At 39.3% G+C, this 115,343-nt stretch carries 100 protein-coding genes, 8 tRNA genes and 2 pseudogenes (1 of these 110 running past the window's edge); 69 read left to right on the forward strand and 41 right to left on the reverse strand.

The window, feature by feature from the left end; all coding sequences use genetic code 11:
• Nucleotides 1-630: 630 nt before the first annotated feature.
• Nucleotides 631-2,073 carry an amino acid permease gene (locus IRT38_RS04095; RefSeq protein ID WP_004909824.1) on the forward strand — a complete coding sequence of 481 codons (1,443 nt, stop codon included), beginning with the start codon at nt 631-633 and terminating at the stop codon, nt 2,071-2,073.
• 73 nt (nt 2,074-2,146) lie between these two features.
• Here the strand turns inward: IRT38_RS04095 and IRT38_RS04100 are convergent, their stop codons facing one another.
• Nucleotides 2,147-3,646 (reverse strand): PLP-dependent aminotransferase family protein, encoded by a 1,500-nt coding sequence (locus IRT38_RS04100; RefSeq protein WP_125299672.1) that lies wholly within the window; start codon nt 3,644-3,646, stop codon nt 2,147-2,149.
• A 154-nt stretch (nt 3,647-3,800) separates the two neighbouring features.
• On the opposite strand from IRT38_RS04100, the gene gabT reads away from it, so the two are divergent.
• Entirely contained in the window at nt 3,801-5,093 is a 1,293-nt protein-coding gene (gene gabT, locus IRT38_RS04105; protein WP_004951385.1) for a 4-aminobutyrate--2-oxoglutarate transaminase, read from the forward strand.
• Nucleotides 5,090-6,538, forward strand: a complete 1,449-nt coding sequence (locus IRT38_RS04110; protein WP_194597013.1) for an NAD-dependent succinate-semialdehyde dehydrogenase — start codon at nt 5,090-5,092, stop codon at nt 6,536-6,538. Before gabT ends, IRT38_RS04110 begins: the two co-directional genes overlap by 4 nt.
• 70 nt (nt 6,539-6,608) lie before the next feature.
• On the opposite strand, the gene IRT38_RS04115 is transcribed toward IRT38_RS04110, so the two are convergent.
• Nucleotides 6,609-7,535: a LysR substrate-binding domain-containing protein gene (locus IRT38_RS04115; RefSeq protein WP_194597059.1), complete on the reverse strand. Its 927-nt coding sequence runs from the start codon at nt 7,533-7,535 to the stop codon at nt 6,609-6,611.
• A gap of 73 nt (nt 7,536-7,608) precedes the next feature.
• A complete protein-coding gene (gene ycaC, locus IRT38_RS04120) occupies nt 7,609-8,235 on the reverse strand; it encodes an isochorismate family cysteine hydrolase YcaC (RefSeq protein WP_004909812.1) in 627 nt (208 codons plus the stop codon).
• A gap of 287 nt (nt 8,236-8,522) precedes the next feature.
• On the opposite strand from ycaC, the gene IRT38_RS04125 reads away from it, so the two are divergent.
• From IRT38_RS04125 to IRT38_RS04140, 4 genes are all read left to right on the forward strand, one after another.
• Nucleotides 8,523-9,383: a pirin family protein gene (locus IRT38_RS04125; protein WP_194597014.1), complete on the forward strand. Its 861-nt coding sequence runs from the start codon at nt 8,523-8,525 to the stop codon at nt 9,381-9,383.
• Between the two features lie 430 nt (nt 9,384-9,813).
• A complete protein-coding gene (locus tag IRT38_RS04130) occupies nt 9,814-11,112 on the forward strand; it encodes an FAD-dependent oxidoreductase (protein WP_194597060.1) in 1,299 nt (432 codons plus the stop codon).
• Between the two features lie 2 nt (nt 11,113-11,114).
• Nucleotides 11,115-11,939, forward strand: a complete 825-nt coding sequence (locus IRT38_RS04135) for an SAM-dependent methyltransferase (RefSeq protein ID WP_194597015.1) — start codon at nt 11,115-11,117, stop codon at nt 11,937-11,939.
• Between the two features lie 7 nt (nt 11,940-11,946).
• On the forward strand, nt 11,947-12,366 hold the full coding sequence (locus IRT38_RS04140) for a GFA family protein (protein ID WP_112986121.1): 420 nt from the start codon (nt 11,947-11,949) through the stop codon (nt 12,364-12,366).
• Nucleotides 12,367-12,370: 4 nt separating this feature from the next.
• Here IRT38_RS04140 and IRT38_RS04145 read toward each other — a convergent pair.
• A tRNA-Thr gene (locus IRT38_RS04145) sits at nt 12,371-12,446 on the reverse strand.
• Between the two features lie 385 nt (nt 12,447-12,831).
• On the opposite strand from IRT38_RS04145, the gene IRT38_RS04150 reads away from it, so the two are divergent.
• On the forward strand, nt 12,832-13,104 hold the full coding sequence (locus IRT38_RS04150) for a hypothetical protein (protein WP_004951410.1): 273 nt from the start codon (nt 12,832-12,834) through the stop codon (nt 13,102-13,104).
• Between the two features lie 316 nt (nt 13,105-13,420).
• On the opposite strand, the gene IRT38_RS04155 is transcribed toward IRT38_RS04150, so the two are convergent.
• Nucleotides 13,421-13,511: transfer RNA gene (locus tag IRT38_RS04155), tRNA-Ser, on the reverse strand.
• Between the two features lie 123 nt (nt 13,512-13,634).
• Between IRT38_RS04155 and IRT38_RS04160 the strand changes: the two genes are divergently transcribed.
• From IRT38_RS04160 to IRT38_RS04170, 3 genes are all read left to right on the forward strand, one after another.
• Nucleotides 13,635-15,512, forward strand: coding sequence for a potassium transporter Kup (locus IRT38_RS04160; protein WP_129261399.1), 1,878 nt, complete (start codon nt 13,635-13,637; stop codon nt 15,510-15,512).
• Nucleotides 15,513-15,670: 158 nt separating this feature from the next.
• Complete coding sequence (locus IRT38_RS04165) at nt 15,671-16,744, forward strand: DNA/RNA non-specific endonuclease (protein WP_004951419.1); 1,074 nt, start codon at nt 15,671-15,673, stop codon at nt 16,742-16,744.
• A 70-nt stretch (nt 16,745-16,814) separates the two neighbouring features.
• The gene (locus tag IRT38_RS04170) at nt 16,815-17,057 is read left to right on the forward strand and encodes a hypothetical protein (protein WP_087540191.1); all 243 of its coding nucleotides are present in this window, start codon (nt 16,815-16,817) and stop codon (nt 17,055-17,057) included.
• Between the two features lie 50 nt (nt 17,058-17,107).
• On the opposite strand, the pseudogene IRT38_RS04175 reads toward IRT38_RS04170, so the two are convergent.
• A pseudogene (locus IRT38_RS04175) lies at nt 17,108-17,296 on the reverse strand (aquaporin); the annotation flags it as partial.
• 70 nt (nt 17,297-17,366) lie between these two features.
• A complete protein-coding gene (locus tag IRT38_RS04180) occupies nt 17,367-18,377 on the reverse strand; it encodes an AraC family transcriptional regulator (RefSeq protein ID WP_194597016.1) in 1,011 nt (336 codons plus the stop codon).
• Between the two features lie 115 nt (nt 18,378-18,492).
• Here IRT38_RS04180 and IRT38_RS04185 point away from each other — a divergent pair, with 115 nt between their 5' ends.
• Entirely contained in the window at nt 18,493-19,140 is a 648-nt protein-coding gene (locus IRT38_RS04185) for a sterol desaturase family protein (protein ID WP_194597017.1), read from the forward strand.
• A gap of 299 nt (nt 19,141-19,439) precedes the next feature.
• On the opposite strand, the gene hisF is transcribed toward IRT38_RS04185, so the two are convergent.
• Nucleotides 19,440-20,198: an imidazole glycerol phosphate synthase subunit HisF gene (gene hisF, locus IRT38_RS04190; protein ID WP_125318630.1), complete on the reverse strand. Its 759-nt coding sequence runs from the start codon at nt 20,196-20,198 to the stop codon at nt 19,440-19,442.
• Between the two features lie 112 nt (nt 20,199-20,310).
• Here hisF and IRT38_RS04195 point away from each other — a divergent pair, with 112 nt between their 5' ends.
• From IRT38_RS04195 to IRT38_RS04205, 3 genes and pseudogenes are all read left to right on the forward strand, one after another.
• Nucleotides 20,311-21,261 carry a homoserine kinase gene (locus IRT38_RS04195; protein ID WP_194597018.1) on the forward strand — a complete coding sequence of 317 codons (951 nt, stop codon included), beginning with the start codon at nt 20,311-20,313 and terminating at the stop codon, nt 21,259-21,261.
• A 9-nt stretch (nt 21,262-21,270) separates the two neighbouring features.
• Nucleotides 21,271-21,888 carry a DUF1294 domain-containing protein gene (locus IRT38_RS04200; protein ID WP_005403365.1) on the forward strand — a complete coding sequence of 206 codons (618 nt, stop codon included), beginning with the start codon at nt 21,271-21,273 and terminating at the stop codon, nt 21,886-21,888.
• Between the two features lie 27 nt (nt 21,889-21,915).
• A pseudogene (locus IRT38_RS04205) lies at nt 21,916-22,086 on the forward strand (hypothetical protein); the annotation flags it as partial.
• A 53-nt stretch (nt 22,087-22,139) separates the two neighbouring features.
• Here the strand turns inward: IRT38_RS04205 and IRT38_RS04210 are convergent.
• Nucleotides 22,140-22,982 carry a DMT family transporter gene (locus IRT38_RS04210; RefSeq protein WP_234857326.1) on the reverse strand — a complete coding sequence of 281 codons (843 nt, stop codon included), beginning with the start codon at nt 22,980-22,982 and terminating at the stop codon, nt 22,140-22,142.
• Between the two features lie 155 nt (nt 22,983-23,137).
• Between IRT38_RS04210 and IRT38_RS04215 the strand changes: the two genes are divergently transcribed.
• On the forward strand, nt 23,138-23,689 hold the full coding sequence (locus tag IRT38_RS04215; protein WP_126131845.1) for a helix-turn-helix domain-containing protein: 552 nt from the start codon (nt 23,138-23,140) through the stop codon (nt 23,687-23,689).
• A gap of 61 nt (nt 23,690-23,750) precedes the next feature.
• Here the strand turns inward: IRT38_RS04215 and IRT38_RS04220 are convergent, their stop codons facing one another.
• The 6 genes from IRT38_RS04220 to hisB all read right to left on the reverse strand — a co-directional run bounded on the left by IRT38_RS04220 (nt 23,751) and on the right by hisB (nt 28,932).
• Complete coding sequence (locus tag IRT38_RS04220) at nt 23,751-25,220, reverse strand: SulP family inorganic anion transporter (protein ID WP_194597019.1); 1,470 nt, start codon at nt 25,218-25,220, stop codon at nt 23,751-23,753.
• 233 nt (nt 25,221-25,453) lie between these two features.
• Complete coding sequence (gene hisA, locus IRT38_RS04225) at nt 25,454-26,185, reverse strand: 1-(5-phosphoribosyl)-5-[(5-phosphoribosylamino)methylideneamino]imidazole-4-carboxamide isomerase (RefSeq protein ID WP_004909768.1); 732 nt, start codon at nt 26,183-26,185, stop codon at nt 25,454-25,456.
• A 65-nt stretch (nt 26,186-26,250) separates the two neighbouring features.
• The gene (locus IRT38_RS04230; protein ID WP_194597020.1) at nt 26,251-26,913 is read right to left on the reverse strand and encodes a 3'-5' exonuclease; all 663 of its coding nucleotides are present in this window, start codon (nt 26,911-26,913) and stop codon (nt 26,251-26,253) included.
• A 93-nt stretch (nt 26,914-27,006) separates the two neighbouring features.
• Nucleotides 27,007-27,540 (reverse strand): DUF805 domain-containing protein, encoded by a 534-nt coding sequence (locus IRT38_RS04235; protein WP_194597021.1) that lies wholly within the window; start codon nt 27,538-27,540, stop codon nt 27,007-27,009.
• A gap of 181 nt (nt 27,541-27,721) precedes the next feature.
• Entirely contained in the window at nt 27,722-28,339 is a 618-nt protein-coding gene (hisH, locus tag IRT38_RS04240; protein WP_194597022.1) for an imidazole glycerol phosphate synthase subunit HisH, read from the reverse strand.
• Nucleotides 28,339-28,932 (reverse strand): imidazoleglycerol-phosphate dehydratase HisB, encoded by a 594-nt coding sequence (gene hisB / locus IRT38_RS04245; protein WP_004877928.1) that lies wholly within the window; start codon nt 28,930-28,932, stop codon nt 28,339-28,341. Before hisB ends, hisH begins: the two co-directional genes overlap by 1 nt.
• A gap of 103 nt (nt 28,933-29,035) precedes the next feature.
• Here hisB and IRT38_RS04250 point away from each other — a divergent pair, with 103 nt between their 5' ends.
• The 4 genes from IRT38_RS04250 to IRT38_RS04265 all read left to right on the forward strand — a co-directional run bounded on the left by IRT38_RS04250 (nt 29,036) and on the right by IRT38_RS04265 (nt 31,268).
• Nucleotides 29,036-29,413, forward strand: coding sequence for a GNAT family N-acetyltransferase (locus tag IRT38_RS04250; protein ID WP_004909759.1), 378 nt, complete (start codon nt 29,036-29,038; stop codon nt 29,411-29,413).
• A 108-nt stretch (nt 29,414-29,521) separates the two neighbouring features.
• Nucleotides 29,522-29,597 (forward strand) — tRNA-Phe (locus IRT38_RS04255).
• Between the two features lie 139 nt (nt 29,598-29,736).
• Nucleotides 29,737-29,812: transfer RNA gene (locus IRT38_RS04260), tRNA-Phe, on the forward strand.
• A 196-nt stretch (nt 29,813-30,008) separates the two neighbouring features.
• Nucleotides 30,009-31,268, forward strand: a complete 1,260-nt coding sequence (locus tag IRT38_RS04265; RefSeq protein ID WP_194597023.1) for an OmpP1/FadL family transporter — start codon at nt 30,009-30,011, stop codon at nt 31,266-31,268.
• A 53-nt stretch (nt 31,269-31,321) separates the two neighbouring features.
• Here IRT38_RS04265 and IRT38_RS04270 read toward each other — a convergent pair whose 3' ends face one another.
• The 3 genes from IRT38_RS04270 to ompR form a co-directional block, all read right to left on the reverse strand.
• The gene (locus tag IRT38_RS04270) at nt 31,322-32,836 is read right to left on the reverse strand and encodes an acetyl-CoA hydrolase/transferase family protein (protein ID WP_194597061.1); all 1,515 of its coding nucleotides are present in this window, start codon (nt 32,834-32,836) and stop codon (nt 31,322-31,324) included.
• Between the two features lie 151 nt (nt 32,837-32,987).
• Entirely contained in the window at nt 32,988-34,442 is a 1,455-nt protein-coding gene (locus IRT38_RS04275) for an ATP-binding protein (protein WP_042893156.1), read from the reverse strand.
• 17 nt (nt 34,443-34,459) lie between these two features.
• Complete coding sequence (gene ompR / locus IRT38_RS04280; protein ID WP_004657337.1) at nt 34,460-35,224, reverse strand: two-component system response regulator OmpR; 765 nt, start codon at nt 35,222-35,224, stop codon at nt 34,460-34,462.
• Nucleotides 35,225-35,542: 318 nt separating this feature from the next.
• On the opposite strand from ompR, the gene IRT38_RS04285 reads away from it, so the two are divergent.
• The 5 genes from IRT38_RS04285 to IRT38_RS04305 all read left to right on the forward strand — a co-directional run bounded on the left by IRT38_RS04285 (nt 35,543) and on the right by IRT38_RS04305 (nt 40,862).
• On the forward strand, nt 35,543-37,900 hold the full coding sequence (locus tag IRT38_RS04285) for a Tex family protein (RefSeq protein ID WP_004951470.1): 2,358 nt from the start codon (nt 35,543-35,545) through the stop codon (nt 37,898-37,900).
• Between the two features lie 167 nt (nt 37,901-38,067).
• On the forward strand, nt 38,068-38,898 hold the full coding sequence (locus tag IRT38_RS04290; protein WP_194597024.1) for an AraC family transcriptional regulator: 831 nt from the start codon (nt 38,068-38,070) through the stop codon (nt 38,896-38,898).
• A gap of 80 nt (nt 38,899-38,978) precedes the next feature.
• On the forward strand, nt 38,979-39,689 hold the full coding sequence (locus IRT38_RS04295; protein WP_194597025.1) for an AzlC family ABC transporter permease: 711 nt from the start codon (nt 38,979-38,981) through the stop codon (nt 39,687-39,689).
• On the forward strand, nt 39,686-40,003 hold the full coding sequence (locus IRT38_RS04300; RefSeq protein ID WP_151760303.1) for an AzlD domain-containing protein: 318 nt from the start codon (nt 39,686-39,688) through the stop codon (nt 40,001-40,003). Before IRT38_RS04295 ends, IRT38_RS04300 begins: the two co-directional genes overlap by 4 nt.
• A gap of 94 nt (nt 40,004-40,097) precedes the next feature.
• Nucleotides 40,098-40,862, forward strand: coding sequence for an HD domain-containing protein (locus IRT38_RS04305; protein WP_194597026.1), 765 nt, complete (start codon nt 40,098-40,100; stop codon nt 40,860-40,862).
• 57 nt (nt 40,863-40,919) lie between these two features.
• Here the strand turns inward: IRT38_RS04305 and IRT38_RS04310 are convergent, their stop codons facing one another.
• Both IRT38_RS04310 and IRT38_RS04315 read right to left on the reverse strand, forming a co-directional pair.
• Nucleotides 40,920-42,212, reverse strand: coding sequence for an MFS transporter (locus tag IRT38_RS04310; protein ID WP_194597027.1), 1,293 nt, complete (start codon nt 42,210-42,212; stop codon nt 40,920-40,922).
• 203 nt (nt 42,213-42,415) lie between these two features.
• On the reverse strand, nt 42,416-42,793 hold the full coding sequence (locus tag IRT38_RS04315) for a MerR family DNA-binding protein (protein ID WP_194597028.1): 378 nt from the start codon (nt 42,791-42,793) through the stop codon (nt 42,416-42,418).
• Nucleotides 42,794-42,897: 104 nt separating this feature from the next.
• Here IRT38_RS04315 and IRT38_RS04320 point away from each other — a divergent pair, with 104 nt between their 5' ends.
• On the forward strand, nt 42,898-44,004 hold the full coding sequence (locus tag IRT38_RS04320) for an SDR family oxidoreductase (protein WP_004951481.1): 1,107 nt from the start codon (nt 42,898-42,900) through the stop codon (nt 44,002-44,004).
• 97 nt (nt 44,005-44,101) lie between these two features.
• Here the strand turns inward: IRT38_RS04320 and IRT38_RS04325 are convergent, their stop codons facing one another.
• A complete protein-coding gene (locus tag IRT38_RS04325) occupies nt 44,102-44,989 on the reverse strand; it encodes an SDR family NAD(P)-dependent oxidoreductase (protein WP_005156652.1) in 888 nt (295 codons plus the stop codon).
• Nucleotides 44,990-45,237: 248 nt separating this feature from the next.
• Entirely contained in the window at nt 45,238-46,515 is a 1,278-nt protein-coding gene (locus tag IRT38_RS04330) for an O-acetylhomoserine aminocarboxypropyltransferase/cysteine synthase family protein (protein WP_194597029.1), read from the reverse strand.
• Between the two features lie 296 nt (nt 46,516-46,811).
• Here IRT38_RS04330 and ettA point away from each other — a divergent pair, with 296 nt between their 5' ends.
• The 9 genes from ettA to IRT38_RS04375 all read left to right on the forward strand — a co-directional run bounded on the left by ettA (nt 46,812) and on the right by IRT38_RS04375 (nt 57,761).
• Entirely contained in the window at nt 46,812-48,473 is a 1,662-nt protein-coding gene (gene ettA / locus IRT38_RS04335; protein WP_004964655.1) for an energy-dependent translational throttle protein EttA, read from the forward strand.
• Between the two features lie 186 nt (nt 48,474-48,659).
• A complete protein-coding gene (locus IRT38_RS04340; protein WP_017397365.1) occupies nt 48,660-49,067 on the forward strand; it encodes a cation efflux protein, CzcI-like in 408 nt (135 codons plus the stop codon).
• Between the two features lie 303 nt (nt 49,068-49,370).
• A complete protein-coding gene (locus tag IRT38_RS04345) occupies nt 49,371-49,982 on the forward strand; it encodes a methyltransferase family protein (RefSeq protein ID WP_039047987.1) in 612 nt (203 codons plus the stop codon).
• A 139-nt stretch (nt 49,983-50,121) separates the two neighbouring features.
• A complete protein-coding gene (locus tag IRT38_RS04350) occupies nt 50,122-50,292 on the forward strand; it encodes a hypothetical protein (protein ID WP_004909716.1) in 171 nt (56 codons plus the stop codon).
• A gap of 142 nt (nt 50,293-50,434) precedes the next feature.
• The gene (locus tag IRT38_RS04355; RefSeq protein ID WP_004683448.1) at nt 50,435-50,839 is read left to right on the forward strand and encodes a cation efflux protein, CzcI-like; all 405 of its coding nucleotides are present in this window, start codon (nt 50,435-50,437) and stop codon (nt 50,837-50,839) included.
• Between the two features lie 54 nt (nt 50,840-50,893).
• A complete protein-coding gene (locus tag IRT38_RS04360) occupies nt 50,894-52,315 on the forward strand; it encodes a TolC family protein (protein WP_004909713.1) in 1,422 nt (473 codons plus the stop codon).
• Nucleotides 52,315-53,541 carry an efflux RND transporter periplasmic adaptor subunit gene (locus IRT38_RS04365; protein ID WP_004803870.1) on the forward strand — a complete coding sequence of 409 codons (1,227 nt, stop codon included), beginning with the start codon at nt 52,315-52,317 and terminating at the stop codon, nt 53,539-53,541. Before IRT38_RS04360 ends, IRT38_RS04365 begins: the two co-directional genes overlap by 1 nt.
• Nucleotides 53,531-56,698, forward strand: coding sequence for an efflux RND transporter permease subunit (locus IRT38_RS04370; protein WP_112987250.1), 3,168 nt, complete (start codon nt 53,531-53,533; stop codon nt 56,696-56,698). Before IRT38_RS04365 ends, IRT38_RS04370 begins: the two co-directional genes overlap by 11 nt.
• Nucleotides 56,699-56,825: 127 nt before the next feature.
• Nucleotides 56,826-57,761: a cation diffusion facilitator family transporter gene (locus IRT38_RS04375; RefSeq protein ID WP_004909708.1), complete on the forward strand. Its 936-nt coding sequence runs from the start codon at nt 56,826-56,828 to the stop codon at nt 57,759-57,761.
• Nucleotides 57,762-57,789: 28 nt separating this feature from the next.
• On the opposite strand, the gene IRT38_RS04380 is transcribed toward IRT38_RS04375, so the two are convergent.
• Nucleotides 57,790-58,128 carry a hypothetical protein gene (locus tag IRT38_RS04380; protein WP_004909706.1) on the reverse strand — a complete coding sequence of 113 codons (339 nt, stop codon included), beginning with the start codon at nt 58,126-58,128 and terminating at the stop codon, nt 57,790-57,792.
• A 232-nt stretch (nt 58,129-58,360) separates the two neighbouring features.
• Here IRT38_RS04380 and IRT38_RS04385 point away from each other — a divergent pair, with 232 nt between their 5' ends.
• The gene (locus IRT38_RS04385) at nt 58,361-59,983 is read left to right on the forward strand and encodes a hypothetical protein (RefSeq protein ID WP_194597030.1); all 1,623 of its coding nucleotides are present in this window, start codon (nt 58,361-58,363) and stop codon (nt 59,981-59,983) included.
• Nucleotides 59,984-60,158: 175 nt separating this feature from the next.
• Nucleotides 60,159-61,091, forward strand: a complete 933-nt coding sequence (locus tag IRT38_RS04390; protein ID WP_194597031.1) for a hypothetical protein — start codon at nt 60,159-60,161, stop codon at nt 61,089-61,091.
• Nucleotides 61,092-61,129: 38 nt separating this feature from the next.
• On the opposite strand, the gene IRT38_RS04395 is transcribed toward IRT38_RS04390, so the two are convergent.
• The 7 genes from IRT38_RS04395 to IRT38_RS04425 form a co-directional block, all read right to left on the reverse strand.
• Nucleotides 61,130-61,205, reverse strand: a tRNA-Glu gene (locus IRT38_RS04395).
• A 37-nt stretch (nt 61,206-61,242) separates the two neighbouring features.
• A tRNA-Glu gene (locus IRT38_RS04400) sits at nt 61,243-61,318 on the reverse strand.
• A gap of 217 nt (nt 61,319-61,535) precedes the next feature.
• Complete coding sequence (locus IRT38_RS04405; protein WP_004909664.1) at nt 61,536-62,942, reverse strand: amino acid permease; 1,407 nt, start codon at nt 62,940-62,942, stop codon at nt 61,536-61,538.
• A gap of 112 nt (nt 62,943-63,054) precedes the next feature.
• Nucleotides 63,055-63,130, reverse strand: a tRNA-Glu gene (locus IRT38_RS04410).
• Between the two features lie 22 nt (nt 63,131-63,152).
• A tRNA-Ala gene (locus IRT38_RS04415) sits at nt 63,153-63,228 on the reverse strand.
• A 58-nt stretch (nt 63,229-63,286) separates the two neighbouring features.
• Nucleotides 63,287-64,795: a glutamate--tRNA ligase gene (gene gltX / locus IRT38_RS04420; protein WP_004909661.1), complete on the reverse strand. Its 1,509-nt coding sequence runs from the start codon at nt 64,793-64,795 to the stop codon at nt 63,287-63,289.
• A gap of 105 nt (nt 64,796-64,900) precedes the next feature.
• Nucleotides 64,901-65,140 carry a DUF4179 domain-containing protein gene (locus tag IRT38_RS04425; protein ID WP_371863821.1) on the reverse strand — a complete coding sequence of 80 codons (240 nt, stop codon included), beginning with the start codon at nt 65,138-65,140 and terminating at the stop codon, nt 64,901-64,903.
• Nucleotides 65,141-65,597: 457 nt separating this feature from the next.
• Between IRT38_RS04425 and IRT38_RS04430 the strand changes: the two genes are divergently transcribed.
• The 8 genes from IRT38_RS04430 (at nt 65,598) to IRT38_RS04465 (ending at nt 74,798) form a co-directional block, all read left to right on the forward strand.
• Entirely contained in the window at nt 65,598-66,593 is a 996-nt protein-coding gene (locus IRT38_RS04430; RefSeq protein ID WP_004951525.1) for a sulfate ABC transporter substrate-binding protein, read from the forward strand.
• 199 nt (nt 66,594-66,792) lie between these two features.
• Entirely contained in the window at nt 66,793-67,713 is a 921-nt protein-coding gene (rsmH, locus tag IRT38_RS04435; RefSeq protein ID WP_194597032.1) for a 16S rRNA (cytosine(1402)-N(4))-methyltransferase RsmH, read from the forward strand.
• A 2-nt stretch (nt 67,714-67,715) separates the two neighbouring features.
• Complete coding sequence (locus IRT38_RS04440; RefSeq protein ID WP_004951532.1) at nt 67,716-68,054, forward strand: cell division protein FtsL; 339 nt, start codon at nt 67,716-67,718, stop codon at nt 68,052-68,054.
• Nucleotides 68,055-68,064: 10 nt separating this feature from the next.
• Nucleotides 68,065-69,897, forward strand: a complete 1,833-nt coding sequence (gene ftsI, locus IRT38_RS04445; protein ID WP_004964619.1) for a penicillin-binding protein PBP3 — start codon at nt 68,065-68,067, stop codon at nt 69,895-69,897.
• Nucleotides 69,898-69,900: 3 nt separating this feature from the next.
• A complete protein-coding gene (locus tag IRT38_RS04450; protein ID WP_194597033.1) occupies nt 69,901-71,400 on the forward strand; it encodes a UDP-N-acetylmuramoyl-L-alanyl-D-glutamate--2,6-diaminopimelate ligase in 1,500 nt (499 codons plus the stop codon).
• A gap of 8 nt (nt 71,401-71,408) precedes the next feature.
• Entirely contained in the window at nt 71,409-72,806 is a 1,398-nt protein-coding gene (gene murF / locus IRT38_RS04455; RefSeq protein WP_194597034.1) for a UDP-N-acetylmuramoyl-tripeptide--D-alanyl-D-alanine ligase, read from the forward strand.
• A complete protein-coding gene (gene mraY / locus IRT38_RS04460; protein WP_004909640.1) occupies nt 72,807-73,925 on the forward strand; it encodes a phospho-N-acetylmuramoyl-pentapeptide-transferase in 1,119 nt (372 codons plus the stop codon).
• A 54-nt stretch (nt 73,926-73,979) separates the two neighbouring features.
• Nucleotides 73,980-74,798 carry a putative RNA methyltransferase gene (locus tag IRT38_RS04465; RefSeq protein WP_004964610.1) on the forward strand — a complete coding sequence of 273 codons (819 nt, stop codon included), beginning with the start codon at nt 73,980-73,982 and terminating at the stop codon, nt 74,796-74,798.
• A gap of 14 nt (nt 74,799-74,812) precedes the next feature.
• Here IRT38_RS04465 and ponA read toward each other — a convergent pair whose 3' ends face one another.
• Entirely contained in the window at nt 74,813-77,392 is a 2,580-nt protein-coding gene (ponA, locus tag IRT38_RS04470) for a penicillin-binding protein PBP1a (protein ID WP_194597035.1), read from the reverse strand.
• A 162-nt stretch (nt 77,393-77,554) separates the two neighbouring features.
• Here ponA and IRT38_RS04475 point away from each other — a divergent pair, with 162 nt between their 5' ends.
• The 19 genes from IRT38_RS04475 (at nt 77,555) to IRT38_RS04565 (ending at nt 101,368) form a co-directional block, all read left to right on the forward strand.
• Nucleotides 77,555-78,613, forward strand: coding sequence for a pilus assembly protein PilM (locus tag IRT38_RS04475; protein WP_004951546.1), 1,059 nt, complete (start codon nt 77,555-77,557; stop codon nt 78,611-78,613).
• Nucleotides 78,613-79,257, forward strand: a complete 645-nt coding sequence (locus tag IRT38_RS04480; RefSeq protein ID WP_004909633.1) for a PilN domain-containing protein — start codon at nt 78,613-78,615, stop codon at nt 79,255-79,257. Before IRT38_RS04475 ends, IRT38_RS04480 begins: the two co-directional genes overlap by 1 nt.
• Nucleotides 79,254-79,994, forward strand: a complete 741-nt coding sequence (locus IRT38_RS04485; RefSeq protein ID WP_194597036.1) for a type 4a pilus biogenesis protein PilO — start codon at nt 79,254-79,256, stop codon at nt 79,992-79,994. The genes IRT38_RS04480 and IRT38_RS04485 overlap by 4 nt, the downstream gene beginning before the upstream one ends.
• The gene (locus IRT38_RS04490; protein WP_004909624.1) at nt 79,994-80,521 is read left to right on the forward strand and encodes a pilus assembly protein PilP; all 528 of its coding nucleotides are present in this window, start codon (nt 79,994-79,996) and stop codon (nt 80,519-80,521) included. Before IRT38_RS04485 ends, IRT38_RS04490 begins: the two co-directional genes overlap by 1 nt.
• Before the next feature lie 61 nt (nt 80,522-80,582).
• Nucleotides 80,583-82,721, forward strand: a complete 2,139-nt coding sequence (gene pilQ, locus IRT38_RS04495; RefSeq protein ID WP_194597062.1) for a type IV pilus secretin PilQ family protein — start codon at nt 80,583-80,585, stop codon at nt 82,719-82,721.
• Nucleotides 82,722-82,740: 19 nt separating this feature from the next.
• Nucleotides 82,741-83,301, forward strand: coding sequence for a shikimate kinase AroK (gene aroK, locus IRT38_RS04500; RefSeq protein ID WP_151722988.1), 561 nt, complete (start codon nt 82,741-82,743; stop codon nt 83,299-83,301).
• 20 nt (nt 83,302-83,321) lie between these two features.
• The gene (aroB, locus tag IRT38_RS04505) at nt 83,322-84,404 is read left to right on the forward strand and encodes a 3-dehydroquinate synthase (RefSeq protein ID WP_194597037.1); all 1,083 of its coding nucleotides are present in this window, start codon (nt 83,322-83,324) and stop codon (nt 84,402-84,404) included.
• A gap of 16 nt (nt 84,405-84,420) precedes the next feature.
• Complete coding sequence (locus IRT38_RS04510) at nt 84,421-85,299, forward strand: hypothetical protein (protein ID WP_194597063.1); 879 nt, start codon at nt 84,421-84,423, stop codon at nt 85,297-85,299.
• 462 nt (nt 85,300-85,761) lie between these two features.
• Complete coding sequence (gltB, locus tag IRT38_RS04515; protein WP_171496621.1) at nt 85,762-90,240, forward strand: glutamate synthase large subunit; 4,479 nt, start codon at nt 85,762-85,764, stop codon at nt 90,238-90,240.
• A gap of 71 nt (nt 90,241-90,311) precedes the next feature.
• Entirely contained in the window at nt 90,312-91,733 is a 1,422-nt protein-coding gene (locus IRT38_RS04520; RefSeq protein WP_004909607.1) for an FAD-dependent oxidoreductase, read from the forward strand.
• A gap of 173 nt (nt 91,734-91,906) precedes the next feature.
• On the forward strand, nt 91,907-92,800 hold the full coding sequence (locus IRT38_RS04525; RefSeq protein ID WP_194597038.1) for a metal-dependent hydrolase: 894 nt from the start codon (nt 91,907-91,909) through the stop codon (nt 92,798-92,800).
• A gap of 175 nt (nt 92,801-92,975) precedes the next feature.
• A complete protein-coding gene (locus IRT38_RS04530) occupies nt 92,976-93,566 on the forward strand; it encodes a LemA family protein (RefSeq protein WP_004951564.1) in 591 nt (196 codons plus the stop codon).
• Between the two features lie 35 nt (nt 93,567-93,601).
• Entirely contained in the window at nt 93,602-94,645 is a 1,044-nt protein-coding gene (locus IRT38_RS04535; protein WP_194597039.1) for a TPM domain-containing protein, read from the forward strand.
• Nucleotides 94,639-95,202 carry a TPM domain-containing protein gene (locus IRT38_RS04540; RefSeq protein WP_194597040.1) on the forward strand — a complete coding sequence of 188 codons (564 nt, stop codon included), beginning with the start codon at nt 94,639-94,641 and terminating at the stop codon, nt 95,200-95,202. Before IRT38_RS04535 ends, IRT38_RS04540 begins: the two co-directional genes overlap by 7 nt.
• Nucleotides 95,203-95,586: 384 nt before the next feature.
• Complete coding sequence (locus IRT38_RS04545) at nt 95,587-96,030, forward strand: pilin (RefSeq protein ID WP_194597041.1); 444 nt, start codon at nt 95,587-95,589, stop codon at nt 96,028-96,030.
• 71 nt (nt 96,031-96,101) lie between these two features.
• Nucleotides 96,102-97,982, forward strand: coding sequence for a hypothetical protein (locus tag IRT38_RS04550; RefSeq protein ID WP_194597042.1), 1,881 nt, complete (start codon nt 96,102-96,104; stop codon nt 97,980-97,982).
• Between the two features lie 12 nt (nt 97,983-97,994).
• Complete coding sequence (gene tfpZ, locus IRT38_RS04555; RefSeq protein ID WP_227592136.1) at nt 97,995-98,741, forward strand: TfpX/TfpZ family type IV pilin accessory protein; 747 nt, start codon at nt 97,995-97,997, stop codon at nt 98,739-98,741.
• Between the two features lie 10 nt (nt 98,742-98,751).
• The gene (locus IRT38_RS04560) at nt 98,752-100,602 is read left to right on the forward strand and encodes a hypothetical protein (RefSeq protein ID WP_194597043.1); all 1,851 of its coding nucleotides are present in this window, start codon (nt 98,752-98,754) and stop codon (nt 100,600-100,602) included.
• Nucleotides 100,603-100,930: 328 nt separating this feature from the next.
• Complete coding sequence (locus IRT38_RS04565) at nt 100,931-101,368, forward strand: pilin (RefSeq protein WP_194597044.1); 438 nt, start codon at nt 100,931-100,933, stop codon at nt 101,366-101,368.
• Nucleotides 101,369-101,418: 50 nt separating this feature from the next.
• On the opposite strand, the gene IRT38_RS04570 is transcribed toward IRT38_RS04565, so the two are convergent.
• From IRT38_RS04570 to IRT38_RS04580, 3 genes are read right to left on the reverse strand one after another with little or no spacing between them, the layout of a single operon-like run.
• Nucleotides 101,419-103,044, reverse strand: a complete 1,626-nt coding sequence (locus tag IRT38_RS04570) for a hypothetical protein (protein ID WP_194597045.1) — start codon at nt 103,042-103,044, stop codon at nt 101,419-101,421.
• A complete protein-coding gene (locus tag IRT38_RS04575) occupies nt 103,041-103,451 on the reverse strand; it encodes a divergent PAP2 family protein (RefSeq protein ID WP_194597046.1) in 411 nt (136 codons plus the stop codon). The genes IRT38_RS04570 and IRT38_RS04575 overlap by 4 nt, the downstream gene beginning before the upstream one ends.
• Nucleotides 103,452-103,461: 10 nt before the next feature.
• Nucleotides 103,462-104,346, reverse strand: a complete 885-nt coding sequence (locus IRT38_RS04580; RefSeq protein ID WP_194597047.1) for a decaprenyl-phosphate phosphoribosyltransferase — start codon at nt 104,344-104,346, stop codon at nt 103,462-103,464.
• A gap of 27 nt (nt 104,347-104,373) precedes the next feature.
• On the opposite strand from IRT38_RS04580, the gene IRT38_RS04585 reads away from it, so the two are divergent.
• The 4 genes from IRT38_RS04585 (at nt 104,374) to IRT38_RS04600 (ending at nt 108,586) form a co-directional block, all read left to right on the forward strand.
• A complete protein-coding gene (locus IRT38_RS04585) occupies nt 104,374-104,781 on the forward strand; it encodes a GtrA family protein (RefSeq protein ID WP_194597048.1) in 408 nt (135 codons plus the stop codon).
• Between the two features lie 6 nt (nt 104,782-104,787).
• Entirely contained in the window at nt 104,788-106,086 is a 1,299-nt protein-coding gene (locus IRT38_RS04590; RefSeq protein ID WP_194597049.1) for an FAD-binding oxidoreductase, read from the forward strand.
• Nucleotides 106,087-106,088: 2 nt separating this feature from the next.
• Nucleotides 106,089-106,841 carry an SDR family NAD(P)-dependent oxidoreductase gene (locus IRT38_RS04595; RefSeq protein ID WP_194597050.1) on the forward strand — a complete coding sequence of 251 codons (753 nt, stop codon included), beginning with the start codon at nt 106,089-106,091 and terminating at the stop codon, nt 106,839-106,841.
• A 113-nt stretch (nt 106,842-106,954) separates the two neighbouring features.
• A complete protein-coding gene (locus tag IRT38_RS04600; protein WP_194597051.1) occupies nt 106,955-108,586 on the forward strand; it encodes a PglL family O-oligosaccharyltransferase in 1,632 nt (543 codons plus the stop codon).
• 47 nt (nt 108,587-108,633) lie between these two features.
• Here the strand turns inward: IRT38_RS04600 and bfr are convergent, their stop codons facing one another.
• The 6 genes from bfr to gmk all read right to left on the reverse strand — a co-directional run bounded on the left by bfr (nt 108,634) and on the right by gmk (nt 113,541).
• On the reverse strand, nt 108,634-109,098 hold the full coding sequence (bfr, locus tag IRT38_RS04605; RefSeq protein WP_004909585.1) for a bacterioferritin: 465 nt from the start codon (nt 109,096-109,098) through the stop codon (nt 108,634-108,636).
• A gap of 223 nt (nt 109,099-109,321) precedes the next feature.
• The gene (locus tag IRT38_RS04610; protein WP_004909583.1) at nt 109,322-109,516 is read right to left on the reverse strand and encodes a bacterioferritin-associated ferredoxin; all 195 of its coding nucleotides are present in this window, start codon (nt 109,514-109,516) and stop codon (nt 109,322-109,324) included.
• A 215-nt stretch (nt 109,517-109,731) separates the two neighbouring features.
• Nucleotides 109,732-110,115: a RidA family protein gene (locus tag IRT38_RS04615; protein WP_004909581.1), complete on the reverse strand. Its 384-nt coding sequence runs from the start codon at nt 110,113-110,115 to the stop codon at nt 109,732-109,734.
• Between the two features lie 139 nt (nt 110,116-110,254).
• A complete protein-coding gene (locus IRT38_RS04620; protein WP_194597052.1) occupies nt 110,255-112,360 on the reverse strand; it encodes a RelA/SpoT family protein in 2,106 nt (701 codons plus the stop codon).
• Nucleotides 112,361-112,568: 208 nt separating this feature from the next.
• Nucleotides 112,569-112,847, reverse strand: a complete 279-nt coding sequence (gene rpoZ, locus IRT38_RS04625) for a DNA-directed RNA polymerase subunit omega (RefSeq protein ID WP_004909577.1) — start codon at nt 112,845-112,847, stop codon at nt 112,569-112,571.
• 70 nt (nt 112,848-112,917) lie between these two features.
• The gene (gene gmk / locus IRT38_RS04630; protein ID WP_099947996.1) at nt 112,918-113,541 is read right to left on the reverse strand and encodes a guanylate kinase; all 624 of its coding nucleotides are present in this window, start codon (nt 113,539-113,541) and stop codon (nt 112,918-112,920) included.
• 102 nt (nt 113,542-113,643) lie between these two features.
• Between gmk and ispH the strand changes: the two genes are divergently transcribed.
• Entirely contained in the window at nt 113,644-114,594 is a 951-nt protein-coding gene (gene ispH / locus IRT38_RS04635) for a 4-hydroxy-3-methylbut-2-enyl diphosphate reductase (protein ID WP_194597053.1), read from the forward strand.
• Nucleotides 114,595-114,800: 206 nt separating this feature from the next.
• Here the strand turns inward: ispH and IRT38_RS04640 are convergent, their stop codons facing one another.
• Nucleotides 114,801-115,343 carry the 3' portion of a hypothetical protein gene (locus tag IRT38_RS04640; protein WP_194597054.1) on the reverse strand. The gene runs 912 nt beyond the window's last position, so only the last 543 of its 1,455 coding nucleotides appear in the window; the start codon falls outside the window, past its right edge — the gene reads right to left on this strand; its stop codon occupies nt 114,801-114,803.

Genomic DNA, 115,343 nt, shown 5'->3' on the forward strand with positions numbered 1-115,343 from the left:
GTATTGTGCAGTAAGTAGTTTTGTTAAATTTACAATAAAAAAATTGACAAAATGCTTTACGTTTCAATATAATTAATTGTAATATAAGAATATATTTGTTTTTAGTATATATATCCGTTTTAATCGGTTAAATGAAATAAAAAAACCTCTTTTCCTGATCCGAAAAGAGGTTTTTTTATGGAGATTTATTGAAACTAGAAGCCAAGTTTAAATGGAGCTGAATCGAAGTTTAGGGTCTAGACAAATTTCTATTTCGATTCAGATTTTATTTTTAGAAAGGATTTTAAAGAAGGGGTTGATATATTAAATCACTGATTTATTTTAATTAATTTTAGGTTATATTTTTTAATTTTATGATGTTTCCTTTCAATTTTGTTTAAAAAACTCGCCGAGATTGAGCATTATTTTTACAATTGGCTCTCTCTGTTATTCTAAAAATGGCTCTCGTTTCTTCAGAGCCGAAACGACAAATTAAAGCCATAGAAAGTATGCATGCGGAAGCGTCGTTTTTAATCCTTATTCCATTCTGGACGGAATAGGTTGAACGACACAGTTTTTAGGAGGTATTTGCGGCATGGTGTATGTGATGCCAAAAGCTACTAATACCTTCAATATATTAAGGAAAATGATATGGCAGCACATCAAAATGGTTCTGAAGCCAATCTCTCCCAAGGTCTAAAACACGGGCTACAGTCACGCCACCTCACGATGATTTCAATTGCAGGTGTGATCGGTGGTTCTTTATTTGTCGGTTCAGGCAGTATTATTTACAACACAGGACCAGTGGTCTTTCTAACCTATGCCTTAGGTGGTTTACTGGTTTGGTTCATCATGCGTATGTTGGGTGAAATGGCGGTGTTAAACCCAGACAGCGGTTCATTTTCAACTTATGCTGACCGTGCAATTGGTCGGTGGGCAGGCTTTTCAATCGGATGGTTGTATTGGTGTACCTTGGCGATGTTGATGGGGTGGGAAGCCTATGTCGCAGGTAAAATTCTGAATAGTTGGTTCCCCTTTATCCCGATTTGGGCTTATATGGTCTTAGTCATCGGCGGATTAGTTGCAGTCAATTTACAAAACGTCAAAAACTATGGTGAGTTTGAGTTTTGGTTTGCTTTGATCAAAGTTATTGCGATCGTGGTGTTTTTGGTGATCGGTAGCTTAGCGATCATGCATTTATGGCCGTGGGGTGATGCGTCTGCTTCTGGGGTCAGTAATCTAACCGCTCAAGGTTTTATGCCAAATGGCGCATCGTCAGTGATTACGGCATTACTTGGAGTCATGTTTGCCTATATTGGGGCTGAAATTGTCACGGTTGCAGCGGCTGAATCAGAAAATCCATCGAAAGAAATTCGTAAAGCCTCAAATTCAGTGGTTTGGCGAATTGTATTATTTTACGTCGGTTCAATGTTTGTCGCGGTTTGTTTGATTCCACATAATAACGAGTTATTAAAAGACTCAACTTGGGGAACTTATAGTGTGACTTTAACGGCACTCGGTATTCCAGAAGCACGTCATATCGTGAATTTCGTGGTGCTGACTTCAGTATGTAGCTGTTTTAACTCAGCATTGTATACCTGTTCACGTATGCTATTTTCATTATCAAAACGTGGTGATGCACCGAAAAGTTTTGGTTCTGTAAATAGTAAGAGCAGCCCTTGGGTAGGGGTGATTGTGTCATGCTTTTTCTCAGTAATTGCTGTGATTTTAACGGCTACCGAAAGTATGAATGTATATGACTTTTTCATGTTAACTACAGGTGCAGCAACACTGTATGTGTATTTAACCATTGCCTATTCTCAGCTTCGTATGCGTAAAAAACTTGAAGCAGAGGGCGCAAAAATTGAATTTAAAATGTGGTTATTCCCTTATATTACTTATCTCGTGATATTTGCCATTATCGGTGCAATTCTCACCATGTTGATAGAGGGAACTTATTTTAAAGAAGTCATTTACACCACAGCGCTCTTTGGCATTATCGTGTTCTTTGGTTTTGTCTCGCAAAAATTGCGTTGGGGAGAAGAGCGTCGAGCATCTCACCTGAGCCAAGTGCATGAGGAAAAATTAGTCTAAGTTCTTTTAAAAGTGAAAAAAGAGCCTCAAATCATGAGGCTCTTTTTTTAGATGCGACAATCGTAAAACAGCATCAATTGAGCGTGGGTACACCTGCTTCTCGTAAGCATTGCAATAACACACCAAAAGCCATCACCATGTCTTTTTCATTAACACAGGCGAAGCCCATCAACAGTCCACGTTCAGCGAGAGCATGTGATTGCATGTAATATTGCGACAATGGGCGAACTTTCACGCCTCGTTCTAAGGCTTTACTGGTAATCGCGACATCATCGCAATCATTTGGTAATTTGAGGACCAAATGTAAGCCTGCGGCTTCATCATATTCATGTAGAAATTCAGTACCTAGATAGCGTTTGATCAAACTGACCAGATAATCCCGGCGTTTGCCATACAGTAGGCGCATACGTCGAATGTGCGCTTCATAATGACCTTCACGAATAAATTCAGCGAGTGCTTTTTGTTCAAGTAAATGCCCACCACGATATAGTTCTGCTGCCACGATTCTTAAAGATGAGAACAAGGGTTTAGGTACAACGAGATATCCAATTCTGAGTGATGGATAAATGGTTTTACTAAAGGTACCCATGTAGAGTACTGGAGCATTATTTTCTAAACCCTGCAAAGAGGGATAAGGTTGTCCTGAGAATCTAAACTCACTGTCATAATCATCTTCTACGATCCAACTGTTGTGTTGACGAGCAATTTGAATCAATTCTTTACGTCGATTTACACTGAGATGTGAGCCTAAAGGGTATTGATGAGAAGGGGTAACAAAGATCAGTTTAGGCGGTTGAGTTGGATTGTTTTCAGGAATAATACCTTCTGCATCAACGGGCATAGGTTGAATATCCAAGCCATTGATCCTGAGTGTGTTACGCATTCCCCAATATGCGGGATCTTCAATCCAAACACGATCACCAATGTCACTCAGCGCACGAGAAACTAAGTCAATCGCTTGATGAATGCCTTCGGTGATAATGATTTGATCTGCATCACATTGCACAGAGCGGGCGACTTTTAAGTAATCTGCCAAAGCACTCCGAAGTTCAATACATCCCCCAGCATTGCTATAAATCAGTCGATTCACATCAGGTTCACGACTTAAACGTGCTTGAATCCGACTAAAAATATGATGTGGAAACTCAGTGACATCAGGTGCCCCGGGTACAAAAGCTCCCCATTGATGCGGTGATGCAGCAGCATAGCCCAATAAGTTTGAGCCACGTTGTGATAGTACATATGAACTTTGGATATTAGGGAGTTCAGGTTTTTTCTTTTTATTTTTGGTGTTTAAGAAACTTTCAGGGAGTTTTTCTGCGACCCAAGTTCCATGTCCTGTACGTGCTTCTAAATATCCTTCTGCTTGTAACTGCTCATAAGCACTCAGCACAGTGTTTCGAGAGACATGAATTTCACTGGCTAAATCACGTGACGCAGGTAAGCGCGTCATCGGTTGAATGACGCCTTCTATGATTGCACCACGTAGACATCGAAAAAGGCGTTGATGTAGTTTTCCCTCCGTGTCTTGTTGGAGCCTTTGCAGCAAATGATCTCCAAGTAAACTACGCAATTGGCTCTCTCCTACAGTTTAAAAATGGCTCTCGTCTCTTGCCTTGAGACGAGCGAAATTACAGCTATAGGCAGTCATTGTATCGCATCCTAAAAATCGACCCCTAGGATGTACTACCAAAGCTGTAACTGATGATGAGATATGAGGGAATAAAATGGATACTCAACATTCTGCACTGAATACACGCAAACAGCAAGCAACGCCACGTGGCGTCGGTGTGATGTGTCAGTGGTATGCAGAAAAAGCTGAAAATGCAACCATTTGGGACAAGGAAGGCAAGCAATATATCGATTTTGCAGGTGGTATTGCAGTACTCAATACAGGCCATCGTCATCCGAAAGTGATCGCGGCTGTCACAGAGCAACTGACTAAATTTACCCATACGGCTTATCAAGTGACACCTTATGAAAGTTATGTTGCTTTGGCTGAACGCATTAATCAGCGCGCGCCGATCGCAGGTGCAGCGAAAACAGCATTTTTCACTACAGGTGCAGAAGCAGTTGAAAATGCAGTGAAGATCGCACGTTCATATACAGGTCGTCACGGCATCATTACTTTTGGTAATGGTTTCCATGGTCGCTCATTTATGACGATGGCAATGACAGGTAAAACTGCACCCTATAAACGTGATTTTGGTGTGATGCCAGCAGGTGTATTCCATGCTCGTTATCCAGTGCCAGAAAAAGGTATCTCGGTTGCAGCAGCGATTGAAAGTGTTGAAGATATTTTTAGCGAAGATATTGCCCCACATGACGTCGCGGCAATTGTGCTTGAACCTGTACAAGGTGAAGGCGGTTTCAACGTTGTACCTGCTGAATTCTTAAAACGCTTACGTGCTTTGTGTGATAAGCACGGTATTTTATTGGTCGCTGATGAAGTGCAATCTGGTTTTGCGCGCACAGGCAAATTATTTGCCATGAATCATTATGAAACCAAAGCAGATTTGATCACGATGGCGAAAAGCTTGGGTGGTGGTTTCCCAATCTCAGGTGTAGTGGGACGTGCCGAAGTGATGGATGCACCAAATCCAGGCGGTTTGGGTGGCACCTATGCAGGTAGCCCAATCGCGGTTGCTGCTGCTCATGCGGTGATTGATGCAATCGAAGAAGAACACTTATGTGATCGTGCCAATGAGCTAGGTACAGAGTTGGTTACTGTTTTAAAAGAAATTCAAGAAACTTCAGGCGATGTTGTTACACAAATTCGTGCTTTGGGTTCAATGGTCGCTGCCGAGCTAGAAACAGCTGAACAAGCAAAAGCAGTACAAAGTTATGCAATGGAACATGGTTTATTGATTCTCACTTGTGGTAAATACGGTAATGTTATTCGTTTCCTATATCCGTTAACCATTCCTGCTGAGCAATTCCGTCAAGGTCTCGATATTTTAAAACAAGGTTTTGCAGCATTAACAGCAGACAGTGCACAAGCAGTGGAGCAATCTGCATGATTCAAAACAATTTGCAGTATTTATTACAGCACCCCGATATTTCATTAGCTGCACCTACGGCTCATAACGATATCGAAGTGAAAGATGCTGCGACAGGTGAAACATTGGCATGGGTGAAAAGTTATGACCGTGCTGGTGTTGAAGCTGCGATTCAGCGTTCAGCCCAAGCCCAAGCTGCATGGAAAAAGCAAACTGCTTTAGTTCGTGCCGATGTACTTTTGGCATGGTATCAGTTGATGCTTGAGCATAAAGAAAATCTTGCACAGATTTTAACTGCCGAACAAGGTAAACCGTTGGCTGAAGCTCGTGGTGAAATTGGTTATGCCGCTTCATTCATCCGTTGGTTTGCTGAGCAAGCTCGTCGTATTGATGGTGACGTGTTAACGCCAACATTGCCAAATCAACGTTTGCTTGTGATTAAACAAGCAATCGGGGTGACTGCTGCGATAACGCCGTGGAATTTCCCTGCGGCGATGATCACACGCAAAGCTGCACCAGCAATTGCGGCGGGTTGTTCGATGTTAGTCAAACCTGCTGAACAAACACCTTTGACTGCATATGCACTGGAAGTGTTGGCTCTAAAAGCAGGTTTGCCTGCCGATATCTTGTTAAATATCAGCGGTGATGCGATTGAAGTTGGCAAAACACTGTGCGAGAGCGATATTGTACGTAAGTTAAGTTTTACAGGTTCAACCCAAGTGGGGCGCATTTTGATGCAGCAATGTGCGCCGACGATTAAGAAGTTATCGCTCGAATTGGGTGGTAATGCACCTGTGTTGGTGTTTGATGATGCCAATCTCGATCAAGCCGTTAAGGGCATTATGGCGAGTAAATATCGCAATAGTGGTCAGACTTGCGTATGTGCGAATCGAATTTATGTACAAGATGGTATCTACGATGCTTTGGCAGATCGGTTAGTCGAAGCTGTGGCTAAGCTGCAGGTCGGTGATGGTCGTCAGGAAACATCAACGCAAGGTCCATTGATTGATGAAGATGCGATTGCCAAAGTCCAGTCACATATTGCTGATGCGACTGCAAAAGGTGCGACAATACGTATTGGTGGTCAGCGTTCAGCACTTGGTGGCACTTTCTTTGAACCAACGGTACTGACCAACGTCACTCAAGATATGAAAGTATCTAAAGAAGAGACCTTTGGTCCACTGGCGCCGTTATTCCGTTTCAAAACTGAAGACGAAGCCGTAGCCATGGCAAATGATACGGAATTTGGTTTGGCCGCATATGTGTTTACTCAAAGCGCAGCTCGTCAATGGCGTGTTGGTGAGGCACTTGAATATGGCATGGTTGGAATTAACACAGGAGCAATTTCAAATGAAGTTGCGCCATTTGGTGGAGTTAAACAATCAGGCTTAGGTCGTGAAGGTTCAAAATTCGGCATTGAGGAATATCTCGAAATGAAATACCTCTGTGTGGATTTATCTGAGTAAATCTTGGATAACTGAACACTCAAACGTGTTCGATAAAGACGGTCATGCCCATTCATGACCGTTTTTTTTATTAAGCCGAAAGATAACCTTTGTGGCTCTCAGGCAAACGTCTTAAATGTTCAATCAAGGTTTCGGTCAGGCGTTCGACGACAAGGCGTTGTCCTTTTCGAGATACGTAGACCAATTGTAAGGTCCCAATATTAGATTTCCATTCAGGCATCAAATGAATCAGTTTACCTTTGCGAATATCGGATTCCACAGTTAAGAATGGTAGGTCAGCGATACCTAAACCATCTGCTACTGCATAATACACACCGGCCAAATCATTACTTTTGATTCGCGGTTGATAGGGAACATCCATCGTTTCCCCTGTGCGAGTATTGCAAAAATGCCAAATATAATTTGCTTTTTGGGTGCCTAAGCTAATGCTTGGATAATCTTTAAGATCAGAAAAATGCTTGATGCTGCGACCTTGGAGTAACTCAGGGGAGGCAACTAGACAATGATCAGTTTTAATGACATCTCGAACAATTAAATTAGAATCTTCATTTGGTTCAAAATTGGTTCGAATCGCGAGATCAATATCATCATGTAAAATATCCACTCTTCGACTGGTGAGCTCAAGTGATATTTCTACTTTAGGATAGGTTTTTAAAAATTGATTGAGGATTTTGCGAATTTGAAAATGCATCATTAACGGCGGACAGCTAATTTTAACTAAGCCTTGTGGCTCGCTTTTTTGTTTGAGTAAGACATTTTCCGCACACTCAACTTGAGTGATGACTTTACAGCACTCTTCATAAAATTCTTGACCTAATTCGGTCACTTTAAAATGTCGAGTTGTACGCTGAATGAGGCTGACATTAAATTTATCTTCTAGGTCAATGATACGGCGGCTGAGTTTCGATTTACTGATATTTTCTGCTTCACTTGCAGCACTAAACCCACCATGTTTTACCACTAGATAGAAATAATAATAATCATCAAATGAGTTCATCAAGGCAGATCAAATCCTATAACTATTCAGTTGAGAATAGCATGAACTATTCTCAACTGATGGGGCAGGTCAATTATTTTTGATTAGTGTTTTGATTATAGCTGTTGATCAAATTACGATAATCTGGAATGTGGTTTGAGAATAATGTTCCCAATCCTTCAATATCATTACGCCAGTCACGATGTAACTCACACGCCATACCAAACCATGTCATTAATTGAGCACCCGCTTTAGACATACGATCCCATGCTGCATCACGAGTCAACTCATTAAACGTACCTGAAGCATCGGTAATTACAAAAACTTCAAATTCTTCAGCAAGTGCTGATAGTGTTGGGAAAGCCACACAAACTTCAGTCACAACACCCGCAATAATCAATTGTTTTTTGCCAGTTGCTTTAACCGCTTTAACGAAGTCTTCATTGTCCCATGCATTAATCTGACCTGGACGCGCAATATAAGGCGCATCGGGGAACATTTCTTTAAGTTCAGGAACGAGGGGACCGTTTGGACCATTTTCAAAACTTGTAGTCAGGATTGTCGGTAAATTAAAATATTTCGCAGCATCTGCAAGTGCCAACACATTATTTTTAAATTTGTCAGGATCGATATCGCGGACTAATGACAATAAGCCTGTTTGATGATCGACCAATAACACAGCCGCATTATTCTTATCTAAACGAATATAGTCTTGGCTCATGATTTTATCCTCAAGTTGTTTTAGGTTAATTTTGAAATAAAGGCTTCGATTGAAGCTTGAAATTAAAATTATGCTATTGGAAATTTTCTAGGTTCAGAAGTCTGAAAAATGAGACAAACAATACTATAAATAGGATTATTTAAGTCTCATCCTAATTTATACCCTGTGACCAAGTTGTTTGTCCTATTCATGAAATAATGTGTTGCTGTCCTGTGCCTATAAGTCTATCTCTGTGAGGCGTAGAATAATCATCAAGATCGCAACTTCTACACTTTAGGAGTAAAAAGATGAAAACGATTACAGGTATTTATCAAAATAAACATATGCATTGGGTGGGTGATGGTTTCCCAGTGTACAACTTATTTTCTTATGATCGCTTAGGGCAAACAATCAGTCCTTTTTTACTGTTGGACTACGCAGCACCTTATCGCTTTGAACCAACTACAGCTCAGCATGGCGTGGGTACACATCCACACCGTGGATTCGAAACTGTAACAATAGCTTATCAGGGTGAAGTGACACACAAAGACTCAGCAGGTGGCGGCGGTACGATCAAAACTGGTGATGTACAGTGGATGACTGCTGGCGGTGGAATTCTGCATCAAGAGTTTCATTCTCCTGAGTTTGCTCAGCAAGGTGGTTTGTTTGAAATGGTGCAACTATGGGTCAATTTACCTGCACACTCAAAAATGACACCTGCAAAGTATCAAGCGATTGAATCTAGCAAGATTCAGAAAATCGCATTAGATGATGTGGGCAGCGAGTTACGTGTGATTGCAGGCGAATACCAAGACCTTGCAGGTGCAGCAACAACATTTAGTCCAGTCAATGTTTGGGATGGTCAATTGATCGAAGGTCAAAGCCATACATTCTATGTACCTGAAGGACACACCACATTATTTGTGCTGTTGTCAGGTCAGGTTGTATTGAGTAATCAAACCATTGATTCTCCAAGTTTAGTCGTATTAAGCCGTGAAGAGATTGATTTTGCTGTTCAAGCAACTCAGAACAGTAAATTCTTGATCTTAACTGGCCAACCATTGAATGAACCAATCGAAGGGTATGGTCCATTTGTAATGAACGATAAAGCGGAAATCGTTGATGCAATTAATGATTTTAATCGTGGTAAGTTTGGAATAATGAATTAAGTTTAACCAAACATTGATTCATATAAGAAAGCCCATAACTCCTTTGACGTTATGGGCTTTCGGCTATAAGGTTCCTCTATTGATTATTTTAATGTTATGTCACTTATAATTATGCAGTTTATTATGTGACTCAGTTTTCATTGTTGTGTAATCAGAATAGCCCCATTTTTGTGACTTGCAAAGGGGGATCAGCGTGAAAAATGGAAAAATAAAGAACGATCTGTATATTTTTATTATTCATTTAATAATAAAATTAATTTATTCATAAGCTTACGATTAAAAAATCAGCTGTGCTAAATGTAACAATACATGAAGACATTATTACTACAAAAGTATGGCTTAAATGCTGAATCTGGTATTTTTTAATACGGCATTTGGGTTAACTATCAGTCATAATCAAGAAAAATCATCAACTGATGGGACAAAAATTTTGGATATTGCAATTATTGGCAGTGGAATGGCAGGACTCGCTGCCGCCAGAATCCTACATGATGCAGGGCACAAAGTAACCATATTCGAAGCACTCGCTGGACGAGGTATGGATAGCCACAGTATCGAATTCGATGGTGGTATTATTGATGCACCCTTACGCGTGATGAATCCTAAACTTTGGAAGAATACCTTAAGTTTAGCCAGTCACTTAGGAATAGAAACGTTTCCAGTGCGCACGTTTATGGCGTGTAGTTGGTTGTTTGAAGACAAAACAGACACATGGTTGACCACTTCGCGCAGTCGAATTGGTAACTTTCCGATTATTAATAACCGCAAAGGCATTCAGCAATATGGCTGGCGTCTCGTAAAAGGGATGTTGCAACTCAAAACTGCGGTTAATCAATTTTTCAAATCAGAAAATCAAGACATCACCTTAGCTGAATTCATGAATCAATATCATATTGAAGAAGTATTTTGGCATGGTACGGTGATGCCAGTGCTGTACACCATTTGTACATGTCACCCTAAAACCATTGGTGAATGGCCAGCTAAACCATTACTTGAATTTGTACGTCAATTGACGGAAGGCGAAGCACTACTACGAATGAAAGGTGGAACACCTGCTTTGGTGAATCGTTTAATCGAAGGGATTGAAATTCATAGTGGTGCGCCCGTTCAGAAGGTTGAAGAGCACGGCGATAAAGTATTGGTCGACAATGGACAAGGTGGAAGCAAAGCTTTTGACCGTGTTGTGATTGCAACGCCGACACCTGTGATTGAGAATTTCTTAAAGCAGCCTCAATTTGCTGATGACATCGACATATTGAAAAAGTTCAGATTTGAAGATGGTGATTTGGTGATTCATACCGATCCTGTCGTCATGCCAGCACGTCGTAAAGATTGGGCTGTATTGAGCTATATGATGGATCGTAAATTTACCCGTCAACAATTTACAGTTTGGATTAATGCAGTTGAACCATCTTTGGTTGGAAAAAATGCAGTGTTTCAAACTTGGTGTCCAGTCATTGACATCGATCCAAAGAAAATTATTTCTAAGGTTAAATTGACACGAGCAGTGGTTGACTTAGAAACTGTTGCTTTGAATAAAGAGATTCAACAACGTCATCTACAACAGAATCGTAAGGTCTTTTATTGTGGTTCTTGGTCATGTGATGGCTTGCCAATTTTAGAATCAGCAGTGACTTCTGCGATGCATATTGCAGAAATTTTAGGTGCCCCAGTTCCATTTGTTGGACTTAAACCACAAGTTAAAGTTGCACCTGAACTCGGTTACTAAATATGAAGCGCTTCAAGCAAGCATGGATTGAAAGCCTGATCGGGCATAAATATGCCATAGATGCAAAACGACTTGGTGATGAATCTAGGCTTGCTTGGAGTAATTTAGGATATTGGCAACAGCTACAGGATTATCCCTTAGCATGTCAAACGTTAGCAGATCAAATCGCTGAGGCAGTTCAGCTTAAAGGTTCCGATCGTGTTTTAGATCTCGGATGTGGGCAAGGTGCAAGTTTATTGCATTGGATTGAGCAGTATCATGTTCGTCAACTCAGTGCAGTGGAGCTGCAAGCTGAATGTGTCAAACGAATTCAACATGAGTTACCGCAGGTTGAAATTTATTGCCAATCCTTTTTAGATTTACAGCAAACCGTTACTTTGAATTTATTTGATGTGGTGCTGTGTTTGGATGCAGCTTATCACAGTGATTTGAATTCATTTCTTCGCTCAGCATCATCAGTTTTAAATTCAAAAGGACGAATTGCTTTTCATTATTTAATGTGGTCTGACCGTTGGCAAAACTGTTCTCAACTCCAAAAGCAACAATACCGTTATTTATTAAAGGCTGCGGATGTTAATGATTTAAACCTTCAAACAGAGTCACAATTGCTTCTAAACTTGCTAGAAAATGGTCTAGATGACATCATTATTCAAGATTTTTCAGAACCCGTTTTAAACGGTTTTTCAAATTTTATAAAAAATAAAACCAGCATAAAAAAACCGTTTGATTTTGCTCAACTTAAGATTGAAATGACTGCCAAGTTGTGTGCAAAGCTCTACCATGATGGATTGGTGCGGTATATTCAGGTGAGTGCAGTCAAAAAGTGAAAATAATATGCCAGTCTTATATTCAGGATCATGCTTATGTGGTGCGGTCAGTTATCAAGCTAGTGTAGAGCCACATTATCAATTTAATTGTCATTGTCGAGATTGTCAGAAAGCAACAGGTGCTGCATATGCGCCGATCGCATTTTTTCATCAATCAGAACTCAATATTCAGGGTGAACTTCATTATTTTGAATCATTTGGTGCATCTGGGAAGCCAATTCGACGTGCATTTTGCTCGACATGTGGCTCGCAAATGTTTGGGTTACCAGAAATAGTACCAGATATGATTTCGATTCGTGCAGGAACTTTGGATGATCCAAATTTGTATCAACCGCAAGCAGAAATTTTTGTGAGTCATGCAAATCAGTGGGATATGTTAAATCCAGAGCTTTTGCATTTTGAGAAAATGATGAGGAAGAAAAAGTAGAAAATGGTGCCGGCACACGGATTCGAACTGTGGACCTACTGATTACAAGTCAGTTGCTCTACCAACTGAGCTATGCCGGCAACGTGGCAAGAATTATAGATAATCCGTAGAAAAAAACAAGCGAAAAAATGAGCAAATAATTCGATTTATCCCCACTAAAAATTTTTATATCAAATTTTGATCAATTGCTGCTTGTTTGAAAGTGAGATGTGTAGGAGGAGCTGCTAAAACTGCAAAAGTACTTGCCCCGATTCAGAACTATATGAGTGGGATGCCCTAGAAAATATTTATAAATATTAGGAGTGACACTTTATGCCATAACACGAGAAATGTGGTTTTTTTGTGTCAAAAAATAAAACTAAATATATAACAAATATATAAAAAATTATTTTTTCATTGAATTTTTTTTGCTTTCTATGTATTGATATGAATTAAGCATTTCTACATTTAAATTAGGGATAGTTCATGATTGATGTGCAATATTCCGAAAATGTCTCAATTCTTCAATTATCTGATACTGCTTTTGTATTGAAGATCAATGATGCAAAGGTATATCACTTTTTATTGACACACTGTGAGCGAGAATTGGGCTGGGGAAAAATGATTCAAACTTCTCAATCATTTTTAAATGGAGAGATTGAATATCAAATTAATCTTGCGGAAATGGATGTTGAACACTTTGGGCGAGAGTTTTTTATGTTAGAGCCTGAGTTATTGGACAACATTTCGAAAAATTAAAGCTACAGATATGACTGATTTGTTGAAGTATCAATATTTATCCTGAATAAAAATACATACTTTTTGGTTTTGCCATCTCATCCCCAAGAGGTGGCTTTTTTTATGTTTGTTTTGTGACTTGATTTAATCTGAATCGTCTAGGGATTTGTATAAAAAATTAAGGAATAAAATTTATATGAATTACTCTATCTCAATTCGTATCGCAACTAACTCAGGATTCAATAGGGTGTATTGGAAAACATAAGGCAATAAAAAAAGCTTAAACCCTTTAGATTTAAGCTCTTAAGACTCTATGAGACATCATGGAAATTAAATTTGGCGGTGAGAGAGGGATTCGAACCCTCGAAACGCTATAAACGTTTACACACTTTCCAGGCGTGCTCCTTCAGCCACTCGGACACCTCACCAATGGGGTGCGATAGTAACTAAAAAAAAGCAGGCTGCCAAGTTGTAGCGAAACAGATTTGCAGAAAAACTTCTTGTCTAATGATAATATTGCGTCAAGTCACGTTTTATATTGAAGACAATATATGCAAAGTACTGCAAAAAAAGCAGCGTTGCCAGCCACGGCATTAGCAGCACTAGGGGTAGTCTTTGGAGACATTGGAACAAGTCCACTGTATGCATTGAAAGAATCATTTCATGCTGCACATGGACTCGGGATTCAGCCTGAAAATGTATTGGGTATCCTGTCCATTATCTTCTGGTGTTTGATGCTCATTATTAGTATCAAATACATCGCTATTGTTATGCGAGCAGACAATAATGGTGAAGGTGGAATCATGGCTTTACTGGCCTTGAATTTGCGCAAAGCCAAAATATCAGATACTAAAAAAATTTACTTGATTGCAATTGGGTTTATTGGCGCATCACTCTTCTTTGGTGATGGCATCATCACGCCTGCGATTTCAGTCCTCTCCGCAGTAGAAGGCTTATCCATCGCAACAGATGTACTCGATCCTTTTATTGTACCGATTGCAATTGTGATCGTTACGACCTTGTTTTTGATGCAAAAACATGGAACAGCTTTTGTCGGGAAATTTTTTGGTCCAATTACCTTACTTTGGTTTTTGTCATTAGGTATTCTCGGAATTGTCAGTGTCATACAGACACCTGTGGTTTTGGGTATGGTGAGTCCGCATTGGGCAATCCAATTTATTTTTACTCATCCTTTACAGTCCTTTTTTATTATGGGAGCTGTAGTCCTTACCGTGACTGGTGGTGAGGCTTTATATGCGGATATGGGACATTTCGGTCCTCGTCCAATTCGCTTTGGTTGGTTCACCGTTGTTTTACCATGCTTGGTGTTAAATTACGCGGGTCAAGGTGCATTACTACTTCGTAACCCTGCTGCGATCGAAAATCCATTTTATTTATTGGTGCCGAGTTGGGCCTTATATCCAATGATTATCTTGGCAACTATGGCAGCGGTGATTGCATCACAAGCGGTTATTTCAGGGGTGTTTTCCCTTGCACGTCAGGCGATTCAATTGGGATATCTGCCACGTTTAAGTATTAAACATACATCAGATTCAGAAGAAGGTCAGATTTATGTCCCATTCCTGAATTGGTTGCTTCTCGTCGCGATTGTAATTTTAATCTTAATCTTTAAGACCAGCTCAAACCTTGCAAGTGCTTATGGTTTAGCTGTGACCTTAACGATGTTGTGTGACACCATTCTGGTTGCGATCTTTATTTTCTATGCATGGAAATGGAGTCTGCCTAAAGTATTGCTTTTAATTATTCCATTTTTCTTTTTGGAATCGGTACTGGTTGCGGCTGCTTCATTAAAAATGTTCTCTGGTGGTTGGGTTCCTTTACTCATCGGCAGTATCGCAGTCATGATTCTAATGACTTGGAAGCGTGGTCGTGAGTTGACCTTTGCTAAACTGGAACACGATACTTTATCTTTGGATTTATTCGTCAGAAGTCTGGGGGATAATGTCCATCGTGTGGCTGGTGATGCAGTATTTTTGACAGGTACGCCGAATGTTGTACCTCATGCGATGTTGCATAATATTAAGCACAACAAAGTATTGCATGAGCGAAATATTCTAGTCACGGTTGTGATTGAAGATGTTCCTTTTGTTCCTCAAGAGGAGCGGGTGCAAGTCGAAACACTAAACGAGCATTTCTATCGCATTAAAATCTTCTATGGATTTAAAGATGAGCCAAATGTTCCACGTGCATTAATGCAAGCATATGAGCAATTAGAATTTGAATATGATTTGATGCAGATTAGTTTCTTCATTTCACGCGATCGTATCGTGCACAGTGTTGGTGATGGAATGTCTCCGTGGCGTGAACGTTTATTTATCTCAATGCAACGAAACACTAGCCCTGTTAGTGATTTTTATCAAATTCCGACTAACCGTGTCGTCGAGTTAGGTAGTCAAATCGAAATTTAAGAACTGGTTTTAAAAAAGGTACGTTCGCGTGCCTTTTTTATTGTCTGCTGATCAATTGTACAGTTTTGCGACATAAATTGTCGTTCATGCTCGGAACGCAATATACATCAAGCTTTTGAGTTGTTAAGCTTCGCATTCTTAAAGGTTTTGATGTAGTCATGGCAAAGAAAACAACGAGAAAAGGTAAATCACAAACTACTTTTTTGAGCAAAAATACTGGAAAAGTGCTGCTCGCGTTGATCGCAACAGGAAGCTTTGCGATAGCCTTTGGTAGTGAAAAAATTTCTAAATTTATTCCATTGCAATCAAGTAGTGGAGCGTGTCTTAATCAGTTTTATCGTGAAGTTCCTCCATTGCTCAATAAGGAAAGCTTAACCAAACATAGCTATGCCTTATGTTTTAATGATTTTAATGTCATGTATTCAGGTGTTTCTAAAACGCCACTATGGTCAGCCGAGTATTTAAGCCCTGATCGATTAAGTATAAAAATTAAACGCGAAGATAATTTCCACGAAGAAACACGTGTACAAATGGCTCATCGAGCATTGTTATCGGACTATCGTGGTTCAGGATATGATCGTGGGCATATGGCACCCAATGCAGATATGAACAATACTGCTGCACAATATGATAGTTTTTCTTTAGCCAACATGGTGCCTCAAGCACCTAAAAACAATCAGGAAGTTTGGCGAAAACTTGAAGAGGCTGTCCGTGCAGTTGTGACCAAACATCATAAAGATGCATATGTTGTAACAGGTCCAGTTTTTGAAGGAAAACGACTCAAAACGATCGGTAGCGGTGTGATTGTCCCGACTGCAGTTTATAAAGCTGTGTACTTACCTAAACAAGGGATTATTGGGGCTTATTACGCACCAAATAATAATTCTGAACAGGTTGAGGTGGTGAGCGTTTGTTATCTAGAAGAAAAATTAGGGATTAATTTATTTCCACAACTGACTGAACAGCAAAAGCGCAATATTTATCATTTACCATTATCGGCTCAACAGGTAAAAGCCAATAAAGAGATCAGCTATTCACATTGGGATGGTCAAAGTCAATGTGCTGAAGAAGCGACTACAGAAGCGATACAGGCACAGCAAAAACAGTTTAGTTCGGGTCAAAGCCAAACTTCACAGAGTAGTCTTCCGCAAATTGATGAAGAAACCAAACAAGCTTTAATTAAACAATTGGTCGATGCACTTGTGCAGTATTTCTTACAATTGTTGCGATAATCGAATCGATCTTGGCCGTAAATTGATTTAGATTCAGAATATAGCCCGACAATAATAAAGTGAGTAGAAAATGTTTAAACCATTTGAAACTGGAAATGAATCATCTTCGATTTATGATTTGACGCTTGAAAACCAAGTGGACTGCGTCAGTTTGTACGGTAATTTGCAGATTACAAAAGATCAAGTGGGATTAAAAGCGGCTAAAGCTTTACAGCAATTGATTAATGATGTGGTGATCGCTTTAGAAAAAGAAGAATTACCTGCACAGATTGAACGAAAGCCTGAGCAGGAAATAGAGAATCCATTTTTATAATCCAATAAAAAAACAGCCATATAGTGGCTGTTTTTTTATGGAGTGATCATTTAATTTCGGGGTGTAGCAACCACTTTGTATATGAGAGCACCAATAACTGCACCTACAATTGGTGCAATCCAGAATAACCATAATTGACCAAGTGCCGCAGTTTCTGCAAAGAAAGCTACACCCGTACTACGTGCAGGATTCACAGATGTATTCGTCACAGGAATACTGATTAAATGAATTAAGCATAGGTCACTGAATCTCGTATAAAGATTGTTTAATTAGTGATCAATTGTAAAATGGTGAGAACATTAATCGTTTTTATAAAGAACTGTAAGTTGTGTTGAGTTTTCGCCATTGTTGAGGAGTTTGTCCTGTCCAAAGTTTAAAAGCACGTTGAAAAGCACTTTGTTCTGAGTAGCAAAGTAATAAAGAGATTTCTTGCAAACTCAGGTGCGGATCTTTTAAGTATTCTGTAGCCAACATAAAGCGGACTTGTTGGACACGCTCCTGAAAGGTTGTGTTTTGCTGCTGTAAATGACGCTGTAATTGTCGAACAGAAAGTCCCAATTTCTCAGCGATAAAATCAATCTGATATTGATTCTTCTGTATGCCCGTTAAAATTGCATGTTGTAAACGCTGATCTAATTGTGTTGAATTCGGTAGTTTATCTAATAGTGCCTGAGCTTGTTGCAATAACAATTGTTGCAGGGTGTGATCACCTGTTTTTAGTGGTTTGAATGCTTCAGTAATCGGGAGTAAAAGCTGAGTCTTAGGTTGATCAAAACGAACTTTGCAGTGGAAATACTGTTCATACACCGTGAGGGTTTTAGGTGCAGGATTCACAAAATGAACTTCGTGTAAATGGATCATTTCCCCTGACATAAACAGTTTAAGGAATTGCACCATCAGTGCTATTGCAATTTCGTCTGTCAGTTGAGTGGGGTGTAGTTCAGGTGCTTCCCAACGAATAGATGCATAGGGTTGATTAAATTCAACAATTAAAGGACTTCCATCATAAATAAGTCGATGAAAATCATGATAGCGTGCTAAAGCTTCACCAAGACTTTCACAAGATAAGGCTAAGTAAGCAATAATCCCTAAATGCTTAGGTTGGACGTATTCCGCAATTTCTAATCCTAAACCGATTTTTGGATGTACTTGATTCAACTCTTCAAGTAGATCCCGCCAAATGACATAATCAAAGCGTTCAAGGTTTTGAATTTTTTGTAATTGTTCAGGTAAAGCTAGATTTTTAGCTTCACAATAAGTCGTCAGTAAATGCCCCAAGCCACCGTAAACTGATCCTGTATAATTCTTGAGTTGAGACATCCTGTCTGTTCCTCTTATTGTCGTGTTTTGTCAATATTAATATATCGTATCGTCAATACTTCGCCTACAAAAATTTATATCTTAAATAAAAAGAAGCACAGTTTAGGAGATCAAAATGATCAAGGGTTTTATCGCAGGTTTAGCGGTTGCAAATGCATTTGAATGGTTCGCACATAAATACGTTTTGCATGGAGTGCATCGTCCTGGGCAACCTCGTTATAGCCCTGTACCTAAAAGCATGGAGTCGCATTGGGCGCATCATCGTGAAGTGCGTAAACAAGATTTCTCGGATGAATGTTATGTGGAAGGCATTGATCACTGGCGTACGCGTAATGAGTTAATGTCACTTGCTGTAGCCGCAGGTGTGGCCAGTGTTGTGTTCTATCCTTTTTCAAAAGGCATGGCACTTGCAGCGATTTATAGTGCGGGGAATTATTATTATATTCATCGCCGTGCCCATCTTGAGCCTGATTGGGCGAAGCGCACGATCCCATGGCACTATGATCACCACATGAACTCGAACCAAGATGCAAATTGGTGTGTTACTCGTCCTTGGTTTGATTATGTGATGGGGACGCGTGTGGTGTCTTCAGCAGATTTGAAAGAAGCTAATCCATTGGGTCTGCCTTTACCTGCACCGATTTCGAAGATATTAACTGAAGCGATTGAATTAGTATTTCCTGCAAAATGGGTAGAGCAGAAACCAAAATTGGTGACCGCCGCTGAGACAAAAGAGATCGAAAAAGTATCGGTTGCATCTTGATATAGCGTGAAGAGGGTGTTTTGACAAAACATGATGCTGGTCGTGTGCTTCTGTCGTGAATTGTCAATAAAATTGGCTTTTAATGTCAATATTTTTGCTGAATATCTCGCTAATTTAGCCCAAGCCTTTTTGTTGCTTGATATTTATCCAAATTTATTGTTATTCGTTTACCCTCTAGCGTTGTATAAACGCATTTCATATACCTTGCTGAGCAAGGTATTTTTTTGACTAAAATTTGCCGAATAAAAAACCTCTCAAGCAATCGCATTGAGAGGTTTGGATCTAGCTATTTTTATTGCTTAAAGGCGCATTTCAATGCCTTGCTCAGCTAAATATTTTTTCGCTTCAGGAATCGTATGTTGACCAAAGTGGAAAATGGAAGCCGCAAGTACAGCATCTGCGCCACCTTTCAAAATACCATCTGCCAAATGTTGTAAATTTCCTACACCACCTGAAGCAATCGTTGGAATCGTGACATGATCATTGATTTGGCGCATTAAAGCGATGTCATATCCTGCTTTGGTTCCATCGGCATCCATACTGGTAATCAGTAATTCACCTGCACCAAAGTCTGCCATTTTGACAGCCCATTCTATTGCATCAATACCTGTTGGCTTACGTCCACCGTGGGTAAAAATTTCCCACTTATTTTCGCCAGTTTTTTTCGCATCAATTGCAACCACGATACATTGAGCACCAAAACGTTGGGATGCTTCTTGAACAAATTCAGGGTTGAACACCGCTGCCGAGTTGATACTGACTTTGTCTGCACCGGCATTGAGAAGTAAACGGATATCTTCGACTTTACGTACACCACCGCCTACGGTTAAAGGGACAAAGACACTCTCAGCCATGCGCTCAACAGTACGGTAAGTCGTATCGCGTCCATGATGGGTAGCAGTAATATCTAAAAAGGTAATTTCATCGGCACCTTGTTCGTTATAACGACGTGCAACTTCGACAGGATCACCTGCATCACGAATATCAAGGAATTGAACGCCTTTGACGACTCGACCATTATCAACATCTAAGCAAGGGATAATACGTTTTGCGAGCATAAAATTTTCCAAAAAATCGCCAATAGAGAAAGGAGACCGACTCTGGTGCTACACCTTCATGGAGGGAAAGGGTATTCTATCAAACTTCACAGCTATTTTTTGCAGGTTTTCCATGTCGGTTTATACCCCGTTGAGTTTAGAAGATGTTCAAGCTTTTGCTGAACCTTATGGTTTGGCAGTGATTGACCTGATTCCAATCCAAGGCGGTATTCAAAACACCAACTATTTTTTGGTGGATCATACTCAAAAACATTATGTTCTTACTGTTTTTGAAGAACTTGATGCTGAAGGAGCTGGTGAGCTTGTTCCCGTACTAGACTGTTTGGGAGAGGCAGGGGTTGCCGTTGCTGTACCATTGAAACATCATGGTCAAGCCATTCATAGCATCGCAGATAAACCTGCACAAATCGCCCCACGCTTGATGGGTGAACATCCAGAAGAAGCAACATTATTACAAATCCAAGCGATTGCTCAGGCTCAAGCAAAAATTCATGTGGCGTTGAAAGATTTTCCTTTAAAGCGTGATTTTAATCGTAATCATCAGTATTGGTCAGTTGTAGCAGAGCAACTTAGACCCAATATGAATGACGATGATCAATCCCTATTGGATCAAGTTTTTCAGCAATTTGCCAAAATTACACAGCAATATCCTGATCGTCCTGTCGGTTTTATTCATTCTGATCTATTTAGAGACAATACGTTATTTGAAGGTGATCAATTACGAGGGATTCTTGATTTTTATGAGTTAAATCAAGATGAATTTTTATTTGATATTGCGATTAGTATCAATGATTTTTGTACAGCTTATCCAAACGCTCATTTAGACCAAGCCAAGGCAGAGGCTTTCCTTGCAGCGTATCAAAGCATTCGTCAACTCACAGCTGATGAGTTAGCGTGTTTAAATATTTTCTTGGCAATGGCTGCATGTCGTTTCTGGAGTATGCGTCTCCAAGTTGCACAAAAAAATGCGGAACAGGGTCGTACTGGTGAAGACATTTCACAAAAAGACCCGATGGAAATGCGGATGATGCTGCAAGATCGTTTACAAAAAGTTCAAGCTTAAGGAAAAAGCATGCGAGACCAAGGTCGTTTAGTAGAATGGTTTGATGATAAAGGCTATGGTTTTATTCAGCCGAATGATAAGCACAAAGATCGGGTCTTTTTACATATTAAGGACTTTGCTCGCACAGGTCCTCGACCTCTTGTAGGTTGTGCTTTGGAGTACTTGGTGATCTTAGATGAGCGTGGTCGTTATCGCGCTCAGCAAGTCAGTTATCTAAAAGCAGCCCAAGTATTTGAACATAAGCCGAAACCTTCAGCTGCGAAGCCTGCTAAACGTTGGACAGCGATGCAAATTGCTATTGTGATTTATATTGTATTCATGGTCATCGCGAGCTTTAGTAAATTATTACCGCCTTATACTTTATTGTTCGTCAGTTTGATGAATGTCTTGAGTTATTGGCTATATGCTCAAGACAAAGAGGCGGCACAATTGGGGAATCGCCGTATTCCTGAGCAAACCTTACATATCGTGGATTCGCTTGGAGGATGGTGTGCAGGTTGGTTAGCACAACAAAAACTGAGACATAAAACACAAAAACAACCGTTTCGTAAGATTTATTTCTGTACCATAGTATTCCATATATTATTGATATGTTGGTTAATTTCTCCACTCAATGTGTTCTATTGAGGGAGTTCGTTTCGGGAGATAAATAAAATGAATTATTCCGTTGATCAAGACCCGAACCGTACTTTGACTTTGGTCCTTTACGTACTTTATATCATTGCGATTTTTATAGGTGGATTATTGGCAGTGATTGCCTTAATTATTAACTATGTAAAACGTAGCGATGTAAGAGGCTCTATTTTTGAAAGTCATTTTACTTGGCCAACCTCAGATGCTACTGAAGAAGAATGAGCCGCCAATAAAAGAAAAGTAAGCTAAGCATCTTTATTGTTTTGAGGAGAGTTGAGGATTTTGAGTTTGAGCTCACTCACCAAAACACCCAATACCACCAGTAATCCGCCAAATAATGCGAGTAAGGGCAAACGTTCACCTGCAATTCTTCCAATCAGACCTGCCCAAACAGGTTCACCTGCATAAATGATCGCTGCACGACTTGGATCAACCATGCTTTGTGCCCAGTTCATAACAAACTGAATTAAAGCACTGGCGAGCCCCAATCCAGTTGCGATTAATAGGAGAGGCCATGAAAATGCTGGTAGCTGATGTTCACCAACCAAAGGCATACTGGCGAAAGAGAGTAGGGCAGCAACCATAAGTTGAATCACAGTAACGCGTCGTAAATTTACTCGTCCTGCAAAATAACCAATCAAAATAATCTCTAATGCAATCACCAAAGCACAGATCAGGGTAAGTACTTGTCCATAAGAGAGCGTGATATTGGAAAAACCATTTCCTGTCAGTAGGACTAAGCCTGTAAATGCTAATGCTGAGCCGATCCATGTCATGAGTGATGGTGATTTTTGAAAAATAACCCACATGAGAATGGGCACTAAAGGAACATAAAGCGCAGTAAGAAAAGCCGATTCGCTACTTAAAATACTTTGTAGACCAATCGTTTGTGTGCCATAACCAATCGCAATCATGATGCCGATGGCAGTTCCAGCCAGTGTTTCTTTGAGCGTTAAACCCGACATGGATTTTAATGAAAGTAGGAAAATTACAGCCGCAGCAACTGCAAAACGACAACCGACAAAAAACATTGGCGTACTAAAGTTGAGCGCATATTGCACTGCTAGAAAAGTCCCACCCCAAATCATGGTAATAAAAATCAATGCAAATTGTGCTGCTCTAGGCGATTGCGAGAAAGCTGTCAAAACCAAATTCCAAATCAAAGTGCAATATACTGCACATGTTGCATTAATTTATGCATTTGTGCAATATATTGCGCATAATTAAATGAGAGTGAAACTGCATGAATCATCCTGATGCGGTATTGCAATATGTAGGGCAGAATATTCGATTTTATCGAAACCAGCATCTACTGAGTCAGCAAGAGCTGGCAGAGAGGTCTGGAGTCAGCCGACGTACCATCGCATCTTTAGAAACAGGGATGGTAAATATTAGTCTGACCAAACTGGATGCGATCGCAAATGCTTTAGATGTGAATTTCAAGCAACTTGTGACAGCACCAGAGCTTGTGGATTCTGCGATCGTTAAGACTTTGGCATGGCAGGGCTCTCATCTTGAGAGTCAGGCAACTTTACAGGCATCCATCCCTGCACGTACTCAAGTCGAATTATGGACATGGACATTGGCTGTTGGAGAGACCTATGTTGCTGAACCTGATCAACAAGGGTGGCAGGAGTTGATCTATGTCATTGAAGGTGAACTGAGTCTAGAATTTGCTTCTGGAACACATTTAGTTGCAGCGGGTACATCGTTTTTATTTGATAGTTCTGTTCCTTACCGTTATAGCAATCAAGGTACTGACATACTTCGCTTTATTCGAAATGTGATTTATTGATCTGAAAAAGCCAAACATGAAAGTTTGGCTTTTTTATGTTTAATGGTGTTAGTGTGTTGAACTAAATTGCATCAAACTGATGTTTAGTATGTGTTCCATATTTATCAATCATGATTGAGCTGGCTTCATTCAACCCACGTACCGTGACATTGACTCCATTTCTTTGGAACTTATTCACCACAGAATCTAGCATTGCCACTGAAGTTACATCCCAAATATGTGAATGAGTTAAATCAATAATGACCTTAGAAATTGGTTCTTGGAAATTAAAACCCTGCATGAATTTTTCTGAGGAGCTGAAAAAGATTTGACCTTTTAAATCGTAGACTCGTGCATCATTTTCTATATAGCTGTCAACACGAATATCATTTTCTAATTTATTGGCAAGGAATAAAGCGGATAGTAATACACCTGTGAGTACACCGAGTGCCAAGTTATGGGTTGCTACAACTACAATAACAGTGACAATCATAACCACGTTACTACTTTTGGGATTAGATTTAAAACCTGTCAGTGATTTCCACTCAAATGTGCTGATCGAGACCATAATCATCACGGCAACCAATGCTGCCATAGGAATAACTTTGAGCCAGTCACTAATAAAGACGACTAAGATCAGCAAAAATACGCCTGCTGAAAATGTTGATAATCGGGTTAGACCACCTGATTTTACATTAATCATGGATTGACCAATCATGGCACACCCCGCCATCCCACCCATAAAACCAGATGCGATATTAGCTATCCCTTGACCTTTACATTCTTGGAATTTATCACTTGGCGTATCGGTCATTTCATCAATAATCGTGGCTGTCATCATGGATTCAAGTAAACCTACGGCTGCGAGTGCAATCGAATAAGGTAAAATGATTTGTAGCGTTTCTAGGTTAAGAGGAATATCGGGTAATAAGAATACAGGCAGTGTATCTGGCAATTCACCCATATCTCCCACAGTGCGAATATCAATTCCGAAACCTACTGCGATCAGGCTAATAACGATAATACAGACCAAAGGAGAGGGAATAAGTTTTCCAATTTTAGGGAGTAAAGGGAAGAGATAAATAATGGCTAAACCCAAGCCAACTAATGCATATACATGCCATGTTACATTGATCAATTCAGGTAATTGCGCCATAAAAATGAGGATAGCAAGCGCGTTGACGAAGCCAATCACCACAGATTTAGAAACAAATCGCATGAGTTTTGCGAGTTTTAAATAGCCCACCAGGATTTGCAGTACACCTGTTAATAATGTTGCTGCAAGTAGATATTGTAATCCATGTTCTTTCACTAGACTTGCCATGACCAAAGCCATTGCGCCAGTCGCTGCTGAAATCATGGCAGGACGCCCACCAACAAAAGAAATCACGACTGCAATACAGAAGGACGCATATAAACCAACTTTGGGATCAACCCCCGCGATGATAGAAAATGCAATCGCCTCAGGAATCAGCGCTAAGCCGACCACAAGACCCGCCAGCACATCGGCACGGATATTAGAGAACCATTGTTCTCGTACATTGGAAAACATAGAAATAGCCTATTTTTGAAAAATATTTTAAAGGCTAGTGATGTGATATAAAAAAGCACACGACTACACCACATCACTAGACAGTGATGAGTTATTTACAAGAGGGGGTTGTAAAAACTAGGGTGGCGTAAGTGACATTATAGAATTGAAGATCGAGATAAAAATCAGGATGAGGATAACATTTAAGCGAAAAAAGCTCTAGCCATTATTCAAATCGCTAGAGCTAAGCACAATTAAAGTGATTGTTCATCCAGTAAAAGTTGAGCTTCACGAAGGCTTAAAGTGCCCTCATAAATTGCTCGACCTGTGATTGCACCTAAAATGCCAGATTGACCTTTTAAGTTGCGTACATCATCAAGATTGGTGACACCACCAGATGCAATAACAGGTAATCCTGAATATTGAGCTAAGTGAACAGTTTGCTCAACGTTGACACCTTGCATCATGCCATCACGTGCAATATCAGTGTAGACGATGCTAGATACACCAGCGTCAGCGAAACGTTTAGCAAGATCAGTCGCTTTAACATCAGTGACATTTGCCCAACCGTCAGTAGCTACCATGCCATTGATCGCATCGATACCAACAATAATATGACCTGCAAATTGTTTACATGCTTCTTCAACAAATTCAGGTTCTTTGACTGCTTTGGTACCGATAATGACAAACGATACACCAGCATCTAAGTAGTGCTCGATGGTTTCAAGTGAACGGATGCCGCCACCAATTTGGATTGGTAATTCAGGTTGTGCTCGCGCAATTGCTTCAACCACTGGTTTGTGAATTGGCGTACCAGCGAAAGCACCATTTAAATCAACTAAATGTAAACGACGTGCGCCTTCATCAACCCAATGTTGTGCAGTTGCCACAGGATCATCAGAGAAAACAGTATCGTCTTCCATGCGTCCTTGTTTTAAACGTACACATTTACCATCTTTCAGGTCAATTGCAGGGATGATTAGCATGCTTTCGCTCCTAGCTTCATCGTAAATTAAAATTGGCTACATATTAACAAAGTATTGATCAATCTCTAAGTCTTGGATTGAGAACCTGCGAGTATTCTTTCGATTTGTTGTTGAAGTGGTGACGTGAAACTTTGATGCTGGTAGAGATATTCAAAAATAATACGCGCGGCATAAGCATCTGCCGCAGCATAATTGATTTGTTGAGGGCTGAGTTGTTTAACAGACCAGTTAGAGGTGCTAATTTTTTTACTTTTAGGAAAATAACGCTGAAATAACAAAGCAATTGCCGTTTGTACACCGACTTGGGTGTTATATCCAAAATTTAAAAAGCATTTTGCTAAATCAATCAGACCGTTTGGATGAATCCCTTTGCGTCTAAAACCACTGGCATCATTTTTTAAACCAAAACCAACTTTGAGTTGTTGTTCATTTTCTAAAATAGGTTTTAAGAAAGCCAATATTTCTGGATTCACCTGAAAAAGATAAGCATTTTCTAAGCTAGACAACTGGATAAGGTGAGGGCCTGTTGATTTTTCACCGACTTTGAAGGTCGGTTTGGATTCTGTATCAAAGCCGAACACTTGCACAGATTTAAGCTCAGCTTCAATTTGTAAACACTGATTAAGTGTATGGATGACATAAATTCGATCTGGATTTAAGTTTTGAAATGCGGGGAAGGTGCGTATTTGTTCTTTGCTTAAAAGCGCAGTTTGTTGTTGCATTTCCATGAAATGAGCTCAAATCGTTTCACTCAGCTTAAACCGTTTTGATCAATTGAAAAAGCCAAGTTTTCCCACTTGGCTTTGAAAAATAGACTTGGTTTATTCTGCATATCTATTCATTTGTTCCATCTGGAGCTGTTGGCTTTTTTGAATATAGTTTTGGTAAGCAGGAATTGCGGATGCTGCTATGGCTAAAATGCAGAGTGGAAGGATAATAATGTATATCCAAGCTAAGACTTTTTCCCAACCCTGAGTAATACGAGGTGAGCCATAGTTATTTGTATTTTCATCACCCTTTGCACAACTCAAGTAAATAAAAAATAAGAAGTTGATGAGTGGAATAATCATCACTAATGACAACCAACCTGTTTGATTGCGATCATGTAAACGGCGGATTGAGAAAACAAAGCTGAAGTAGATCATTGCAATATAAACAATGATAAAGAGTCCACCAAATACATACATCGATGAACTTGTCGTTGAAGGACTCAACGCTGGAACAAAAAACGCTGCGATAATACCCAAAATGAATACGAAGACCACGAGTAACATATTCCAGCCTAAGTAAGAGAGTCTGCCAAAACGTCCATTTGCACTAAAACCTGAATCATTTGTTTGAAGCTGAGAAGACATATTATTTTCCTGTAGTCTCTGATTTTTAAATTTAATTTTGAAATTATCTGTTGTTTGATTTTTATTCAAAGTGTTTGCATGATATGCAAAAAATAATGAGAAATAAATAGATAAGGCAATTAAAAAAATAAAGCCAATTTAAAATTGGCTTTATTATCAGGAACTAAACTTGTTCAAATGCTTAGATTTTCCATTCCACAAAGTTTTTTAACAACTGTAAACCAGCAGTATGACTTTTCTCTGGATGGAATTGGGTCGCGAATAAATTGTCTTTGTGAATCGCGGTGCAGAAGTTCACACCATAATCACAAGTTGCCGCTGTAACTGTAGAATCTTTTGGTTCGACATAGTAGCTATGTACGAAATAAAAACGAGCATCTTGCTCGATGTTGTTCCACATTGGATGACTTGGATCAAGTTGATGTACTTGGTTCCAACCCATGTGCGGAACTTTTAAATTCGGAATTTCAGGGAAGTGTTTGACCACACCCTCAAAAATACCCAAAGCTTCTACGCCACCATTCTCTTCAGAGTTTTGTAGCAATGCTTGCATGCCAACACAAATCGCGAGTACAGGTTTGTTAAAAGCAGCCTGACGAACGACTTCATCAATTCCTGCCTCATGCATACCTTGCATACAGTCACGCATGGCACCTACGCCTGGGAACACGATTTTATCCGCTTTGGCAATCAGCTTAGGATCGTTAGTCACATCAACTGTTGCACCTACATGCTCTAGCGCTTTGGCTGCTGAGTGTAAGTTGCCCATGCCATAATCAAGTAAAGCAATACGCGTCATTACAAGCTACCTTTCGTTGATGCAATCATGCCTTCGGCACGAGGATCAACCTCACACGCCATACGTAAAGCACGTGCCAAAGCTTTGAATACACTTTCGATCTGGTGATGGCTATTTTTGCCTTTTAAATTGTCGATATGTAAGGTCATCAACGCATGGTTGACAAAACCTTGGAAAAATTCTGAAAATAAATCGACATCGAATGTTCCGATACGGGCACGTGTGAATGGAATATCCATAAACAAGCCTGGACGACCAGAGAGATCAACGACAACACGCGAAAGTGCTTCATCGAGTGGTGCATAAAAATGACCGTAACGACGTAAGCCCTTTTTATCGCCTAAAGCTTGCGCAAAGGCTTGTCCCAAGGTGATTCCACAGTCTTCGACGGTATGGTGATCATCGATTTCCAAGTCACCATCGCAATGAATATCGATATCAAATAGACCATGGCGCTTGATTTGATCAATCATATGGTCTAAAAATGGAACTCCAGTGTTGAGTGTGCCTTGACCAGTACCATCGAGATTGAGACGAACTCGAATTTTTGTTTCGTTGGTATTTCTTACCACTTCACTGATACGTTGCGTCATGGACACGTTCCTCAAAAAACGTCAAAAATGATTGAATTAAAAACCAAAGTTTCGCTGTGACGAAAAAGTGACAGCATCATAGTTTGCTCAGGAGGGTTAATCAATGCCTATTACCGTACATGCTTACAGTTCACTAGAAAATCTAGGAATTCGTACCCAGCTAGAGCGACTTTATGACACCAGTCCAGAGTTTGGTGATGGGCAAGATGCAATGCAGCAACTTGAACAAGATCTACAGCAATATACCACAGTTTATACCGCTGAATTTAACACCAAAATTATAGGTGCAATCTGGGTCACAGGACAAGGTGAAAGCCGTGTTTTGGAATATATTGTTGTACATCCATCCAATCGCGGTCGCGGTGTGGCAGAACGCCTCGTTGAGGAAGTTTGCCGTATCGAAGAAGAGCAGGGCGTAAAACAGTTTGAACCTGGATGTGGCGCGATTCATCGTTGTCTATCACATCTTGGAAAAATCTAATCGCGAGCTAAATATGGGGTCTAATTGGAGTTAAATTAAACACTTAATCTAAAAATCCTTAAATTAACTTGACGGATTTTGACAAACATTGTTTAATACGCCCACTTTGGCGCGATAGCTCAGTAGGTAGAGCAACGGATTGAAAATCCGTGTGTCCCCAGTTCGATCCTGGGTCACGCCACCATAGATTCGAAATTTCAATCCCTGATCCCATCAGGGATTTTTTTTATCTGGACTTTTTTGCCTGAAAAATGGGCAATCAAATCAAAAGCTCAGGATAATTGTTGACTATTTGCTGTAGATACGGCTTAATACACGCCATTGGCGCGATAGCTCAGTAGGTAGAGCAACGGATTGAAAATCCGTGTGTCCCCAGTTCGATCCTGGGTCACGCCACCATATTCAAAAACCCCAAACTAATGTTTGGGGTTTTTTTATGGGTTAAATTATGCGTAATTCATATTTAAGTCTTTCTAAGTTCTATATTAAAAACTCTTTATGAATAAAAAGAATATGCATCTCAATTTTACTTAGTTATATGAATAAAAGAAAAACAATATACTTACGAATATATTATTTTTGTTGAAGATAAGTTATGCAAAAGTTTATCGGGGTAGCTCTTCCAGTTGTTCTTTTATCGGGTATAGCACAGCACGCATCTGCGACAACGGGCTATTTTATGCATGGTTATGGCGTGAAAGCCCAAGGTCAAGCTGGTGCCTCTATCGCTGCATTTAACGATGCGCTCACTATAGCGAGTAATCCATCAGGTTTGGGCTGGATTGATAGCCGTGTGGATGTTGGTGCGACTCTATTTAATCCTAAACGCTCTGCTGAGATTGAGGGGAACTTAGCAGGTGCCAATGGACAATACAGCGGTAATGGTCGTGAATACTTTGTACTGCCTGAATTTGCGATCAATAAGAAAGTAAATGATAGCGTTGCTTTAGGCTTAGCGATTTATGGCAATGGTGGTATGAATACGACCTATAAACGTAATCCTTATGCTGCATTTGGTAATACAGGCGAAGCGGGTGTTGATTTATCTCAGGTATTTGTCTCTCCAACGGTTGCATGGCGTTATAGTGAAAATCAATCAATCGGGATTGCGACGAATTTTCTTTATCAACGTTTTGAAGCGAAAGGAATTTCTGGTTTTGCCCCATTTTCAAATGATGGAAAAAATCTAAGCAATAAAGGTAAAGACTCAGCTACTGGGATTGGGGTACGAGTGGGCTGGAGTGCGAAACTAAATGATGTCGTTACTGTCGGAGCAAACTACGCGTCAAAAATTGATGCAGATAAATTTGATAAGTATCGCGGTTTATTTGCTGAATCGGGTGATTTTGATGTTCCTGAGAGTTACGGGATTGGAGCGAGCTTCAGGTTAACCCCTGCTTTGACTGTATTAGCGGATGTACAGCGAATCAATTATTCGGATGTTGATTCGGTCGGTAATCCTTTTAGTTTAGCTTCAGTGATTCAAGGGAATACTTTCGGATCAGAAAAGGGACAGGGTTTCGGCTGGAAAGATATTAACGTCTATAAGTTGGGAGCAAGCTATCAAGTCAATCCACAACTCACAGTGCGTGCTGGTTATAGCCATAATGATCAGCCTATCCCACAAGATCAGACTTTCTTAAATATTCTAGCACCAGGTGTGATTAAAGATCATGTTAGTCTAGGTGCGACGTGGGATATTGACCGAGCGCAAGAGTTAAGTGTTGCCTATACCTATGGTTTAAAAGAAACCGTAAATGGCAATCAGTCTATCCCGACAGCATTTGGTGGGGGTGAGGCAAATCTAGAAATGGATCAACATATTTTAGGTATATCTTACGGTGTGAAGTTCTAAATAGAAAAAGGCTGAATCAACAGATTCAGCCTTTTATTTGCTACAAAGGAAATTTAAGCTGTTTTAGCTAAAGAACCGTTCGATAGCATATGACCTGTTTCTTCAAAATTTGCATGCCATGACAATGCTTCACGAAGAATATGAGGCGTATGTCCACCACGCTCACATGAACGATCAAAATAATCGTTTAATGCAGCTTGGTAGAGTGGGTGTACACAATTATCGATAATCACACGTGCACGCTCACGCGGTGCTAAACCACGAAGGTCAGCCAAGCCTTGTTCTGTCACTAGAATATCAACATCATGTTCACAGTGATCAACATGGCTCACCATCGGCACGATCGAAGAAATATCGCCACCTTTTGCGATTGACTTGGTGACAAAGATTGCTAAGTGCGCATTACGTGCGAAATCACCTGAGCCACCGATACCATTCATCATCTTGGTACCGCAAACGTGAGTTGAGTTCACATTGCCATAAATATCAAATTCAAGGGCAGTGTTGATCCCAATAATACCTAAGCGACGCACAATTTCAGGGTGATTTGAAATTTCTTGTGGACGTAAGACTAATTTATCTTTGTAGTGCTCTAGATTGCCAAATACACGCTCGCCACACTGAGCTGAAAGTGTAATTGAGCTACCAGAAGCAAACTTCATTTTACCTGCATCGATCAACTCAAACGTACAGTCTTGAAGTACTTCAGAGTACATCACAAGATCTTCGAAGTTTGAATCTTTCAAACCAGTGAGAACAGCGTTTGCAATAGAACCAATACCCGCTTGTAAAGGACCTAAGTTTTTCGCTAAACGACCAGCAGCAACTTCTTTCTCAAAAAATGCAATCAAATGATTTGCAATGCCTTGAGTCTCATCATCTGGCGCTGTCACTGTTGAAGGTGAGTCAGCTGTATCGTTGAACACGATGCCGACGATTTTTGCAGGATCGATTGGAATCGCAGTAGAGCCGATACGATCATCCACTTGAGTTAAAGGCAGTGGTGTACGCGTTGGACGATAGGTTGGGATGTAAATATCGTGTAAGCCTTCAAAGTTTTCGCTGAGTGATGTGTTGATTTCTACAATCACTTTTTTCGCGAAAATTGCAAAGCTTGCAGAGTTACCAACTGATGTTGTTGGAACAATGTGACCATCTTCAGTGATAGCGACCGCTTCAATCACAGCTACATCTGGACGTTTGAGCTGCTGATTACGCATTTGTTCAACGGTTTCAGATAAATGTTGGTCAATAAACATCACTTCGCCGTTATTAATTGCACGACGTAAGGTATTGTCAACTTGGAATGGCATGCGGCGCGCAAGTACACCTGCTTCCGTCAGTTGTTTGTCTAAGTCATTTCCGAGACTTGCACCAGTAATTAACGTGATTTTTAACGGATTTTTTTTAGCTTGTTCAACCAGTGCTTGAGGAACGGCTTTCGCTTCTCCTGCACGAGTAAATCCGCTCATACCAACCGTCATATTATTTTCAATAAAGCGAGCAGCCTGTTCTGCACTCATCACTTTGTCGTGTAGAGACGCAAGGCGAATACGACTTAAAGACATCATCCATTCTCAATATTGCTTTTTCATTAGATATGGATTTTAGCGCTAAAAAATCAAAAGGGAATTGGACTACGGCTAAGGTCTAATATGTGAAATAGAAGATGATTTGCGAGCAAAAATACGAGACATTTTTGATTGATCTTGTATTGAATTAGAAGTGTTCACTAAGTGTTTGTTTAATCTTGCTAATCGTATTTTTCTCAGTCTCTTCAACATGAGGAGTCACGATTGGTAAAGAGATCACAACTTCTAAACCACCTTGCTCACGATTGCGAATGCTAATTTTACCCTGATGAATATCCACAATACGTTTTACGATTGCAAGGCCAAGTCCGCTACCTTGAACAGTGCGCGCTGAATTACCACGTACAAAGGGTTGCATGAGTTCTTCAACTTGATCGGGTGGAATGCCTTCACCATGATCAGCAACAGTGATGAGGATGTGTTCGTCTACATGGCTTGCAGAAAGTTCAATCGGTTCGGCACCATAGCGTTTCGCATTATTGATTAAATTGGCGATCAGACGCTTTAAAGAGAGACTACGAGCAGGAATAGTAGGTAAATCCTGCATTTCAAAACGTATATCTAATGGTTTGAATTGAATGACAAGTTCTTGCAGCAACGTGTTGATATTGGTATCAGTGAGTTCTTCATCCGATCCATCACGCATGTACGAAATGAATTGGTTAAGAATCGCATCCATATCATCAACATCATAAATTAGACCTTCACGAAAGAATTCATCGGGTAGCATTTCTGCAGTGAGACGAATACGCGTCAATGGTGTGCGCAAATCGTGGGAAATCCCAGCCAACATAATTTGACGGTCTCGCTCAGTTTGTTCAAGCGTATAAACCATATGGTTAAAAGCTTGGTTCACCTGACGAATTTCTAAAGGCCCGTGATTAGTATCTAAATAAGGTGCTTTACCTGTTTTACTATAACTATTGGCGGCATTTTGTAATCGACGCAATGGACGATTCATTTGGCGAACCAAGGTTAGAATAATAATTGAAGATAAGATCGGTACACCAAATAACCATGTTGCAATCAGTTCAACACTGTAATTGGTATAGGTTTTTAGTGGTTCACGCACCCAGTTACCATTCATCTCTGGAGTTTGAATCCAGATACGAGGAATTGGTTTAAATTTAAAATAAACGGTGACGTTATCAACACCTAACTCTTTGGCAAGTTTGGCTTCGATTTCATCAGTAAATAATTCAGCTAGAAATTTGTCTTCAATCTTTGGAAATTCTTTCGGATCAGTGATGTATTCGATACCAATACGGTTTTTTAACCACGTATCAATATCGACTTCTGTATCACGATGCAAAATTCGAATATCAGGATTATTGACCAGCTCTAATTCAATAGCGAGATAGCGTGCGTGTTGTTGTAACTCTGGCAAATACAAAGTTCGCCAGAAGAACCACAAAGACATAAATAAGCTGAAGAATACGGTGAACAGTACCAGAATAGTGGTCCGCATCGCAGCGGAACGTGGTTTGATCTTGTCTAGGAAACGTTCCCACTTGGTACGCGGTCGTTCAGAGTAAGATACAAACTCAGTAAAAGCTTGAGGGTCAATGGGTTCCAGTTTCAACGTTGAAATTCCTGAACTTACTCAGCACCATCTGGAACAAAAACATAGCCTACACCCCAAACGGTTTGAATATAACGAGCGCGGGCAGGGTTGTCTTCGATTAAACGGCGTAAACGAGACACTTGAACATCAATCGAACGCTCCATTGCACCCCATTCACGACCACGTGCTAAATTCATCAATTTATCGCGGGTTAACGGTTCACGTGGATGCTGAACCAATGCTTTTAATACAGCAAATTCACCAGTCGTCAAAGTCACAACTTGACCTTCACGAGTAAGTGTACGAGTTGAAAGATCTAGAGACCATGGTCCAAAGCTAACAACTTCAACTTGTTGACTCGGTGCACCCGGTACTTCACGCACTTGGCGACGTAACACAGCACGAATACGAGCTAAAAGTTCATTTGGGTTAAATGGTTTTGGTAAATAATCGTCTGCGCCAGCTTCCAAACCTGCAATGCGATCAGAGTCACTTCCACGTGCCGTCAACATGATAATTGGAGTATCAATATTAGATTGACGTAATCTGCGACAAATACTTAAGCCATCTTCGACAGGAAGCATGAAATCAAGAACGATCAACGAAAACAATTCACGTTGTAATAAACGATCCATTTGTGTCGCGTCATGAGCAGTTTTGACTACAAAACCTTTATCTTCTAAAAATCGTTGCAAAAGCGTACGCAAACGCACATCGTCATCGACCACTAAAATGCGTTCGACTCGGTCTGTCTCATGGTGTACGGTTTCCGTCGATTCAGCAGGTACAACTAAACTCATGATGTGCTCCTTTATCGTTTATTGTCATCGTAATTATGCAATGTCAGGCAGTATACGATTCATTGCACAGGTTTGGCTATGTTATAAAGCAACAAATATTGCCAATAAAATCAAGAGATAGATACCAAACATATACAGGTAAAATTATGACAATCAATCTATTTTTCAATATTTAGCTGAAAAAATCTTGGGATTTTAGAAACATTGATCAATTTGCATAATCTACTCGTAAAATTTTCAAAAAAACAATGGTGGATTTTATAGCCGTGGACTTTATAATCAGTGCTTTTAGAATTAACCCTTGTGGAATCAATCACGATGACTGACTTAGTTCAGCAGTTGGCAAATGAACTTGCCGTACGTCCAAACCAAGTAGAAGCTGCTATTCGTTTAATTGATGAAGGCGCCAGTGTTCCCTTTATTGCACGTTACCGTAAAGAAGTCACGCAAGGCTTAGACGATACTCAATTGCGTCAACTCGACACACGTTTGGCTTACCTACGTGATTTGTACGAACGTCGTGAGAAAGTGATTCAATCTTTACAAGAACAAGATAAGTTAAGTGATGATTTACTTGCACGTGTAAATGCGGCTGAAACCAAGAATGCATTAGAAGAAATTTATGCGCCGTATCGTCCAAAACGCACAAGCAAATCTTTCAAAGCGAAAGAAGCGGGTTTAGGGCCGATCGCAGAAAAGATTTTTGCTGAACAAGTTGATCCTACAGAAGCATTATCAGGCTTCAGCCATGAAGATTACCCAGATCTTGAAAGTCAGTTGGATGCGATTCAGCATATTTTAATTGATGATTGGGCGCAAAATATTGCATTAACCACTGAATTAAAACAAACTTTTTCTAAAACTGCTGTGCTAAAGAGTGCTGTGGCATCTGAAGAGAAAAAAGAAGTTGGTAAGAAATTCCGTGATTACTTTGAGTTCTCTGAAAACTTAAACAAAGTTCCTTCACACCGTTTGTTAGCGATGCTACGTGGTCGTCAAGAAAATGTATTAGGTTTAAAAGTGGATGGTGAAGATGATGCACCATTGGCGCGTATTGAAACTGAATACAACTTAGACCAAGTACAACCACAGAGCCGTCAAGATTATTTAAAGCAAACTGCAAAATTATTCTGGCTAGGTAAGATTCGTCCACAGATTGAACACTCATTGCTAACAGATAAGCGTCTATCTGCTGAAGCTGAAGCAATGGATGTATTTGCAGAGAACTTGCGTCATTTACTTCTATCTGCACCAGCAGGTGGACGTGTTACTTTAGGTGTTGATCCTGGTATTCGTACAGGGGTAAAACTGGCGGTGATTAGTGAAGCTGGTGATGTCCTTGCACACAGCACAATCTATCCATTTGCACCGAAAGAAGATAAAGAAGGTTCGATTGCGGAGCTTGCGCGTTTGTGCAGAGAGTTCCACGTGGAACTTATTGCGATTGGTAATGGAACAGCAAGCCGTGAAACAGAAGCAGTTGTTGCTGAAATGATGGCGGCAAATACGGATCTGAAATTAACACGTATCACTGTGAGTGAAGCAGGCGCATCTGTTTATTCTGCAAGTGAATTGGCTGCACAAGAACTTCCAGAACTTGATGTATCTATTCGTGGTGCGGTTTCAATCGCTCGTCGTTTACAAGATCCATTAGCAGAGCTTGTAAAAATTGATCCAAAATCAATTGGTGTAGGTCAGTACCAACACGATGTAAACCAAACAGGTTTAGCAAAAACACTAGATGCAGTTGTTGAAGACTGTGTGAACGCGGTGGGTGTGGATGTCAATACAGCATCTCCAGCGATCTTGGCATATATCGCAGGTTTAAACAAAGCGATTGCACAACAAATCGTTGAATACCGTAAAGAAAATGGACGTTTTGATAATCGTCAAGCATTGAAGAAAGTTCCACGTTTGGGCGAGCGTACTTTTGAACAATCAGCTGGTTTCTTACGTGTTCAAGATGGTTCTGAGCCATTAGATGCATCTGCTGTTCACCCTGAAAGTTATGGCTTGGTTGAGAAAATTGTTGCTGCAAAAGCAACAACTGTAAAAGATATCATTGGTAATACAGAAATTATTCGCCAAGTAAAAGCAGAAGAGTTTGTCGATGACAAATTCGGTTTGCCGACGATTCAAGACGTTTTAGCAGAATTGGAAAAACCAGGTCGTGACCCTCGTCCTGAGTTCCGTACAGCGAAGTTCCGTGAAGACATTACCGAAGTTGCACAACTCACTGAGGGGATGCAGCTTGAAGGCGTTGTAACCAATGTAACCAACTTCGGTGCATTCGTGGACGTAGGTGTGCACCAAGATGGTTTAGTGCATATCTCTGAACTTGCAAATGAATTCGTTTCTGACCCACACAAAGTCGTGAAACCAGGTCAGATCGTGCAAGTTCGTGTGATGCAAGTTGATGTTGAACGTAATCGTGTGAACTTGAGTATGCGTGCTGAAGGATCTGCGCCTGCTAAAGCACCACGTCAGCAGCAGCGTCCACAGCAAGAGCGTACTGAACGTTCAGAACGTAAGCCTCAAGGTCAACGTCCTCCACGTAAAGAGGGCGACTTTAAGCGTCCGCAAAATAACAAGCCAAAAGCTGAAAAACCACAAGAGCAAAAAATCGGTGGTCTAGGTGCTTTGTTATTACAAGCAGGGATTAAAGGCTCTAAATAAGTTAATCTGTTAAAAAGCCTTCCTTCGGGAAGGTTTTTTGTTTGTAGTTAGAAATGATTTAATAAAGTTGTAAATAGATTATGAAATATAAAACAGCAATTTTATTCTATAAATTTCATCAAATCGAGCTAACCTGAGCTGATGCATACATGCCTTAGGAGGTCGTGATGTCGCGCAGACCTCGTGAACAAGTCGATTATTTACACCTCGAAGAACTCGGTGGTTTAGAAATGTTGAAAGCCAGTTACTTTCAGCAGGAGTTCTCGCGACATGTTCATGAAGGATTTTGTATCGGTGTGATTGAAGAGGGTGCACAACGTTTTTATCGTACAGGGGGCAATCATGTCGCACCGCAAGGCGATATTATTTTGGTGAATGCTGATGAAGTACATACAGGCTCATCTGCGGTAGAAACGGGCTGGCGTTATCGAGCAATTTATCCAACTCCAGAAATTTTCCATGAACTGACGCGTGATCACACGACTATTCATGGCACAGCACCGTGGTTTAGAGAAGCCGTGTTGCATGACGAAGGTCTGGCGCAGCAATTACGATTACTATTTGATTTGTTAGAGCAACCGAGCAATACCTTGCTCAAACAAACCTTGTTCTTATCGACGATTGCTTGGCTAATCTCAAAATATAGCCAAACAAAACCGCATGCCGCTGACCTCAGTAATGCAAAAAACCGTATTTTAAATATTAAAGAATTAATGGCGAGTATGCCTGAGCAAGAGTTTTCACTCATCGAATTGGCTGAAATGGCGAATCTGAGTCAGTGGCATTTTTTACGTCAATTTAAAAAGCATGTTGGACTCTCACCACATGCGTGGTTGATCCAAGCGCGATTACAGAAATCACAAAAATTATTGAGACAGGGTTTGAACTTATCAGAAGTTTCACAGCAATGTGGTTTCTCAGATCAAAGTCATTTTAGTCGGCATTTTCGTCAAACGTTTGGTATTACGCCAGGCGGTTATATTGCTTATCTAAAATAAAAAAACAGCAATTTTATACAAGCTTGGATGATCTAGATTTGGCATAGTCATTGGGTTTTTAATCAATGATTGTGATGTAGATGTTAGCTGAAAACATAGATCATACCCCGATGACCGAATCACGGGCATTTTTAAATGGAGTGATCAAAATACTTCCATTGTGTTTTGCCGTATTACCTTGGGGCTTGTTGGCAGGTTCGATGGCGATTCAAGCAGGCCTTACAACCATGCAAGCCATTGCAATGTCTGCACTTGTCTTTGCGGGTGCAGCACAGTTGATGACTTTAGGGTTAGTTATGGCGGGTACACCTGCGTTAACGATCATTATTTCAGTTTTTCTGATTACTAAACAGCATTATTTATATGCTTTGTATTTGCGAGAAGATATCTCCAAACAACCCTTAAAAAATCGTTTGATGCTGGGTTTTTTGCTGACGGATGAGTTGTTTGCGGTGAGTATTAAAAAGCAACAACATTATATTCATTATCTACTTGGTGCTGGACTTTGTTTTTATTTGTGTTGGGTACTGTTTAGCGCTTGTGGTGTATTCCTTGCTACTGCAGTCCCTAATTTAGATCAATACCATCTCGATTTTTCCATCGTGGCAACTTTTATTGCAATCGTAGTTCCATTTATTAAAAACTTAAATACTTTGGTTGGTGTGCTTGTTTCAGTCACATTAACGGTGGTTTTTTTAAGTCTAGGGATTAAAAGTGCGGCAATCATGGCTGGAGTGATCGGGATGTTTGCTGCGACTTGTTTACAGAATTTTCGGGAGCGTAAAGTATGACTTGGTTTATCCTGATTATTCTGGCACTAGTTGTATTTATGAATCGCTATATATTGCTTGAACCTAATCTTCCTTTGCGACTGCCGAAATGGTTTCAACAATCTTTGCAGTATTCTGCTCCATGTTTATTGACTGCAATTGCCACCCCAATCGTGTTTATGGATGAGCATGGTGCATTTCGTGAGAGCTTACTCAATCCTTATTTTCTCGCCACAATTTTGACGATTTTGATTGCTTGTGTAGTTCGTCATACCTTGTTAACAATTATATTAAGTTTGGCATGCTTTTATGGTTTGGTATTTTGGTTGAATTAGTTGATTTCTGGAACGCTTTATTATCCTGAGTTGACATCTAAACAGAATACTTATAAAAATTAGAGTAATTACTCTAATTTTATTGGTGAATCAAATGCAAATCGGTCGACAGGTATGGATGATTCAAACTTCAGGTGATTTATCCTTAACAGATCGTATGAGATTGTTAAGTCATAGTTTGCTGCCTGTACTTCAGCAAAGTGTAAAAATGTATGCATTTGCAAGCAGTATGACCAAAGCTCCAAAAATATTACAGATAGGTGATTTGCATTTGCCTGATAGTGTCGAGATCAAACACGCAATTGAAAAGATGCAGTCCTGTAGCTCAATTGCCTTACAAAATCATTGTTTGAGGACTTGGTATTACGCCGTTGCATTTTCCAAGCTTCAAAAGCTAAAAACGGATGAGGAGTTATTGGCAGTTTCATGTTTGTTGCATGATTTGGGAATGACTGAGCAGCATTACCAACACCATGCAAACTGTCGCTGCTTTGCAGGACAGGGCGCTTATGCAGCCAAAGATTGGTCAATACAACGTGGTTGGCAAACACCACGTGCTGATCAATTATTTGATGCGATCAGTATGCATATGAATCCATTCGTGGCGCTTGAGGATGGTGTAGAAGCTCATTTACTACAACAAGCAGCCAGTTGTGATGTGATAGGCAGCCGTGGTTTTGAGTTCTCTACTACATTCAGAACACAGTTAAATCAACAATATCCACGTTTAGATTTTAATCAACCTATGATTGAATTCACCCAACATGAAGCTCAAGCTCGTCCGAAATCACGTACTGCGATGGTGGTACAAAGTGGGTTTAAATATTTAGTTAAATTTAATCCTTATCTTGATCAATAAAAATAAAAAACCACTTTTAGTAGAACAAAAGTGGTTGATTTAATGGATTAAATTTTATCAGTGGTCATGTTCTAAATATTCAGGTTGTTTCGGTAATGCCCAACTACAGAAGAAACAAATGATCAACATGATAATGACATATACGAAGAATGTATTTTCAATGCCTGCATCTTTGAATAACAGTGCAACAGAAGGTGCAGAACCACCAAATAGTGCATTACCCACCGCATAGGAGAAACCAACACCTAATGCGCGTACATGAGGCGGGAACATTTCTGCTTTGACCAAACCGCTAATGGAAGTGTAGAAGCTCAACAGCATCATCAAGAAAATGAGCAATAAGGTAATAATCACAGGCGAGTCTGCAAAACTACGCATTCCTGTCACCATCACGGGATAGATGAAAATAGCACTCAATAGACTAAAAGCGAGCATAGAGGCACGACGGCCAATTCGATCAGACAACATTCCAAAAAAAGGTTGAGCGATCATAAAAACAAATAAAGCAGTGGTCATGATAAACCCCACTGTTTTACCATCCATGCCAATATTGGTTAGGTAGGTCTTTGAATATACAGTCACTACATAAAATGTCAGTGAACCTGCTGAGGTATAACCCACCACCAATAAGAAAGTTTTCCAATGTTGCTTTAATAGTGCAATTAAGCTTCCCGATTCTTCACGTTCAGCATCTTCATTTGATAAGGTTTCTTCTAAACGGCTACGTGCAGCCAATGAAAGTAATGCAGCGACACCGCCAATCACGAAGGGAATACGCCATCCACCATCATTTAATTGTTGTTCGGTCATGAAGCCCAGTAAGATGACCCCAAGTAAGCTTGCTAGTAGTTGGCCTCCTGATAAGGTGACGTATTGAAAAGAAGCAAAAAAACCACGCTGACCTTTTAAACCCAGTTCACTCATATAGGTGGCAACTGCACCATATTCACCACCTACAGATAACCCCTGTAATAAGCGAACCATCAGTAATAAAAATGGAGCGAGCATGCCGACTTGATCATAGGTTGGTAGGGCAGCAAAAAGAAATGAGCTGAGTGCCATCAGGCAAATCGAGATCACCATCGATTTTTTACGACCATGCCGATCAGCAATTCGTCCAAACAACCAGCTACCAATTGGACGCATAAAGAAACTCGCTGCAAACACCCCCCAAACATAAATGGCTTTGGTCGTGGGTTCCATATCTGGAGCGGTTAATGCATGAGTAAAATAAGCAGCAAAAACGGCATAGATATAAAAATCAAACCATTCCACTAAATTCCCTGATGCTGCACCAACGATGCCTTTAATGCGGCTCGTTCTTTCTTCCTTGCTATATGTCTGACTCATATTTGATCCTTTCTACACTAAGCAAGATTCTGTTACTGAATCTTTACCGTTTGTTAGATACCGCTAAAAAAGCATGAAAATGACACTATTTTGTATGCTTTTTATGACTGTATTTTTAGATTGTGAGAAAGACCTGAGAGTTCTGTAAGGCTTTAGCAGTAAGAATATAGTGATAATTAAAATAGTAATTTTTTAAAAAACAATTACTTTAATTGTGGAATAGAACAATCCCTTCGTAAAGGACACGGTTCACCTTGAGTGAATTGGCTCAGCATGTTTCGAATTTGTTGGAGTTGAAAGATTTTTTCATCTATCGCCGCGAGTTTTTCTTGAAAGATATTTTGCATTTGATGCGCAGATATTTCTTGTTCTGAGGTCATTTCTAAAATTTGTTTAATTTCATTGAGTGAGAATCCCAAATTTTTTGCTGTTCGAATTAATAACAGTTGTTGCAAAGTTTGCTCTGGATAGTCTTTGTATCCATTAGCGCAAGTAACTGATTGTATAAGTGACATTTTCTCATAAAAACGAATAGTATCCTTACTTAATTCACTATGTTTAGATAATTGTCCAATCAACATAATAAGACCTTTTTATTTTTGAGTTTTTATAAAAATACCCTTGACCTTTGAGTGTACTCCATCCTTTAGCCTATTCCTACAACGACAAAAAAAGAGTCATTCAAATGAAACAAACAACTTTAAAAGTAGAGCAATCTTTACAAGTCGCATTTGTTGCTGGTGCTACAGGATTTGTTGGGCGGTTTTTGATTGCCGAATTGTTACAACAAGGACATCAAGTTTTTGCATTGCTCCGTAATAAAGCTCAGCAGCAAAGACAGCTCGAAGATTGGCTGAGAAATCGAAATATAAGTTTAGAACGTTTTCAGTGTGTGCAAGGTGATGTGACGCAAGTTGATTTGGGTATAGAGAGCAGCACTTGGGAACAATTGCAGCAAGTGAATACTTTGTACAACAGTAGTGCATTGTTTGCTTGGGATTTGAGTATGCGACATGCGCGCAAGGTTAATGTTGAAGGGGCACTGAATTTACTTTCAAGTCTGAATAAATACTGCAAATTAGATCGTGCCATCCACGTTTCAGGGTACATGTTGACTATTCACTCGCATTTACAACAAGCGGGAATTTGTCTCGATCAACCTGAAACCACTGATTGGAATAGGGTTTATCAACAATTGGGTGCGTATGAGGCATCCAAGATCGAAGCTCATTATGCGTGGATGAGATTGGCAGAAGAATTAAAGATTGATTGGACAATCATTCATCCAGCAACTGTCGTGGGCGATGCGCTTACGGGAGAAATTCCTGACAATCAACCGATTGCCCAAATGGTGGATTTATTAAAGCGGAAAAAAATGGGTGCAATACCTGCTACACCTCAACATTATTTGCCACTGGTGACAGTAGATTACTTGGTGAAAGTCATGGCACTTGCTGCAACCGAGAACAGTTTAGCCCAACGTGAACTGTTGGTAGCTCATCAACAACGTTTTGTTTTAGCTGAGATGTTTAATATCATCGCTACACAAGTTAATCAGCAAGCACCTACACGCTATGTGCCTTTAGCTGTCTTAAGAGTGATACTAAAATGGAAATGGCTGGCTCAGAAGTTAGAGATGTCTAAGGAAATGTTAGATTTTATTCGAACTGAGCCACTGAATACGACTTCATTGGCTCAACTGATTCAAAAGTGGAATATACATGAAACTGATCTGAAATTGGCTTTAGAAAAAACCAGTCGTTGGGTCGGACAACAGCCGAAATCTGCTTAGATAATCAACACCCTGTGGATAAGTCTGGATTTATACACATTGTATTTTTGTACATAAAAAAGCCTCCGTAGAGGAGGCTTTTTCAAATTATCGCAGATTACCAGTGTTCACCTGGGAACAAGCGCGCATAGGCACGTTGTACAAGATTTAATTTCTCTTGCTCACCGATAGATGCTGTAGAGCTTGGGAATAAGTTAAAGCCGATCGACATCAAAATATTATTTACATCCGGTGCAATCGCATAAGTAATTGATGCGAGACGACCTAAGTTGGTTGCGATCTTTTTCGGACGTTTCACAATCGCATAAGCAATCAAGTCTGCTGCTTGTTCAGGAGAAAGCGTCGGTACATATTTATAGATTTTAGTTGGTGCAATCATTGGGGTACGCACTAACGGCATATAAATCGAAGTGATTGCAATTTTGTGTGAGTGAACTTCAGCAGATAAACAACGGCTAAATGCATCCAATGCCGCTTTAGACGCTACATAAGCAGAGAAGCGGGTTGCATTTGCAAGTACACCAATCGAACTGATATTGATGATTTGACCGTCTTTACGTTGCATCATGTGTGGCAAGATATTCAATACCAAACGTACTGCACCGAAGTAATTTAATTGCATTGTACGTTCGAAATCATGGAAACGATCAACAGACTCATGTACAGCACGACGAATTGAACGACCTGCGTTATTCACTAAAATATCGATGTGATCAACAGCAGCTAAAATTTCTTTTGAAACTGCATCAATTGATTCCATGTCGTTAAGGTCACATGGAAAAACAGAAGCTTTTCCACCCTCAGCTTCAATCTCAGCTTTGACTTCATCTAATTTTTCTTTAGTACGAGCAAGCAACAAGACATGAGCGCCAGCTTGAGCAAGATATTTTGAAACTGTTAAACCAATACCACTTGATGCACCAGTAACAATGATTGTTTTACCGTCGACTTTTTGTTGAAAAAGTTTTTTAAGTTTTGCGTTCATGTACGTGTCCTACATTAATCAAGCTGTTGTTTGCATTGCCGTCATGGTTGTGATTAGGCACTGCACTTTATTTTGTATGTATATTAACCGATATTTTTTGTTTGTCTAGTGTAAATGTTTGAAATTTAATATCTTTTTAGAGTAAAAACTCTAAAAAAATAAACCGATATTTTAAAAATGATATTATATTTTCCGAATTTTGCATAGAAAAAAAGCCCTATGTTAAGGGCTCATTGATTTCATTGAATTTAAACCTGAGCAAGCGCCTGTTCAAGGTCGGCAATCAGGTCATCAATATGCTCAATACCAATAGACAAGCGCACAAGGTCTTCACTGACCCCTGCCGATTTAAGTTCCTCTGCATTGAGCTGGCGGTGGGTGGTGGTTGCTGGGTGGCAGGCCAGACTTTTGGCATCCCCAATATTCACCAGACGTGTAAATAGCTGTAATGCATCGATAAAACGAGTACCGCCTTCTAAGCCATCTTGTACGCCAAAAGAAAGAATCGCAGAAGGTTTACCTTTCACATACTTTTGTGCCAAATGATGCTGTGGATGGTCACTTAAACCTGCATAATTGACCCATTTTACTTTTGGATGTTGTTTCAAATAATTTGCAACTTTCAGAGCATTCTCCGTATGGCGCTCCATACGAAGGCTTAAAGTTTCTAAGCCTTGTAAGATCAAAAACACACTCAGCGGACTAATCGCAGCCCCTGTATTGCGTAGCGGAACAACGCGTGCACGTGCGATATAAGCAGCTTCACCTAGAACTTCAACATAATTCACGCCGTGATAGCTTGGATCTGGTGTATTCAACGCTTTAAAACGTTCAGGATATTTGCCCCAAGGGAATTTGCCACTATCAATGATGACACCACCAATACTGTTGCCATGTCCGCCAATGTATTTCGTCAGAGAATGAACCACGATATCTGCACCAAATTCAAATGGTTTCAATAAAGCAGGAGTTGCAACAGTATTATCTACAATAACAGGGACACCATATTCATGCGCAATTTTAGAGATTGCTTCTAGGTCGATGATATTCCCAAGAGGGTTTCCGATCGACTCAACAAAGACCAGTTTGGTCTTATCATCAATAATAGAACGTAAAGCTTCGGGATTCTGATAATCAAAGAAACGAACTTCAATCCCTTGTTTCGGCAATGTATGCGCAAATAGGTTATAAGTACCACCGTATAAAGTGGATACAGATGCAATATTGTCACCGGCTTCAGTAATCGTTTGAATCGAATAGGTGATCGCTGCCATTCCTGATGCTAGTGCCAAAGCGCCAATCCCGCCTTCCAGTGCAGCGATACGTTGCTCAAGTACTGCTGTGGTGGGATTCATGATTCGAGTATAAATATTGCCTTGAACTTTTAAATCAAATAAATCGGCACCATGTTGAGTGTTATCAAAGGCATAAGATGTTGTTTGATAAATTGGAACAGCCACTGCTTTGGTGGTTGCTTCTGGTGAATATCCCGCATGAATGGCTAAAGTTTCATCTTTGTATGTCATGGTTACATCATCTTCGTGAGTTAAATAATCAGCGAGTGTAGCCTAAAACTTATCCAAAATGGTGCATAAATTATGCGATTTATAGCGTTTTATTCATATCTATAGCAAGATGTGGCTGCATAAGACTTGCTGTGTGTTTTTAATCAAATGGCGTAATGTCTTGAAAAAGAAAATGCTTTTAATCGGCACAAACAAAATCTAACTTAACTTCATGTTGATTGGGTTTTCAGCGTATAATACGTGCGATTATTTTTCGCTTTTTGCGATGTATTGGTTTTTCAATTGAGGAGTCCTGCGTGGCCCAATATATTTATACGATGAACCGAGTGTCGAAGATGGTTCCGCCTAAGCGCGAAATCTTAAAAGACATCTCTTTATCATTTTTCCCAGGTGCAAAAATTGGTGTGCTTGGTTTAAACGGTGCAGGTAAGTCTACCTTGCTCCGTATTATGGCGGGCGTAGATAAAGATTTCTCTGGTGAAGCTCGTGCACAACCTGGAATCAAAATCGGTTATTTAGAACAAGAACCGCCACTTGATCCTACTAAAGATGTTCGCGGAAACGTTGAAGATGGCGTACGTGAGGCACTTGATGCTCTAGAACGTCTTGATCAAGTTTTTGCTGAATACGCTGATCCTGATGCTGATTTTGATGCACTTGCAAAAGAGCAAGAAAAGTTAGAATCAATTATTCATGCTTGGGATGCCCATAATCTCAATAATCAACTTGAGATTGCTGCTGACGCATTAAATCTTCCTGCTTGGGATGCTGATGTTACTAAACTCTCAGGTGGTGAGCGCCGTCGTGTAGCATTGTGTCGTTTATTGCTTTCTAAGCCAGACATGTTGCTTCTAGACGAACCAACGAACCATTTGGATGCTGAATCAGTTACTTGGTTAGAGCGTTTCTTAAAAGATTTCCCTGGTACTATCGTTGCGATTACGCATGACCGTTATTTCTTAGATAACGTGGCTGAGTGGATTCTTGAACTTGACCGTGGACATGGTATTCCTTATCAAGGTAACTATTCTTCTTGGTTAGAGCAAAAGAATGCGCGTTTAGAGCAAGAACAGAAACAAGAAGAATCTTTTGCTAAAGCATTGAAAAAAGAACTTGAATGGGTTCGTTCAAATGCGAAAGGTCAGCAAAAGAAAAACAAAGCGCGTATGGAACGTTTTGAAGAGCTTAACTCTAAAGAATTCCAACAGCGTAATGAAACGTCTGAAATCTACATTCCACCTGGTCCACGTCTAGGTAATAAGGTTGTAGAAGTTGAAGGCATCAGTAAATCGTTTGATGGTCGCGTATTGTACGAGAACTTAAGCTTTACTGTACCGCCTACAGCGATTGTCGGTATCGTTGGTCCAAACGGTGCAGGTAAGACGACGTTATTCCGTATGATGACTGGTGAGCAGCAACCTGATACAGGTACTGTGACATTAGGTGATTCAGTTAAAGTGGCTTATGTTGGTCAGATCCGTGACACCCTAGACAACAATAAAACTGTTTGGGAAGAAGTTTCTGGTGGTTTAGATATCTTAAAAATTGGTGATTACGAAATTGCATCACGTGCATATATCGGTCGCTTTAACTTTAAAGGTCAAGATCAGCAAAAACGCGTAGGTGAATTGTCTGGTGGTGAACGTAACCGTTTACAACTTGCCAAGATCCTTCAAATGGGCGCTAACGTAATCCTACTGGATGAGCCATCAAACGATTTGGATATCGAAACTTTACGTGCACTAGAGGATGCTATTTTGGTATTCCCTGGTACGGTAATGGTAGTATCGCATGACCGTTGGTTCCTTGACCGTATTGCAACGCATATCTTATCGTTCGAAAACGAACAACCAGAATTCTATACTGGTAACTATGCAGAATACGAAGCATACCGTCAGTCACGTTTAGGTGAAGATGCGGCCCAGAAACGCACCAAATATAAGAAGATTACAGGTTAATTGCCCGTAAACTAAAAGAAACCAGCTTTCGGGCTGGTTTTTTTATTGCTTAGATTATCATTTGAAGGACAAAAAATGGATTTATAAGATTGGTTACGTAATTAAAACAATCTCACTTAATAATGTAATTTTATTACATAAGCTTTCGTTGCTATGCTTCAATAAATTTAGAACAGTTGATCAAACGTGCGACGTTCTGCTGTATTTATGACAGTCTTATTGAGTTTGTTCATATTCCAAAGCATTTGGAATGTGGCTGCAGCTTATTGCACGCACGAAAATCCAACTGAACAAATTATCTCAGATTCGCATTTTGGTCATCATTTTTCTGAAAGCTCAACCAAAAATAGCAGTGATGCTGAGGTTGATTTAAAGGTTTCAGATACATCGAAATCTATTAATGTCACAGATCATCATGATCATCTGCCAACCTGTACGAATGTAGTCGTTTTAGCTTCAGAACAACAACTAAATGAGCCAATTTTCAGAGCACATGAATTAAAACAAAAATATTATTGGGTAGATTTCTACCAATCCCCTTATTTGTCTGAATTTAATCCACCACCTGAATCAACCCCGCTATTAGTGGGGTAGCCAAAAAATAACCCACTAGAAATATATCTATTTCAAAGGGTTATTCTATGCTTAATTATACTTGTAAATACAGTACAACGATCTTCTCTGTAGATTACTCACTGAAACGTGCTCATCATTATGCTGATAAGACGATGCTATCTACAGTTTTATCAAGATTTTGTAAATCTTTACGGAACGTTTCCTTCATTCATGAATCCAATTTGTTCCAGTATTCATCCTCCATTCCTCATCAGCAAAAATATCATTTTAATGAAGTTCCTATTTCATCTTTAATGATTTGCAGTCATTGAGGTTTATAAAATGAATATTTTATTTTCCCCACGTGTTAGGACTGTGAGTTCAAGAGTTATTGGATTTACATTGGCGATTATTCTTGCATTGAGTTCTAGTGAATGGCATTTCCAGTCTTCATTTATAGAACATATTTTATGGTTCTTCGGATGGCTATTTGTAGGCATTGGTGTGATGGGGAGAATATGGTGCAGTCTTTATATTTCAGGATTTAAGAATGCAAAATTAGTGACCGAAGGTCCATATTCTCTTTGTAGAAATCCACTATATCTATTTAGTTATTTAGGCGGCGTTGGCATCATGTTTCTGACAGAGACGTTTGTCTTCCCAATCTTATTTACGATCTATTTTCTTGGTTATTACCATTATGTTATGCGTCAAGAAGAAAAATTTTTGAGCAAGAAATATGGGATGAAGTATTTAGCGTATATGGATCGCATTCCTCGGTTTATTCCTAGTTTTAAAAAGTATACAGAACCTGAATGCTATCAGATTTCGCCTAAACATTTTCGGATTTTCTTGGTGCAGGTAGTCTGGTTCTTTTGGATTGCAGCACTGGTTCAATTATTTGAAAAGCTTCGGCTTTTAGGTGTAATCCCATCTATTTTTAGGTGGTTTTAAGCAACTGTTTTTTAGTTTTATTTTGGTCTTGGTACGAGTTATCTAAGCTTCAGAGCTTACTCAAACTAGGGCTGTTTATCTGATTTGGTTATTGGCGTTTTTCCAATAATTGATGAATTTTTTGAATAGGGTCTGAATTATGTTATCTAAAGTTAATCTAAAGTTATGTGCCGTAGTTTTCTGTCTTTTTGCTGGCACAGCGCACGCTGATGGCGGCTTGATGTTCTTGGAAAAGAATTTACAAGCGCAAAAGGAAACGAAAACCAAGCAAGTCAATCATGGTGAGCAGTTAAGTGCTCAACAAAAATAAGATTGAACATGAATACGGTCGAACTTAGTAGTTAAAGGTCAGCAATGTTGGTTTTTATTTAAACTGACCGAAATGTAATTTTATTACATTGACCTTACTTGCTATAGTTCATCTGTGCAATTTTTATCTAAAAGAGTAACCTTTGCAGCGTTCTAGTATTTTTATTACCGTCTTGCTCAGTTTGTTCATGTTTCAAAGTCTTTGGAACGTGGCGGCTGCGTATTGTGGACATGAAAATATCAATACGACAAATAGCAGCGTGGTTACGCACTTTGGTCATCATGTTCCAGAAAGTTCTATTGCATCGACTCATTATTCAGTGGTTTCCGATCAGGAAGCCTCTGATTTACCGATGTCTTTGAATTTACAGGATCACCATGATCATTTGCCATCCTGTTTTCATGTTGTGATGATTGAAGCACAGCAGCAACTTGATGAACCTTTGCTTAGAGTCAAAGAATTTAAGCAGAATTATATTTGGTCGAATTCCTACCAATCCCCGCATTTATCTAGATTAAACCCACCGCCGCTTTTTACCCCGCTATAGGTGGGGTAGCCGAAAAATAGCCCACCGCATTCTTATTACTTTGCGGGGCTTTATATGTCTTCTAGTTTAAATCAGCGTATTCATGCAGTTGAGCAGCGTACGCAAAAAAATCGTACTCAATTGTCATTGAAGTGGTCAGTGTTGGCACTTGCTTTAAGCACGGCCATTTTGAGTCCATCCATTGCCGCAGAATCTTTACTGGATGCGAATCAGCAGCCTGTAAGCAAAGCTGCACAACGCAATCTGAATTTTGAGCAAATCTTGCAGGATGTGAAACAATATCAGGCAGGCACAGGGGTGTGGCAAACACAGCAAGGAATCGCTGAGGCCAATGTAAAACAAGCGGGGTTATGGTCGAATCCAAGTATTTCTATTCAGCAAACCGACTTTAGGTCGGGCAAAGACAAAGAGCTGGAATTTGGTGTTTCACAAAAATTAGACATTTTTGGTCAACGTCGTGCTGCGGTTAAGCTTGCCGATGTACAAGCATCTCAAGTGGGGCTTAATCAGGAACTCTACAATGCGCAACTTGAGTTAGCAGTTAAATATCTGTGGTCGCAAGTCGTGGTGCTAGAGCTGGAACATGATGTGCTTCAGGCACAGTTAAAAACCAGTCAGGATACTTTGGATGCAACTCGCTTAAGACTCAAAGCGGGCAGCATTGCGCAGGTCGATTTAGACCGTACCTTGATGGCGCATATTGAAAATCAACGGTTGTTTCAACAAACCGAACTCTCCTTAGCCACTGCAAAGCGTCAATTGGCAAATCTGTGGGGCAGTACCGATAACCGCTTCTCTACTCAGGCAAGCAATGTCTGGCCACAACAAAATGATTTGCAAGATTATTTGCAGAACAATTTATTTGAGCGTGCTATTCAACTCGATATTGTACGTCAAAAAGCCAATATCGATTATTTAAAAGTATCCAATCGACCGAATCCGACCGTCAATTTAGGCATGGTGCAAAGTAAAAGTGCTGAAACAAACTCGACCGATAACAAGTTCCGAGTGGGTATCGATATCCCGTTGAATATTTTTAATCGTCAACAGTATTCATTGCGAATTGCCAATGCCAAACAAGATTTACTGGTCAAACAGCAACAGTTTTACAAGCAGCAGAACTTGAATGCGATTCAGACCTTAACAGCAGAGTTGGCGGGGTTGAAACAACAGTTCGATCTCGTCAATCAACGACAAATTCCATTGTCTGAAACGGTACAAGAGAAAATGTTGCTCGGTTTCAAAGTCGGTAAATATGCCATTACTGATGTGCAGCAAGCCACCATGCAATTGCAGGATCAACGTTTAAATAAAGTGCAGTTACTCAAGAGTGCATGGCAAAAGCAAATTGATGCAGAAAGTTTAGCACTAGGAATTGAGCCGAGTATGGTGAGTTCAAGTGATGCCTTAAATCAGATTAATCAAACCCTCTGGAAAGATACCAATAACCTTCCCGCTGTAGTAGGAGCAGAATAATGTCGACAAATAAATCTAAAAAGCAGTGGTTCTGGGTCATTCTGGTTATTGCCGTTGGCTTAGTCCTGAGCGCGTTATTATTTTTCACTGGCAAGAACAAAGCCAGCGGTGATGCAGCAGCTGATAGTCATGGCGAAGGTGAGGAAGGACATACAGAAGGTGAGGCTGGACAGGCTGAAAGTGAGGAAGGTAGCTTAAATCTCAGCCCAAAACAGATGACTGAATATGGGGTTAAGCTGGCTCAGGTTGGTGTGGGTGAAGTCGGACAGCAATTTGCTTACCCAGCAAAACTGGTGACCAATACCGATCAGCAAGCGCATGTTTCAGCAACCTTTGCCGGACGTGTGGAAAGTGTCAATGCGGTACTTGGCCAACAAGTCAAGAAAGGGCAAGTTTTAGCCACTCTATTTATCCCTGATCTGGTAGATCAGCAGGCTAATTTAAGTATTGCACAAGAAGCTTTAACGCTTGCACAGCAAGATTATCAACGTGAAAAACAACTTTGGGAACAAGGGGTTTCTGCACGTCAGGATTATCAACGTGCCTACAATGCCTATCGTCAGGCACAGATTCAGGTACAAGCTGCACGTAGCCGGTTATCTGCCTTGGGCGCATCCAGTGGCAGTCAGGGTCGCTATGTCTTGACTGCACCTTTAAGCGGTGTGGTGAGTCTGAAAGATATTGTGGTGGGAGAGCAAATTACCGCAGATAAGCAGTTATTTGTGATTGATCAGCTGGATCAACTCTGGATTGAGTTTATTTTACCAAGCGTCAATAACATCAATGTCCAACCAGATCAGCAGATCGAGTTTAAGTCGCTGCAAACCAATAATAGCTTTAAAGCACAAATCCAGACTTTGACCACCGCAGCAGATACGCAGACAGGTCGTTTGCAGGTGCGTGCCAAAGTGTTAACCCCAGCCAAAGAACTTCGACCTAATTTGATGGTAAACGTGTTATTAGATGGTACGGACAAGAAGCCTGTGCTTCGTGTTGCCAAAGGGGCGATTCAGCAGATCGAGGGTAAAGCCACGGTTTTTGTCGCTAAGCAAGAGAAAGACCAAATGCATTTCACTCCAACACCTGTACAACTGGGTAATTACTCAAGTGATGGGCAGTGGGTGGAAATCCAATCGGGTCTGACTGAAAAGCAACAATATGTCAGTCAAGGCAGTTTCCTTTTGAAATCTGAGATCGAGAAGGGAGAGGCTGAGCATGGACACTAAAGATAAGTTGCAGCTTCCTCCCGCGGAAGGCCTGTTTGATCGGATTATTCAGTTTTCAATCCGCAATGCGATTTGGGTCATGCTGTTTGTGGTGGCATGGATCGGGGTCGGTATTTATAGCTACCAAAAACTGTCGATTGATGCCGTACCTGACATTACCAACGTGCAGGTGCAGATTAACAGTCAGGCGGGAGGATTCACTGCCCCTGAGGTTGAACAACGCATTACTTATCCGATTGAAAATGCCATGTCGGGTATTCCGAACTTGGAACAAACCCGTTCCATCTCGCGTTACGGCTTGTCCCAAGTCACGGTGATCTTTAAAGATGGTACCGATATCTATTGGGCACGCCAGCTGATTAACCAGCGCTTACAGGAAGCCAAGAGTGCTTTGCCTGATGATATTGATCCACAAATGTCACCGATTTCAACGGGGCTAGGCGAGATCTATCAATGGGTGATCAAGGCTGAACCGAATGCCAAAAAGGCAGATGGTACGCCTTATGAGGCTATGGACCTGCGTGAAATTCAGGACTGGATTGTTCGTCCTCAATTACAACGTGTGCCAGGTGTTGCTGAAATCAATACCATTGGGGGATATAACAAGACCTATGTGGTTTCCCCCGATCTGAAACGTTTGCAACAACTGCAAATTCCCTTAACCGATTTGCAAACTGTACTCACTGAAAATAATGAAAACCGCGGTGCGGGTTTTATTGAAGAAAATGGTCAGCAGCTTACCGTACGTATTCCGGGGATGTTGAAAACCGTACAAGACATTGAGAATGTCACGGTCAGTACCAAGAATGGCTTGCCGATTCGTGTTGCCGATGTTGCAACAGTTTCGATTGGACATGATCTGAGAACAGGTGGTGCCACCTATAACGGTGAAGAAACCGTACTGGGTATCGCGATGATGATGATGGGTGAGAACAGTAAATCCATCGCTCAAGCACTCGACAGCAAAATGCAGGAAATCAAACGTTCATTACCTGAAGGGGTGGTGGTCGAAACAGTATATAACCGCAGTAACTTGGTTGATAAAGCCATTAAGACGGTGGCGAAGAACCTGATTGAAGGCGCAATCTTGGTGATTGTGATCCTGTTTGTGTTCTTAGGTAACTTCCGTGCGGCATTGATTACCGCCTGTATTATTCCCTTATCCATGCTGTTTACCCTGACAGGGATGGCGGAGCAGAAAATCAGTGCCAACCTGATGAGTTTAGGCGCATTGGACTTCGGTATTATCGTCGATGGTGCGGTGGTGATTGTCGAAAACTGTATCCGACGGCTGGCAGAGGCTCAACACCATAAAGGTCGACTCCTGACCCGTTCTGAACGCTTTACCGAAGTCTTCTTGGCGGCAAAACAGGCAAGACGTCCGCTGATTTTTGGACAAATCATCATTATGGTGGTGTATTTGCCAATCTTTGCACTGGCAGGTGTAGAAGCGAAAATGTTCCATCCAATGGCAATGACCGTGGTCTTGGCCTTGATCGGTGCCATTATTTTATCGGTGACTTTCGTCCCTGCTGCGGTGGCATTATTTGTTACCGGTGAGGTCAAAGAGAAAGAAAGCCGTTGGATGGCGGCATTAAAAAGCGGTTATAAATCCTTGCTGGATAAAGCCTATGCTTTCCGCTATGTGGTGGTGGCCGGTGCAGTGACTATTTTGATACTCACCGCTGCGATTGGTTCGCGTGTCGGTAGTGAGTTTGCGCCACAACTGAGTGAAGGTGACTTTGCTTTACAGTTGATGCGTGCACCAAGTACAGGAATTGAAGAATCACTGAAGATTCAGGAAAGTGTTGAGAAGCAATTACTCGCAGAGTTTCCAGAAATCAAGGCGATCTTTGCCCGTACAGGTACGGCCGAAGTGGCAACGGATGTGATGCCCCCTAATATTTCTGATGCAATCGTTTTGTTAAAGCCGCGTGATCAATGGCCAGATAAATCGGAAACCATTGACGAGCTTCGAACCAAAATGTTGGCCTATGTTGAGAAAATTCCAGGCAACAACAGTGAGTTTTCTCAGCCGATTGAATTACGTTTCAACGAACTGATTTCAGGCGTACGTAGTGATATTGGGGTGAAAATTTTTGGTGATGATATGCAGGTTCTGAACCAAGAAGCAGAAAAAGTCGCGCAAACCTTGAGAACGATTACTGGTGCAAGTGAAGTCAAAGTCGAGCAGACTGATGGCTTACCTTTGCTCAATGTCGATATCGATCACGCACTGGCTGCACAATATGGTTTATCGGTGAAATCCATTCAGGATTTGGTTGCTGCCAGTATTGGTGGACAAAGTGTTGGGCAGATTTTACAGGGTGACCGTCGTTTTGATTTTGTGGTGCGTTTGGATGATGGGATGCGTACGCCGCAGCAATTGGCCATGCTGCCGATTCAGCTGCCGAATGGTGGTTTGATCAAACTACAAGACGTGGCAAAAGTTGAGAATATTTTAGGCTTGGCGCAAGTCAGCCGTGAAAATGGCAAACGCCGTGTTGTGGTCACCACCAACGTACGCGACCGTGATTTGGGCTCATTTGTGGGTGAAATGCAGCAGAAATTATCTCAGCAAAAATTACCAAGCGGTTATTGGCTTGGTTATGGCGGTCAGTTTGAAAATCTAGCCTCGGCAAAAGCCAGAATGCAGATTGTGGTGCCATTGGCATTGCTGATGATCTTCGTTTTGTTGATGGCGGTGTTTAATAACTTTAAAGAAAGCTTGCTGGTGTTTAGTGGCGTGCCATTTGCCCTATCTGGCGGTTTGGTGGCGCTGTGGTTACGCGATATTCCCTTGTCGATGTCAGCAGGTGTGGGATTCATCGCACTGTCAGGTGTCGCTGTATTGAATGGTCTTGTGATGCTGAGTTTTATTAAAGAACTTCGTGAGCAGTTTGATGTGCATAAAGCCACATGGCAGGGAGCAATCTTAAGATTACGTCCTGTATTAATGACGGCTTTTGTTGCTTCGCTTGGCTTTATTCCAATGGCAATTGCGACTGGTACTGGTGCAGAGGTGCAACGTCCTTTAGCAACTGTGGTGATTGGTGGGATTATTTCATCAACTTTACTGACCTTGCTCATTTTACCAATCGTTTATCGTTGGATGAATGAGATGAAATCCAGCAAAAGTCAGGAAAGCACCATTTAATCTATTTATGTTATCTTCTTAGTAAAGCATTTTATTAAGAAGAAACTAAACCAGCCAAAGCATTTCAACTTTGGCTGACTTGTAAAACCCCTATGGGTTTTACGCCGATAATGATAAGGAGTCCAACATGAGTGGACATCAAGGGCATGATCATAGTCATGCTGTAGTTACTGAAGGCAACGCAAAAAAATTGACGATTGCGTTGGTGCTGACAACAACATTTTTAATCGTCGAAGTTATTGCGGGTTTAATTACACAAAGTTTGGCATTGCTGTCCGATGCAGCGCATATGTTTACTGATGCGGCAGCACTCGCGATTGCTTTGGCTGCGATTAAAATCGCTAAACGTCCAGCAGATAATAAACGCACATTTGGTTATCAGCGTTTTGAAATCTTGGCGGCGTTATTTAATGCTTCCATGCTATTTTTTGTTGCAATCTATATCCTTTACGAAGCTTATCAACGATTTACACAACCTCCTGAGATTCAGAGTGTAGGTATGCTTATCGTTGCATCTTTGGGTCTTGTCATTAATCTTATTTCTATGAAGATTTTGATGTCGAGTGCAGCCGAAAGTTTGAATATGAAAGGCGCTTATTTGGAAGTGTTAAGTGATGCGCTTGGCTCAGTTGGTGTGATCATTGGTGCGGTCATTATTTACTACACCAATTGGTATTGGGTTGATACGATTATTGCCGTTGCAATTGGGTTTTGGGTGTTACCAAGAACTTGGATTTTGCTTCGTCAAAGTATCAATATTCTCCTTGAAGGTGTACCTGAAGAAGTGGATATTGAAAAACTGCGTAATGACTTATTGGCGTTACAGGGTGTTGAGAGTATTCATCAACTTAAGGTTTGGGCGATTACCTCAAAGAATATTCATCTGACCGTACATTTATTTGCACCAAATGCTGATCGTAAGCAATTACATCAAGCTGCAACTGAAATGTTGGCACATGAACATGGTATAGCTGAGGTGACATTACAAATTGAAGATGATGCTGAAATGAACTGCCAGCATACCCATCAACATGCCGAACAAGAACATTCACATCAACATTGAGCTGATGTGAACTTTTCTATTTTTTAAATTAATTCTGCCATTCGTGGTTACAATCACGACATTTCCAATGCTTTTGCGCTTGCATAAAGGCTTGCATTGAAATTTTAAAATCTGGAAGATCACGCCAAAATAGAACACCTGCAATTACACACACAGCAAATACAGCAACTGTCGCAATTTGTAAGCCTTGTCCTGCACCGTTTCCAAAAATCCACATCCCAATACTAATTAAGACAAGGATCAGTAAAATAAAGATCGCTGGAACTAATAATACTAAGCTTTTAGGTACATTGGGACGAGGGCTATTTGCACCCTGACTGACAGGCATAATTTTCACGCTTTGACATTTAGGGCAACGGTATTGCATAGATTTATCCTATAGGGTTTTGCTTATTTTAGCGAAAATTGTGAAAAAGCTAAAATGTTGTGGCTATGAAATTGTTTTATTTACTGATTCAGTTGTAGGTATGCCAATTCTAGAACAGTTTAGGTAATTAGATTGATATATTTTGCACTTCGTCTAAAGCTATTCGCTAAGCAGTATTCAGCCATGCTAATTTGAGTTGAAGAGTTACTGAATAGTTATTCGAAGAATACGTATGTTACCAACTAAAATTCTAAAATTACGTTTATCACGCATTCAAAAAGGTAAAGAGCATCTTTCCACTCAAGATAAATTGATGTTGGTGAGTATGGAGAGTCCAGATCTGAGTGCTAACTTTTTGCTGCGCTTATTTAAGATGTCTTTGCCCAAGCAATGGAAGTTTCATTCAGAGACTGAGGAAGATGTCCTGTATACACGTCAACTCATTCAGTTGATCGAGAACGAATTTATCCCTGCCTATGAGTTTCATGCCCGAAAACATGCTTGGTATGAACAATGTCTAGAGTATCAGCTTAATTTTTTAGTGACCGAACCTAATCAGCAACAAATTAATCATTATTTAAGGCAATTGGATCAATGTTTGGATCAACAGCCAAAATTGGATTTATTGAGATATTTTTACCAGCAATATCCTACAGTTCAGCACGCTACAGAATTAGCTAAATCATATGCTGGAGCCGCCGAATATTCAAAGGCGATCGAATTGTATGAATGGGCAGCACAACAATCAACACAACGTAATGAAGTTGGTTTTTATAGTTACATCGAGTGTCTCATTCATCGAAACCAGTCTGAGTACAAAAAAGGTATTAGCGATGTTGAGCATGCGATTGATTTGTTGTGTCGGTTTGAAAAACCAATAGATCAAAAGAGTTACAACAAAATATTAGACCAATCAATTTCGAGGTTACTACCATCTGAGATCTTGGAATCACGAAGTACTGAAACCAATGTATTTGCAGATGTTGGGCGTGGTTTAAACTCACTGGGTAAAACTTTAGGAGGAATTTTTGGAGCAAAAGACTTAAATATTCCTTTGAGTAAAGATGTGATAGCCAGTGCACCCCAACTGCTCAGTACGGATCAAATGATAATGAGTTTAGAGCGGACTGCTACGCTGCAACAATCCTTTAGACGATGGATTGGAGAAGAGCAGTTTCAGCACTATTTAAATCATGATGCAGGATTATTGACTAAATTTTGGTTAGAGATGGAAGCTCATCCTGCATCAATCGGGACATTATCTGATCCTTTTTCTCGACTACAGCTGCTCGAACAATTGGCTTCTTCAACACGTCGTCTAGGAGAGTTGCTTGATTTAGCAGATATTCAACTTATTTTAGATCAAGGGACCAATGCATATTTCGGTGAGTTCCGTTTGAATAAGCAACATCCTGATCGAGAGCAGCTGTTTGTGCAACGTGAGAAAATTGTAGATGAGATGGCTCAATTTGCACATTGGTTTTATGAGCATATCCTCACAGTATATTACGATCAGCAATTGAAGTTCTTTGAGCAAATACAACAAACATTGTTGAAACAACCGACTGAGCAAGCTTTGTGGAGTGCGCTGTTTGCTTACCAATTTGAGCGACAGAGTCGAGCACAAAGGTTGATGGAATGGATGCAAGCAAAGCTTGAGAAAACAAATGATTTTGAAAACATACAAGCGGCATGGGTTGCTTTAAGAGAAAGTCGATCATTTAGCGATAACGACATTCCAAGCAAAATAGCCACGATACAACAGGAGCTTGCACAATATAAGGCTTTATTGGAGCAGCAGAAACAGCAGATCGATCAGGATGAATTGAATATCGTTCATAAAGATGAGGAGTAGAATCTAGACGCCATCTAGGGCTAAATGTTGATCAGGATTATTTATTTCTGTGCAACAAAAATACGCAAATTGCTCTAGATAGCATGCTAATCTACTTAAAAACGTCTAATAAGTTCAGAAAGCAGATCGCAGCTCATTCGTATTGAGCCAGTAAAAAGGGAAGAGGGAGAGCATCTTGAATCGACAAGATGATAAAAAGGCGATGTTTGATATTATGCCTGCAGACAATGAAGTGACTGCGAAACCATCTTTATCACGTCGGCTAATCAATAAGACATTACAACATGCACAAGATGCAGTTGAATTTGCTAGTGATACCTCGCGAAATATCGCAGGTGTGGCGGATGCGGCATTAGATGCGTTGGATCATGTTACACATCATACGAAACGTGGTGTGGAAGGTGTACGCAATACTGTGCGAGACATGGTTTCGGAAACCAGTGAAGCTGCTCGTCAGGTTGCATTGGCTATGGCTAGAGCATCTTTAGGCAAAAGTAGCTTAACGCTTTATTTACCTGAAATGTTGCTCAATAATCAAATTCGTAAACGCATTGACCGTACCGAAATCGACGATATCAAAATCGAATGCGGTAATGATCGTTTTCATATCGAATTGGATGGGCACTATCGTCGTTTTTTGTATCGTCTGTCGCTTGAATTCAATGTTTTAGAGTGTCGGATAGGACAAGAAAAATATTTACGCTTGCGTCAGGTCGATGAGCATCTTGATTTGCAAGTTCGTCATGGTGGAACTTTAACGAATTGGGCAACACGTCGTGTCGGTAACGTGAGTTTTGAGCTTATTAACTCCCTACCGATTCCATTTCTGATTAATCACTTGATTCGCGATATACCTGGTATTCAGAAAGAGGGGCATCGCTTATGGTATATCGACCTTGAAGAAGCTGGATTTATTGATTTCATTAATAACCGTTCATGGATGGTCGATAAATTATTGAGTTTGACTGACTTTAGTATTTTGCCGGGATTAAACATTTTGCAAGAAAGTCGAGAGTTAGTTCAGCAATTAGTAGATCAATTCGAGATTCGAGGCTTGCGCGTACAATCAGGTCGTTTAGAAGTACAAGTTGGGATTGGAAGCGAATAAGAAAAAAGCCACTGTCAATGGAGTGGCTTTTTAGAATTTGGCGTCCCTACGGGGATTCGAACCCCGGTTACCGCCGTGAAAGGGCGATGTCCTAGGCCTCTAGACGATAGGGACTTATATGAGGCATACATCTGAAAACAATAATAAATATTGGCGTCCCTACGGGGATTCGAACCCCGGTTACCGCCGTGAAAGGGCGATGTCCTAGGCCTCTAGACGATAGGGACGTTTCAGAGGTGGGCGTATATTAGGGTGAATTGGGTGGGGTGTCAAACACTTTTCTAAAGAAAAATTAAAAAAAATAAATGAATGTTTAAAAATAAAGCGCATTGGGGAATAAATAATCAAAAATAAGGATTTAAGAGATAAAATACTATTTAGATGATGATTTTTATACCTAAATAAAAAATGCAGCTTGTTTAAGCTGCATTTTTGTTTGTCGGCTTATTTTTGATCACGATAAAAGACATAGTGACTTAAATAACATGCCGCAATGAATAATAAACAACCAATAAAGCCCGCCTGCATTTCAGGATCTGCTGCCATACTTAAACCAGTAATGAAACAGAACACAAAACCTAAAATAGGAACGATAGGATAAAGAGGGGCAGCAAATTTTAAATCTTTTGCTGTGTATCCAGCTTTATACCATTGGCGTCTAAAATTAAATTGACTCCAGCAGATACTCATCCACACGATCACCATCGTAAATGCAGCGATTCCAAGTAGATTTTTAAAGATCGTTTCAGGTGCAAAATGTTCAGATAATAATCCTGGTAGAGCACCAAACATCGTCACGATAAGTGCAATAATTGGCGTGCCACTTTTAGACAGTTTAGAAAAAACTCTCGGTAATTGACGTTGATCAGACAAAGACCACATCATACGAGAGGCTGCATACAAACCTGAGTTTGCTGCAGAAAGAAGGGCAGTGATAATGACAAATCGAATAATGTCGTCTGCGTAAGGAATGCCAATATAGTTGAATACGGTAACAAAAGGACTGCTACTGACGCCTTCACCACCCAATCCTGCAATTTGGAATGGTAATAATGCGCTGATCACAATAATTGTACCAACAAAGAAAATTAGCAGACGCCAAATTGCCGCATTAATAGCTTTAGGTACATTCACCGCAGGATCTTTTGTTTCACCAGCAGCGACACCGATCAGTTCTGTACCTGAAAAGGCAAAATTCACAATTAACATCGTGGTGAAAATTGGTAAAAGACCTTCTGGGAACCAACCATGAGCAGTTAAGTTGTGAAATAAAGGTGCTGATTCAGAACCTTTAAATGGGATTAAACCAAAGATTGCCAGCAGACCAAGAAGAATAAAGGCAATTACTGTAACAACTTTTACTAAAGCCAGCCAAAATTCTGATTCAGCAAAAATGCGTGTTGAACTCATGTTGAGTCCAAAAATAGTTACTGCAAAGATAATCGTCCATATCCACATAGAAATATGAGGAAACCATTCTTGCATGAGTAGTGCTGCGGCAGTAAATTCTGTGCCTAATGTTGCTGTCCATGTCAGCCAGTAGACCCATGAGATCATATAGCCTGTGCCTGGACCAATATATTTTTGAGCGTATGCGCCAAATGATCCTGCGACAGGCATGTGTACTGCAAGTTCACCTAAGCACAACATCACCATATAGGCGATCAATCCACCCAAAACGTAGGCGATAATTGCACCTATTGGTCCAGTTTGGGCGATTACTTCACCAGAACCCAAAAACAAGCCCGTACCAATTGCACCGCCAAGAGATAGCATGACTAAATGGCGCGTGCTCATCGAACGTTTTAATGTTTTTGATTCTGAATTCGAATTTGAGTTGGAAGATTGCATACGACAATTTGTCCACGCATAGAGAAGCGGCTATTTTATGGAAAATTATGAAATGTGCAATCTGATTAAGAGAAAGATTGAGAGAAAAATATAATTATTAGATAAAAGAATTTGGCGTCCCTACGGGGATTCGAACCCCGGTTACCGCCGTGAAAGGGCGATGTCCTAGGCCTCTAGACGATAGGGACAGATGAGGCAACACAAAATGTTTGGTGGAGCCAAGCAGGATCGAACTGCTGACCTCTACAATGCCATTGTAGCGCTCTACCAACTGAGCTATGACCCCAGTTTGTGTGAGCGCAATATTAGGTGGATTACGCTCACACGTCAATGATTAAACGGACTTAAGTCTCACTATTTGCATCATTTTTCGGCAATTTTAGTGATTCATTTAACTTTTCCCACACTTTCAGTTCTTTCTTGCTAGGCGCACCTACGATCTCTAGAGCATGGCGTAGTCGAGCAAAAGTTAAATCTGGACCCAAAGTCACCATTGCTTGCATTACAGGCGTAGAACTTGTTGAACCTGCTATTGCGATAAAGAAAGCAGGCATGAAATCACGTAGTTTGATTTCCATTTGATTTGCCAAATCCATCAAAATTTGACTGACAGTTTCATTGTTCCATGTGAACTGGCTTTCTAAGCGCCAAATCGCAAATTGCAGGCTTTGACGAACTTGTTCTTCTGTCAATTTCTTGCTTTCAAACTGCTCTTTGTTGATTTGAGGCATATGGTTGAAATAGAAACCTGCCCAATTAACAGCTTCAGACAAAAGATTAATACGTGGCTGAATCGCCGCTGCAATATCTTCAAGTGTTTGGCGATCAGACTTCCACGTCAACAAACGATCAAGGAGTTGTCCTGGTGTTAATGATTTGATCCATTGACCATTAAGCCAATTGAGTTTTTCTACATCAAAAATTGGTCCACCAAGTGAAACACGCTGCACATCAAAGTTTTCAATCATATCTTGTAGAGTAAAGACTTCACGTTCGTCAGGCATAGACCAACCCATGCGCCCTAAATAGTTGAGCAACGCCTCTGGCAATACACCAATGTCACGATAGTAGTTGATAGATGTTGGATTTTTACGTTTAGAGAGCTTTGACTTATCTGGATTGCGAAGTAAAGGCATGTGACAAAGCGTTGGCATGTCCCAACCAAAGTATTGGTAAAGTAATTGGTGCTTAGGTGCAGATGGTAGCCATTCTTCACCACGTAAAACGTGAGTGATTTCCATTAAATGGTCATCAACAACATTTGCAAGGTGGTAGGTTGGTAAGCCATCAGTTTTCAATAGCACTTGCATGTCTACTTGTGCCCAAGGAATTTCAACTTCACCACGTAATAGGTCATTGATTTTACAGACACCCTCTTCTGGAACTTTCATGCGAATGACATGAGGTTCACCAGCTGAAAGACGACGTTGTACTTCTTCTTGAGTTAATTTTAAGCCACGTCCATCATATTTAGGTGTTTCACCACGTGCTTGTTGTTCAGCACGCATTTGGTCGAGTTCTTCTGCTGTCGCAAAACAGTAAAAAGCATGACCTTTTTCCACTAATTCAAGTGCGTATTGTTTGTAGATACCCATACGTTCTGATTGGCGATACGGTGCATGTGGTCCACCAACATCAGGACCTTCTGACCAGTTAAGTCCAAGCCAACGTAAAGAATCTAAAATCATTTTTTCAGATTCTGGAGTTGAACGAAGTTGATCCGTATCTTCGATGCGTAAAATAAACTCACCGCCATGCTGTTTCGCAAAGCATAGGTTAAAGAGAGCGATATATGCAGTTCCTACATGAGGGAAACCAGTAGGAGAGGGAGCAATACGAGTACGGACTTTCATAAGTGATCGAATTTAAAATTAGAATTGAAACTATTATAACGAAAAAGCCTAGTCACGGAATGACTAGGCGCATTTAAACATGTTAGGGGTTACATATTTAAAGAATTAAGAATTATGCGGTTGGAAAATGGTTTGAACAAAGCGTGAAAAACGTTCGTGCTGTGTAGCAAAGAAGTTTTGCGTTGGTGTTGTACGAATCGTATTCAACATTTTAAGTTCATCATTGCTCGACGGGATCATCGATGTATTACGTTTTTGCTGATCCAGCGCTTTGACAATTAAAGAAGAAGATTTGTCTACAGTTTTTATGTTGTTGCTTTCTTTGATAGCAGCAGCGTGTCCCATTTGTACTGAACAAGCTAAAAATAGGCTTAAGCATATCGTTTTTTTCAATTTTAATGCTCGCATTGCTAACATTCCCTTATTACTTCCGAGTCTACAAGACTAACTAAACAACTATACTATTGCTTTAATGATACGATTCAAACATAAATCTTAATAAAAAAGTAGAACTACGTCACACTTTTCATAAAAAAGATAAACTTCCAGTAAATTTCTACTCAATATTTATAGCCTTGTGGCTAGTTTGTTTGCAAGTCAAATTTAGCAAGCAAATATGTAGAAAACGTGAAGAACGTTCAATTTTAAATAAGCTAATACGATTCCTCATCTAGATGTATGGATCAAAATGATTTAGATTAAAAACTGAATAATAAAGAAGAAAACATTATAACTGATTGATTGTAAAATATATTTATTAAAATATAGTGCTATAAATAGTAAAAATAAGGTTGTTATAAATATGAAGCGTGTATTCACATCAGTTGCATTGATATTTGGATTATGGGGGAGTGCCCATGCAGCAACTTCTTTCTTGAATGTGTCTTATGATCCAACACGTGAATTTTATCAAGAATATAATCAAGCTTTTGGCAAATACTGGAAAAGTAAAACAGGGCAGGAAGTCGAATTTAAGCAATCACATGGTGGATCGGGCAAGCAAGCACGCTCTGTGATTGATGGCTTACAGGCCGATGTTGTAACTTTGGCATTAGCTAATGATATCGATGAGATTGCGAATGCAGGATTAATTCGTAAAGACTGGCAGAAACAGTTTAAAAATAATTCTGCACCTTATACCTCAACTGTTGTTTTTTTAGTCCGAAAAGGTAATCCCAAAAATATTCGTGATTGGAATGATTTGACCCGAGAAGGAGTTGAAATCATCACTCCAAATCCAAAAACTGGTGGTGCTCCACGTTGGATTTATTTATCTGCTTGGGGCTATGCTTTAAAACAGCCGAATGGAAATGATGCCAAAGCTCGTGAGTTGGTAAAAAAACTTTATCAAAATGTCAAGGTTTTAGACTCAGGTGCTCGAGGCTCATTAACAACCTTCGCAGAGCGTGGAATTGGAGATGTATTGTTATCATGGGAAAATGAAGCACTTTTAGCGACACAAGGGTTAGGCAAAGACAAATTCGAAATTGTTTATCCATCTATTTCGATCTTGGCGGAACCTTCAGTTGCGATCGTTGATAAAACGGTGGAAAAGGATGGTAATCGTAATTTAGCGCGTGGATATCTCAATTTCCTTTATTCACCCCTAGGACAAGAGTTAGCTGCAAAACATTATTTCCGCCCGAGAAATCCACAGGTTGCTACGAAATATGCAAAACAGTTTCCAAAGATCAAATTATTTAATATTCAGGATGTGTTTGGAGGGTGGGCAAAGGCACAAAAAACTCATTTTGTGAATGGGGCGATTTTTGATCAAATTTATGCTGAGAAACCTTAGCTCAATAAAGTTATATCAGCCTTTTAGTTAGTCGTGAAAAGCAAATATGTCGTGTATTTGCTTTTTTATTGGATGAAAAATGACAAGAAAACGGTTTTATCTATGAAAAGTTAAGAATTCTCTACAAAAAGTCGTTTGGTACTGGCAAAAAACAAGGTGATAATGTGCAGTTACATTTTTAGCTGTTGATTCATTTCTTATGTCGCATATTTCTGTCTTACTTCATGAAACCGTTGATGGCGTATTGGCAGGTCGCGATACTGGCATTTATGTTGATGCCACGTTCGGTCGAGGTGGTCATACTAAACTTTTGCTTTCTAAATTAGATCAAAATGCACGAGTTTATGGATTTGATAAAGATCCTCAAGCGCTAGAAGTTGCTGCGCAATTAGAACAAGAAGATCCACGTTTTAAAATTATTCATGCCAGTTTTGCTGATCTTCAATCTGAATTAGCGAATATTGGGATTACTGAAGTCGATGGCGTTATGGCAGATCTTGGAGTCTCTTCTCCTCAGTTAGATCAAGCAGAGCGTGGCTTCAGTTTTATGCAAAATGGACCATTGGATATGCGTATGGATAATTCAAAAGGTCCTACAGCAGCCGAGTGGTTACTAGAAATTGAAGAAGAAAAATTAGCGAATATTATTTATCAATATGGTGAAGAGCGTTATAGCCGCCGTATTGCTAAAGCGATTAAACAAGCAGGTGAGCTTACAACTACTGCGCAATTAGCCGAATTGGTGAAAACTGCGCATCCTAAATGGGAGAAGCATAAGCATCCTGCAACACGGACTTTTCAGGCAATCCGTATCGCAATTAACAAAGAACTAGAAGATATTGAGATATTTTTGCCGCAAGCTGTAGAATTACTCAAACCTAAAGGACAGTTGGCTGTGATTAGCTTCCATTCTTTAGAAGACCGCTTAATTAAGCAGTTTATCCAAAAAGAATCTACTTTAGCGGAGGATACGGGCTGGGGCATGCCTCAAGCTCAGATTGATACCCGTCGTTTGAAGAAGGTTTCTCGTATTCGTGCGAGTGAAGCAGAAGTAAAAGCAAATCCTCGTTCGCGTAGTGCTTGGTTGCGCGTGGCAGAGCGCTTAGAAAAGAAAGGCTAACAATGAACAACAAAAATGATGACGAAGTTGTATCGAACACCAAAAAAGGTCTAAAAAAAGTTGTTGTTTATGCGGTGTTAGTTGCATCAGTATTTATCAGCGCCATGATGGTGGTATTTCAGGTGTTTGAATATCGACATGATTATCGTGACCTGAGTGCTTATATGCGTGAAAGAGACGATTTAAATGCTGAATGGGGGCGTTTGCTGATCGAGCAACAAACCTTTGGTGCAACTGCCCAGATTGGTTCACGTGCAGTAACGCAATTGCGTATGTTTTCACCTCCAGCTGCGCAAACCGTTGTGATTTCTTTACCTATGACTACAAAGCAAGATAAATAAGGCATGCTGTATGGCAGATAAGCGAAGTAAACCAATACGTAAAAAACAGCAGTCTATCTCAGAAAAGCCAACTTTAGCTTTGGATATGTGGCGCTTTTACCTGCTTTGGGGAACGGTGCTACTGTGCTTTGTTGTCTTGGTTGCGCGTGCATTTTATGTGCAGGTTGTTAATAAAGACTTTTTACAAAATAAAGCCAATGCCAATATTTTGCGGACTGAACGTCTAGAAGCAATGCGAGGTGTAATTAGTGATCGTCATGGTGTGCCTTTGGCGATTAGCACACCCATCATGAAAATTGTGATTGATCCACGTGATTATTGGGAGGCGAAGCATCTTTATGATGAAATTACAGCTGAACTCCAAAAAGACCCAACTAATCGTAAACTCAAACGCCAGCTACCTGATAAAAACTTAAATTTAGATGAATTAGCAGATGCTGTTGGTATTGATCGTAAAGATTTAAGAAAGCAGATGAATGATCGACCTCGTTCACGCTATTTAGTTTTACAAAAAGAAATTCCGCCTCAACAAGCTGATTTAATTGTTAAACGTAACTTTCAGGGTGTTTATGCTGAGAAAAGTTATAAGCGTTACTACCCACAACCTCAACCCAATGCGCAAATTATTGGTTTAACCAATAGTGAAGGTAAAGGGATTGAAGGTTTAGAGATGCAACTGAATAAGCAATTATCTGGAATGGATGGTGAGCAGAAAATCATCCGTGATAAAAAAGGTAATCGCTTAAAAGTTTCAGAAGTTATCAAAGAAGTTGAGTCTGGTGAAAATATCACACTAAGCATCGACTCTCGCCTACAGTACATTATGTATCGGGAATTGACTGCAGCAGGTGTTGCCAATAATGCACGTTCTGCGACGGCAATCGCTGTAGATGTAAAAACGGGTGAAATCTTGGCAATGACCAGTTGGCCGTCTTATAACCCGAATGATAAAAATGGTTTAGCCAATAAAGATGCGATGCGTAACCGTGGTGCGATCGATATGTTCGAACCGGGTTCAACGATGAAACCTTTTACGGTTGCCGCAGCATTAGAAAGTGGTAAATACACACCAAATACGATTGTAAATACTGCGCCGGGAACCATGCGTTTAGGTTGGCATACCATTCGTGATACCCATAATTATGGTGCTTTAACACTGACGGGTATTATTGTTAAATCTTCTAACGTTGGTTCAGCAAAATTAGCACTATCTCTACCTAAAGACGCTTTGCCTTCATTTTTCCGTCGTGTTGGATTTGGTCATCGTTCCGACGTTAAATTCCCTGGTGAGAGTGCCGGTTTACTTTATTCTGGAGATAAATTAAATCCTTCTCAATTAGGAACCATGGCCTATGGTTATGGGTTGAATGCGACTATTTTGCAGTTAGCTCAAGGCTATGCAATGTTGGCAAATCATGGGGTTGAAATGCCACTCAGTCTGCGTAAGTTAGACAAAGCACCTGAAGGAAAACAGGTGCTTGATCCTAAAATTGCAGATCAAGTTTTGTTGATGTTAGAGCAGGTCACGATGCCAGGTGGTACTGCATTACAAGCTAACATCCCAGGATATCGTGTTGGTGGTAAAACAGGTACAGCACATAAATTACGTGCAGACCGTAAAGGCTATTCCAATAATGAATATCGTGCCTTGTTTGCAGGTGTTGCACCAGTCAGTGATCCTCGGCTTGCTATGATTATTGTCGTTGAGAATCCACAGGGACGCTATTATGGTGGTCTTGTTGCTGCTCCTGTTTTTGCTCGAATCATGCAAGAGTCATTGCGCTTATTAAATGTTCCTTTAGATAAACCTCTTGATACTCCACAAAATCCAATCCGTAGGTAGATTATGTCGATTACTTTTCAGCAGATACACCCAGTTAATATCGATGCGGTTTGGGTTTCACAGCCATTCAATGGCTTTTGTTTGGATAGCCGCAAGGTAGCCTCTGGGCAGATCTTTATCGCACTAAATAGCTATAGCCAACCTGAAAAGACCATTGAGTTTGCCCAAAAAGCTCTAGATTCAGGTGCGTTGGCTGTGATTAGCGAAAGTGCTTTAGGCTTAAAGAATGAGTGGGTGTGTCCCCAAGTACGTTACTTGATGGGTGAATGGCAAAAGCAGTATCTACAAGCGAGTGAGCCTGTACAAGCATTGCGGGGCGTTGCTGTAACGGGAACAAATGGCAAAACAACAATTTCACGTTTGGTGGCTGAGTTAATTAGTTCTCAAGGTTTGGGGTGTGCCGTTATGGGAACGACGGGTAATGGGATTTTACCTAATCTCACACCATCAACACATACGACCTTGGATGCCTTGCAGTTGCAAACTGCATTACATGACTATGCGCAGCAAGGTGCCAAATTTGTTGCGCTTGAAGCGAGTTCTCATGGTTTAGAGCAAGGTCGTTTAAATGGTTGTGATATCGAAATTGCGGTATACAGTAATTTGAGTCGAGATCATTTGGATTACCATGGCACTTTAGAGGCTTATGCCGAAGCTAAAGCATTGTTATTTAAATTTGCTACTTTAAAAGCGGTCGTGATTAATCTAGATGATCAATATGCTTCTATTATGCTAAAAGCAGCAAAAAATAACCCTTCACAACCTAAAATTCTAACTTATTCTTTAACTCAAACTTCTGCTGATTATCATATTGCGGATTTACAGTATCGTCTGAGTGGGGCAAGTTTTACACTGATCAGCCCTGTCGGAAGTTATGCGGTAAATAGTCCACTGCTGGGTCAGTTCAATGTTGAAAATCTTTTAGCTAGCTTAATTGCTGCGGAGTATGCAGGTTTTGATCTTGCTGACTTAGTGAAATTTGTGCCCGAACTAAAAGGCGCACCTGGTCGTATGCAGGTGATCCAAGACCATGAACGTTTATTTGTGGTGGATTATGCGCATACACCTGATGCATTGATTCAAGTGTTGACCACTTTGAAACGCCACGTCACAGGTCAACTTTGGGCTGTTTTTGGTTGTGGTGGAGACCGAGATCGAGGAAAGCGCCCACTGATGACACAGGCAGCCCTTGATCATGCCGATCCAGTAGTGCTGACTTCAGATAATCCTCGAACTGAGAATCCAGAACAAATTTTTGCTGATATGAAGCATGGTGTTGATTTTGATGGTCATCAAATAGATGAAATTCATGATCGCCGTGAGGCAATTAAATTTGTGGTCAAGCAAGCACAGGCAGGCGATATTGTTGTGATTGCGGGTAAAGGACATGAAAATTATCAAGAAATCGATGGTGTAAGACATTGGTTTGATGATGTGGTTGAAGTACAGTCAGCAATCGCTGCACAATCACATGTTTTAGATTCAGCTTATCCTGCGCAATAGGGAATATTATGCATACCTCCACAACCAGTACAGTTCCATTAGAGCCTTGGACTCCAGAACAATTACAAGAAGCAACTCAAGGTGAATGGCTTCATGGCAATATTCCTCAAGATGCAATAAAGCGAATTTTGACGGATTCACGTCATGCAGAAGTTGGCGATGTATTTCTTGCGCTGAAAGGTGAGCGTTTTGATGCTCATGATTTTGTGGCTCAGGTCGCGACTCAAGGCTGTCAAATTGCGATTGTAGAACGTCCTATAGATGTTGATATTACGCAATTGGTTGTTAAAGATACACGTTTAGCCTTAGGTGATCTAGGAGCCTATCGTCGTAAACAGAATGCACATCTGAAAGTGATCGCATTGACTGGAAGTAGTGGTAAGACAACAACTAAGGAAATGCTCGGGAGTATTCTCTCTCGTTTGGCACCGACATTGATTACACGTGGCAATTTAAATAACGATTTGGGCGTTCCAATGATGTTGCTTGAATTGCGTAAAGAACATCAATACGCGGTTATGGAATTAGGTGCAAGTCACCAAGGTGAGATTGATTATACGTCTAATTTGGTTCAACCTCATGTCGCAGGAATCCTAAATATTGGTACTGCACATTTAGGTGAATTTGGAGGGCGTGAAGGAATCTGTCGTGCTAAATCTGAGATCTATGCGCACATTTTACCTCAAGGAGTAGCGATCGTTCCTGCTGCTGATGATTTTACTGCCAACATTAGAAATAGTGCTCAAGCACACTCAAATTTAAGCTTTGGTCAAGGTGGTGATGTTTACGCGACTGAGATCGAATTAAAGCCTCAATCTGTTCGATTTAATTTACATACCCCACAAGGTCAGCGTGTAGTTAATTTACCTTTTGCTGGTGAGCATAATGTTCAAAATGCAACGGCGGCTACAGCCTTTGCTTTGGCAATTGGTATCGAACTAGATGATATCGTAGAGGGTTTGGAACAGGCTCAGGGTGCGAAAGGGCGTTTGAATTTTATTCAACATCAAAACCATTTGTTCATCGATGATACTTATAATGCGAATCCAACTTCAATGCGTGCTGCTGCCCAAGTGCTTTTGCAACAACAAGGCCTCAAGGTCATGGTCATGGGTGATATCGGTGAGTTAGGTGATAGTAGTTGGCAAGAGCATCATGATTTAGGTCGCGATTTAGCTGCTTTAGCCTTGGATCAAATTGTTGTAGTGGGTGAATTTGCAAATGCCGCATTACAAGGTTCATCCCACTCAGAAAAATTACACGCCTTTGCGACACAAGCAGAAGCTTTACCATTTTTAATTCAGTTAATTCAGACACATCAACCCCAGTCAATGAGTTTCCTCTTTAAAGGGTCTCGTTTTACCCACATGGAAACGTTGATGGCTGATTTGATGGAGAAAATCTAAATGTTGTTATGGTTATTTGAGCAACTGGCGGGCTATAACAGCTCATTTCAGGTTGTTCGTTATTTAACATTACGCTCGTTATTGAGCGTGTTAACTGCGCTTATGATTGGTTTGGTTTTAGGACCAATCATGATACGCAAGCTACAAGCTTTGAAATATGGTCAGGCAGTTAGCTCGTTTGCTCCAGAAAACCATGCTAAAAAAATGGGTACGCCAACGATGGGGGGAATCCTGATTCTGCTTTCAATTGGGATTAGTACGCTATTGTGGGCTGATCTTTCAAATCCTTATGTTTGGATTGTCCTAGGTGTCATGGTTGTCTTTGGTGCTGTTGGTTGGGCTGATGACTGGATTAAAATTCGTTATAAAGATAACGCTGGTTTGCCTGCTCGTAAGAAGTTCTTTTGGACTTCGGTTGCATCTTTAGGAGCAGGTGTTGCGTTGTATGTTATTGCAAAGCAACAAGATAGTGTTGTGCATACAGCAAATATGCTGGATTTGCTTATTCCGTTTTTTAAGAATCTTTCGATCCCACTTTCAGTTGTTCCTTTTGGATTAGCATTCATTGTATTTACTTATTTGGTAATCAATGGAGCGTCGAATGCAGTCAATCTAACTGATGGATTAGATGGACTAGCGATTATGCCAGTTGTTATGGTTGCTGCAGGTTTAGGCGTGTTTGCTTATTTGTCTGGTGACATTCGTTTTGCCAATTATTTGCATATTCCGTATGTAAAATATACTTCAGAGCTCGTGGTGATCTGTTCAGCAATGATCGGTGCTGGCTTAGCTTTCCTTTGGTATAATGCACACCCTGCACAAGTCTTTATGGGTGATGTAGGAGCATTAGCACTAGGTGCAATGTTGGGTACAATCGCTGTGATGGTTCGACAAGAAATTGTTTTTGCTATTATGGGTGGTGTTTTCGTAATGGAAGCTGTTTCAGTTTTCTTACAAATCGGATCCTTACGCATGCGGAATAAGCGTGTGTTCTTGATGGCACCTTTACACCATCATTATGAAAAGCAAGGTTGGAAAGAAACGCAAGTTGTTATCCGTTTCTGGATTATTACGATTTTCCTCGTTGTATTAGGGTTGATGACGTTAAAATTACGTTAAGCGAAAATTCACAAAAAAGCTGGTGGATACCGGCTTTTTTTTTGGAGAAAATAAATGAGTTTGCTGATGTGTCCTGTCTGTCGACACTCATTGGATTTGGTTGAAAACTCATGGCGATGTGAAAATGGACATCATTATGATGTTGCTAAGCAAGGCTATGTCAATTTGCATGTGGTACAGCATAAACATAGTAAAAGCCCAGGGGATACAGCAGAATCAGTTTTGGCTAGACGTGAATTCTTGCAAAAAGGTTTTTATGCACCTCTTCAAAACGCTGTTGTTGAGTTGCTACAAACATTGCAGCCCAGTTCTATTTTGGATATTGGGTGTGGTGAAGGCTATTACACAAGTGCAATGCAAGGTTGTGCAAAAGTCTGTATCGGTGTTGATATTGCAAAAACAGCAGTACAACGAGCTGCAAAACTGAATAATAAAGTCACATGGGTTGTTGGCACAGGTGCTACATTGCCAGTGAGGGACTCTGTAATTGATGTTTGTAGCAGTCTTTTTAGTCCTATCCCGCAAAGTGAAATTGGGCGGGTATTAAAACCAGAAGGATATTTGATTGTAGTAACGCCTGCACCGAAGCACTTGTTTGCATTGCGAGAAGCATTATTTGAACAAGTGAATTTGCATGAACCACAAAAATTCGTCGATCAGTTAAATGATGAATTTGATTTAAAGCAAGCACAGGTTATAGAAGCGTCACTGCGATTGGAACAACAAGATTTGAAGAATCTTATTGCGATGACTCCATATGCATATAAGGCAAATCCTGAGCGTAGAGCCCAATTAGAACAGCAAAATGAATTTGAGGTTACGGCTGCTTTTCAGATTTATTTATTTCAGAAAAGAAAGAAGCCATCAAATTGATGGCTTCGAATGAGTTATTGTATCTGATTAATTAGGTTTTCAATTCCATCTCGTTCCTTTTTAGGCACGGGGTTTTGTGAATCATTATTCATTGGAGGTGGTTGTCTATTTGCTGGAACAATAATTTGTTCTTCACCTGAAGCATTTGTTCCTGGTAAATCAGAAAAATCATTCTCAACAGAGCGTGTTTGTGGTGTTGGTTCTGGGCGATACAATGGTCGAGCCAATGGTGGAGCGGCGCGATACTCTTTTGTATCTTCAGTTGATTGGATCTGTAATTTAGCGCGTGAAATTGGATCTTTAGCATTTTTATCTAAATGTACCCATGACGATGGTGTGTCTTTGAGTGCATTTGCCATGAATGTTGTCCAAATTGGTAGGGCTGCAACGCCACCGTATTCTCTACGACCTAATGTGCGTGGCTGATCAAAACCAACCCAAGCTACCGCGACTAACTTTCCATTAAAACCTGCGAACCAAGCATCTTTTGCATCATTGGTTGTACCTGTTTTACCACCTAAATCATCACGACCAATTTTAAGCGCTGCACGACCTGTACCATGTTGAATTACATCGCGTAAGATATTCGCCATATCATATGCTGAACTTGATTTTAATATACGTTGAGCTTGACGATAATCGCTATTGGTTTTGGTGTCGACTGTAGATGTCGTTGTTTGTGCATCTGAAGCTGCGAGTGCGTCATCTAAAGATTCATTGGTGATCTCTTTAGTTTTAGCTTCTTCTGCAGCTTGTTGTTCTGCATAAGCATTTGGATTGTTGATACATGGGATGCAGGCATATTCAGGTTTGGCCTCATAAATGACTTTACCTGTTGCATCTTCAATACGTTTGATGAAATGTGGTTGAATTCGATATCCACCATTTGCAAAAGTAGCATAACCAGTAGCCATTTGAATTGGTAATACCTGTGGTGTACCTAAGGCAATTGTGTAGTTGCGAGGAATCTGTTCTTCTTCTAAACCAAAGTCCATAAACAGCTGTCTAGCTCGTTCAATTCCTACATTTTGCAATAAACGAACAGAGACTGTATTTCGAGAAAGGTAAAGCGCACGACGTAGAGGGATCATCCCAAGATAGCGTCCATCAGAGTTCTTTGGTGACCATTTCCCAATACGGATCGGGCTATCATTTACCATGCTATAGGGTGTCATACCTCGTTCTAAAGCGAGTGCATAAACAAAAGGTTTAATGGTCGAACCAGGTTGTCTCCAGCCTTGCACAGCACGGTTAAATTTCGATTGATAAAAATTATATCCGCCAACGACTGCTTCAATTGAGCCATCATTTGGGTTTAAGGCGATTAATTGTCCTTGAACTTTTGGAACTTGGACCAGTGACCAGGCTGATTTGTCTTCATTAGGACGTAAGCGGATAATGTCCTTTACCTTCACAATTTGGGATGCGCGAGAAGGCGCACCACCAACGCTATTCGCATTGCGATAAGGACGTGCCCATGACATGCCTGACCAATTTACGGTGACAGTCGAGCCATCTTGCATCAAAGCTTCAAATGAATTGGTATTTACTTTAGTTACTTGCGCTGGAAAAGTATTTGCATATGCCATAAATTGATTAAGTGGTTTGTCGTGATCTTCAGGACCACGCCAGCCATGTCGTCGATCATACGCCTCTAAACCATCTTGAATGGATTGTTCGGCGAATTTTTGTTTGTTGCTATCAATCGTTGTGTAAACTTTATAACCAGAATCAATCGCTTGTTCACCAAAATGTTCTACGAGTTCAGAACGAACCATTTCACCGACGTAAGGATGAACATTACTCACAGAGCGATCAATCATATTGAGATTGATCGGTTCAGCAACTGCTTTTTGATACTGTGATTGATTGATGTAACCTAGCTGTAACATTCGACCTAAAATCCAGTTACGACGCTCTAAAGCACGTTCAGGATTTACGACTGGATTGTATTTCGATGGTGCCTTAGGTAAACCAGCAATCATCGCCATTTGAGCGATACTAAGTTGATCTAAATTTTTGTTGTAATAAATTCTGGCTGCCGCAGCAATTCCATAGGCATTTTTACCTAAAAATATCTTATTTACATATGAACTTAAGATTTCTTGTTTGGTTAGATTTTGCTCTATTTTTCGTGCTAAAAATACTTCGGTAAGCTTACGCTTAAGTGTCCTTTCTGGGCTTAAATAATAGTTTTTCGCAACCTGCATGGTGATTGTTGAGCCACCAGTTTGCACGTCAGAACCTGTAATTGATTCAGTGAGTGCTCGACCTAAACCTTTGAAACTGATGCCATTATGTTCGAAGAAAGAGGAGTCTTCCGCTGCTAAAAAAGCATGAATAAATGTAGGGGGGATTTGCTCATATTGAACTGGAATGGATAGCTTACCACCATATTCTGCAATTAACTTATTATCAGCTGTATACACCTGTAATGGCTTCAATAATGGCGCTTTTTTAAGAGAGCTCATATCTGGCAAAGAGGGTGCTAGATAGAGATACATGCCATAAAAACCCATTGGAAGTGAGACTAAGATAATAATAAGCATCAAAAAAAATGGGCGAACAATGCCAGAACTGGATAGCTTTTTCATAATAAGTAAGTTTTAATAAGAGCGAATGGCAAACTAATTGTGGTCAGTATATCCTTTAGACATACGGATTGTTAGATGAGATATTGTATCCGTATAAATTAAAGACCAAAACAAATTAGTGTGTTGTATTTTTGGGGATAAAAAAATAAATAGGAAAGTACTGTGCTCAGGTTATATCGTAAACCAAATAAGGGGTTAGTGGGTGTCGATATTAGTTCGACAACTGTTAAGTTATTGGAACTCTCTGTTAAGAACGGTCGATATTGGGTTGAAAGTTATGCATTGATGCCACTACCTGAAAATAGTGTGGTTGAGAAAAGCATTTTAAACCCAGAAGCAGTTGGCGACGCGCTTGAACGAGTTGTTAATCTTGCAAACCCTCACACTACCAATGTGGCTATTGCCGTGCCTACTTCGATGGTCATTAATAAGATCATCGAGATGGATGCTGACATGACGGATGATGAGCGGGAAGTTCAAATTCGTATGGATGCAGAGCAATATATTCCATTCCCATTAGATGAAGTTAGTTTGGACTTTGAAGTCTTAGCTGATCGATTGGCAAATCCTAATCGTGTCAATGTGTTATTAGTCGCTACGCGTACTGAGAATGTTGATTCACGTGTTGAAGTTCTGGAACTAGCAGGTCTAAAGGCAAAGATTGCTGAAGTCGAAAGTTATGCGATGGAGCGTGCTTTTAGTGTATTCGCTGATACGCTACCTATGGGTGCGAATACAGTGGGTATTCTAGATATTGGGCATACGATGACGACGTTATCGGTCATGCAAAAAGGTAAAATTATCTATACTCGTGAGCAAGTGTTTGGTGGAAAACAACTTACTCAAGACGTTCAAAATCGCTATGGTTTATCTTTTGAAGAAGCTGGTCGAGCTAAAAAAGAAAGAAGTTTGCCAGATGATTACGATACCGAAGTTTTAGAACCGTTTCTTGATGCAGTTGTGCAACAAGCCGCACGTTCGCTGCAATTCTTTTTCTCATCGTCTCAATTTAATGAGATTGACCACATCCTGTTAGCAGGTGGTAATGCCAATATTCCAGGCCTAGCTAAACTGTTACAACAAAAGCTAGGTTATCGAGTAACGATTGCCAACCCATTTTTACAAATGGGCTTTTCTCCCCAAATCGATATCAAAAAAATAGAAAATGATGCCTCATCGTTGATGGTGGCATGTGGATTAGCATTGAGGAGTTTTGATTAATGGCAAAGATTAACTTACTCCCTTGGCGTGATGAGCTAAGAGAACAACGAAAGAAACAATTTATTGCATATTGTGTAGGGGTCGCTGCATTAGGTGTGGCGTCAGTTTTGGCAGGATGGGGTTATCTTGATTACAAATTAAATGATCAAGAACAAGCGAACCAACTGATTGTGAGCACAAATCAAAATCTTGATGCTCAATTAAAATCCCTAGATGGCTTGCAAGAGCGACGTAATGCAATTATTGAACGGATGAAACTCATTCAAGGATTGCAAGGTCAAAGACCTGTTGCTGTACGTTTAATCGATGAATTGGTGCGAGTAACTCCGCCAACCATGTATTTGACTAAATTTACACGTACAGGAGATAAGTTCACGATAGAAGGTAAAGCTGAAAGTCCAAATACGGTTGCTGAGTTACTGAGAAATCTTGAAGCATCGCCGTGGTATCGCAATGCTTTTATGAATTCCTTTTTAGCGGCTGAAGAGAAAAAAGACAAAACTGTCAGCTCGCTTATACCTCGTATTGAAGAAAACTATGGAAGTTTTGTTGTAACTGTTGATCTTGGTGAAATAGGTACAACAGTTGAAGCTGACCCATTAGCAGAAACGGTCGCATCAGGAACAGTGGGGGCAGCACAATGAGTCAAGAAGAATTAAATGAACTCAATCAAGATGTTGCTGTAAAGAAAAAGAAAATGACAGTAGAGCAATTCTTTCAGCAATTTAATACGCTTGATATGAATAATTACGGTAGCTGGCCGCTATCTGTAAAAGTGACATGTTGGGTTTTTGTTTTTTTAGCTGTTTTAGCACTTGGTTACTTTGTTGTTATTAAATCTCAGCTTGAGCGTATTGCTAATGAAGAGGCTAAAGAGCAAAGTTTATTGAATGAATTTAGAGAAAAAGACTCTAAACTGCGTAATTTGCAGCGTTACCAAGCTCAGTTACAAGAAATGGAAGCTAATTTTAATCAGCAACTAGAACAATTGCCGAAAGAAACTGAGATTCCAAGTTTGGTTGAAGATATTAACTTGACTGGTGTGAATTCGGGGTTGAAGTTTAAGAATATTCGCTTAGAAAATGAGGTTAAGCAAGAATTCTTTATTGAACAACCGATTAGTATTGAAGCAACTGGCGATTATCATGCATTTGGAGCATTTGCTACAGGTATTGCTGCACTGCCTCGAATTGTAACTTTACATGATTTCACGGTTGAAGCTTCAGAAGATAAGACGAAGAAGTCAGATATTCCTGTTGTGAATTACTCTGTTAAGGCAAAAACCTACCGTTATGTGGGTGCTGATGATGCAGCAAATACTGAGGTTGGAGCGGCGGTACCTCCTCAGAATAATCCACCTAGTCAAGGAGGAACTAACTAATGAATAATTATAAATTATTGTTTAGTTTTATGGCTGGGCTTGTTTTGGTTGGATGTGATTCAAAAATTGACGCTGTAAACCAAAAAATGGCTGAAATTCGGAACGAACCTGCTTTACCTATTGAGCCAGCACCGGTATTTAGCCCTGTACCATTATTTAACTATTCAGCACATCAATTGAAAAGTCCATTTATGCCAAGCTCATTGGCGGCTGAGTTAAAGATCATGGCGGGTAAACGGGTTTATCCAAATTTCAATCGTCAACCGCAACCACTGGAAAGTTATGCGTTGGAATCCCTAAATATGAAGGGTAGCATGCGTGGCAAAACAAATGAAACGATAGCACTGATTCAGACCCCGGACCGACAAATTGAGCGGGTGCAGGTTGGAAACTACTTAGGAATGAATCAAGGTCGAGTGGTAAAAATTAGTCCGACTCAGATTGATTTGGTGGAAATTGTACCAGATGGGCGTGATGGTTATGTGGAGAGACCAAGAACACTCGTTCTAATTGGTATGGCACCATAAAATTAAGGGAATAAAAATGAAAAAACAGATTAAAGATTCTTTATTTGGGGAAGCGAAGACCATGAATCATGCATTCCGTCAATTTTCTATGGCTGCGGTTGCAATTGCTATTTCGCAAGTAGCTTCGGCACAGGTGGGTATTACAAATATTGTGCCGATGAACTTGGGTGATCAGGGTACTGAAATCAGAGTCATGTTTAATGGTTTGCCTCCTCAACCACAGGCCTATCAACTTGAGCAGCCTGCTCGTTTAATTTTAGATTTTGATAAGGCTCAGCAGAACTTAAAGCAAACATCCATTCCTGTTTCAACCAATGAAGCAAGTTCAATCAATGTGGCTGCAGATGATCAGCGTGCTCGTTTGATCGTGAATCTAAAGGATTCTGGTGCATTCACAACCCGTGTTGAAGGTAATACTTTTGTTTTAAAAATAAATTCAGCAAAACCAGCTTTAATCAGTAATCCTACGGTTGCTACTCGACAAGTTCAACAAGGGGTTTCCAATATTGGTTTTCAACGAGGAAATCAAGGTGAAGGACTAGTTGTTATCGATTTATTGGGGGGTAATACACCAGTAGATGTACAACAACAAGGAAGTAAAATTGTTGTTCGTACTCTTGGAAATAAAATCCCAACGCACTTGGCGCGTCGTTTAAATACTAATGATTTTGCGACCCCCGTAGCAAGTATTGATGCTTATAACAATAAAGGAAATGGAGTTATTACTATTCAGTCTGCAGGTAGCTATGAGTACATGGCCTATCAGGCAGAGAACAAACTTACAATTAGCTTGAAACGACCAGAAGATAAATCACCGAATAAAGCTAAACCACAAAGTTATACTGGAAATAAAATTTCATTGGATTTCCAGGATATTGAAGTGCGCCGTGTTTTGCAGTTGTTAGCAGACTTCACAGGAATCAACATGGTTGCTGCTGATACTGTACAAGGAAATATTACACTACGTCTTAAAGACGTTCCTTGGGATCAGGCTCTTGATATCGTTTTGAAAACAAAAAATTTGGATAAGCGCCGTAATGGAAATGTAATTTGGATTGCACCAGTTACGGAGCTGATCAAAGCGGAAGAGGATGAGGCAAAAGCAATCGCCCAAAGTGTGAAACTTGCACCTTTGCAAACAGAATATATTCAATTGAGTTATGCGAAAGCGGTTGATATTGAAAAGCTTATTACTCAAGGTAAAAATGGCTCAGGTAATGGTAATCGTAACCAGGGAGCTAATGATCTGTTAGGGGATAGCGTAGGTAGTTTATTGAGCCCACGCGGAACTGTTTCGATTGACCCACGGACAAATACGTTGATTATAAATGATACATCACAAAAGATTGATCAAATACGTAAAATGATCGATTTACTCGATGTTTCGGTTAAGCAGGTTATGATTGAAGCACGTATTGTGCGTGCGAGTACAGACTTTACCAAAGAGATGGGTGTGAAGTGGGGGATATTGTCTCAAGGTATAGCATCTAATAATGATTTGCTTGTTGGTGGTAGTGATACAACTTTATGGAATTTACGAGAACCTACAGCTGATAGTGAAACTGGTGGTTGGAAATATGATATTGAGCGTCCAGATAATCTGAATGTGAATTTAGGTGCTGTGACACCTGGAGCAAGTCGTATTGCTTTTGGTTTAATTAGTCTTTCAGATTTTATGTTGGACCTAGAGTTGTCGGCTGTTCAGGCTGATGGTTATGGTGAAGTAATCTCAACTCCGAAAGTTCTAACCGCAGATAAGCAAGCTGCAAAAATTGAATCAGGGACTCAAATTCCTTATTCATCTTCTACGGGTGGTGGAGCTAATGCTGTTCCAAAAACTGAATTTATTGATGCGACCTTAAGTTTGGATGTTACACCAAGTATTACCCCTGAGGGTAAGGTGATGATGAAATTAAACATCACCAAAGACTCACCAGGAACACCAACACCTACAGGGCAGTTGACGATTAATAAAAACACAATTGATACGAATGTTGTGGTTGATAATGGTGAAACTGTTGTTCTTGGTGGAATCTTCGAGCAAGAAAATATTAATTCTCAGACCAAAGTTCCATTCTTGGGTGATTTACCTTATGTTGGGAAATTATTCCGCAGAGAGTCTAAACAAGACAATAAACGCGAGTTGCTTATTTTTGTTACGCCGAGAATTGTTAATGACACTTTGACAAGAAATCATTAATATATTTTCAATAGTCGCAATGAATATAGGTGGCGCGTTGCCAAGCAAAGCGTTTGAATCCCTACCAAATATTTATTTGGTAGGGCCAATGGGGGCAGGTAAAACAACAGTTGGTCGGCATTTAGCAGAATTGTTAGGTCGTGATTTTATTGATAGTGATCATGAAATCGAACGTAAAACAGGCGCTACCATTCCATGGATATTTGAAAAAGAAGGTGAAGTGGGATTTCGTTTACGCGAGACAAATGTATTAAATGACTTAACTTCTCGTTCATCATTAGTTCTAGCAACAGGTGGTGGTGCAGTTACTCAAGCAGAAAATCGTCAATTCCTTCATCAGCGAGGAATAGTTGTTTATCTTTATACGCCTGTAGAACTTCAACTGCAGCGTACCTATCGTGATAAAAATCGTCCATTACTTCAAGTTGAAAATCCTGAAAAGAAACTTAGAGAATTGCTAGATGCGAGAGATCCACTCTATCGCGAAGTTGCTCATTATATTATTGAAACAAATCAAGGTGCAGCAAGAGATTTAGCTCAAAGAATTCTTCAGTTAATTTTATCTAAACAAGTCAAGTAATTTATTTAGTGGTTAATGCTATGCAGACGTTACATGTAGAGTTGGGGGATCGTCGGTATCCGATTTTTATTGGTAGTCATTTAGATCCCAAGAGATTACTTGAACCTTATCTGCACGGACGACAAGTGATGTTGGTATCTAACACAACTGTCGCACCTTTATACGCGGAGCATTATGGTAAAGCTTTAGAGCAATTAGATAAACAAGTTGCAACTTGTATCTTACCTGATGGTGAGCAGTATAAAGATATTGAGCATTTGAATCTGATTTTTAATGCTTTATTAGAAGCAGGTTTTAATCGAGATTGTACAGTGCTTGCCTTAGGTGGTGGTGTTGTAGGTGATATGGCTGGTTTTGCATCCGCTTGTTTTCAACGTGGTGTAAATTTCATTCAGGTTCCTACAACTTTATTGTCGCAAGTGGACTCGAGTGTTGGGGGTAAAACAGGAATTAATCATCCACTGGGCAAAAATATGCTGGGTGCATTTCAACAACCTCAAGTTGTACTTGCGGATATGGCGCAGTTAGACACTTTGCCTGATCGAGAGTTGTCGGCGGGATTGGCAGAAGTGATTAAATATGCCTTACTTGGTGATCTTGATTTTTTAACTTGGCTCGAAGAGAACATGGATGGGTTGGTTGCTCGAGATGCAAACCTGTTAGCTGAAGCAGTTTATCGCTCTTGTGCTCATAAGGCTAGAATTGTTGCAAATGATGAGAAAGAGCAAGGTGAACGAGCTTTGTTGAATTTAGGTCATACATTTGGGCATGCAATAGAGTCTTATTTAGGTTACGGTATTTGGTTGCATGGAGAAGCTGTTGCTACGGGGATGGTGATGGCTGCTGATTTGTCTGAACGTTTGGGTTGGATCTCAAGGGGAGATCTTGAGCGTACAAAAAAAATCATTCAACGTGCTCGTTTACCGATATCATGTCCAAAAATTCCTCTTGAAGAATTCTTAGCTTATATGGCACATGATAAGAAAGTTTTGAATGGTCAATTGCGTTTGGTTTTGTTGAAACAACTTGGACAAGCAGTGATCACTAAGGATTTTGATGTTGAGCTGATGAAACAAGCAATTCTTGCAAACCAAAGCGCGTAATTAAAATTAGGGTAATATAGCTGTGTCACGATCAATTTGGCAAAATATTCAACAGTATAGCTGGCTTTTTTTCTCTATCGCTTGTTTGGTGGCTGCACTGATATTTTGGGCTGTAACGGATCGTGATGCACTTGTTGAGGTGGATCACCCTTCTAAAAATGAAGCACAGGTTGAAATTAAGTCTGAAAAAGTAACAGCGACTACGAATTTAGGTGCATTAACGAATGAGGTTAAACCACTAGATTTGACAACTCGTGTTGTTGTGTCGAATGAACATGCACCTGAATTCCGTGGAACAAAATTTATCAGTGAAAATCAACGTCAATGGGTTGTTGAAATTTTTCGTAGTTCGGATGAGGCAATTGTTAAAAACTTTTTGTTGAGTCGTGCAGATCGGAATAAATTTAGTTATTTTCGTTTGAGTGGTGATCAACAAGTTGAACAATATGTATTGGCATATGGTCTTTTCCCAAACGCTAAAGAAGCTAAACGTCAATTTTCCCAACTTAATTTAGTTTTACCAAAGTCAATACATCCGACCATTCAGCAATTATCTGCTTATATATCTTATGTAAATGATTTAGGCTCAGATGAGTTAAAGTCAGCTTCGAATCAGTTATTTGAAGTGCGATTGAAGCCAGCAGCATTACCTAAAATAGATGAAACTTTGTTGATGAGTGGGCAGCAGGCGAAGGGTTCATCAAATACCGCTACAACTCAGAGTGTAAATACATCGACAACTGTGACTACAACTGTGACTCAGCGTGATGCACAAGGTAATGTGGTTAACGTTAGACAAAGTCAGTCTAATCAACAAAATAATAGCTCAACTCCTGAAAAAATAAGAGAAAATTCAGATTCTTCTAGAAGAGAAGTAACGGATCCATTTAATTGATCTTGCATTAAAATGGTGCAAAATAGTTCAAAATTGTTGCATTAAGCTTTTTTTTGGTGCAATTTTGTTCTAAAAGGAAACGACTCATATCTTTATAATTTTTAGTTATTTTAACTTTTTTAATGATTTAGTAAATTTATAATTTTATGGCATATTTTTTGCATCGTTGTGGTGCTAATTTATCTGCTCATTGCTCTTTTTAGTGCTAAATGATTCATTATTTTGGTGAAATGTAAAGTTTTTGTGCTTTACAAAGAAGTGTGAAGGTGTAATAACTAAAAACACTTTATATGGTGAAATGCGCTGAATCTCCTAGCGGAACAGCGTATATTGCAAATCCGCCAGAAAAAATGTTTTCGCGAAGCATTGAACTTTATATGAGTTGATCGGCAATATCGCAGAAAATGAATTGATTGTTTGTTGCTCGAAAGAGCCATGTTGAAAGAAGGGTACGCTATGCACATGCCATCGCCTAATACTGTAGCTCCCGCTCAAGGTTTATATCAACCTGATGAGTTTAAGGATAACTGTGGTTTTGGTTTGATTGCCCATATGAAGGGTGATTCAAGTCATCATCTTGTGGAAACCGCAATTCACAGTTTAAGTTGCATGACGCACCGTGGTGGTATTGCCGCAGATGGTAAGACGGGAGATGGGTGCGGATTGCTATTGGCTATGCCGAAACAGTTCTTTCGTGACGAAGCTCAGAAGTTAGGTACTAATCTTACTGAGATTTTTGCTGCGGGTACTGTATTTTTAAATATTGACCCTGCTTTAGCTCAAAATGCCAAAAATATTCTGAACAAAGAAATTACAGCTGAAGGTCTTACCGTTGCAGCATGGCGTGTTGTGCCGACAAATAATGATGCTCTAGGTGAAATTGCGTTGCAATCACTTCCTGCATTTGAACAAATCCTAGTGAACTGCCCTATGGGTGTCACTGAAGTTGAGTTTAATCGTAAACTCTTCTTAGCGCGTCGTCGTGCTGAACAACAATTACAAAATGATCCTTTATTTTATGTGACTACTTTAGCCACAACAGTGATTAGCTATAAAGGCTTGATGATGCCTGCTGCTATTGCTGACTTCTACACTGATTTGGCAGATGAGCGTCTAAAATCACATATCGTTGTATTCCATCAGCGCTTCTCAACCAATACATTACCGCGTTGGCCTTTGGCTCAGCCTTTCCGTTATCTTGCACACAATGGTGAAATTAACACTATTACTGCAAACCGTAACTGGGCTTTGGCGCGTACTCCAAAATTTGAAAACCCATTACTTCCAGGCTTAACTGAACTAAATCCAATTGTTAACCGTACTGGCTCGGATTCTTCTAGCTTAGATAATATGCTTGAAATCTTAGTTGGTGGTGGTATGGATTTATTCCGTGCACTACGTATGTTAGTTCCACCAGCTTGGCAAAACGTTGAAACCTTAGATGCTGACTTACGTGCTTTCTATGAGTTCAACTCTAAGCATATGGAAGCTTGGGATGGTCCAGCAGGTTTGGTTATTCAAGATGGTCGCCATGCAATCTGTATGCTTGACCGTAATGGTTTGCGTCCAGCACGTTGGGTGATCACTAAAAATGATTACATCACACTTGCATCTGAGATCGGTGTATGGGGTTATGAACCAGAAGATGTGGTATCTAAAGGCCGTGTAGGTCCTGGTCAAATCCTTGTTGTAGATACACTGACAGGTAAAGTTCTCGATACTAAAGATGTTAGTAACCATCTTAAAAACATGCGTCCATATCGTGAATGGTTACGTGATCACGCAATCCGTTTGCAAGCGAACCCGCAACTTGAAGAACAATTAGTTGATCAAGGTTTAACTGGCGATGCATTAAAAGCAGCTCAAAAAATGTTTATGGTAACATTTGAAGAGCGTGATCAGTTGTTACGTCCTATCGCAGAAAGTGGTCAAGAAGCTGTTGGTTCGATGGGTGATGATACGCCAATGGCAGTATTATCTCGTCAGGTACGTCATGTATCTGATTATTTCCGTCAACAGTTTGCTCAAGTAACTAATCCACCAATTGATCCATTGCGTGAATCGATTGTGATGTCATTGGAAACTTGCTTAGGTCGTGAGCAAAACGTATTTGAACAAGGTCCAGAGCACGCTGACCGCATCATTATTTCAAGCCCTGTATTGTCAAACTCAAAAATGCAGCAGCTTCGTGATGTGGAAAAAGAGCGCGAAGGTTATGGCGTTGTTGATATCGATTTGAACTATGCTGAAGCAGAAGGCTTACAAGCAGCAATTGCTCGTATTTGTGAAGAAGCTGCTCAAGCTGTTCGTGATGGGAAAACACTCATCGTATTAACAGATAAGAACTTCCGTGAAGGCTTCTTACCTGCGAATTCAGCATTGGCAACAGGTGCCGTACATCATCACTTAATTAAAACTGGTTTGCGTACAGATGCAAACATTTTAGTTGAGACAGGTTTTGCGCGTGATCCACACCAATTTGCAGTATTGCTCGGCTTTGGTGCTACAGCGGTTTACCCTTACTTGGCTTATGATGTAATCAATGACCTAGTTGCTAAAGGCGAGTTATTGGGTGATCCAATCCACGCACAAGCAAACTTCCGTAAAGGTATTGAGAAAGGCTTGTTGAAAGTTCTTTCTAAAATGGGTATTTCGACAGTTGCTTCTTATCGCGGTGGTCAATTATTCGAAGCGGTAGGTTTATCTTCTGAAGTTGTTGATAAGTGTTTCCTTGGTGTACCAAGCCGTATTCAAGGTGCGACATTTGCAGATTTAGAAAACGATCAGAAAAAATTGGCAACAACTGCTTGGCAGAACCGTAAGCCGATTGATCAAGGTGGTTTACTTAAATTTGTATTTGGTAAAGAGTACCATGCTTTCAACCCAGACGTGATTAACTCACTTCACAAGGCTGTTCGCTCAGGTCAATATCAAGACTTTAAAGAATATGCAGAGTTGGTGAATAACCGTCCTGTAGCTACGATTCGTGACTTATTCAAATTAAAAACGACAAATTCAATTGCGCTTGATCAAGTTGAAAGCATTGAAGATATCCTTCCGCGTTTCGACTCTGCTGGTATGTCTTTGGGTGCATTATCTCCAGAAGCACACGAAGCAATTGCAATTGCAATGAATACAATTGGTGGTCGTTCGAACTCAGGTGAGGGCGGTGAAGACCCAGCGCGTTACGGCACGATTCGTAACTCGAAAATCAAACAGATTGCATCAGGTCGTTTTGGTGTAACGCCAGCGTACTTAACTTCTGCTGAAGTTTTGCAGATTAAAGTAGCACAAGGTGCAAAACCAGGTGAGGGTGGTCAGTTACCAGGTGGTAAAGTGAATGGCTTAATTGCACGTTTACGTTACTCGGTGCCAGGTGTGACTTTGATTTCACCACCACCACACCACGATATTTACTCAATTGAAGATTTGTCTCAGTTGATCTTTGACTTGAAGCAAGTAAACCCTCAAGCGATGGTATCGGTAAAACTGGTATCTGAGCCAGGTGTTGGAACTATTGCTGCAGGTGTTGCAAAAGCTTATGCTGACTTCATTACCATTTCTGGTTATGACGGTGGTACAGCGGCATCTCCACTTTCATCAATTCACCATGCAGGTTCGCCTTGGGAATTAGGTTTAAGTGAAGCGCATCAAGCACTTCGTGTAAATGATTTGCGTGGTAAGGTACGTGTTCAAACTGATGGTGGTTTAAAAACAGGTTTGGATGTAATCAAAGCAGCAATTTTAGGTGCTGAAAGCTTTGGTTTCGGTTCTACACCAATGATCGCATTAGGTTGTAAATATCTTCGTATTTGCCACTTGAATAACTGTGCAACTGGTGTTGCAACTCAGCAAGATCATTTACGTCAAGAACACTATATTGGCGAACCAGAAATGTTGATTAACTTCTTCAAGTTTATTGCAGAAGAAACACGTGAATGGTTAGCTGCTCTAGGTGTTGCATCACTTAAAGATTTGATTGGTCGCGTTGATTTGCTTGAAGTTTTACCAGGTGAAACTGAAAAGCATGCTCATCTTGATCTCAGCGCTTTATTGACTTCACATCCATCTGCTGAAGGTAAAGCTCAGTATTGCCAAGTTCAAGGTAATGCGCCATTTGATAAAGGTGTATTGGCTGAGAAAATGGTTGCTGAAATGCTACCAGCGATTGAAGCAGGTACAGGCGGTTCATTTAATTTCACTGTTGGTAACTGTGATCGTTCAATTGGCGCGCGTATTTCAGGTGAGATCGCACGTCGCTACGGCAACTTAGGGATGGAAAACAACCCAGTTGTGATGAATCTTGTTGGTACAGCTGGTCAGTCACTTGGTGTTTGGAACGCAGGTGGTCTGCATATCAAACTTGAAGGTGATGCGAACGATTACGTTGGTAAAGGCATGGCGGGTGGTCGCGTTTCCATCTTCCCACCAAAAGGTTCACCGTTCCAAACACAAAATACTGCAATCATCGGTAACACTTGTTTGTATGGTGCGACTGGCGGTAAGTTATTTGCTGCGGGTACTGCGGGTGAGCGTTTCGCTGTTCGTAACTCAGGTGCTTTTGCGGTAATTGAAGGTGCTGGCGATCACTGCTGTGAATATATGACAGGTGGTGTGGTAACTGTCTTAGGTAAAGTTGGTCATAACTTTGGTGCGGGTATGACAGGCGGTTTCGCTTATGTACTTGACCTTGATAATGACTTTGTAGACTACTACAACCATGAGCTGATTGACCTAAATCGTATCTCTACCGAGTCGATGGAAGATCACAAAGAAAATCTACTGCGTATCCTTGATGAACATATCAAAGAAACAGGTAGTGCTTGGGCATACAAAATCCGTAATGAGTTCGACTTCTATAGTCGTAAGTTCTGGCTTGTAAAACCGAAAGCTGCTAATTTGCAAACGCTTTTGAAAACAACCCAAGCTGATCCACAATAATTCCACGACTGCAAAGACATAGGCAGGTGCAGAGATGAGAGACATCGCTGCGCCTACCCACGGAGAGAGACATGGCAGAACGCCTCAATAATGACTTTCAATTTCTGGATGTACCACGTCAAGATCCAGAGAAAAAAGATATTACTGTCCGCAAAGCAGAGTTTGTGGAAATTTATAAACCTTTTACAGCGGAAGTGGCTGCAAACCAGACTCATCGTTGTTTAGGGTGTGGTAACCCTTATTGTGAATGGAAATGTCCTGTACATAACTACATTCCAAACTGGTTAAAACTGATTGCTGAAGGTCAAATTTTCCAAGCAGCTGAACTTTGTCATCAAACCAATACATTGCCAGAAGTTTGTGGTCGTGTATGTCCACAAGACCGTTTATGCGAAGGTGCTTGTACTCTAAATGATGGCTTTGGTGCAGTAACGATTGGTAATGCTGAAAAATATATCAACGATACTGCCTTTGCTTTAGGCTGGCGCCCAGATATGTCTGGCGTTAAATGGACGAATAAAAAAGTTGCAATTATTGGTGCTGGTCCAGCAGGCTTAGGCTGTGCAGACATTCTTGCGCGCGGTGGTGTAAAACCAGTTGTATTCGATAAACGTCCTGAAATTGGTGGTCTACTTACATTCGGTATTCCAGAATTTAAAATGGAAAAAGATGTGATGAAACGTCGTCGTGAAATCTTCACGGGGATGGGCATTGAGTTCCGTTTGAATACTGAAATTGGTGTCGATGTAACGATCGAACAGTTGCTTGCTGAATACGATGCAGTATTCATGGGTATGGGAACATACACTTATATGAAAGGTGGTTTCCCTGGTGAAGATCTTGATGGTGTTTACGATGCATTAGATTTCTTAATTGCGAATGTAAATCGTTGCCAAGGCTGGGAAAAAGATCCAAGCGAATACATCAGTGTAGATGGCAAAAAGGTGATTGTTCTGGGTGGTGGTGATACTGCGATGGACTGTAACCGTACTTCATTACGCCAAGGTGCACATGATGTGACATGTGCTTACCGTCGTGACGAAAGCAACATGCCGGGTTCTGCGCGCGAAGTGAAAAATGCCTATGAAGAGGGTGTAAAATTCCTATTCAATCGTCAACCAATTGAAATTGTCGGCGAAAATGGCAAGGTAACAGGCGTAAAAGTCGTGACTACACAGATGGGTGAGCCTGATAGCCGTGGTCGTCGTAGCCCTGAGCCAATTCCTGGTTCTGAAGAAGTTTTACCAGCTGATGCAGTATTGCTTGCTTTCGGTTTCCGTCCAAGCCCTGCGGATTGGTTTGGTTCTGCGAATGTGAGCTTAGATGGTTCAGGTCGTGTAGTGGCAGCTGAACAGCAAGAGTTCAAGTTCCAGACCTCTAATCCAAAAATCTTCGCAGGCGGAGACATGGTACGTGGTTCTGATCTTGTCGTAACTGCTATCTGGGAAGGTCGTCAAGCTGCCGAGGGTATTTTAGATTACCTTGGTGTTTAATCCAGACAAAATTGTAAAACACGTCTAAGTAGAGCCTGCATTATGCAGGCTCTACTATTTTCACCTTATCTTTTTGGTAGTTTTGGCAAATCGTATAAGCTATTTTGCCCTATGCTTGATTATCCTGCAGCGCAATACTCAAAGTCAGTATATAAAATGTGCAGGAACTCAAGATGGCACTTGCAAATGCAAATTCAGAGAAAGGCTATTTAAATCGTCCCAAAGCTTTGGGAATTACAGTGCGTCGTTTGCAATTTAATCCTAAAAAAATTCAACGACACTATTTTGCTAACTCTCCGTTAATGTCGCATCTTTTAACTGCGTTATCATCCACTTTTCCAATTGGTGAACAATATTTTGTAAACAGTGTGCGGAACGTACGAGATAAAGTTAAAGATCCTCAGTTACAAGCACAAATTGCTGCATTTATTGGACAAGAAGCTATGCATTCTAAAGCCCATACTGAGTTCAATGATGCATGGCGTAAAGAAGATTATAACCTTGATCGTTTTCAAGCGTGGCTGGCAAAGCGTGATGATGCACTACGAAACATTCATCCAAAATTACAGCTCGCTTTAACTTGTGTATTTGAACATTTTACTGCGATGTTAGGCGGTTACATTCTCAAACATCCAGAAATATTAAGTACTTTAGATGATGATGCAATGAAATTATGGGTGTGGCATGCAATTGAAGAAATTGAACATCGCTCCGTTGCCTTTGATGTCTATCAAGAGGTCTATGGTGATGATCGTATTCGTCGTTTATTAATGCGAAGTGTAACCACTGGATTTGCAAGTCTCACTTTTTATGCAACATCACGTTTGATTTGGCAAGATAAATGGAAAAGCTTACCGAAAGTCGGTGGTAATCTATTTGGAATCTATTTACTTGGAAAAATGTTAATTCAGCTTATTCCTGAATACTTATCGTATTATCAAACAGATTTCCATCCTGCAAAGCACGACTATACGAAATTGGTAAATTACTGGAAAGCACGTATGGCTGACGAATATGGAATGATCAGCTTTCAAGAGGAAACCGCATCTAAAATTTACAGTTTATGAGGCAGACAGCATAATACTCCTCGTATTGCAAAGCATTACTTCAAGCGAATTGAGTAATGCTTTTTTATTTAATCTAAAAATAAATCAACTTAAATAAATGTTACACAGATAGCAAAAAATCTCACTACAATGAATTATCGCAAAAATATAAAGAAAAACTTGAGGATAAATTTTTATGAAAATGATCAAACACACCGCTTTGGCAACCGTATTGGCAAGCACATTGTTATTTACGGGTTGTGGTTATAATACGTTGCAAGTGAAAGATGAAGCTGTGAGTGCTTCATGGTCAGAAGTACAAAACCAATATCAACGTCGAGCTGATTTAGTTCCAAATCTTGTTAATGTCGTGAAAGGCTATGCCAAACATGAGGAACAAGTGCTCACAGAAGTGACTCAAGCACGCTCGAATGTTGCAGGTTTAAAAGTTGATAAAGAAGTTTTAGAAGACCCAGCTTTGTTTGAGAAATACCAACAAGCACAAAGTCAATTAACGGGTGCATTGTCTCGTCTGATAGCTGTTTCTGAAAATTACCCCGATTTAAAAGCCAACGAACAATTTCGTGATCTACAAGCCCAATTGGAAGGTACTGAAAATCGTATAGCCGTTGCTCGCAATCGCTATATCACGACCGTTCAAGATTACAATGCTTATGTACGCCAGTTCCCACAGGTGATGACTGCAAAAGTCATTGGAATGAAAACCAAAGAGAACTTCAAAGCAGAACAATCCGCACAGCAAGCTCCTACAGTTTCATTTAATTAATATCTGAAACTGGTTAGATCGATAAGGAGTAAGGTATGTTGATAAAACCAACGCAAAAAATTAAATATATTCTTATTATTCTTTTTGCGCTGCTTTGTTGTCAGCATACCGTTTGGGCGGAGGTTGCAACCGCAACAGATCACAGTGATGTGATTGTTGCTGGAAAAATCATTCAAGATCAGCATAAAAATACCTCTACATCATCGCAGTCAACACAAGCACCCGTATTGCCAAAAGTTGCCAATGATATGGAGGATGGTGAATCAATTCGAGCTTTACCAACTTTAAATCAGCCTGTTATTGATCAAGCTAAGGTGTTGAGTGAGGCTGAAATACAGCAACTTAACCAAAAAATTCTGAGTTTATATCAACAAGGCAAAGCTCAAATCGGTGTAATTATTGTGCCAACGACAGGACAAGAAGCCATTTTTGACTTTGCTTTGCGTACAGGCGAAGAATGGCAATTAGGTTCAGCCAAGCGAGATAATGGTTTATTGATGGCGATTGCGATCAACGACCGTAGAATTCAAATATTGACAGGTTATGGCTTGGAGGGTGTATTACCTGATGTAGTATTGAGTCGAATAATTCGCAATCAGATCACGCCTTATTTTAAACAAGGTCAATATGCACAAGGGATTTCGTCAGGTTTGGATGAGCTTACCCGTATTGTGAATCTTGATCCAGAGATCGCTCAACAATCTGCTCAAGAGCTCAAAGAGCGACATGAGCAGGCAATCCAAGCACAACAAGCAAAAGATAATACGCTTACGATGGCGCTATTTATTTTAATTGCGGGTGTCATAGGATCGTTCATTGTCGGTAAACGATTAAGTGCATCTACTGCTGCTGTTGCTGCAACAGTTGCAGGTTTGGTAAATGGTGCTGGTATCCTTATGAGTTTGCTGCTTGGTGTAGGTATTTTCTTTTTATTAATCACATCACTTGCTCAACTGATTTTTCAAGCTTTCTTGTCTAGTGGAGGACGCGGAGGCGGAGGTGGAGGATTTGGCGGTAGTGGTGGCTATAGCGGTGGTGGCGGTAGTTTTGGAGGGGGAGGTGCCTCAGGATCATGGTAACTAAAACAGATACAACAGAAATTATTACGCAACCCAAGCTAGATGAATCTGTACAACCTAGTGCAAAACGCTGGTTAAAGCATTTTTTTTACGTTTCATCGGCACATCGATATTTTAATAAACAAGATCGACAAGAGATTGCCAGAGCAGTACAGCAAGCAGAGAAAGGTCATGTAGGTGAAATTCAGGTGGTAATTGAAGGTCATATACCGTGCTCACAAGCTTACTATCAAAATACACGTTTACGCGCGCAGCAACTCTTTGCAGAATTAGGTGTTTGGGATACCGAGTTGAATAGTGGTGTGCTGCTTTATTTAAATTTGTGTGAGCGTAAAGTTGAGATTTTGATTGATCGTGGTTTGAAGTACGCAACACAAACACATATTTGGACTCAAATCTGTCAGGAAATGATCAGCCTTTTGACTGCAAAACAATATCAAGCTGCTGTTAAACATGGAGTGCAGATAATTGGTACGGTGCTTGATGAGTTTTACGGTAAAAACAATAAAAGTGAAGTGAACAATGAGCTTTCAAACGAGCCATATATTCTAAACTAAGGCTTTATTAAGCTGTTTTATCAAAAATCAATTCAACCTATTTCGATTAGACCGTTTATCTTCCGATAAATGGTCTATTTATTCATCACTTTTTAGAAAAAAAGATAATAAAAACTCTGTGATTAAATTCTCTTTTAATTGTGAAAATCACTAAAAAAGCATTAAAAATTTCTTAAGCAAGGTCTCAGACTTGCTAAATGGTGACATAATTTGTCATTTATTATTTTTTTTTGTCAAAAAAGCAGGACTTTTATCCATGCTGAATAATGTTTTAAGTCTCTGTTTTTTTGAGTTAAAATTCGATAAGCTAAGGACTGGCATAGAACATGCTGAATACAAGTAGCTAATAAAAGCTTATAAAAATTTATACATTGGAGAAATGTTATGAAATCAATGCAAAAGGGTTTTACTCTTATCGAATTGATGATCGTTGTAGCGATCATCGGTATCTTGGCTGCAATTGCGATTCCTGCTTATCAAGACTACATCACTCGTGCACAAGTATCTGAAGCTGTAACTTTGGGTGGCGGTTTAAAAGCTCCTTTGGCTGAGTATGCTTCTGATAAAGCAGCTTGGCCTACTGCTTTAGTCGCACCAACAGCTACCTCAACTGTTGCTACAGAAATTAGTGCAACATTAACTGGTAAGTATGCAACTGTTGCTTCTACAGTTAGTGGTACATTCCCTACTGGTACAGTTACAGTTACAATGACTACAGGTAATGCAAGTGGTTCTACAGTATTATTCACAACTACTGATAAAGGTGCTTCTTGGAGTTGTACTACAGGTACGACTTTACCTAAATATCGTCCAAATGCATGTAAATAATAATTAATTCATGTGATCATACAAGACCTCTATAGAGGTCTTGTTTTTTTGTAAAGGAAACAGATGGAAATATGAAATATAAATTAAAAGTAGTTAGCATAATAGTATGCTTTATCATATTAATATTATTTCTTTATTCATCTATTTTTTCTGCTCAATATGTATGGGATGACGCATTATTATTTGTAAATAAAACAGGCTTAGTTGAAGAGCCTTTAACTTGGACTTTAATTTCTGGTCCTGTATTACCAAATACTAGCTATTTTAGGCCTTTTGTTTTTTTAACTTGGTATTGTGAATTCCATATCTTCGGATTAAACCCAATTGTATCTCATACTATTGGATTAATTATTTTTATAATTAATAATTTATTATTATTTTTATTATCTTATTTGTTTGCTAAGAGATTAGATCGAAGCCAACCACTTGTTTTAGCAAGTATAGCTACATTATTATATTTGACACATCCTGCTTTAATAGAGTCTACAGCTTGGGTATCTGGTCGTTTTGATCAATTGTGTACATTATTTAGTTTGGTTGCGTTATTAGTTTTTATTAAGTACTTTAAAAATAGTGAAATCTCTCTCTCTTGGTCTGCTAGTATTACAATTGGATTTAGTTTTCTATGTGCTTTATTAAGTAAAGAAGTCGCTATATGGATGCCAATTATTTTATTTATTTTTTATATTATTTTGGAACCTAATATATCTTATTTAAAATTAATAAAAAATGCTATTTTTAATCAATACAAATTAATTTTTACATTTATACTATTTTTTTTAATATATTTACTATTGAGATTAAGTTCTGTTTCATATAATAGTGCAATATTTAATAGAGATTATATGCAAATAATGATATTAGATGGTATTTTACCTTTACATGCCATTAAATATTATTTATTGCAGATTTTTTTACCTTTTAGCCATGTTTCTTTATTATCTCCTTTAGAACAGTTAGATCAAAGTTTATTTAGTAGATCTATTGCTTATATTAGTGGTATATTGATATTGTTGATTTTCTATCTTGCAATATATAAACGTCATATAAGTGCATTGCTGAGTTTATGTGCCTTTATATACTTATTCTTGGTTTTATATTTTATTCCTGTGGGTATAGCAAATAATTTAGGACATAGTCGGTTTTTAACATTACCCATGATTTTTGTGGTTTTAGCTATAGTATTTTTACCCTATACAAAGATATTTAAAAATTTAAAAATTTCATATAGAAAAGTGGTAGTCCTTGGTACAATAGTAGTTGTTTTTTGGTTAGGATTTTCGATACTTACAGTAAAAACAGTCGCTCCTTTTTGGTTAAATGAGTATACTTTATGGTATTGGGCTTACCAAACCCATCCTGATTCTAAACTTGCTCGTAGTAATTATTTATCTGCTTTAGTAAATAAGAAAAAATTTGATGAGGTAATTAAAATTAGTAATCAATATATAGAAAAACATAATGCATTAGAGGTAGGTGAGCAAATAACGTATGCTACTGCACTACTAAATAAAAATGATCCTGAAAGCTTGGATTATTTTAAAGGTGTAATTTCAGTATTGCCAAAGTTACACGAAGAAAATAATGCTAAAGCAAGGCAGAAGGCAGATTATTTTTTATTAAGTTCTGCACAAATGTCTGATGCTTATACATTATATGCTTTAGCTCTCATTAAATTTAAAGGTGATGTTGAGGGTGCAATTCAGAACTTAAAAATTGCTGAATGGTATCTTCTTGATGATCAAAAGGAACAGTTTAATTATTACTTAGTAGCTGTGCTCTATATAAATCAGCAGTATAAGCAAGCACTTGACTTATATCACCAGCAGAAGGAAAAGACATTGAAGCGAGGTGGTAATGCATATATTTATACACCTGCTATTATTGGTCAATATTGTCAGGGACGAGAAAATATGGAAGCCTGCCAAAGATTTGCTAAAGAGCAGTTTTAGAGGGTAAGGATAATGTTGGATAATACTATTTCTATTAAACAGAGAGTAAAGGCATTTTTAAGTCATTTAGTACTTTCAGTTATTTTGGTTTTAGTTGCTTTATATCTTATATATGGTATTTGGTATCCACAGCCATTAAATTTAGCTGTTGGTGTATCTTCTATATATCTGATAATGCTAAGTGTTGATTTTATTCTTGGTCCGTTATGTACTTTGATTGTGTATAAAGCAGATAAAAAAAAATTAATATTTGATGTTATTGTTATCCTTATTATACAACTTACTGCCTATAGCTATGGTTTATGGACAATAGAAAAAGGACGACCAGCATGGCAGGTGTTTGTTGTTGATGATATTGAATTGGTTAGTCCAATAAATTTATATATTTCTAAAGAAAAAAAAGAATTTGAAATTGGTTTTTTTGAATCTCCACAATGGGTTGCAGCAGTTTATTCTAGTAATCCGAAAATTGCGAAACAACAGAAAGAAGATGAAATGTTTGATGGTATTAGTTTAGCAACACGACCAGAAACTTATCAACCAATACAAGTTCAATCCAAAGCGATCCTGGGAAAGTTGCAATCATTGGATAAGTTACAACAATTTAATTCTAAGGAGCAAATAGAAAAAGAATTACATCAATTCCATCATGTAAGAGGGTGGCTTCCTGTTAAAGCGCCAAATTTAGATTTGGTGGCTATTTTTGATAAGGATGGGCAGCCTTTAGGAGTTGTCAATTTAAGGCCGTGGAATGATTAAGAGACCAGAGATGAAGAAAATTAGTCAAATATTACCCTTGCTAATGATATTGGTTGTAATATTTTTTATTTATAAACAGGTATTACACTTTGATTATCTTTGGGATGATGACTTATTAATTGTGGATAATGTTGATTTAATTAATAGTAAATTAAATTGGGATATACTAGCTCGCCCTGTTTTACCGGGTTCTTCTTATTTTAGACCTTTAGTTTTTCTTTCTTGGTTTATTGAGTTTAAATTATTTGGTCAAAGTGCTGCTATTTCTCATCTTGTCAACCTTGGACTTTTTCTTTGTAATATTAGTTTAGTCTATTGGTTGGCGTATTTATTAGGAAAAGCAAAGCAAAAGAAAAATCTTGTATTGCTTGCTAGTTTTTGTGCAGGGTTATATGCAATTCATCCGATTCATGTGGAAACTACGGCTTGGGTATCTGGTCGTTTTGATTTGATGGTAACATTATTTACTTTACTTACTTGTATACTTTTTATTTCTCAATATTTAAAAAATAAGTTAAATCTATTTATTAATTTCTTAATAGGATTATGTTATTTTTTTACTTTGATGAGTAAGGAATTAGGTTTGGTTGTTCCTATTTTAATATTTATATTATATTGTGCTGTGTCTTCTGATGGTTTTAGAGTTGGCTTTATTAGTTTTTTTAAAAAATATTATACTTTATTTGGATTTATTGGGGTATTTTTTATTATATATTATATGCTTAGATTATCTTCAATGCAAGAAACCTATCATTATCCATTTACATGGGAGTATTACAAAACAATCGTATTTGAACAGCAGATACCTTTATATGCAATCAAACAATATTTCTTACAAGCATTATTGCCATTTTATACATTAGGACCAATTCAGCCAACAGAGCTGTTTACTGTTAGAAATTTAATAAATATTATTAGTATTATTTTAATAGCCATTTTTCTTATTTATCTTACTATTAATGCAGTGAAAAGAAACTCTTTCTTTGCATGGATGATGTTAAGTTATCTAGTAACGATCAGTTTGGTTATCTTCTTAATTCCTATTTCAAGTGGAAATAATATTATACAAGAACGCTTTATGACATTAGGTTTAACTTTTTTTGTCATTGGTATAGTCTTTACTTTATCTGAGCTTGGTAAAAAATCATGGAAGATTTTAGCTATTACAATTTTATTGATATGGTCAATAGGAGCTTATGTAACCACAAAGTCGATTATTCCATTTTGGAAAAATGAGATGACTTTATGGAGTTGGGTACATAGGATTTATCCTGAACTTGCAACAATCAGAAACTTATATTATTTTAGTTTATTGAAATATAATCATTTAGATGAATTGATTTCTATTCTTGATAAAGAGGTAATATCGAAAGGCAAGGCACTTCATGTTGCTGATCAGATTTTATATGCAAAAGCACTATTAATTAAGAGAAATCCAGAAAGTATAGAATATCTGAAAGGAGTGATTTCATATATTCCAGAATTCCATAAGATGTATCCTAGAATTTCAATAGATATATTATCAAAAGCAGCAGCTCCTTATGAACTGACAGCAATGCAAATTGCTACAGTCTACGATAGTTTATCTATTGCAACACTTTGGTTTGAAAATAATCCTGAACTTGCATTACAATATAGTTATATTGCTGAAAAATATTTAGAACCATCTGAAAAATATCCTGTGTTTTATAATCGTATTGCTTTCTTAAAAATTTTGGGAAGAGAACAAGAAGCTGAGAATTTATCAAAGCAAATAAGCAAGATTGCAATGTATCGTAAGGATGACAATATTCAGAATGTTGGAAAAATTATTAAGATATGGTGCGAAATAAATAATATGCAAGAAAAGTGTGAAAATTAATTATTCATGATAGGCTTTGTTGCATAAAGATTTTGTAAGCTTTTGATTTAAATAGGTTTGTATGAATTTCAACCTAAAAATTAAATGAACAAAATCAGTTGGTTATGTATTTATGCAACAAAGCCTTCATGATATATAAGAGTTAGACTAATAGTCCTTACGGGACTTTTAGTCCAATTTTATTGGTAAAATTTTGCCAGTTTATAAAAAAAATAGAAATAAATGACAAAAAATGTCATTTGGAATATTTTAAGCTATTGAATTTTAATAATTTATTTTTGGTATATTTATTGCTAGTTTATTGGTATATGATTTAGGATTAATTACTATGAATAACTCAAAAGGATTTACATTAATAGAGTTGATGATTGTTGTGGCAATTATTGGTATCTTAGCAGCTATTGCTATTCCTGCTTATCAAGATTATATCACTAGGGCCCAAGTATCAGAAGCTGTTACACTGGGTGCAGGTTTAAAATCAGCTCTAGGTGATTATGGTTGGACGTATGCTACATGGCCAACAGCTCTGGTTAATGGTAATAGTACAACATCTAGTACAGAAATTAATGCGACTTTGGTGGGTAAATATTCTACAGTAAGCTCTATAATTACTGGGAATTATCCAACAGGAACAGTAACCATTACAATGACAACTGGTAATGCGAGTGGTCAAACGATACTTTTTGAAACAGCCGATAAAGGAGCAAGTTGGACATGTACATCAGGTACATTGAGTCTCAAATATCGTCCTAATGCTTGCCGTTAACTTTCATATATGACAAAATTAAAAATTTTGTCATATATGAAAATTTAAAACTATTTTCTATACATAATTGGTTTTTTCACGGAGTTTGGTTTAAGCCATAAATTTTCCCACTGGTTAGCATTCATATCTATTACATATGGATAATGTTCAAATGCCTGTTTTGCAGTTTTAAAAATCTGACCTGTATTGTAATCTTTAATAGCTTGGAAACGCTGTGGTGTATTTAATGGCGCACGACTAATTAACCAGATTTGATTAAGTACAGTACGGTCATTCGGTTCAGTAATAAGATTCTGTTGTAATAGGACACTCTTAAAGTATTCTTGGGGGATTAAGCGAACAAAATGACCAATACGCCAATAGCCATAACGTAGAGGATGAGCTGCTAGAAAAGGGTCGGTTAGTCCTAGTTCATCAATTATATGTTTGGATGGATGATACTTTGCCATAAGATAACCGTGGAAACCCATCGTACCCATAATGATTGGTTCATCTGAAGTAGATTCAAATAATGCTTTAGTCTCTACAAAATGATATTCAATGGGCAGAGCCTTTCCTGATATCTTAGGAATTAAACCAGTAGTACGATAATAAAATTGGCGTTCATCTGCAAAATTGTAATTTGTAGTACTAATTTGCTGTTTTAACATATAGTAGTAAAAATTAAAAATTAAAAATAGTAATAAGAATATAGTGATTATATCATATTGTTTTATCGTAAGTTTGATAGCTTTACTCAATACACAGAGACTAATCATAAATGGTATAGTTAAAAAACGGCCATACATATAATCTGCACCAACATTAATGAGATAAACTAGATAGAGAAATAAACCTAAACCTAAAATCTTGTTTACTTTATCTTTAGAAAATATAGTATAAATAAGTGTGCTATAAATAATGATAGAAGTAAGTGGGTCATGTAAAAAATTATAGTACAGATAAGAGAAACCTTGTATTTGTAGCTGAACTCTTGGTAGTCCTATATTGGTTTTTGCAATAACAGAGTTTGCAAAAAATGAACCATAATAGTATAGGGCGAATAAACTCCATAAAATTACAGGGATAAAACCTATCATTCCTTGTGCCAAAGAAAATTTCAATCTTTTATCTTTATAGGATTGAATGAAAAATATATAGACTGCTAATGCTATAAATGGAATAATCAAGTCCATGCGATTTAAAAACATTGCAGATAAAATTAGACTTAATATTAAGAAAAAATATTTACTTTTTTGCTTAAAATATAAGATGTAGAAGAAAAAAATAACTAAAAAATGACTTAGACTATTCTCAAGCCCTGATGAAGAAAAATCTATAACTGCACGAGAGGATAAAAATAGTAAGAGAATTAATAAAAATATTTGAATATTCTTTCTTGTGATTAAAAATAATAGATATAAAGTTGCCAAACTGTATATATAACCTAAAACAAGGGCTAATGAATATAAATCATCAACAATATATTTTCCTAGTAATAGATGAAACATCCAAAGGGGATGGGTATAAGTTTGTACACGTTCAATAATGTTCCATCGTAAGCCATAGCCTTGATGGAAGTTTTCTACGGTCCTAAAAGTGATGTAGGCATCATCTGCAACCCATGCTGAGAATAAATAAAATATTGAAAAAACCACTATCACAAAAATAAAAAAATTTCTTTTAAAAAATATCATTGAAATAATCCTAATATCAGTCCTAAGCTAGAACCTAATATAATCCCTGTTAAAATTTCTAATTTGCTATGCCCAACACGTTCCCTTAGTTTTTGACCTTGATAATGTTCAAGTTGATTAATGGCTTGAGCATGTTTTCCTATTTGTTTACGCAAGCTATTTGCATCTAAAATCACAATAAAAGCCAAAGTTAGCGCAACACCAAAAGCTGGCGTATCCATTCCTTCTTTAAAAGCAATTAAACTGACTATACTACTGACAATGGCACTATGGTTACTTGGCATCCCACCATAACCAATGAGATCAAATGCCAAACGTTTTTCTTTGATACAATTGATGAGGAACTTGGTTATTCCACAGACTAACCATGCCAAAAATGGCGTGATCAAATACATATAAGTGTTCATATAAAATACTTCAAAGTGAGGCTGGGAATAGAACCCAAATGCAGCATCCTATCCAGAGTAATACCGTCATTAATATTTGCTTATCCTGAATAATTACATCTGTTGGTGACTCACCGCCTTTTAAAGTTTCGACAATATACCAATATCGAAACAAACCAAAAATAACCAATGGGATAGTGATTACTAACTTTGGTTGTATTGCCATAACATACAGGCTATAAAAGACGATAGCCGTAACAGCCGACATTTCTGCAAAACGATCTATCAAAGCCACTGAATAATGTGCAAGAACTCCTCGACTTCGCGCACCACTTTGTAGTAGCTCTTGTCGTCTCTTAATCGAAGCCAAGTATAGTGAAATACTCAAAGTAGTGATAAACATCCAGTGAGAGACAGGCACTGCTAGAGCTACTGCACCAGCATATACCCTCAGTACAAAACCAAATGCCACAATAAAGATTTCGATAACAGGTTCGTTTTTCAATTTAAACGTATATGCCCAATTTAAAGCTAAATAAATTAAAATCACATAGATAACATTTGGAATGATTAACCAAAAACTCATCAGGATGATATACAGCAACCCTAATAAGATGATTGCACTTCTAGGGCTGACTTGACCTGATGCTAGTGGGCGTTTTTTAGATTTTTCAGGATGGATACGATCTTTTTCTATATCTTTTAAATCATTTACAATATAGACGGCTGATGCAGAGATACAAAACAAACATGCGGTTAATAAAGTAGAAAATATTGCGTCTGGGTGTAAAAATTCCCCAGCAAAAATTAAGGGCGCAAAAACAAAACTGTTCTTCACCCATTGCTTTGGTCGGACTAACTTAATCAGTCCTCGCATTTCCCCTAGAAATGTCCGTTTCTGTGCGATATCATCCATTTAACTTACAACGCTATAAAAATTCAAATGATTGATTCGTTTAAACTTGCAGTGCTCTATACGGCATCTGCTATAGTTGCTACGTTATGCAACATTTTAGCACAAGATATTTGTATTTATTTGTATTCTGGCGATTTTTCAATCTTTATTTCAGTACTCATTGGTACTGGTTTTGGTCTTGTGATCAAATATATCCTAGATAAAAAATATATTTTTCAATATAGAACAGAAAATGCAGGACACAACCGACAAGTCTTTTTCTTGTATACCGTTATGGGTGTTATCACCACAATAATCTTTTGGGGATTTGAATTTGGATTTCAGTATATTTTTGAAACCAAAGAAATGCGCTATTTGGGAGGAGTACTTGGGCTGATGATTGGCTATGTATGCAAGTATTCTTTAGACAAACGATATGTATTTCGAGCGGTTTGAGGATATATGACTACAATCCAAACATGGGGGCGACTTTCTAATACAGAGCATGATGTCATTAGCTTTCAAACCCCAAATCAAGTTATCCAACAACTTCAACAGTATCTTCCTGGTGTAGCTTACGGCATGGGGCGTAGTTATGGTGATGTTGCATTAAATACACAAGGTCATCTATGGCAAACAACCACTTTAAACCATTTAATATCATTTAATTTTGCAACAGGTATTTTACATTGTGAAGCTGGTGCAACTTTACAAGATATTCATCGTACACTTGTTCCGCAGGGATGGATGTTAGCAGTAACACCTGGCACCCAGATGATCACGGTAGGTGGTGCAATCAGTAACGATGTACATGGAAAAAATCATCATGCTTCAGGTTCTTTTGGTGATCATCTTCTGTCAATAAAATTGTTACGCACAGATGGTGAAATCATTGAATGTTCTCGCCAAGAAAAATCGGAGTGGTTCTATGCCACGTTGGGGGGAATAGGTTTAACAGGATTCATCTTAGAAGCAAAATTACAATTACGACCTATTGATGGACCATGGATAGAGTCAGAAACCATTCCCTATTATAGTTTGCAAGAATTTTTTGCTTTAGCCGATGCTTCAGAAGCAGATTGGGAACATACGGTTTCGTGGATTGATTGTGCGAATAGTTCATCGACTAAAGGACTTTTTATTCGTGGTAACTTGGCTCAAGTACAATACAAACCAAATCCTAAATTCAAAGATAAAAATTTTCCCTTTACTCCTCCTATATCCTTAATCAATAAAATAACTCTACCAGTATTTAACTTTGCTTATTTTCATGGTAACACCCTAAAAAACTCTCATCGAACTATACACTATGAACCTTTTTTCTATCCTTTAGATACGATACATGATTGGAATAAAATGTATGGGCCTCGTGGGTTTTATCAATACCAAAGTGTTATACCACGTGATGTAAGCCTAGAAGCTACTCATGAAATGCTCAAAATGATTAAAAAATCAGGTGATGGGTCATTCTTAGCAGTATTGAAGACTTTTGGAGACCGTGAGTCTGGAGGATTATTAAGTTTCCCTCGGTCTGGAGTCACTCTGGCTTTAGATTTTCCTAATCGGGGTGAAAAAACATTAAAATTATTCAATGAATTGGATCACATTGTCTCTGAAGCGAAAGGACGACTGTATTTAGCCAAAGATGCCCGTATGCCTAAAACGTTGTTTGAAGCAGCATATCCTCGTATTCAAGAGTTTTTAAAATATCGAGACCCTAATATTAGTTCTAATATGTCACGTCGTTTATTAGGTATATAAGAATGGAAAAGAAATTAAGAATTCTCATTGTGGGTGGAACGTCTACGATTGCTGAACACTGTGCAAGGGTTTGGTTACAGCGGCCATGTGAGCTGATTTTATTAGGACGTGATGCTGAAAAATTACAACGTGTAAAAAATGATCTTCAAGTTCGCCAACCCAATGCAGATATTGAAATACAATTGGTGGGCTTCTTAGATGCTCAAGCAATTCAGACTTGCATTCAAACCTTAAATCAGCAAGCAGCTATAGATATTGCATTGATTGCACATGGTAATTTACCTAACCAAGAGCAGTGCCAAACTAATCTTGATTTATGTAAAGAAGCTATTGAAATAAATGCGATTTCACCTGTTTTATTTGTTGAAGTAATTATTCAAGGCATGATTGAGCACAATCATGGAAAACTCGCTGTCATTGGTTCTGTTGCAGGGGATCGTGGTCGTAAATCTAACTATGTATATGGTGCAGCAAAAGCACTTCTTGAAACTTATTTACAGGGTTTACAACATCGTTTAGCTTTAATTGACTCTAAGGTCACTATAACCCTCATTAAACCAGGACCGACAGCAACGCCTATGACAGCAGGAGTTACAGGCAAAGGTAAATTTGCATCCCCTGAGCGTGTTGCTCAGGATATTATTCATGCAATAAACACAGGAAAATCTGTTATTTATACACCTAAAAAGTGGGTAATCATTATGATGATTATTCGGAATTTACCTTTTTTTCTTTTTAAAAAAATGGATGTATAGATCAATCGTAGATCTACGTCCTTGGAAATAAGTTTCATCTCTTTACCTAAGAAAAATAAGTTTGAGAGAGCTTCGATGTATAATTCATCAAAGCTCTTTAACTTTATTTGAATATGCAAATTTTATGTTTTGTCATCGCCGCACTATTATTTGGTTTTGCCATACTATCCCCCTTTCATACATATCCATGGGTAACCTTCTCAAGTGAGCTTGCAAGTTTTGGCGCTGCACTTGCTATAATGACTTTGTTTCTAACAAAAGAAATTAAGATTCCACGCCCGCAAATATTGATGTTGGGTGTTGTTTTATTGCCGCTACTTCAGTTTTGTTTTGGATTAATACTAGATTTTAGTGTCGCCTTTCTAAGTTTTGCCTATCTTTTTACATTTTGGCTCATGATGTTATGTGGATATAACTTATCTCTACAGGCTGAAAATCGTGAAAAGCTTATGATTGGCTTTAGCTTAATTGTTTTAATTGCTGGATTGTTAAGTAGCTTTATAGCAATAGTTCAATGGTTAAATCTAGAATCCTATCTTTATGGAATCATGGGATTAAGGGGGAATCGCCCTTACGCTAATTTTGGACAACCTAATAATTTATCAACATTCTTGGTGATGGGATTGATGGGGGGACTTTATCTATATGAAAAAAGAAAAGCATCCCTATGGATTCTTATTCCTTCTTCTCTAATCCTACTGTTTACAATTGTCTTGACTCAATCAAGAACAGCGTGGATTGTTTGTATATTTTTCTTTTTTTATTGGATTTATAAGCAACATAAAAATAATCCGCGATTCAACTTTCCGAAATTGCTTTTATGGACTTCATTGTATTTTGTGATAGCGGGCTATTTACTGCCATTTCTAACGCAGTTTATGAGTTCTCATTTGGATACGGGAGTGACCCATACAGCTTCTATTGTTCAAAGAGCAGGTTCAGGGCATGAAAGGTTAGGCATGTGGATGCAAATTCTGCATGCAATTGCAGAGCGTCCCTTGTTTGGTTATGGCTGGAATCAAACAAGTATCGCTGTAGTCGAGAGTATTGAGTTTAATACTGTTCAAGTTTGGTTTAATAGCGCTCACAACATTATTCTTGATCTTTTAGTTTGGAATGGTGTACCGCTCGGCGTTTTGATTATTGGATATTTATCTCTATGGTTGTTATGGTTGAACAAGACGGCAAAAGATAGCACATCAATTATCGCGATTTTGATGGTATGTGCGATCTTGATTCATGCTATGTTGGAGTTCCCACAGCGTTATGCATATTTTTTGTTGCCAATGGGTTTCTTGCTGGGGCTGATTCAAGCACAAACACCGCAATTAAAGGGTATCACCATTCAAAAAAATGTCGTGCGTTGTGTATGGTTGATCAGTGTCATTGTTCTTTTATTGATCTGGCGGGATTACAAACTGTTTCAGGATAACAGTCGCCTTATCTTTAAAGGTAAACAACCTACCGAAGAAATATTGGGTAGCTCAAGAATTTTATTATTAACGCAATTTCAGAAGCGTTTAGATTGGATAGCTTTAGATCCTAAAACAAGGTTTTCTGAAGCGCAGTTAAGTGAATTTGCTGAGATGGTTAAGAATAAGGCAACACCGTATAACTTGAAGAAGTTTGCTCAAGTATTAGTCTACAATCAGAAAAATGAGGAAGCTGAAAAATACCTTTACGTACTCAATCGTTTGTATAAAAAAGATATGAGTCTGACTGAAATTATTGAGTTAAATCAATAGTCTAAACGATAAAAAGAGCGACATTAAGTCGCTCTTTTTTGTATGTTTTAAAGTTGGCTTTGAATATAGTTTTCAATGCCAACATTTTCAATAAGATCTAATTGTGTATCTAACCAATCCCAGTATTCTTCTTCTTTCTCTAGAATTTCTTGAACTAAATCACGTGTTACATAGTCTTGTTGCGTTTCTGATAGCTCTACAGCTTGCTTGAGTGCTTCAATATTTTCTTTAACTTTGCGAATGTCGCAATTTAGTACTTCTTCTGTGTGCTGTCCGATATAAAGTTTGCCTAAGTGCTGCAGATTAGGTAAACCTTCAAGAAACAAGATGCGTTCAATAATCTTATCTGCATGTTTCATTTGGCGAATAGATTCTTTGTATTCAGCTGAACCTAATTTTTCAATACCCCAATCATTGAACATACGAGAGTGTAAAAAATATTGATTGATCGCGGTTAAATGGTGATAAAGCACCTGATTCAATTGATTAATGACTTCACGATTGCCTTTCATTGCACTTACTCCGTAAACATCCAGTAATGCCCTAATCGCTAAGGCAACTTAAATTATATTAATCAACAAATGGATTTGGCGCGAGTAATTTATTGAACGGCAAATGAAAATCACAATCAAAAGCAGAAGATGTGAGTCTCATTTGCATAGAGAAGGTTAAAGAAAGAGTTAATTTTAATAGTGGTAGTTAAAGCAGGGTTATTATTAAAATATTTGAAAGGAGTTATGCAGCGACAGAAATACGTGCTGCAATTTCAGCGAGTTCTTCATTAATAATTGAACGAGCCTCAGGGACGCAGCGACCACAACAAGTGCCTAAGTCGAGTAAATCACGAATTTCACGATAGCTTTCCGCGCCATTTGCAACGGCATCTTTGATATCTTGGTCTGTGATTCCGCGGCATAAACAAACATACATGGGAGTGATCCACAAATATTAATGCGATAATTGATATTATTGATAATTATTATCGTTTGTCAATGAATTTCATTCTAATAGTGAATATATTCTTATTGAGAATTTGAATAAAAAAAGATCATTTGAGAGGAAATCCGAGTTATACACGGCATTCCTCTCGAGATTGATGACCAATTAAAAATGTAATTTATTAATTAAGTATTTAATTTTATAGATTATTGGTTAATAATAACGATGCCATCCATTTCAACCAATGCACCTTTGGGAAGGCTAGCAACCCCTAATGCTGCTCGAGCAGGGTAAGGTTGTGCAAAGTATTCGCCCATGATTTGATTCACAAGTTGAAAATGAGATAAATCTGTAAGGAAGATATTGAGTTTTGCGATATCCGCTAAGCTTCCACCCGCTGCAGCACATACAGCTTTTAGGTTGTCAAATACTCTACGAATTTGAGCTTCGATTCCATCCACAAGTTCCATACTATAAGGGTCTAAGCCAATTTGGCCTGAAAGGTAAAGCGTATTACCGACTAAAATTGCTTGAGAATACGTTCCGATCGCAGCTGGCGCATGTTCAGTATGAATTACTTGACGTGACATTAAGCTCTCCTATGTCGTTTTTATCATAAAACAATGTGACTTTAACACAAAAGATCGCCCACGAAACTGCCTACGACTGCGGAGTCGCAGTCGATTATTGTCATGATTTATATCTGCTAGTGAGGATAAGTGTTAGATTTTATACTTTGGCAATTTCAGTTTGCACAATTGGCATATTGAGGCGTTCTATTCGTGGGAATCCAAAATGCATGCGTAAATCACGGATAATTTGCGCGATCTGATTACGGTTACTGACGACTATATTGACGTAAGTTTTATGATCTTGTGATTCGACCATTTCTACGCCAATTTTAGCTTTTCGGCACTGGTAGATCAGATCAGAAATTTGTTCATCATTCATCATCATATGAATGCATAGATAGGCACTAAAGCGGACATCATCAACTTCTTCAGCTTGCCAATGTAAGGGCATAATATTTTCAGGATGAAGATGCTGTTCATGTAGTAAATTACGACACCGTGAGCGGTGAACGATTAATCCTCTTCGAGATAAATGACCTTGAATTGGATCGCCGAGAACAGGGTTACAACAATGTGCATATTTGACATCGACACCTTCTGTGCCAGAAATCAAACGGTCTGATGTCGCTTGATGCTGTGTCTGATGATCTTGTGCAAACAAATGGTTAGCAACAAGCTGAGGTAATAAGTCACCCACCGCAATTTGCTCAAACAAAGTATCTTTGCTACTTATATGGCGCCATTCAAGTACATTAATCCAATCTGTTTGAGAAAGGTCGTCAATTGAACGATGGAAGAGTTTTAATGCACGATTAAGCGCTTGCTGACCAACAAGACGTTGTTCATCGATGTCTTGCTCACGTAGCATGTTCTGTAGAGCACGTCGAGCTTTTTGCGTATTAATGAAACTCAGCCAATCTGGGTTTGGGGTGGCGAGGACATCAGTAATAATTTCAACAACCTCTCCGCTATGTAAAGGTGTTGATAGAGGGCGAATTTCACCATCAACCTTTGCACCAACAGCATGATTACCTAAAAATAAGCTGGCAGAATAGGCAAAATCTACAACAGTTGCGCCCTGTGGTAGTTCATGTAACTGTCCGTGAGGTGTGTAGACCCAAATTTTTTCTTGATGCAAATAATCCAGTAAATCACTAAAAGTGGTTTTTGCACACCCGCCATCAATGAGGGTATTCAAGTTTTGCATAGATGCTTGAATGGCTGAACGACAAGCTTGAGGCGCGTTCTCACCTAAAACCACACCAAATCGAGCGGCTTTACGCATAAGTTCGGTTTGTATGGTGAGCGAAAGTGTTGTTTTTTCACCTTTTAATTTGATCATTAACGATTGGTTGCCACCTGGGAGTGGGCGTCGGATATGATCTTTGTATTGTAAAACTTGAAAGTTCTCTTTGAGTGCATCGACTAAGCGATCACAATCAGCAATGCTGTTTAAAATAATTTCAAAGGCATGGCTGTGGCTTAATTCATTTAAGTCTATTTCATTTTTTACAAAATGGCGTAGCAATTCAATGTTATTGTTTTTCTTTTTAATACGACCTTTTAAGTCGTATGTTTTTAATAAATCAGTTAGTTTTTGTTCCCATACTGTTTGATATTCACAGCGTTTTGGTTTTGTTGCAAGTAGGGCTGCTTGTACATCGTTAAACATATCAAGATCAAGATTTTGATAACAGAGATGTTCCAAGTTATCAGCCATCTCATTCATACCAACCAAACGTGCCATCGGTACGAAAATATCAAAAGTTTCTTGTGCAATACGTGCTCTTTTATCTGGGCGTAAAGCATCCAAGGTCGTCATATTGTGATAACGATCGGCTAATTTAATAATAATGACACGAGGATCTTGTAAGGTTGCTTGCAGAATTTTCCGGAAAGAAGCGGCTTTATTATATTCTTTATCACTGGAGTGGCTTAATTTTGTTACACCATCGACTAATTCAGCGACGACTATTCCAAATTTTTGTCCGATTTCATCTTTGGTAAATTCTGTATCTTCAATAACGTCATGTAATAAGGCTGCCATCAATGTATCGGCATCCAAGCGCATGTGAGCAAGTATGCAACTTACTGCTATAGGATGCAGTACATAAGGTTCACCACTTTTTCGAGTGATACCACTATGCGCTAAATCGGCAAAATCACAGGCAGCAAGCACACACTGAATTTCACTATCTTTGAGATAGGCTTCAATGATGACTTTGAGTTGTTGCTTGGCTTGGCTGACCTCTTCGCCTGGCATAAAAAACACCTATATAACTTAAATTTCGATATTGAATTGCTTAGCTTCTAATGAAAAGCATATTGATAAACTTGTCAATTTGTTCATTGGAAAAAATATGAATTTTTTTCAATTAAAGCCATTGCTTTTATCAATTTGAACCCAAATTTTCAATAAACAAAAAAGCCCAGTGTCTTCACATTGGGCTTCTTTGTGCGAGCAGATTTACTTAAAATGTAAATCCTTCTAAATTCAAAGAATTTGTAGACAATACCATATCAAGGTTTGATGTTTGGTAGTCTTGTTCGCGTTGTTTTAAGATGTCTTTTGTTACATGACCAATCGCAATTTCACGTAATGCAACGACTGTTGGCTTGTCATTATCCCACTCAACAGTTGGTTCCATGCCTTGACGTGCCAATTGACGTGCACGTTTACTCGCTACCAGTACCAACTCGAAGCGGTTATCTACATGGTCTAAACAATCTTCAACGGTTACACGTGCCATAAGTTGTCTCGTTTGAACATTACACTTGAAAAGACTAAATAGTATAAAAGGCTTTTGCTCAAGACTCAAGTTATTCGCGATTGAGTGTAATTAAGTTTTCAATCAATTTTTGATGACGACTGCTTTGTTGCAAAGTAACTAAACGATTTGCCGTAATAATTGCTTCGAGATCATGCACAGCTTTGTTGAAATCATCATTGATAATGACATAGTCAAAACTAGCGAAATGGCGCATATCTTCAACTGCACAACTGAGGCGATGTTCGATCACATCGACTGAATCCGTACCACGGTTTGAAAGGCGCTGTCTTAGGTCATATTGGGTTGGAGGGAGAATAAAAATTTGTTTTGATTCAGGGAAAAGGCGACGAACTTGTTCAGCACCTTGCCAGTCAATTTCGAGTAAAACATCATGACCTTGTTGTAATTGTTCTTTTACTTTTGCTTGAGATGTGCCGTAATAATTACCAAATACTTCAGCATATTCAATAAAACCACCTTGTTCTACTTGCGCTAAAAATGTTTCAGTATCAGTAAAATGATAGTGAACACCATCAAGTTCACCAGGGCGCTGTCCGCGTGTAGTATGTGAGACAGAAACGTGTAGATTGCTGACTCGATCGAGTAGGGCTTTTACAAGAGATGTTTTGCCTGTTCCTGATGCCGCAGAAACGACAAACAATAGACCCGACATGATATTTTTCCTGATATGATAAAATATCTTGGCTATTGTAGTGTAGCGTGCCGCTAAACGAAATAGCTTGGCATAAATATTCAAATGATGAGAGAGGTTGTTATGGAAATCGTGTTGGCCAATCCAAGAGGTTTTTGTGCTGGTGTTGACCGTGCTATAGCGATCGTCAATCGTGCATTAGAATGTTTCAATCCACCGATCTATGTACGACATGAGGTCGTTCACAATAAATTTGTAGTCGATGATTTACGTCAAAGAGGTGCAGTGTTTGTTGATGAGCTGGACCAAGTTCCTGATGATTCAATTGTAATCTTTAGCGCTCATGGCGTATCAAAAGCCGTACAACAAGAAGCAGAACGTCGCGGTCTAAAAGTATTTGATGCTACTTGCCCGTTGGTGACCAAAGTTCATATTGAAGTCACTAAATATGCTCGTGAAGGCACAGAAGCTATTTTAATAGGGCATGAAGGACACCCCGAAGTCGAAGGCACGATGGGTCAATATGATAAATCTAAAGGTGGAGAGATTTATCTCGTTGAAGATGAAGATGATGTGGAAGCGTTAGTTGTAAAACACCCTGAAAATGTTGCATTTGTAACTCAAACAACACTTTCAATCGACGATACAGCGAAAGTGATTGATGCCCTAAGAAAAAAATATCCGATGATCATGGGACCGCGTAAGGATGATATCTGTTATGCAACTCAAAATCGCCAAGATGCGGTTCGTGATTTAGCAGCCCAATGTGATGTCGTTTTAGTTGTCGGTTCTCCAAATTCTTCTAATTCAAATCGTTTAAGAGAGTTGGCTGAGCGCATGGGGAAATCAGCTTACTTAGTGGATAATGCTGACCAACTCGAAAAGCAATGGTTTGAAGCTAAAACTAAGATTGGAGTGACGGCAGGTGCTTCGGCGCCAGAAATCTTAATTAAGCAAGTGATTCAGCGTTTACAAGATTGGGGTGCAACTCCACCAAAAGAGTTGCAAGGGAGAGAAGAAAATATCACATTTAGTCTACCAAAAGAGTTGCGTATAAAGGTTACACAGGCTTAAATAGCGAATTGATGCTTTGGGATTGAGCATGACAAAGTATATTTAATTGTCATACTCGGTATGAGTGAGTATTCATGCGCTATTGGTTGAGAATGGATATTCACTTTCGTGAGTATCATAAAAACGCAGTTTCCGCGCATGGAGTATGACTAAATCATTAAAAACGCCCTTATTGTAAAACGAGGGCGTTTGAATATGTATGCTAGTTATTGATAACTAATAGACGCAGGGGTGACGGATTTGACTGTGGTTGGAATAGAGTTGCCTGCAGCATCAGCATTTCCCAATACAACATCCATGTTCCCTTGCATTTGAGTAATAAAGTTACCTGTAACTACAATATTTCCTGAAATATTAATATCACCTGTACCTGTGATTTTGCCTGATGCCATACCTGTGCCGCCTGCTGCTTTGGAGCCAATGAGGTTTCCATAAAAATTGACAGTGGTATTATTTGCGGCATCCATGGCAAATCCAGTGTCGGTCGAAAAGAGGATATTCGATAAACTGGCAGGGTGGGTGCTTGTGTCTTTGATATAAGTCAGTTTATTTGTTTTAAAATACGCTAGTGATGTAATCAGGTTTCGATTGGCTAGACTATACGGTTCACAATATTGCGTTGGATAGTTGTCGGCTGGACAGACTTTTAATAAACGCGCTTTGATATTGGCATCGGTCACGTTGGTCAATAAGTAATGATTGCTTGCATAGGAGTTAAATACTGCTTTCTTGTCGATTAGGTCTGTTGT

Source organism: Acinetobacter sp. SK-43 (genome assembly GCF_015351505.1).
GTDB lineage: Bacteria > Pseudomonadota > Gammaproteobacteria > Pseudomonadales > Moraxellaceae > Acinetobacter > Acinetobacter junii.

Excerpts from the sequence above, each read along its gene's own strand:
- mraY (WP_004909640.1), top strand. The coding sequence starts at position 72,807 with ATGTTGTTATGGTTATTTGAGCAACTGGCGGGCTATAACAGCTCATTT.
- IRT38_RS04570 (WP_194597045.1), bottom strand. The coding sequence starts at position 103,044 with ATGATATTTTTTAAAAGAAATTTTTTTATTTTTGTGATAGTGGTTTTT.
- IRT38_RS04530 (WP_004951564.1), top strand. The coding sequence starts at position 92,976 with ATGAAAATGATCAAACACACCGCTTTGGCAACCGTATTGGCAAGCACA.
- IRT38_RS04595 (WP_194597050.1), top strand. The coding sequence starts at position 106,089 with ATGGAAAAGAAATTAAGAATTCTCATTGTGGGTGGAACGTCTACGATT.
- IRT38_RS04370 (WP_112987250.1), top strand. The coding sequence starts at position 53,531 with ATGGACACTAAAGATAAGTTGCAGCTTCCTCCCGCGGAAGGCCTGTTT.
- hisB (WP_004877928.1), bottom strand. The coding sequence starts at position 28,932 with ATGACGCAACGTATCAGTGAAGTGGTAAGAAATACCAACGAAACAAAA.
- IRT38_RS04425 (WP_371863821.1), bottom strand. The coding sequence starts at position 65,140 with ATGGGACACGCTGCTGCTATCAAAGAAAGCAACAACATAAAAACTGTA.
- IRT38_RS04320 (WP_004951481.1), top strand. The coding sequence starts at position 42,898 with ATGAAACAAACAACTTTAAAAGTAGAGCAATCTTTACAAGTCGCATTT.
- IRT38_RS04535 (WP_194597039.1), top strand. The coding sequence starts at position 93,602 with ATGTTGATAAAACCAACGCAAAAAATTAAATATATTCTTATTATTCTT.
- IRT38_RS04600 (WP_194597051.1), top strand. The coding sequence starts at position 106,955 with ATGCAAATTTTATGTTTTGTCATCGCCGCACTATTATTTGGTTTTGCC.
- IRT38_RS04385 (WP_194597030.1), top strand. The coding sequence starts at position 58,361 with ATGTTACCAACTAAAATTCTAAAATTACGTTTATCACGCATTCAAAAA.
- rpoZ (WP_004909577.1), bottom strand. The coding sequence starts at position 112,847 with ATGGCACGTGTAACCGTTGAAGATTGTTTAGACCATGTAGATAACCGC.
- ompR (WP_004657337.1), bottom strand. The coding sequence starts at position 35,224 with ATGAGTTTAGTTGTACCTGCTGAATCGACGGAAACCGTACACCATGAG.
- IRT38_RS04110 (WP_194597013.1), top strand. The coding sequence starts at position 5,090 with ATGATTCAAAACAATTTGCAGTATTTATTACAGCACCCCGATATTTCA.
- IRT38_RS04305 (WP_194597026.1), top strand. The coding sequence starts at position 40,098 with ATGCAAATCGGTCGACAGGTATGGATGATTCAAACTTCAGGTGATTTA.
- IRT38_RS04450 (WP_194597033.1), top strand. The coding sequence starts at position 69,901 with ATGTCGATTACTTTTCAGCAGATACACCCAGTTAATATCGATGCGGTT.
- IRT38_RS04195 (WP_194597018.1), top strand. The coding sequence starts at position 20,311 with ATGTCGGTTTATACCCCGTTGAGTTTAGAAGATGTTCAAGCTTTTGCT.
- IRT38_RS04325 (WP_005156652.1), bottom strand. The coding sequence starts at position 44,989 with ATGAACGCAAAACTTAAAAAACTTTTTCAACAAAAAGTCGACGGTAAA.
- IRT38_RS04270 (WP_194597061.1), bottom strand. The coding sequence starts at position 32,836 with ATGTCTTTAAGTCGTATTCGCCTTGCGTCTCTACACGACAAAGTGATG.
- ispH (WP_194597053.1), top strand. The coding sequence starts at position 113,644 with ATGGAAATCGTGTTGGCCAATCCAAGAGGTTTTTGTGCTGGTGTTGAC.
- ponA (WP_194597035.1), bottom strand. The coding sequence starts at position 77,392 with ATGAAAAAGCTATCCAGTTCTGGCATTGTTCGCCCATTTTTTTTGATG.
- IRT38_RS04440 (WP_004951532.1), top strand. The coding sequence starts at position 67,716 with ATGAACAACAAAAATGATGACGAAGTTGTATCGAACACCAAAAAAGGT.
- rsmH (WP_194597032.1), top strand. The coding sequence starts at position 66,793 with ATGTCGCATATTTCTGTCTTACTTCATGAAACCGTTGATGGCGTATTG.
- IRT38_RS04540 (WP_194597040.1), top strand. The coding sequence starts at position 94,639 with ATGGTAACTAAAACAGATACAACAGAAATTATTACGCAACCCAAGCTA.
- gltX (WP_004909661.1), bottom strand. The coding sequence starts at position 64,795 with ATGAAAGTCCGTACTCGTATTGCTCCCTCTCCTACTGGTTTCCCTCAT.
- IRT38_RS04360 (WP_004909713.1), top strand. The coding sequence starts at position 50,894 with ATGTCTTCTAGTTTAAATCAGCGTATTCATGCAGTTGAGCAGCGTACG.
- IRT38_RS04375 (WP_004909708.1), top strand. The coding sequence starts at position 56,826 with ATGAGTGGACATCAAGGGCATGATCATAGTCATGCTGTAGTTACTGAA.
- ycaC (WP_004909812.1), bottom strand. The coding sequence starts at position 8,235 with ATGAGCCAAGACTATATTCGTTTAGATAAGAATAATGCGGCTGTGTTA.
- IRT38_RS04590 (WP_194597049.1), top strand. The coding sequence starts at position 104,788 with ATGACTACAATCCAAACATGGGGGCGACTTTCTAATACAGAGCATGAT.
- IRT38_RS04210 (WP_234857326.1), bottom strand. The coding sequence starts at position 22,982 with ATGATTTGGGGTGGGACTTTTCTAGCAGTGCAATATGCGCTCAACTTT.
- IRT38_RS04380 (WP_004909706.1), bottom strand. The coding sequence starts at position 58,128 with ATGCAATACCGTTGCCCTAAATGTCAAAGCGTGAAAATTATGCCTGTC.
- IRT38_RS04220 (WP_194597019.1), bottom strand. The coding sequence starts at position 25,220 with ATGTTTTCCAATGTACGAGAACAATGGTTCTCTAATATCCGTGCCGAT.
- IRT38_RS04235 (WP_194597021.1), bottom strand. The coding sequence starts at position 27,540 with ATGTCTTCTCAGCTTCAAACAAATGATTCAGGTTTTAGTGCAAATGGA.
- hisF (WP_125318630.1), bottom strand. The coding sequence starts at position 20,198 with ATGCTCGCAAAACGTATTATCCCTTGCTTAGATGTTGATAATGGTCGA.
- gabT (WP_004951385.1), top strand. The coding sequence starts at position 3,801 with ATGGATACTCAACATTCTGCACTGAATACACGCAAACAGCAAGCAACG.
- IRT38_RS04575 (WP_194597046.1), bottom strand. The coding sequence starts at position 103,451 with ATGAACACTTATATGTATTTGATCACGCCATTTTTGGCATGGTTAGTC.
- IRT38_RS04480 (WP_004909633.1), top strand. The coding sequence starts at position 78,613 with ATGGCAAAGATTAACTTACTCCCTTGGCGTGATGAGCTAAGAGAACAA.
- IRT38_RS04560 (WP_194597043.1), top strand. The coding sequence starts at position 98,752 with ATGAAGAAAATTAGTCAAATATTACCCTTGCTAATGATATTGGTTGTA.
- IRT38_RS04095 (WP_004909824.1), top strand. The coding sequence starts at position 631 with ATGGCAGCACATCAAAATGGTTCTGAAGCCAATCTCTCCCAAGGTCTA.
- IRT38_RS04580 (WP_194597047.1), bottom strand. The coding sequence starts at position 104,346 with ATGGATGATATCGCACAGAAACGGACATTTCTAGGGGAAATGCGAGGA.
- IRT38_RS04565 (WP_194597044.1), top strand. The coding sequence starts at position 100,931 with ATGAATAACTCAAAAGGATTTACATTAATAGAGTTGATGATTGTTGTG.
- IRT38_RS04115 (WP_194597059.1), bottom strand. The coding sequence starts at position 7,535 with ATGAACTCATTTGATGATTATTATTATTTCTATCTAGTGGTAAAACAT.
- IRT38_RS04490 (WP_004909624.1), top strand. The coding sequence starts at position 79,994 with ATGAATAATTATAAATTATTGTTTAGTTTTATGGCTGGGCTTGTTTTG.
- IRT38_RS04300 (WP_151760303.1), top strand. The coding sequence starts at position 39,686 with ATGACTTGGTTTATCCTGATTATTCTGGCACTAGTTGTATTTATGAAT.
- IRT38_RS04135 (WP_194597015.1), top strand. The coding sequence starts at position 11,115 with ATGAAGCGCTTCAAGCAAGCATGGATTGAAAGCCTGATCGGGCATAAA.
- IRT38_RS04250 (WP_004909759.1), top strand. The coding sequence starts at position 29,036 with ATGCCTATTACCGTACATGCTTACAGTTCACTAGAAAATCTAGGAATT.
- IRT38_RS04285 (WP_004951470.1), top strand. The coding sequence starts at position 35,543 with ATGACTGACTTAGTTCAGCAGTTGGCAAATGAACTTGCCGTACGTCCA.
- IRT38_RS04290 (WP_194597024.1), top strand. The coding sequence starts at position 38,068 with ATGTCGCGCAGACCTCGTGAACAAGTCGATTATTTACACCTCGAAGAA.
- IRT38_RS04520 (WP_004909607.1), top strand. The coding sequence starts at position 90,312 with ATGGCAGAACGCCTCAATAATGACTTTCAATTTCTGGATGTACCACGT.
- IRT38_RS04615 (WP_004909581.1), bottom strand. The coding sequence starts at position 110,115 with ATGTCACGTCAAGTAATTCATACTGAACATGCGCCAGCTGCGATCGGA.
- aroK (WP_151722988.1), top strand. The coding sequence starts at position 82,741 with ATGAATATAGGTGGCGCGTTGCCAAGCAAAGCGTTTGAATCCCTACCA.
- bfr (WP_004909585.1), bottom strand. The coding sequence starts at position 109,098 with ATGAAAGGCAATCGTGAAGTCATTAATCAATTGAATCAGGTGCTTTAT.
- IRT38_RS04310 (WP_194597027.1), bottom strand. The coding sequence starts at position 42,212 with ATGAGTCAGACATATAGCAAGGAAGAAAGAACGAGCCGCATTAAAGGC.
- IRT38_RS04185 (WP_194597017.1), top strand. The coding sequence starts at position 18,493 with ATGATCAAGGGTTTTATCGCAGGTTTAGCGGTTGCAAATGCATTTGAA.
- IRT38_RS04265 (WP_194597023.1), top strand. The coding sequence starts at position 30,009 with ATGCAAAAGTTTATCGGGGTAGCTCTTCCAGTTGTTCTTTTATCGGGT.
- IRT38_RS04295 (WP_194597025.1), top strand. The coding sequence starts at position 38,979 with ATGTTAGCTGAAAACATAGATCATACCCCGATGACCGAATCACGGGCA.
- IRT38_RS04140 (WP_112986121.1), top strand. The coding sequence starts at position 11,947 with ATGCCAGTCTTATATTCAGGATCATGCTTATGTGGTGCGGTCAGTTAT.
- ftsI (WP_004964619.1), top strand. The coding sequence starts at position 68,065 with ATGGCAGATAAGCGAAGTAAACCAATACGTAAAAAACAGCAGTCTATC.
- IRT38_RS04525 (WP_194597038.1), top strand. The coding sequence starts at position 91,907 with ATGGCACTTGCAAATGCAAATTCAGAGAAAGGCTATTTAAATCGTCCC.
- IRT38_RS04150 (WP_004951410.1), top strand. The coding sequence starts at position 12,832 with ATGATTGATGTGCAATATTCCGAAAATGTCTCAATTCTTCAATTATCT.
- IRT38_RS04610 (WP_004909583.1), bottom strand. The coding sequence starts at position 109,516 with ATGTATGTTTGTTTATGCCGCGGAATCACAGACCAAGATATCAAAGAT.
- IRT38_RS04315 (WP_194597028.1), bottom strand. The coding sequence starts at position 42,793 with ATGTTGATTGGACAATTATCTAAACATAGTGAATTAAGTAAGGATACT.
- IRT38_RS04465 (WP_004964610.1), top strand. The coding sequence starts at position 73,980 with ATGAGTTTGCTGATGTGTCCTGTCTGTCGACACTCATTGGATTTGGTT.
- gltB (WP_171496621.1), top strand. The coding sequence starts at position 85,762 with ATGCCATCGCCTAATACTGTAGCTCCCGCTCAAGGTTTATATCAACCT.
- IRT38_RS04350 (WP_004909716.1), top strand. The coding sequence starts at position 50,122 with ATGTTATCTAAAGTTAATCTAAAGTTATGTGCCGTAGTTTTCTGTCTT.
- IRT38_RS04160 (WP_129261399.1), top strand. The coding sequence starts at position 13,635 with ATGCAAAGTACTGCAAAAAAAGCAGCGTTGCCAGCCACGGCATTAGCA.
- hisH (WP_194597022.1), bottom strand. The coding sequence starts at position 28,339 with ATGACGCGTATTGCTTTACTTGATTATGGCATGGGCAACTTACACTCA.
- IRT38_RS04430 (WP_004951525.1), top strand. The coding sequence starts at position 65,598 with ATGAAGCGTGTATTCACATCAGTTGCATTGATATTTGGATTATGGGGG.
- aroB (WP_194597037.1), top strand. The coding sequence starts at position 83,322 with ATGCAGACGTTACATGTAGAGTTGGGGGATCGTCGGTATCCGATTTTT.
- IRT38_RS04550 (WP_194597042.1), top strand. The coding sequence starts at position 96,102 with ATGAAATATAAATTAAAAGTAGTTAGCATAATAGTATGCTTTATCATA.
- gmk (WP_099947996.1), bottom strand. The coding sequence starts at position 113,541 with ATGTCGGGTCTATTGTTTGTCGTTTCTGCGGCATCAGGAACAGGCAAA.
- IRT38_RS04200 (WP_005403365.1), top strand. The coding sequence starts at position 21,271 with ATGCGAGACCAAGGTCGTTTAGTAGAATGGTTTGATGATAAAGGCTAT.
- IRT38_RS04485 (WP_194597036.1), top strand. The coding sequence starts at position 79,254 with ATGAGTCAAGAAGAATTAAATGAACTCAATCAAGATGTTGCTGTAAAG.
- IRT38_RS04365 (WP_004803870.1), top strand. The coding sequence starts at position 52,315 with ATGTCGACAAATAAATCTAAAAAGCAGTGGTTCTGGGTCATTCTGGTT.
- IRT38_RS04170 (WP_087540191.1), top strand. The coding sequence starts at position 16,815 with ATGTTTAAACCATTTGAAACTGGAAATGAATCATCTTCGATTTATGAT.
- IRT38_RS04230 (WP_194597020.1), bottom strand. The coding sequence starts at position 26,913 with ATGGAAATGCAACAACAAACTGCGCTTTTAAGCAAAGAACAAATACGC.
- IRT38_RS04345 (WP_039047987.1), top strand. The coding sequence starts at position 49,371 with ATGAATATTTTATTTTCCCCACGTGTTAGGACTGTGAGTTCAAGAGTT.
- IRT38_RS04620 (WP_194597052.1), bottom strand. The coding sequence starts at position 112,360 with ATGCCAGGCGAAGAGGTCAGCCAAGCCAAGCAACAACTCAAAGTCATC.
- IRT38_RS04180 (WP_194597016.1), bottom strand. The coding sequence starts at position 18,377 with ATGTCTCAACTCAAGAATTATACAGGATCAGTTTACGGTGGCTTGGGG.
- IRT38_RS04125 (WP_194597014.1), top strand. The coding sequence starts at position 8,523 with ATGAAAACGATTACAGGTATTTATCAAAATAAACATATGCATTGGGTG.
- murF (WP_194597034.1), top strand. The coding sequence starts at position 71,409 with ATGCATACCTCCACAACCAGTACAGTTCCATTAGAGCCTTGGACTCCA.
- IRT38_RS04545 (WP_194597041.1), top strand. The coding sequence starts at position 95,587 with ATGAAATCAATGCAAAAGGGTTTTACTCTTATCGAATTGATGATCGTT.
- pilQ (WP_194597062.1), top strand. The coding sequence starts at position 80,583 with ATGAATCATGCATTCCGTCAATTTTCTATGGCTGCGGTTGCAATTGCT.
- tfpZ (WP_227592136.1), top strand. The coding sequence starts at position 97,995 with ATGTTGGATAATACTATTTCTATTAAACAGAGAGTAAAGGCATTTTTA.
- IRT38_RS04165 (WP_004951419.1), top strand. The coding sequence starts at position 15,671 with ATGGCAAAGAAAACAACGAGAAAAGGTAAATCACAAACTACTTTTTTG.
- hisA (WP_004909768.1), bottom strand. The coding sequence starts at position 26,185 with ATGCTAATCATCCCTGCAATTGACCTGAAAGATGGTAAATGTGTACGT.
- IRT38_RS04330 (WP_194597029.1), bottom strand. The coding sequence starts at position 46,515 with ATGACATACAAAGATGAAACTTTAGCCATTCATGCGGGATATTCACCA.
- IRT38_RS04585 (WP_194597048.1), top strand. The coding sequence starts at position 104,374 with ATGATTGATTCGTTTAAACTTGCAGTGCTCTATACGGCATCTGCTATA.
- IRT38_RS04405 (WP_004909664.1), bottom strand. The coding sequence starts at position 62,942 with ATGCAATCTTCCAACTCAAATTCGAATTCAGAATCAAAAACATTAAAA.
- IRT38_RS04215 (WP_126131845.1), top strand. The coding sequence starts at position 23,138 with ATGAATCATCCTGATGCGGTATTGCAATATGTAGGGCAGAATATTCGA.